Source organism: Paenarthrobacter sp. NPDC092416, assembly GCF_044755025.1.
Lineage (GTDB): Bacteria > Actinomycetota > Actinomycetes > Actinomycetales > Micrococcaceae > Arthrobacter.
In genome coordinates this window covers 458577-573919 of record NZ_JBIVQG010000001.1, presented here as the reverse complement: position 1 = coordinate 573919, position 115343 = coordinate 458577, and the positions used below count along the sequence as shown (strand labels likewise).

Genomic DNA, 115343 nt, shown 5'->3' with positions numbered 1-115343 from the left:
ACCGAACCACCGGTTTTCTGCTGGACAGCAATCATCTCGCTCAGCAGGTCCTCACGGGGATCGATGAGGTCATCGCCCAGGAGGACGGCGAACGGCTCGTGGCCAACGTGCTGCCTTGCACGAAGGACCGCGTGGCCGAGGCCGTTGGGATCACCCTGGCGAACGTAGTGGATGTCGCCCAGGTTGGTGGCCGACTGAATGGCCTCGAGCTTGGACGTGTCCCCCTTTTCCGCCAGCGTGGCTTCCAGCGCAGGCACTCGGTCGAAATGATCTTCCAAGGCACGCTTGTTGCGCCCGGTGATCATCAGGATGTCGTGCAGGCCCACCTTCACCGCTTCTTCGACGACATACTGGATGGCTGGCTTGTCAACCACGGGCAGCATTTCCTTCGGCATCGCCTTTGTGGCGGGGAGGAACCGGGTACCAAGACCCGCTGCGGGGATGACGGCCTTACGGACAGCATTGTTATCGAGAGTCACCGGACTAATGTAACGGAAGGAACACACCAACGGGTAAACCCGTACCGTGCCGTGGCTTGGATCAAGGCGCTGCAGGGGGCTGTTTCGCGACTCTGGCGGCTCCCGGTAATCAAGAATGGACTGATATGGCATCCAAAGAAGAAATCCGAACCGATCGTCGCCAGTACCGGCGCACCTTGCTCCCGGAACAACGTGCGGCCGCGGGAGAAGCACTGGCACGTCTTGGAACGGCCTGGGCGGGAAGGATTTCCAACGAAGCTCCAGCCACCTTCGCCGTCTACTTGGGCGTCGCCTACGAGCCACCAACCAAACCGCTCATCGCCGCACTGCACGAGGCCGGACACCAGGTTCTTCTTCCGGTATGTGAGCCGGATCGTCAGCTGAGCTGGGTCTACTGGACGCCGTCGACCACTTTTGTCCGCTCAGCATACGCACCGATCGACGAACCGGAAGGTGAGCGTTTTCCCAGCTCGCTGATTGCCAGTGTGGCGGGCATTTTCCTTCCCGCCACGGCAGTGGACAGGACCGGAAACCGCATAGGACAGGGCGGCGGCTATTACGACCGCCTGCTTCAGGGCCTTGAGGCCACAGGAGTACGGCCGCCGACCATCGCCGTGGTGTACGACGACGACGTGTTGCCTCCGGGCGCTATTCCCGCCGAGGCTTTTGATCGCCCGGTGCCCGAAGCATTGACGCCGTCCGGCGTCGTGGGCCTCGCCGGACACGGATGATAGAATTAGCACTCAGGCCCTGCGACTGCTAAGGCGGAGATTCTCCGATTCGGCTCCACAGGACCTGAACTTTGTCCTGAAGGAGGAACTCAGTGCCCACTTACGCCTACGCCTGCAAAGACTGCGACCATGCCTTTGACATCGTCCAGTCCTTCACTGACAGCTCCCTGACGGAGTGCCCGGAATGCCAAGGCTCGCTGCGTAAGAAGTTCAACAGCGTTGGCGTGGTCTTCAAGGGATCAGGTTTCTACCGCACGGACTCCCGCGACTCCAAGAGCAGCAGCACGGTGTCTGCAGCGCCGTCGACGGCTGCCCCCGCCGCCCCGGCCCCCGTGGCCGCAGCCAGCTAAGCAACTTATCCACATAGGGTCATCGGCCACTGTCGTGCGGCCGAACCCCGTGACTAACGTGGCTGCATGCTGCTGAAGTCACCACATGCCTCACTGTTCCGCCCAAGGCCGTCGCGCCGGAGCCATTCGGGTCCTGTCAGGCGTCGACCACCGGGCCGACCTTCGCAGCGCCCCCTTCCGCTGAGGTTCAGTTCGTGGCTGACCAGAAACCGCAGACTCGCGGTGGCTCTGTTGTTGTGCCTTGCCGCCGGCATGGCCGTCCAGCAATTGACGCCTGCGTCCGAACGACGCGTCAGTCTCCTCGTTGCTGCACACGACCTGCCAGCCGGTGCCAGCCTTGCCGAAGCCGACTTCGTGAGCATAGGCGTGCCACCGGACATGGCCATCTCCGGAGCGTTTGACACTACGTCCGCTCTCGCCGGGAGGCAGCTGGCCTCTCCCCTGGCCAAAGGCCAGATCCCGACCGAATCCAGTCTGCTCGGCCCTGGGCTTCTCACTGGGGCAACAGTTGGCACAGCGGCCGTTCCCCTCCGGATGGCCGATCCCTCGTCCATTCAGCTGCTGTCCCCCGGTCAACTCGTAACAGTGGTGTTGACAGCCTCCGGCTCCTACGACGAGTCCAGGGCCAGTGAGGTCCTGGCCGGCCCCGTCCCGGTGCTGTGGACCTCCGCGCAGGGCGGCAAAGCCGGCGAATGGCTCGGAACGAGCGACACCGATGGACTCGTAGTGGTCTCCGCAAATCCCCAGCAAGCAGAAAAGCTTGCCGGCGCGTCAACGCAGGGCAAGCTTTTCTTCGTGCTGGTCAACCCGTGACGGACTCGGCGGTCCTGGTCAGGGGTCGACGTCGATCAGCCCCAGTGCGGGGGCTTCTGTTCCTTGAGCCATGCATCATGGTCATAGTTGGATTCGTCGCCCCAGCGGCGCGGATCGTCTTCAGCGGCTTTCTTCGGCAGGATGCCTTCTGCAACCGGCTTCGCAGCGGGCGCAGCAGCGTCAGATGCCTTCTCACTCATATCCGGCTGAACCGTTTCTTCCGTTGCCGCGTGTTCCTGGGCCGCGTCCTTGGCTGGCGCGCCGGCATTCGGGCCGGAGCCTTCGTCAATCACTCGGATCTCTCTTCCATCTTCTGCGTCACTGGAGGAGCGCTGTTCTCCCAGGGACTCCCTCGTCGGCGCTTGGATTCCCGCGTTACGTGGAAACCGGGAATGCAGGGCTTCCACGGTCAATTGTTCAACATCCATGTCCAGGAAGCCATGCTGCGGAACCTGGGCAGCTGGTGGAATATGGTTTTCAAGCCCGAGATAGGACCCTATGCGGTCCGCGCAGGAAGACGGATCGGTGAAGACCTCGATGGTCCACAGGGACAAGTAACGCCATCCCATGCGCTCCAGCAGCTGAGGACGAAGACGGCTGCGTTCACGGACACTCATCCGCCGATACCGCTCGGTTCCATCCGATTCGATCGCCACGGGTGTGGGAATTTCCGCGCCTTCGCGTCCGATGGTGTGCACGGGGTCGGCGGCAGCAGCGATATCCAGGACGCCATCGTAAAGGTGCCAAACCCGGGCACCACGTGCCCGCAGCCGGTCGCCGAGGTCTGCGACCAGGGGGTCCTCCCCCAACGCCTGCTCGCTGGCCACCGCACGGGATGCCGGTGTTCCAAGGTTGCTGTTTCCGGACAGCTCCCGGTCCAGCAATTCGTAGAAGTCGATTGCACCGTGGGCAAGGCGGTCGAGGTCAAGGTCCTCAGGCCGGAAGCAGCTCAGGACGTGCATGGACCGCCGGGCGCGGGTCATGGCGAGGGCAAACCTGTTACGGCCGCCCTCACTGGACAGAGGGCCAAACGAGTGCAGAGCCCGGCCATGGGGCGTGCGGCCATAACCCAAAGAGAAGATCACATGATCGCGGACAAGGCCCTGAGCGCGCTCCAAGTCCACTACCCGGAAGGACTCCGGTCCTGCCCCAAAGAATGCAGACAGGAGTGGGTGATTGGGCAGCTGAAGGCGGATGGCTTCGCCGATGCGCGCAGCGTGCCGCAGGCTTGCGGTCACCACGGCCAACGACGTACGGGGACGCAGCCTCGCGTGTTCGAAGACCAGGTCCACCACACGGTTGACCTCAGCGGTGACGGACTCCACGCCTTCATGATCAGCGCCGGGCAATCCGGTCCCATCAGGGATGTACTCCACCAGAATCGAGCGATCCAGCCCCGTGACCGATTGGCCGTCCGGAAGGCGACGGAGACCGCCATCGTAGTAGTTCTTGCTCAACTGCAGGACCAGGTCCTCATCGACGGCCCGGTACACCCAATTCAGCTGCCATGTCGGCAATACGCGGGCGAGTGCCTTGAAGGCGCTGTCAACGGCCTCGTGGCTGGCCACGCCGGCCACCGGAGGCTCCACCGCCACACTGAACGTGCGTGCGTTGGCGATCTTGGCATCACCGAAGGCAATGACCTGTTTGGCACGCGCAATGGCCGGCAAGACCGCTTGGAGGGACGTCGATTCGGCGTCGATGATGACCGCCGCATCAAACTTCTGTTCAGCAGGCAAAACCCCGGTCAGCAAGTAGGGGCTGACGGACCACACAGGAACCAACAAGGGCACGAGCGCAGGAGCCTGCGCACTCAACGCCGGCAGCGTTACCCGCCCGTCCTTGAGCAACGCGCGGAGCAACTCGGCCTGTCGCGGGTGCTCCTGAATGCCTTGGCGCCACGTCTCGGCCAACTGCCACCGAAGCCGGGCAGCTCCGCTGGCGATGTGGGCCTGGTCTGCCAGTCGGAACTCTGCTTCCAACTGGCGGAGAGAGTCGCCGTCGGACATAGCCAGATAGTCATCGCCGCTAATCATGGCTTCGAGCGCCGACTGCCACCAAGCGAGGTCCAACTCGGCGGCCACGGACGAGGCCGGAACTTCCCGCGCGGCAAGGTCGGTCAACAACTCCCCGAGCCCGTGCTCACGCATCTCTTCAATGAGAAGCGTGCGCTCGGGAAGGGTCTCCAACGTGGCGGTATCGGCCACCAGACGTTCGAGCCGTTCCATGAGCTGCAGGTACCGGGTGTCGTGAAGGGAACCCCCAGCGGAGGTGTGCTTCAGGGACTCACCCAGGCGACTCAGGTCCCCATCCAATTCCCGGTACAGGGCTCCGAGATCGGCCAAGCCGGACGGCACGGCCGGATGGCGCTGGGTTGTGGCGTAGTCCGCCCACAAAGCGCGCTGGTCCTGTACCAGAACCAAGGAACTGTGGAGATCTGCGATGTGCACGCCCGGGCGGACATATTCCTTGGCAACGCGGCGCAGCCTGGAGCGCTGCATGGACGGCATCTCGAGATTTCGCTCCCGCCGCCAAGCCGAACTTGCGGTGGCTGAAATGAGGTCGTGTACCGGCCGGTCGAAGATATCGGGGGTGAACTTGTCCAGGCTCTCCCGCACCGCAATGAGAAGCTCGAGCTGGGAACCCCACTCCGTAAACGTTTCGCCCAGGCGGATTTCGGCGTGATCGGAAACCTGCTTCATGCGCTCACGCAGGACAGGCAGTTTCTCCTCAGCGGCACGGGCAAGCTGCTGCGCTTCTTCGGTTTCTTTCCTGGTGACGAGTCGCGCCCCATACCAGGGACTCGACGTCGAAGCGCGGCTGAAGCTACCCAGCTCGGCAGCCCGTCGCAGACGACCGGCAAGTTCTTCGCGGTCCTTGATGTTGTCCAAGACACTGCGCTTCAAACGCACAGTGGTTGCAGGCGCAGGATGGATCGACGTCAGTTCGGCAAGGGACTGCATGGCCTGGTACGGGGAGCAGCCCCAGCGTTCGCGGACGTTATGTAGCGAAGCCACATGGTCCGTCAGCGCATGGCGATGTCCTGTGAGGGTCTGGTGCAGATTGCCCAACTGCGGTTCGAGAGCCTTCTCGTTGCGCATGATGGCCCGAACCAACTGGCCCTTGAGCTGCTGCGGCGTGGTGCCATTGCCCGGGCGGAAAAGCATCGATTCGAGACCCAGAGATTCCAGGTGCGACGAAAGGCCAGCGAGGCTGGACTGCCTGTCGCCCACCACCAGGACGGACTTTCCTTCGCTGACCAGGGCACCAATCGCATTGATGGCCGTCTGTGTCTGGCCGCTGCCAGGCGGTGTGCTGACAACCAGCGAATCCCCGGCTCGGACGGCGTCCACCACGTACTGCTGGTCGGTGTCGGCATCCAGCAAAAGGAGTTCATCCGCAGGATCACGCTCGTCCAAGCTGGCGAACCTGCCGGCTTTGATCGGTTCCGGCTCAATGTCACCGCCATTGGCAGCTGTGGCCAGCGCCGCCACAATTGGATTGTTCTGGTTGATCCAGGGATCATCCAGGTTTCCCGAGAGGTCGGCGAGCGTGGTGACGAGCAAGTTGAATTCAACCTCTGCGCCATGGATCGGCTGCACCAGAGTTGCGATGCGGTCCAGGACAGGCTGGGGATCGAGCCGCGCAGTGTTGTAGGCCATGCGGGCCACTGCGTTCACGTCGAAAACAATTCCGTGAACAGTCTTCAAATGACGGACCAGCGCCGGGTTCATCCGTGCCTGCTCCGTGAGCTGCAGTTCGAAGTCATCTTCCCCCGGGCGTACCGTGAGAACGATCGACGTCAGCATGACAGGAGCCGAAACACGCTGCGGTTTACCGCCAACAGCCGAGGTCCACACCACCGTGCCGGACGACAAATACCCGGCCTCGATGCCGCGGTCATTACTGAGCTCAAAGATCTTGGACCGGATGTTGCGGGCCGCCCGGGCGGCCACCAAGTACTGCTGGCGGTCCCGAATCAGAGTGGAGAGGCGCGTGCGGCGCCCCGCGAGCAACTGCGCAAGCCCCGATGGGTGCGCATTGCTCAGGTCAATGGCGCCTTCGGGCGTCTTGACGAAGCGCAGCATGGTGTCCGCCCCGGTGACGGGCTTAAGCCCCGACAGCCATTTCCGGAGCTCTTCGGAGCCCTCTTCGTGGCCTTGACCTACTGACACAACTGCTGCCTTCTTTTCTGTACTAGCTTTAGACGCCTTGGACCATACCGGCATACTTTCGAGGGTAGCGGGAATACGCGTGCAGCCCGGTTCGCAACACTGTGCCAGCCGAAATTTGCCGTCATTTCACAGCCGGCAGCGGCGTTCTGCCCGGAAAAGCACAATGGCCGGCCTCCTGGAAGGAGACCGGCCACTCACAGTGCTATTCCCACTCGATGGTTCCCGGCGGCTTGCTGGTAACGTCCAGCACTACGCGGTTCACTCCATCAACCTCGTTGGTGATGCGGTTGGAGATCCGGGCCAGGAGATCGTACGGCAACCGCGACCAGTCCGCCGTCATGGCATCTTCGGAGGACACCGGACGAAGCACAATCGGGTGGCCGTAGGTGCGGCCGTCGCCCTGGACGCCGACGCTGCGGACATCAGCCAACAGCACGACTGGCATCTGCCAAACGTCGTTGTCCAAACCGGCAGCGGTGAGTTCTGCACGCGCAATGGCGTCAGCCTTGCGCAGCAGGTCCAACCGCTCCTTGGTAACTTCGCCGACAATGCGGATACCCAGACCGGGACCCGGGAACGGCTGGCGACCGACGATTTCCTGGGGCAGGCCGAGCTGCGCACCAACGGCACGGACTTCGTCCTTGAAGAGTGCCCGCAGCGGCTCAACGAGCTCGAACTGCAGGTCCTCGGGCAGGCCACCAACGTTGTGGTGGCTCTTGATGTTCGCAGCACCTTCGCCGCCGCCGGATTCGACGACGTCCGGGTACAACGTGCCCTGGACCAGGAATTTGATCTTCTCGCCCTCGGCAGCGGCCTGGGCGATGATGGCCCGCTCCGCCTCCTCGAAGGCGCGGATGAATTCGCGGCCGATGATCTTGCGCTTGGTTTCGGGATCGCTGACCCCAGCCAAAGCCGACTGGAAGCGTTCCTGCTCGTTCGCGACATACAGGTTGACTCCGGTGGCGGCCACGAAGTCACGTTCAACCTGCTCGGCTTCGCCTTCACGAAGGAGCCCGTGATCAACGAACACACACGTCAGCTGGTCCCCCACGGCCCGCTGGACAAGTGCAGCTGCAACGGCAGAGTCAACGCCACCGGACAGGCCACAGATGACCTTGGAGTCGCCGATCTGCTGGCGGATGCGATCCACCTGCTCCTCAAGGATGTTGCCGGTGGTCCAGTTGGGGCTCAGCCCTGCTCCCTTGAAGAGGAAGTTCTCCAACACCTGCTGGCCGTGCACGGAGTGCTTGACCTCGGGGTGCCACTGGACACCGTAGAGGTGCTTTTCTTCATTGGCGAAAGCGGCAACCGGCGCACCGGCAGTGGTAGCCAGCACTTCGAAGCCCTCCGGGGCCTCATGTACCGAGTCGCCGTGGCTCATCCAAGTGTTCTGCGAAGCCGGTACGCCATCCAGGATGGAGCGGGCGTCGCCCACCGTGGTGGCTTCCGTGGCGCCGTACTCGCGGAGGCCTGTCTGGGCAACTTTGCCACCCAGCGCATTGGCCATGGCTTGGAAGCCGTAGCAGATGCCGAAGACGGGCACCCCGGCTTCGAAGAGGTCGGCCCCGACGCGGGGGGCGCCCTCAGCGTACACGCTCGAGGGTCCGCCGGACAGGATGATCGCTGCGGGGTTCTTGGCCAGAAGCTGCTCGGTGGTGAAGGTATGCGGAACGATTTCCGAATACACATTCGCTTCACGGACGCGGCGGGCAATCAGCTGCGCGTACTGGGCACCGTAGTCAACAACCAGCACCGGCTTCTGGGAAGTCTGGGGTGCGGTGGGAGTAGTCACCAACCTAGACTACTTTGCCGGGCTGCCCCGGTGCACGTTGGGAGGGGCTGCCAGAGGCCAAACAAGGCCCGGCCGTAAGGCATCTCACACCCGAATGCCTGTCAGTACTGCTATCGCAGCCCCGGCAGTCGGCAAACGCAGCCGCCAAGCCCAGCCGCCAAAGCAGCCCGCCAGCGCAGCCCACTGGACCTAGTAACGCTTGGACGCCTGCGGATTCGCTGCGAGCTCGGCCTCCACCTGCGCGTGGAACTTCTTCTCCACAATGAAGGACATGAGCGGCACGACGCCGCCCAGGGCGAGCAGGACGAGCTTGGAGAACGGCCAGCGGAGGAGCGACCAGAGCCGGAAGTTGGAAATCAGGTAGACCACGTACATCCAGCCGTGCACGATCAGGACGGTGGTGGAGATGTTGAAGCCGCCGATGACGCCCTTGGGTTCAGACTCCCCGAATCCGAAACCGAACGGCTGGCCCGTCACGGCGTCGGTACCGCCGGCGAACAGCGAGACACCAAACCCGTAGCGCGCAGCAAGCTCGGCGCAGAGAAGCAGGAGCATGGCACCGGTGAGGTAGGCCATGACCTTGTAGAACTTCAGCGCCGAACGGATCTGGGCTTCCGTTCCACCGAATCGACGCTTCTTGGGCTTGGATCCGGACTGTTCGGGCTGGATGGCCGGCTTGGGCTCAATCATTGCTGCACCTTTTGTTCTGGCTCTGGGTTAGTTGGTTCATTGTTGTCGAGGTGGTCTTCGTCGTCGTCGAAGTCGTCGCCTTCGAGGTCCCGACGATAATCATCGGCAACCATCCGCCACCAGATGTAGAGGGCGAATCCGGCGAAGACCACCCACTCCACCGAGTAGAAGAGGTTCAGCCAGTTGACCTGCTGGGCCGGGGGCTGTGCCGGGATATTCAGGGGCTTCAACTCGTCGCGCGCGTCAACAGGCGCGCCGCCGGCGGTCTCCGAGGTCGCAGCGACGAATCCCGGGTAGCTGGAGACTTCCCACTTATTGATGAGTTCCGCTACGGAAACTGCCGACGCCCGGCCTGGACCGGCGTCGACGTTTGGCAGTGGAGCTTCAGACGGCAGCAGGCGGCCGGTCACCGAGATCGTGCCCGACGGCGGAGGGCCGGCTTGGGCGGCATCGGCAACCCAGCCGCGGGCCACCGGGATCCATGTCCCAGGCGACGCCGCGACGCCCTTCAGCGCAGGGGCTTTGTCCACGGCAAAGGCGGAGACAATCCAGAAGCCCTTCTGGCCGTCGTGCAAGCGACCCTCAACGAGAACCTGCTTGGCGGGGTCGTAGCTTCCGGTGGCGCTGACCATTTGGTCCGAAACGGACCCCGGGAAGAACTGCCCGGGCTGCAGGACATCCAGCAGTGGTTTCACTTCTTCGATGCTCGTGGGCACGGGGGCATCGTGTTGCGTGGACCGGCTGAGCTGCCACTGGCTGAGCAGCACAAACACCCCGGACAGGAGAAGCGCAAAGACGAGTCCTGCGATCCAGCGGGGTTTGAGCGCGGTTTTCAACACCCCTTAACCGTACTTCGTCCGGCTGTAGAACAACGAACCGACCAGGGGGCTGCAGGGTCCGTTTAGTGGTCGAAGAAGACCAAGCTGGAGTTGATGAGTTCCGAGATGACCTCGGTATCGTGAGCTCGTCGAAGTGAATCGCGGAACGATTCCTTGGACAGGGACCGGGCCAAGGTGGCGAGGACTTCCAAATGGTCCGAGAAGGAGCTCGCCGGGGTGGCTATGAGCAGCACCAACGTGGCTGGGCCGTCGGTGGCCCCGAAATCCAGTGAGTGCCCGAATTTGGTGACCCCCACCGCGATCGAGATCCGGTCCACGAATTCACTGCGTGCGTGCGGCAGCCCGATGCCGCCCGGAAGGCCCGTGGCCAGCTGGTGTTCGCGCGAGTGGACCTGCTCCAGGAAGCCTTCGAGGTTGGAGATCCGACCGGCAGCGTAGAGCCGCTCCGCCAGCTGTGCCGCAGCGTCGATCTTATCCGTGGCAACGAGTTCGAGAATGACGGTCTCGGGCGTGGTCAGTTCCGCGTCATACCGGTCAAGTGGTTCAGCCAAGTCGTCTTCCCTCCAGTGTGGCCTCCCGGCCGCAGTTCCTTGAGCTGGTCAGCGAAGGGGAACGATGTCGTCGACACCCATGCGTGCGGCATCGGCCGATTCGTCATCGGGTTGCTGCTGGCTGAGCCGCTCAGCTTCCACCCGTGCCAAGTAGTGCCTGATTTCGCTTTCCCGCTGCGCCTCGCTCCAGCCAAGGATTTCTCCCATCAGCTTAGCGACTACCGGCACTGCAGACACACCGCGGTCCCACGCTTCGATCGAGATGCGTGTACGGCGAGTCAAAACGTCGTGAACGTGACGGGCACCTTCGTGGGTGGTCGCGTACACCACTTCCGCCGCCAGATAGTCATCCGCACCCGGAAGCGGGTTGCCCAGTTCGGGTTGCTCTGCGATGAGTTCCAGGACCTCGTGAGCCATGGAGCCGTAACGGTTGAGCAGGTGTTCCACGCGTGCCACGTGGACGCCGGCTTCCTCGGCCGAGCGTCCGCGACGGTTCCATGCGGCCTTGAAGCCTTCTGCCCCGAGCAGCGGGATGGTCTCGGTGCAACTGGAAGGGACGCGCTCGTCCATGGCCCGGGTTGCTTCGTCAACGGCGTCCTTGGCCATCACGCGATAGGTGGTGAATTTGCCACCTGCGACGACCACCAGGCCGGGGACAGGGTGCGCCACCACATGCTCGCGCGAGAGCTTTGCGGTGGAATCGTTCTCGCCGGCCAGGAGCGGACGAAGGCCGGCATAGACGCCTTCGACATCCTCGCGGGTCAGGGGCCGCTTGAGGACCTTGTTAACGTGCTCCAGAACGTAGTCGATGTCCTTGCTGGAGGCGGCCGGGTGTGCCTTGTCCAACTTCCAGTCCGTGTCCGTGGTGCCGATAATCCAATGGCGTCCCCACGGGATCACGAAGAGTACCGACTTCTCGGTGCGCAGGATCAGTCCGACGGTCGACTGGAAACGGTCACGCGGCACCACCAGATGGATGCCCTTGGATGCCCGCACTTTGAGCTGGCCACGATCCGTGACCATGGCCTGGGTCTCGTCCGTCCAAACACCGGTGGCGTTCACCACTTGCTTGGCCCGGACCTCAAAGACGCTGCCGTCTTCCTGGTTCTCCAGCTTGGCGCCAACCACACGCTCCCCCTCACGGAGGAAATCAACCACGCGCACACGGTTGACGGCATGGGCGCCGTAGTGGGCAGCCGTGCGGACCAGGTTGACCACCAGCCGGGCGTCATCCACTTGGGCGTCGTAGTAGCGGATGGAGCCTACAAAGGCGTCATCCTTCAGGCTGGGCGCAGCCCTCAGCGTGCCACGCCTGAAGAGGTGCTTGTGCATGGGTACGCCACGACTGTGGCCCGACGTGAGGCCCAGTGTGTCGTAGAGCATGATGCCCGCCCCGACGTATGGCCGCTCCCACACGCGCCGCGTCAAGGGGTAGAGGAAGGGCACAGGCCTGACCAGGTGCGGTGCGATTTGCTGGATCAGCAGGCCGCGTTCCTGCAGTGCCTCCTGGACAAGGCCGAAGTCCAACATTTCCAGGTAGCGCAGACCACCGTGGATGAGCTTGGAGGATCGCGATGACGTTCCGGATGCCCAGTCGCGGGCCTCGACGATTCCTACCGTCAAGCCGCGGGTCACGGCATCGAGCGCCGCACCGGCTCCCACCACGCCGCCGCCGACAATCAGGATGTCGAGCTCCTTGCCGGCTTCGGCGGTGGCTTTCAGGACGTCAATTGATGCGGCCCGGGCTCCCGGGCTCAAAGCTCCCGGGCTCAGTGCTCCCGGGGAACCCGCCTGCGGACCGCCTGCGACATTGCTCATCGGACCCCTCCTCAAATGCAACAGCTGATAGTCCCCTACCCTACTTGTTGCCCGGCCCGATTGGCAGGAGTCCTAGTTGCCCGCGTAGGGCGACACCACGACGTCCACTCGCTGGAATTCCTTGAGGTCCGAGTAGCCGGTGGTGGCCATGGAACGGCGCAGCGCACCGATCAGGTTTGACGTACCGTCCGTGTGGTGGCCCGGCCCGAACAGGACTTCTTCCAGCGGACCGACAGTGCCAACGTTGACGCGGTCACCGCGGGGAGATTCCAGGTGGTGGGCCTCCGGGCCCCAGTGCCAACCACGGCCGGGAGCTTCTTCGGCGCGGGCCAGGGCGCTGCCGAGCATGACGGCGTCTGCACCCATGGCGATCGCCTTGACGATGTCGCCGGAGCTGCCCATGCCGCCGTCGGCAATCACGTGAACGTAGCGGCCGCCGGACTCGTCCATGTAGTCGCGGCGGGCGGCGGCGACATCGGAAATGGCAGATGCCATGGGAGCGTGGATTCCGAGGGCACGACGCGTGGTGCTGGTAGCGCCACCGCCGAAGCCAACCAGGACACCAGCGGCGCCGGTGCGCATGAGGTGCAGAGCAGGCGTGTAGCCGGCCGCGCCGCCAACGATCACAGGGACGTCGAGTTCATAGATGAACTGCTTGAGGTTCAGGGGTTCGTGCGTCTTGGACACGTGCTCAGCCGAGACGGTGGTACCACGGATCACGAAGATATCGACGCCGGCCGCTACCACGGTCTTGTAGTGCTCCTGGGTGCGCTGCGGCGTCAGGGAACCGGCAACAGTGACGCCTGCAGCACGGATTTCAGCGAGGCGGGAGCTGATGAGCTCCGGCTGGATAGGGGCCTGGTAGAGGTCCTGCATGCGACGGGTCACTGCAGGGCTGCTGGTCTCGTCGGCGAGGTCTGCGATCTCGTCGAGGACCTTCTGCGGGTTTTCGTACCGGGTCCACAGACCTTCGAGGTCCAGGACACCGAGCCCGCCGAGGCGGCCCAGCGCGATGGCCGAATCCGGCGACATCACGGAGTCCATGGGTGCACCGATCACGGGCATATCGAACTTGTACGCGTCAATCTGCCACGAGACAGAGACGTCCTTCGGGTCGCGTGTCCGGCGATTCGGAACGATCGCGATGTCATCCAGGGAGTAGGCACGACGCCCACGCTTGCCACGGCCAATCTCAATCTCATAAGTCACTGCTCGAGTTTATCCCACACGGGGCACGGCACCGGCTTCGTTCCGATCGCCGGACTACGGGGTGTTTCGGCTCGTCTCGTCTGCCGTGAGCTGGGATTCGAACATCCGGAAGTACCGTCCGCGCAGGGCGACCAGTTCTTTATGGGTACCCTGCTCAGCGATCCGGCCGTCCTCGAGCATGTAGACCACATCGGCCTTTTCGATGGTGGCCAGCCGGTGGCTGATGGCGATGATGGTGCTGCTGCGGTCAGCAAAGAGACGTGTGAAGATCCGGTGCTCAGCCAACGCATCGATGGCAGACGTGGGTTCGTCCATGACCATGAATGAGGCGTCCCGGTAGAAGTTGCGGGCCATGGCGAGCCGCTGCCATTGACCACCGGACAGCCCACTTCCCTTGCGTCCGCGGGGATCCTCCATCCAGTTGCTCACGTGGTTTTCCAGTCCGTTGGGCAATTTGTTGATGAAGTCCATGGCCTCGGCATCGGAGGCTGCACGCCTAATGCGCTGATCGTCCCGTGGTTGGTCCACATCGCCGAGATATATGTTCTCGGCCGCCGTGGCGAATTCATATTTCAGGAACTCCTGGCTCAGAACCGCCAAGTGCCTGTGCCAGCTGGTGACATCGATCCCGGTGAGGTCAACGCCGTCGAGCAGTACCAGGCCGGAATCGGGCCGATACAGTCCCGCCAGGATACGGATCAAGGTGGACTTGCCCGCACCGTTCTCACCGACGATCGCAATGTGCTGGCCAGCCTTGATGGTGAGTGAGATCCCCTTGATGACCTCAATGTCGCTGCCCGTATAGCTGAAGCGAATGTCCCGCATTTCCACGGTGGACGGCGACTCCACCAACGGCGGCTCGTGGCCGCTGGGAACAGGCAAGGCCATGAAGAGCTCGTAGTCTTTGAGGTTCGCAAGGTCCTCATCGATGGAGCTCAGTGAGGACACCAGGTTATTGGCCGTCGACAAGGCCCGGCTCACAATTTGCTGCACATAAAGGAACTGGCCTACCGGCTGGGCCCTCGCGATGATCTGTCCTACCACCCAGATCAGCGAAACGACCTCTGCACCGTACTGCAAAGCGTCTGCGGCCAACTGCTTGGGGATGTATCGCCTCTGGAAGTCCAGTCGCCTTCGCTCGTCCGCGTCGCGGAGCCGGGACCGCAGGTCCATCAGGTACCCCACAATGCCGTACAGCCGCATCTCGGCGATGTGCTGGGGCCGTAGCAGGTTGGTCTCGATCATGCGGCGCTGCCGGCGAGAGTCCACTTGGGTATTCCAATGCGCTATCTGCTCGCGCGACAGCTTGAACTGCAAATACACGCTGGGCACAATCGCGATCAGCACGATCACGGCAATCCACCAGCTGACCAGCAGCAGCGCACCGATGGCCAGAATCACTGAAACCAACTGCGTGAAGATGGCGGCGATCCGGTCCAGGACGCGGGCGTAGGAGTCCGAGAACCGCTTGGCGCGGTCGTAGAGGTCCACTGTTTCCTTGTCGTCATAGCGCCAGAACTCGAGCGCCAGGAAGCGCTCGTACATCATGTCGCCCACGATCGCGCCCACTTTGAAGCTCATGAGCTGCTGGATGTAGCGGTCAACGCTGCTGAACGCTCCCCAAAACAGGCCCAGCGCCGCGGTGACGATGACGTACAGAACGGCCCGCGGACCGGCGTCAGGATCCCCCGCATAGCCTGCCGCCAGCGCAGTGGTGGTCAGAGCGGCGAAGTATGTGGTGACCAGCGGCAACGTGGCCGAAATCAGCGAACCGGCCACCTTCATCATGACGGCAACAGGGGAGGCTTTGAAGCTGACTTTCAAAACCTGTCCGACGGCGCGCGCGTACGGCCGGAGTGCCAGCTTGCGGGGCGGCGCCTTGCTCAGCCGGACCGACTCCGGATGCCGTGGTTCCGCGGGCTTTTCAGACATGACCTCAGCCTATTCCCAAGGACCGACATTCAGAGGCGGCATTAAACAGCTGTTCCCCGCGGATCACTCCGCGGGGAACAGCTTCAATCGTCTAGCGGGAACCGTAGTTCGGTGCCTCGACGGTCATCTGGATATCGTGCGGGTGCGATTCCTTCAGACCAGCCGGCGTGATGCGGACGAACTTTCCGCGGGCCTTGAGCTCGGCGATGGTAGGAGCACCGGTGTAGAACATGGTCTGCCGGAGGCCACCGACCAACTGGTAGGCCACAGAGGCCAGCGGACCGCGGAACGCGACGCGGCCTTCGATGCCTTCCGGGATGAGCTTGTCATCGCCGGAGACGTCGGCCTGGAAGTAGCGGTCCTTGGAGTAGGACGTGTTCTTGCCGCGGGACTGCATGGCGCCGAGGGAGCCCATGCCGCGGTAGCTTTTGAACTGCTTGCCATTGACGAAGATGAGTTCGCCCGGAGACTCTTCACAGCCGGCCAACAGGGAGCCGAGCATGACGGTGTCCGCACCGGCCACCAGGGCCTTGCCGATGTCGCCCGAGTACTGCAGGCCGCCGTCGGCGATCAGGGGGACGCCGGCCGGAATGGCTGCCTTGGCGGATTCGTAAATGGCGGTGATCTGCGGAACGCCAACACCTGCCACCACGCGGGTGGTGCAAATGGAGCCCGGGCCAACGCCTACCTTGATGCCGTCGGCACCGGCGTCGATCAAGGCTTGGGCGCCTTCGCGGGTTGCTGCCTGGCCACCGATGATATCCACGTGCGCTGCAACCGGGTCAGACTTCAACCGCGTGATCATGTCCAGGACACCCTGGGAGTGGCCGTTGGCGGTGTCAACGAACAATGCGTCCACGCCGGCGTCGATCAGCTTCATGGCGCGCTCCCAGCCATCGCCAAAGAAGCCAATGGCAGCGCCAACGCGCAGGCGGCCTTCGTCGTCCTTGGTGGCCAGCGGGTACTGCTCTGCCTTGGTGAAGTCCTTGGTGGTAATGAGGCCCTTGAGGCGGCCCTGCTCATCGACGAGCGGGAGCTTCTCAATCTTGTTCGTGGCCAGCTTGTGCGAGGCTTCCTCGCGGCTGATGCCCACGTGCCCGGTGATGAGGGGCATCTTGGTCATGGCATCGCTGACGCTGCGCAGCGGGAATTCCGATTCCGGAATGAAGCGGGTGTCGCGGTTGGTGACGATGCCCAGCAGGCGCCCGTCAGTGTCCACTACGGGAAGGCCGGAGACACGGTAGCGGGAACACAGTTCGTCCAGTTCCTGCAGCGTGGCCTGCGGGCCAATGGTCAGCGGGTTGGTGATCATGCCGGACTCGCTGCGCTTGACGCGGTCAACGTGCTCAGCCTGGTCGTCGATGGACAGGTTGCGGTGAACCACGCCCAAACCGCCCTGGCGGGCCATGGCGATGGCCATGCGGGACTCGGTCACCGTGTCCATGGCTGCAGAAAGCAGCGGAGTCTGTACCGCGATGCGCTTGGAAATACGGGATGACGTGTCAGCCTCGGACGGGATGACATCGGTGTGGCCGGGAAGCAACAGGACGTCGTCGTAGGTCAGGCCAACAAAGCCAAAGGGATCGTGTTCGGGCTGGGTCATGAGTGTGCGCCTCTTACCTGGGTTCTGGGGGGCTTAACTGGTAGGGGTTGCAACTGATGACCAGCCCGTCATTACGGGACTGGCCTGTGCATAGGTACTGCAAGGCATCAGGTGGTGCCAGTATTGAATAAATAGTAGAACCTCCGCGGCGATCGCCATATTCCGGGACGCCCGAGTGTGAGCAACAGCACTGGCGGCAGGCCGCCGTCGTACGTTTGCTACGACCACGGCAGCTGAACTGCCGAGTGGTGCTACCGCTCCGCCCAGCCGGTTGCTGCCAGCAAACGTTCCTCGAACATGGGGATCATGCTTTGCACGTAGGTCTTGGTCAGGTGGTTGTCATCCTTATAGACATAGACGTTTCCCACCACCGCCGGGCAGGTGCCCTGCTCGCAGATGAAATCGCTCATATCCATCAGGTAGAGCCGCTCGACCTTGCCGAGGTAGTCGTCCAAAGGCGACGACGCCGCCAACGACTCTTCCAGGGGCGCGTTGCAATCCGGCGAATCCGGCCCCTTCTTCTGGACGCACTCCGGCATGTTGATGCTGAACCGCGGATTGTCACGGACCCCGACGACGTCGATCCCCGCGTCCGTGAATGGCTTGATGCCCTCCAAGTAGCCCGGAACCTCCGTCTCGAATGGGGCGGTGGCATGCGTCAGCGAGGCCACCGTAAACACCGCATCCGGCTTGTGATCCATCACGTACTGCGCACTTGCCTTGTTGAACTCGTTGCACTCGGCGGAGCGTTCCGTAGACTCGGCACCGAACCGGCAACTGCCCTTGAGCAGCGTCACCACTTCCCAGCCGTGCTCTTTGGCGATCGGACCGAGGGCCGCCATGTACTGCTGCGCATGCGAGTCACCAAGGACCACGATCCGCTTGGAAACTACCTCGGGTTCATCGTTCTGCAGGCAGCCTTCAAGCAGCGGATCCGAGGGAACGTTGTTGCCTGTGCACAGACCATCGATGTCCGCCCACTCGTCATCCATGGCTGCAGGGGCAGGGATGATGAGTGCCTCCGGGGTGGGCTGGCCTGCAAACTCGGGAGACAATGCAGCCGCGCCAGGGGTCAACTCCTTGGGCTGGCCGGCGATGGCCGCACCTTCGGCGGCGATCACGCCCTGCCAGGCGGTGACCGGCAGCGCCAGCAGCGCACCGCAGCCAACGATCACGACGGCGGCGCGCCAGGAACGCACGTCGGGCCACTTCCAGTGGCGCATCGGCACCTCGACATAGCGCGTCGTAACAACGGCCAGCAGCATCGACACCGCCATGATGCCGAGTCCCTGGAGAAGGTTCGGAGTGGCGGTCTCGGTGACAAGGAGGAAGAACACCAGGACTGGCCAATGCCACAGGTACAAGGCGTACGAATTGTCGCCCACCAGCACCAACGGCTTGGAGCTCAGCAGGCGGTCGGCACCGAAGCGGCTGTTGCTTTGGCCGGCAACGATGACAGCCGCAGCGGCGAGCGTCGGCCAGAGTGCTACGAAGCCAGGGAACGAACGGTCAACAGTGAGGACCAGTCCACAGGCCAGCATCGCGGCCAGACCGGCCCAACCCAAGAAGACCCTCAGCCACTTGCCGGGCTGGAGGTACGGAAGCGCGAGTGCCACCAGGGAGCCCAGCGCGAACTCCCACAAACGCGTACGCGTATCGAAGTACGCGAATTCCTGGTTGTGTGCCGTCTGCTCGATCGAGAACACCAGCGAGGCAACAAACACGATGCCGAACGCAATGGACAAGAGAGCACGATGACTCACTGACCTGCGACCTGCACTGTTGGGCCCGGCTCCCTCGCCGGGGAAGAGCTTGGCCAGCCACGGCTGCAGCAGCGCCACCGCCGCAAAGATCAGCGGCCACAGGATGAACACCTGCCCCTGGACAGACAAAGACCAGAAATGCTGGAGGGGGCTGGCACCCGAATGGTCCTGGGCGTAGTAATCCACTGCCGACTCCGCGAGCTGCCAATTCTGGCGGTACAGCAACGAAGCCCACGCCTCGGCAAGCACATTGGGCCACCTGCTCTGCGGGATCAACGCCCACGTGGCGGTCAGGACCGCCAGCAGCACGACGACGACGGCCGGCAGCAGCCGCTTGAAGACGTGGAGCCAGTGGCCTACGAGCCGCAACGGCTTGCCGCTTTCCACCTTTCTCGTGAACGAGAGAGTCAGCAGGAACGCCGAGATAAGCAGGAATACGTCCACGCCCCCGGACACCCGGCCCAGCCAGATATGGTAAGCAGCGACCATCAGTACCGCCAAGGCCCGCAGGCCCTGGACCTCCGGCCGGAAGCCGCGGTCCGCCGTCGAGCGTTCCGGTGTTTTTTGTCCGGTCGCTGCAGTATCGCGTTCGGTCATGATCGCACCCACCCCGTAGCGGCAAACCACCGTTCGTCGAACATCTCCCCCATGCTCGTGACGTACGTCTTGGACAGGTGGTTGTCATCCAGGTAAACGAACACGTTGCCCACGACGCTTGGGCATTGCGTGCCGTCGCACAGCAGATCGGTCATGTCCAGGAAGGAAGCGTTGCCGAAAACCCCTGAGACCGCCGCGAAGGGGCTCTCTGCAGGGATAACGTCGGCCTGATCAGACTTGCAGTCGCCGCTGTCCACGCCCTTGGCCAGCGCACACTCGGTCACGTTGTACGAATACCGGGGGTTGTCCCGGATCGCCACAACTTGGATGCCAAGATCGTTGAAGTTGCTGACCGTCTGCTCGAAGCCGTACACAAGCTGCTCATCAGGCGATGACGGCGATGCCATGGTACCGACCATGAAAACGGCGTCCGGTGGGTTGGCCGAGACGTATTTCAGCGCCGCTGCGTTGAAATCGTCGCATTCGTCGCTGGCATCAGGATTTTCGGGCATGAAATGGCACCCGCCCAGGAGGAGAGCGGTGACCTTCCAGTGCTCCTCTTCAGCCAGGGGGCCCACGGCCGCCAGCCACTGCTGGGCATGGGAATCACCGAGCACCACAACGCTCTTGGTGGCGTCAGCACCGACGTCGTTCTGCTGGCAATTCTTCTGGAGCAAATCGTTGTCCGGCCGGCTTCCGCCCTCGCAGGAGTTCGGAAGGTGAGCCCAGTCCTCCGGCAATTGTTCGGCCGTCGGCAGCGTCTTGGCACCGTCACCGACCAGATCCACGTAGCCGGGCAGCAGGGCATGTGCTCCGGGATTATCGTTGAACGCCTGCGCCTCCGCGGCCTTCTGGTCCAGGTATTGCTTGTACTGGAAGCCCACCAAAGGCGCGCACGCCACGGCCACGCAGACAGCGATGGAAATAGCCGCACGGCGGCGCTTCATCTCGGGCCACTTCCATTCCCGAAACGGCTTTTCGACGTATTTGGTGGTGAGGAACGCCAGCCCCAAAGACACCGCCACAATGACCGAACCTGACAACCATCCGGCGTGGTCCTTCCCGCTCCAGGCCAAAGCGATGACCAGAATGGGCCAGTGCCACAAGTAGAGGGCGTAGGAGTTGTCGCCCAGCCTCACCAGGAATTTGGAGCTGAGGATCCGGTCCACACCGAAGCGGCTGCCGGTCTGCCCAGCCGCGATCACGGCGACAGCGGCAAGCGTGGGCCACAAGGCGACGAACCCAGGGAACGCCGTCTGGACCTGCAGCAGGACACCGCAGCTCAGCATGGCGGCAACACCCACCCAACCCATCACAATCCGGACGGGCTTGGAGAAGTCCAACGCCGGCAAGATCAAGGCGACCAGCGTGCCGAGCGCAAATTCCCACAGGCGCGCAAACGTGTCGAAATAGGCCACAGCCTGGTTATTGGCCGTGAAAATGATGGAGTACGTCAGCGAAGCCACGAATATGATCGCAAAAATGTAGGCCAGTGATGCACGGTAACGGAGATCGAATTTGCGGCAGATCACGGCCATCGTTGCGAAGATGACCGGCCACATGATGAAGACCTGACCCTGGATGGACAGGGACCAGAAATGCTGCACCGGGCTCGCGAGGCTGTGGTCCGTGGCGTAGTAGTTCACGGCCAGCGTCTGCAGGAGCCAGTTCTCAAAGTAAAAGAGGGATGCCCAGGCCTGGTGGACTACTTCAACCCAGCGGGTAGGGGGCAGGAAGGCGAAGGTGGCCGCGAGAGTGCCGAGAAGAACCACCACGACGGCGGGAAGCAGGCGCCTGAACAGGTGCAACCAATGCCGCAGCAGATCCATCGGCCGGCGTTGTTTGTAGCGTCCCGTGAACTGCAGCGTCATCAGGAATGCGGAGATCAGCAGGAAGACATCCACCCCACCGGATACCCTGCCGATCCAGATGTGATACGAAACCACCATGAGGACAGCGAGGGACCGAAGGCCCTGGATTTCGGGGCGGAACTTCGACTTTGCAACGGGTCCAGAAGCCCGCCTGTTGGGACGGGCGGGCTGTTGGATCGTTGGCATAGTCACGTAGGCGATTCCTCAAAGCTGTTGCACAAAGCATCAATCATACGCGTTTTGAGGGCCTCAACCCATTTGAGAGTTGGCTTCAAACCGCCTTCCGAGGCTCCATTAGCGCAGTATTGGCTATGAATTTCCACAGCGATTCCTATGCGTGGCCTGTGCCGGCTTCGCACTGATTGGCGCGCCAGGCTACTACGCTGAAGCCTGACAAAGGAGGCAAATCCATGATGGTTCAGCTGCGCGTGTGCGTTCCATCCGAGTTGTCCGACGAGGTGCTGGAATGTTGTTCGCAACAAACCGGAGCCGCCGAAGTAGCCCGTCATAAGGGTGCCTCGGTGGTCCCTCCAGGAGACGTGATTACCGCCCATATTGCCCGTGAATCCGTGGAAGACCTGCTGGTAAGACTTCACGCCCTTAAGGTCCCGGAGCTTGGCTCCGTCTCCGTCTCCACTCCCGAGCTCATGTTGTCTGCACGTGCCGACGCCGCCGAGGCTTCCGCGCCCGGAGAATCTGCCGACTCCGTCATTTGGGACGAGGTGTCCCGGCAAACGGGCGAAGACTCCAAGCTCACTTGGAGCTTCCTGGCTTTCCTCGTCATCGCCACCCAACTCGCCGCGATTGGAATTGTGACAGATTCCACCATCGCAATCGTCGGTGCCATGGTGGTGGGACCCGAATTCGGCCCCCTCGCAGCCTTGGCCGTGGGGCTGGTGGAACGAAAGTGGCGGCTGGTGCGGTCAGCTGTCCTGGCCCTCGGCATTGGATTTCCCTTGGCCATGATTGTGACGGCTGTGGCTGCCTGGTTGTCCGTGCCGTTGGGTCTCTTCCCGCGCGACACCTTGGACCGTGGATCCGCCGTCGAATTCATCTACCATCCCGGCCCCTACTCGCTGATCGTCGCGGCCTTGGCCGGCGCGGCGGGAATGTTGTCCATGATCAGCCACCGGTCCTCTGCCTTGGTAGGCGTCTTCATTTCCGTTACCACTGTGCCGGCCGCCGGATTCGTTGCCGTGGCCTTGGTCCTCGGCGAATACAGCAAGGCCACAGGCTCTGCGCTGCAGCTGCTCCTCAATCTTGTGGGAATTGTGGCGGCGGCTGCGGCGGTCTTGGTGTTTTACCGGATCATCACAAAGAAGCCGAAGCTCGGGCTGAAGTGACGTGCGGTACCGGGATACGGCTGGCCAAATAGCGGGCGTCCCGGCCAACCCCGGGCAGCGTTGCCGAAACAGCGGCAAACAGGAACTCCTGCCCCAGGAAGAAGAATCCCGGAACTGCGTCCACTACGCCCCGCTTCTGCAGTAACCCTCCATCCTGGTCCAGTGCAGGAACATGAATCCACGAATAGTCGTCGCGGTACCCGGTGCACCATATGACGTTGGCGCACTCGACCACTTGTCCTCCGTCCAGCACAGGCAAGCCGTCGCGGACACCCGAGACCCTCGGCAACACTTCGATTCCTGCGGCCCGGAGTTCCTTGGTCCTGGTCCGGATCAATGGTGCCGCTTTCGACGTGAACTCCGGTGCGACCTTTCGACCAATCGGCGTGTTGAGTGTCAGGACATGCAGTCCCAGAAAACGCACCACCGGCAGGACGAAACGCGCTGCTGCCCGACCATGACGAACAGGCAGCTCGCCGCCCGGTTTCCCGGCCACAGTGGTCTGATGGCTACGGCTCACCTCCACAGCAATCTCTGCGCCGGAATTACCGAGCCCAACAACAAGCACAGGTCCTGGCCGCAGCTGTGCGGGATTCCGGTAGTCCTGGGAGTGCAGCTGGACGATGCCCGCCTCCAGCTCTGTGGCGAACGCAGGTCTCTTGGGAACGCGGTATCCTCCGGTGGCGATCACCACATTCTTCGAGCGCCATGACTTCTCCCCAGCACTGACAAGGAAGCCGTCACCGTCCGAGGCAAGGCCATCGACGCGCACTCCCGGTGTCCAAGGCAAGTCAAAGCGGCGCACATAGTCCTCGAGGTAGTCTGCCAATTCGTCCTTGGTTGGAAAATTCAGCGGATCCCCAGGGAATGGCGCGCCGGGCAGTCCGTCGTACTTGGCCGGGGTAAACAGTCGCAAGGAATCCCAACGCTGCCGCCAAGACTCCCCGGCCCTTTCATTCTCGTCCAGGATGAGGAATTCCCGGTGCTGCCGTGCCAGCCAATATCCCAGTGCCAAGCCGGATTGCCCACCTCCAATGATGACCGTGTCCAGTACGGCATCCTGATTCGTTGTCATGGCTTTGTCCCTTCAATGATTGCTTCTTCCGGAACCTTCCGATACCGCAGGCACCACACGAGCATGAGTGCCGATGCCACGACGTAAAACGAGTGCAGCAGCCACACCGGACCTGCGGGAAGGTCGAACACATAGAACGAATGCACTGCGTTGGCCACATTAGTGATGACGATGTTGCCGACGCTGTAAGATCCCAGGTCCTTGGTGCGGACGGCCTTCATTAGCATGGGAAACATGCTGGCGGCGAAGAGCACGGTGGATACGGTGCCGGCAAGCAGTGGAATGTTCATAAAGCCCACGCTATGAGCCCACCCCTGCCTGCCGCGTCGGCACAATGGCCCATTTCCGGGCGCGGGGGCATGGGTATTTCTGCGCATGCCCCGTTGGCTCATCCCTCTCCCACATCCCACACCGTTTGGGCCAACGGTCTCCCACATCCCACCCCCTTCCAGCCTGGAGGTTTTCGTGCCGGGCGTGGAGCGGGGCCAGGCGGCCTGGGATGAGCACCAAAAGGCGTTGGCTGAATACCGAGGTCGAGGTTCCTGGAAGATCAGCGCCTTCTTTTGCCGCGAAGCAAATAGCTGAACTCTGGAGATTCATCGAACGGACTCCTCCGGCGCTAAAGGCTCCCAGCGGCTGGCCCGACTCGCGCGACGGCAAATGCCGCCCGCCCGGTCCACATACCACCGGAGTGACGACGGGACGTGAGAGAAGGAACCCCAAAACCCGACGGGACGTGAGAGAGGGACACCCAAAACCCGACGGGACGTGAGGGAGGGAACCCCAAAACCCGACGGGACGTGAAAGAGCACCGGGGGTTAGTTGAACAGGTGATGCTCGAAGGCGTACCGGGTGGCGGCAACCCTCGACGGCAGGGTCAGTTTGGTCAGGATGTTGCTGACATGCCTGGCCACCGTTTTTTCGCTGAGATAGAGCGATCGGGCAATGGCTTTGTTCGCATTGCCTTCGGCCACGAGCCGCAATACTTCCAGCTCGCGGGCGGTCAGCGGCGAATCCTGCCCGGTGGGGCGTTCCCCCGTGAGTCCGAGGACTTCCGCGGCGGCGGGTAGGGCGCCCAGTTCAGCAAACTCGCCCTTTGCTGCCTCGAACTCCATGATGGCGGAGTCAGGATCACCCAGCACTGCGCAAGCCCTTCCAGCGAGTACGCGGCAACGGGCGGCGTCGTACGGAGCTTCGAGGCTGTACCAAATACGCCACGCCTTCCGGGCCGAGATCAATGCGGCCTCGGGGCTCCCCTCGGCCAAGAGCACGCTCGCTTCTGCTTGGGCTGCCAGTGCCCGTTCCAAAGGGCGGCTGGCTTCGTGGACCGGGGCGGCGAGTTCGTCAGCCGCTGCCCTGGCTGCGACGAGGTCGCCCTCTGCAAGCTCCACCTGGACAACGGCTGGAAGCAGCCTGCACCGGTTTGCCGGATCAGCTCCGGACATCGCTCGGCGCAACAGTACTTGCGCTTGGGACGTTTTGTGTTGGGCCATGCGTAGAAGCGCAAGGCCGGGCAAAGGCTCAAAACCAGTCTCCCCTGCCTTGGCATAGGCGGCCTCCGCCTCCTCCAAACTTCCCCGTAAGCGGAGCACTTCACCCTGTTGGTACCAAGCGCCCCACGCTGCTTCCGGATCACCGCGGCGGGATCGGTCCTGGGCGATGCGGGCAGCAGCCAAGGCATCGTCCCAGGCACCATGCAGGATGAACAGCTCGGCGCGGTGCGATTGGCATTGCCCGCTGAACATCACCATGTCCGGCCGGTCCCCGCACCACCGTTCCAGGGCCGCCGTCCATTCCTGGGCACGGTGGACATCCAAGGCCAGCCTGCAGCTTCCAATCACTGCGCAGTAGATAATCCCGGAGGGTATGGGCGAGACCTCTCCGGCGGTGACGGACAGCATCACTTCATCGAGGAGTTGCAGTCCCTCATCCGGGAAGCCGAGCGTGATCCTGGCCGTGCCCAATCCGAGCTGGCCAAGTGCCGTGAGATCCCTGTCATGGAATCGCTGGCCCACCTCAAAGGCCCGGCCAAACAGCTCGTCGCTGGCGGTGGGGTCCCCTCCGTACAGCGCACCGAGCGCGGCCGGGATGAGGAGATAGCCCTCCGCTTCGGTGGGCTCTTCCATCCCGGCAATGAGATGCTGGGCGCGTGACATCCAGCCGGAACTTCGTGCAGGTTCCCCGATATCCATGAGGTACAGAACCAGCCACGCCGCACACCGTGCAGCGCCGGCCATGTCGCCCAAGGTCAGGAATTCCTGGTGGGCCCTTGTCAGGTATTCAACCCCGTCAGCGTCATGGCCCAGGAGCATGGCCACGGAAGCCACGAGTTCCATGTCCGGGGCAGTCAGACCGCCTTCGGAATCAGCCCGGGCAAGGCAGTCCAACGCATCGCTCCAGCGATGCTCGGAGAACGCCGAGCGTCCAAGATCCAAGGCTGTGGCTGGCATCGTCATGACTCACCTTGCGGCCGGGAGCGGCCCGGTTGGCGCACCCAAGCCGCCGTAATAGCGTCAGGGTACCGCCGCCGTCGTACGGTCACAAGGGCACCAGCGTGGCACCAAAGACCAAGCGCAGACCACAAGGCCCGAGACAAAAAAGAGTCCCGGCCATGAACCATGGCCGGGACTCTTGGTGCAGGTAACTAGTGCTTGTGGCCTGCGTGTGCGTCTTCGTCCTCAGCCGGCTTCTCAGCAACCAAGGTCTCGGTGGTGAGAACCAGGGCAGCGATGGAAGCAGCGTTGCGGAGTGCGGAGCGGGTGACCTTGACGGGGTCGATCACGCCAGCGGCGATCAAGTCCTCGTACTCGCCGGACTTGGCGTTGAAGCCGTGATTGGCTTCCAGCTCGGCAACCTTGGCAACAACAACGAAGCCGTCGAATCCGGCGTTCTGGGCGATCCAGCGCAGGGGCTGGACAAGGGCACGGCGGACGATGCCCACGGCAGCCGCCGCGTCACCCTCCAGTGCCTTCACGGCCGGGGACTCGTCCAGTGCCTTGAGAGCGTGGATGAGGGCCGAACCGCCACCGGAAACAATGCCTTCTTCGAGGGCTGCGCGCGTGGAAGAAACGGCGTCCTCGATGCGGTGCTTCTTTTCCTTCAGCTCAACCTCGGTGGCTGCGCCAACCTTGATCACGCCGATGCCGCCGGCCAGCTTGGCCAGGCGTTCCTGCAGCTTTTCCTTGTCCCAGTCGGAGTCCGTCCGGGTGAGCTCAGCACGGAGCTGGGCAACGCGGTCGGACACGTCCTGAGCCGAGCCGGCGCCGTCCACGATGGTGGTGTTGTCCTTGGTCACCGTGATGCGGCGCGCGGTACCGAGTACCTCGAGGCCAACGGTGTCCAGGGTCAGGCCGAGGTCCGGGGAAACAACCTGGGCGCCGGTGAGCGTGGCGATGTCCTGGAGCATGGCCTTGCGACGGTCGCCGAAGCCCGGTGCCTTGACGGCAACAACGTTGAGCGTGCCGCGGATGCGGTTAACGATCAGCGTGGACAGGGCTTCGCCTTCGATGTCTTCAGCAATGATGAAGAGCGGCTTGTTGGCCTGCAGGGCCTTCTCCAGCAGTGGCAGGAAATCCTGCAGCGAGGAGATCTTGCCCTGGTTGATCAGGATGAGGGCGTCCTCAAGGACGGCTTCCTGGCGCTCTGCGTCGGTGACGAAGTACGGGGACAGGTAGCCCTTGTCGAACTGCATGCCCTCGGTGAGGACCAGTTCGGTCTGGGTGGTAGAGGACTCTTCGATGGTGATGACACCATCCTTGCCAACCTTGCCGAACGCTTCAGCCAGCAGTTCGCCAATCTCGTCGCTCTGCGCGGAGATTGCTGCCACGCTGGCAACCTGCGTGCCTTCGACTTCGCGGGCGTTCTCCAGGAGGCGGGCTGCGATGGCTTCAACGGAAACCTCGATACCTCGCTTGATCTCGCCCGGAGCGGCGCCGGCAGCAACGTTGCGCAGGCCTTCCTTGACCAGAGCCTGTGCCAACACGGTAGCCGTGGTGGTGCCGTCGCCTGCGACATCGTTGGTCTTGGTGGCGACTTCCTTGGCCAACTGGGCACCAAGGTTCTCGTAGGGGTCGTCCAGCTCGACTTCACGGGCGATGGTGACGCCGTCGTTGGTGATCGTGGGAGCGCCCCACTTCTTGTCCAGCACGACGTTGCGGCCGCGCGGACCAAGCGTCACCTTGACAGTGTTGGCGAGCTTGTCGATACCGGCCTCAAGAGACCGGCGGGCAGCATCGTTAAAAGCAAGCTGCTTTGCCATGGTTGTGTCCTTTCAAGACGGAAAACCCGCACCGCTGACGGTCAGAAAAATCCAACGGTGTCTGCGGCGCGGGCTCCAGGAAGTTACTTTACGACGATCGCCAGAACGTCGCGGGCGGACAGAACGAGGTACTCGTTGCCGCCGGTCTTGACTTCGGTTCCACCGTACTTGGAGTAGATAACGACGTCGCCAACAGCTACGTCAACCGGAACGCGGTTGCCGTTGTCATCGAAGCGGCCGGGGCCGATTGCAACAACTTCGCCTTCCTGCGGCTTCTCCTGTGCGGAGTCCGGAATGACCAGGCCGGAAGCCGTGGTCTGCTCTGCTTCGAGCGGGCGAACAACAATACGATCCTCAAGAGGCTTAATCGAGACCGACACTCGGACTCTCCTTTTCATGAGCTGATTCATGGACTAAGAACTAGGGTGCCGGGGCGTGCAACCGTCGTCGCGGTGCCGGAAGACGCCTGGCGTGATTAGCACCCTCCGGGGGAGAGTGCTAACTAGACTCTATGTAAGGCGTTAGCACTCGGTCAAGGTGAGTGCCAGCATTTCGTCGTGGGTGAACGCCATCACCGGCCGGTGAGATCGTCCAGGTCGTAATCTTCGCCGTCGTCATCTTCGTCCACCGGAGCCGTTCCACGCTTCAGGTACAGCACCACGGCGGCCGCTATGGCAACGACGCCGGAGACCACCAACGCAATAATTCCTCCGATGCGGGCGCCGGTGTAGAGCTCCCTGATATCGCGGGCTTCGTCGGTGGCGTCATTCACGCTTTTGCCGGTGACGGAGTACGCGGCGGCATTGAAGGAATCCAAGGCAAAGATGATGATGAGCAACGCAATGCACACAACGGCGATCGCTGCGCCTGCAATCAATGCGGGCCGGGCGTATGCAACCGGAGACCGGCGGGAACCACGCTCTGCCGCCCGGACGGGATCGGGATCATTCCCGTTGGAGTTGTTGGATTCGGAGGGCTGCGGAGTTGCGTTGTCTTCCATAAAAACAACCCTATAGGGCTGATTCGCCGGTCACCTCCCTGCGACGCACGCCAGTAGGCTTGATCTCATGGCTCAAGCACCGCAGGAACAGATTGCCCCCTTGCTGACCACTGAAGGATGGGAACTTCTTGCCTCGTTGGGCCCGTATCGAGAGGCCGACGCCTTCAGCACCAACGCGGAGCTCCGCAAGGCCGGCCACTCCCCCGAGCTGGTCGCCGCCGTACTGACGCAGTCCCGCTTGCGGACGCGCGCGGAGGCTAAGTTTGGTGAATTTGCCCGCCAGATGCTGTTCACCCAGGCGGGCCTGGAACAGGCAACGCGCTTGAACGTTGCCGCGCGGCACGCTGAGCGCTTCGTCAAGGCCGGCACGGCGCATGTGGCCGACCTCGGATGCGGTCTTGGCGCAGACTCGATGGCGCTGGCTTCCATGGACATCAACGTCACGGCCGTGGAACTGGACGAAACGACGGCGGCCTGCGCCACCATCAACCTGATGCCGTTCCCGCATGCCACCGTGGTGCACTCCGATGCCACCGCCGTGCCTTTGGACGGGATCGACGGCGTCTGGCTGGATCCGGCGCGTCGCACCACGTCCACCTCGGGAACCAAGCGGATCTGGGATCCGGAAGACTTCTCTCCCCCGCTTTCGTTCGTGGAAAATCTAGCGAGATCGGGCCGTGCCATCGGGGTCAAGATGGGTCCGGGCATGCCCCATGATTCCGTTCCCGCACATTGCGAAGCCCAGTGGGTCTCCGTGGGCGGCGACGTCACCGAAGTGACGCTGTGGTTCAACGCGGTGGCCCGCCCGGGCGTGCGGCGTGCCGCGCTCGTCATCGGCGCGCAGGGCGCAGCCGAGATCACCAGCGGTGACGACTTCGACGGCGGACCGGTTGCCGCCGTCGGGCCCGTTGAAGGCTTCCTCTACGAACCTGACGGTGCGGTGATCCGTGCGGGACTGGTAGCCGACATCGCTGAGCGGCTGGGCGGGCACTTGGTGGATGAACATATCGCCTACATCTGCGCGCCTGAGCTGCATGACAGTCCGTTTGCCCGTGCCTACAAGGTGCTCGAGGTCATGCCGTACAACGTGAAGGCGCTCAAGGCGTGGGTCAAGGCCAACGGTGTGGGCGTGCTGGACATCAAGAAGCGCGGGACGGCGGTCACCCCAGAGGAACTGCGCAAGCAACTCCTCCCGGGCGGGAAGTCGGGCAAGTCAGCCAAGTCAAAGGGGGCAAAAACAGCCACCCTTGTCCTCACCAGGATCGGCGAGGAAAGAGTGGCCATTGTTGTGGAGCCGGTAACGGCGACCTAGCGCCGGGAGAATTCCGAAGCTTCGCGGACCTGCTCAGCGGACGGACGGACGCCTGTGTAGAGCACGAACTGCTCTTCGGCCTGGATGGCAATGACCTCTGCGCCGGTGATAACCGGTTTCCCGGCCGCGCGGGCAGCGGTGATGAGCGGCGTCTCTGAGGGCAGGGCTACGACGTCGAAGACCACCTTGGCTGCGGCGATGGTGGCATCGTCGTATGACTGCGCAGTTTCATCCGCACCAGCCATACCCAGCGGCGTGACGTTGATGATGAGGTCCGCGGTCGAGCCGTTGACGTCGTCCTGCCAGTTGAAGCCATACAGATCGGCGAGGGCGCGGCCCGCTGTTTCATTTCGGGCCACGATGGTGACCGCCGTGAACCCGGCGTCCCGGAGCGCCGCAGCGACCGCCTTCGCCATGCCGCCGGCGCCGCGCAGCAGCACCGAGTGGCTGCTGGGAACCTGGTGATCCTTGAGCAACCGGGCAATCGCGATGTAGTCCGTGTTGTAGGCGGTCAGCACGCCGTCGTCGTTGACGATGGTGTTGACCGAATCGATGGCCTTGGCCGAGGGATCCATGACATCCACCAACGGAATCACCGCTTCCTTATAGGGCATCGACACCGCCGCCCCGCGGATCGGCAGTCCGCGGATGCCCGCGATGGCCAGCGTGATGTCCGCCGGCGCGAAAGCCTTGTAGACAAAGTTCAGCTCGAGCAAATCGTAGAGGTAGTTGTGGAACCGCGTGCCAATGTTGCTTGGGCGGGCCGCGAGCGAAATGCACAGGGACATGTCTTTGTTCAAGATGGGCATGCCCCTATTAAACAACGGACGTGGGCAGGCTCACCTTAACAAGTCATATTTATTTGCACACTCTGCGGATTGGATGGGCGCCGCGCCCGAACGGTCGGGCCCGACGCCCACCTGATCAGCCCTGGCGGGCCTTCATGCGCGGGTTGTTTTTGTTGATGACGAACGTGCGGCCGCGTCGGCGGACAATCTGCGCTCCAGGGATCTTCTTCAGGGCACGCAGCGAGTTCCGGACTTTCATGGTGTTCTCCTTTGTTTTTTGGTGTGGTTGGGGCGGGTCTACAAGGCGTCACTGAGCTGCAGGGGATCGTCCCAGGCGTCAAAGTCCAGCTCCATTTCGGCTTCGCTCAACTGGCATCCGTCCAGGAGTTCCCTGATTTCATCGGCGTCAACATCTTCCGCCCGCCCAGTGACAGCCAGTACCGTTCCGCGGTCACCGAAGGTGGGGTGCCAGTCCAGGGCGGCGTCGACGTCGACCCCTGCCTCGTCTCGGATACCCGAGGCGCCGGCGTCGGCCAGCCACGTTCCGGTACTTTCCAGCCAGACGCGCGGACCGATTCCTTGGACAGCAATGCGGGTCTTCGCTGCCGAAGCGATCCACAGCCGCCCGCGAAGCCAATGCGATCCGGCGGCGAGCCTCGGAAGCGCTTCACGGAATCGGCCCGGATGCAGCGGCCGGCCGGCCTTGTGCAGCACGGTGCGAAACGATCCTGGCGCGTCATCCAGCGGCACCCGGACGACGCCGGGCCGCGTACGGGCCGCCGCTTCGGCGCCGTCGAAACAGCCGGAACGGAATCCGCCCTCGGCCCCAATGGCGGCGGCATGCGGAGCCAACTGCCCCAAGAGCTGGACACCCTGTTGCCACACTTCAGATCCAGCGCGGGGATCCCCGGACAGTTCGGCACCCAGGCCCGGGTGAAGCATCACGGTATCCACGTGCCCAAATTCGCCGATCAGGAACTCGCCGCTGGTGCGGTCATCCTGGGGCATGGACGTGAACCCGGATTCGAACAACGTGTGGCGATCCCAGATGTGGTCATCAAGATCCACGGGGTCCAAGGCCAGCACCGCGTTGTCGATCACCGCGGGCCGGCTGAGCCCGCGACGAAGTTCCGCGACGGCCATACCGGCAGCTACGCCTGGCGGCAGGCCCAGGACGATGTGGTCGAACCCGCATGCGGCGAGTCGTTCCGCCGTCGGTACGACGTCCAGTCGAACCGTACAGCTGAGGCAACCGTGCTCAAGCACGGTAGTTTCCCGCTCGAAGAGCTGGCCGTCCCGGTAGACCCGGCGCAAAACCAGGGAACCATCCAGTAGGTCATGAAGGACCACTACGGAATTGTTATGGGTTCGCCCAAGCCTGGAAGTGGCGGCTTCGCGACATTGACTGTCCAAAGAGCTGATGACGGAAAGGTGCATTCCCAAAGTTTAGTTGCAAATCATTCTCATTAGCAACTGAAGGAACTTGGCGGATCTCAATGGCCGCGCAATCACTGTTGGCTGGGGCTGCATTAGACTTGAGCCGTCCGCTGACGGCCCCGCAGCGGGGCATCCTGTCCGGCCAACAACAAAATGAGGGGACTACGTGCAGATTGAGTTTGCGCCATCCAGGCAATCGACACTGGGTGTGGAATGGGAGTTGGCGCTCGTCAATGCACGGACAGGGGAACTGGTCTCCGTCGCGAACGATGTCCTGAAGGGCGTCGCGGCGAACCACCCCGACCTCAACGAGGACGACGAACACCCGCACATCAAGCGCGAACTCCTCCTCAACACCGTTGAGCTCGTTACCGGAATCTGTGAGACGGTCAACGACGCCAAAGAAGACCTGAGCCGGTCCCTCGCAGCCGTTCGTGAAGTCACCGACGGCATGGGCGTGGAGGTCTTCTGCGCCGGCAGCCACCCGTTCAGCCCTCCCCTGCTGCAGCCGGTCACCGACAAGGAGCGATACGCCAAGCTGATCGAGCGCACCCAATGGTGGGGCCGCCAGATGGTGATCTATGGCGTGCACGTCCACGTGGGCATCGACCGCCGGGACAAGGTCCTGCCCATTCTGGACGGACTCGTCAATTACTTCCCGCACTTCCAGGCGTTGTCAGCCTCCAGCCCGTTCTGGGCAGGCGAGGAAACCGGCTACGCGTCCCAGCGCGCGCTCATGTTCCAGCAACTCCCGACGGCGGGACTCCCCTTTCAGTTCGAAACCTGGGAAGGGTACGAGTCCTACGTCCAGGACATGTTTACCACTGGAGTAATCGACGCCGTCTCGGAAATCCGTTGGGACATCCGGCCGGTTGCCGCCCTGGGCACCATTGAGATGCGCATCTGCGATGGCCTGGCCACGCTTGAGGAAGTTGGCGCCATAGCTGCGCTGACCCAGTGCTTGGTGGATGAGTTCTCCTCCATCCTCGACGCCGGAGGCACCATCCCCACCATGCCGCCATGGCATGTCCAGGAAAACAAGTGGCGGGCGGCTCGCTACGGCATGGAAGCCATCATCATCCTGGATGCAGAAGGCAACGAACAGCTCGTCACCGAACACCTCGCCGGGACGATCACCCGTTTGGAACCCGTGGCAGCCAAGCTGGGCTGCTCGAAAGAGCTCGCCGACGTCCTCAAGATCATTGAGCGCGGAGCCAGCTACCAGCGCCAACGTCGCGTCGCAGCGGAGCACAACGGCGATTTGCAGGCCGTGGTGATGGACCTCGTGCAGCAAATGCGCAAGGGCCCCGAAGCCTAATCTGCCAGGGTCCGTCGCGGCTTAAGCCGGGACCGAAACCGTGGTGACCGGCATGGATGAATCCGGCGCGAAGGACACTCCGCTGGGCCCGATTCCGGCCATGATCAGTTGCGAGCCGAGGGCTGCCACCATGGCACCGTTGTCCGTGCAGAGGTCCAGCGGGGGAACGTGCAAACGAATGCCGGCAGACGTGCAGCGCTGACCGGTCAGTTCGCGGAGCCTCGAGTTGGCAGCAACGCCGCCTCCTAGAAGCACATCCTTGATCCCGTTCTCCTTGCAGGCCAGGACGGCCTTGGAACTGATGACGTCCACCACTGCTTCCTGGAAAGCTGCAGCGATGTCCGCCACGGGCACTTCTTCGCCCCGGGCTTCGAACTGCTCCACGCAGCGCGCTACGGCCGTCTTCAGGCCGCTGAAAGACCAGTCGTAACGGTGCGGGCCTGGCTGTTCCGCCGTTCCCATGTATTTGGGTTGCGTGAGACCGCGCGGGAACCGGATGGACTTCGGGTTGCCCGTGCGGGCCAGCTTGTCGATGGCAGGGCCGCCCGGGTAGCCGAGTCCAAGAATCCTGGCCACTTTGTCGTAGGCCTCGCCCGCGGCGTCGTCGATGGTTGAGCCCAGCAGCTCGACGTCGTCCGTGATGCTCCGGATCCGCAGGATCTCGGTATGTCCCCCTGAGACCAGAAGTGCACCGAGGTTCTCCGGGAGGGCTCCGGCACCCAAGCCGGCGGCAGCACCGGCGTCGGGCGTTCCACCCGAAGCGGGTCTTCCGTCCGAAGCGGGTCTTCCGTCCGATGTGGGCCTTCCGTCCAGCAGTCCGACGCCGACGTGCGCCACCAAGTGATTGATCGCATAGAGCGGCTTCCCCGTGGCGACAGCCAGTGCCTTGGCGGCGCAGACGCCAACCATCAGAGCACCCGCAAGCCCGGGTCCTGAGGTGACAGCGATCGCGTCGATCTCGTCCAGGGTGACCCCGGCTTCGTGCAGAGACTCCTGGAGCGTCGGCACAAAGGCGTCCAAGTGGGCCCGTGATGCGATCTCCGGAATAACGCCGCCGAAACGGACGTGTTCGTCCATGGACGAGGACACCGTGTTGGTCAGCAGCGTGGTCCCGCGGACAATGCCCACACCGGTCTCGTCGCAGGACGACTCGATGCCGAGCACCAATGGCTGCTTCGGCAGTGCTGGTTGGGGGCCGCTCACGCCGTGTCTCCTTGCTGGGATTGAGGATCGTTGAGTGGGAGTCTCATGATCAAGGCGTCCGTGCCGTCGCGGTAGTAGCGGGGACGGATGTGGATCTGTTCGAAGCCGAAGCGCAGGTAGAGCTGCTGCGCGCGGGGGTTGTCAGCCCGCACTTCCAGCAGGACGTCAGCCGCGCGGCGGCGCCGGGCCTCGTCGATCAACTCGGCGAGAATCGCCGAACCGATTCCCTTTCCTTCGAATTCAGGGACGACGGCGATCGTCTGGACGTCCGCGATCGGCTCAATGCACATCAGGCCCGCGTACGCCACGATCTCCCCTGCAACCTCTGCCACAACGTAGCGGCGGGTGTCGGTCTGGGCGATTTCATCAAAGAACATCTGCAGCGGCCAGGCATCCACGGGAAACAGTCGGCGCTCGAGTACTTCAACGGCCGGGACGTCGGTGACGCTCATGTCACGCAGCGAAACGCCGGCGAGTTCGAGTTGTGGGGAAAGCTTCACAGTGCACGCTTCCTCGGGCCGGGTACCTGGGCATCCGATTCCCGCAAATACAGGGGTGTTGAGTCAAGGAGCTCCTGGCCGGCCGTGAGCCTGGCAAGGGCGAACTGGCCAAGCGATGCCGCGTCCGGTTGGGTCTGAGCGAACCCGGCGTCAGCACGAAGGACGTCCGCATAGATCCCGGCGCCAGCCCCGAAGGCCGGAAGGTCAGGAAGGTCAGCAGCAAAACCTACATGCGGGCCGTCAACGAGCTCCGGCAGCTGCCCCTCGGCCAAGGTGTAGCGAGCCCAGTAAACCTCTTTGCGTCGGGCATCCGTGGCAACCAGGAACTCCGGCACGGCGGACGTGGACTCGGCGACTTCGAGTGCGATCGCGTCCAGGCTCATGAGGCCGTGGAGGGGTTTGTTCCAGACGAAAGCCAAGGTCCTCGCCGTGGCAATTCCTGAGCGGAGGCCGGTGAACGGACCGGGTCCCACGCCGGTGACGATCGCGTCAATATCGGATCCGGAGACTCCGGCGTCGGCCAGCAGTTTTTCGATCCCCGGAGCGAGTACCTCGGCGTGGCTGCGGGTGTCTTCGGTGGCAAACGAGTCCACCACGCCTTCCATCGCAACATCGGAAATCAGCGCGGCGCTTGCCACGGCCGAGGTGTCAATGGCCAGGATCAGCATCAGGCCCGTCCTTCAGGGAAAGTAGTCTTCAAAACCTCGGGTGCCTGGATCCAACGCGGGCCGAACCCGCGGAAAACAATGGTGCGGGGTTCGTCGTCGTCATCGGTATCGAAATCCAGAACGGCAGATTCGGCGCTGTCTGCGGGCGCGGCTGGGCCACCTACGGATGCTGGGCCACCCACCGAGGCTGGGCCACCCACCGACCTGTGAAGGTCCACCTCCAGCCGGCTGTCTGAAAGGTGCTCCACACGGTCACGGCCCCACTCCACCACGGTCACGGCGCTGTCCATGGTGTTTTCGAGGTCGATGTCGTCGATCTCGGCCGCCGATTCCAAGCGGTATGCATCCACATGGACCAGATCCGGGCCGCCGGGGCGCGGGCCTTCCGGAAGGTTGGGGTGGATCCGGACCAGGACGAACGTTGGCGAAATGATGCCGGAACGGACGCCCAGGCCCTCCCCCAAACCCTGCGTGAAGGTTGTCTTGCCGGCGCCCAACTCTCCGGTCAGGATCAACAGGTCACCGGCCTCAAGCACCCCGCCCAAAGCAGCTGCGAGCGCATGGGTCTGCTCCGCCGTCGAGACCTTCAGCGAGTATTCCCATACCGGTTCGCTCACTTTGCGGCCGTTCCGGCGGCTGCGTTGGCGTGCGCGGGGATCGGAGCCTCGTTGACGTAGCTCCGGGGCACGCGCCCGCTGATCCGCGTCACGATTTCGTAGTTGTTGGTGCCGGCTACAGCGGCCCAGTCATCTGCAGTGGGGCCGCCGTCGCTTCCGTCGCCGAACATGACCGCCTCGGCTCCCTTGAATTCAGCGGCGGCCTCGGGCGTGAGCTCGCCAAGGTCGATCACCATCTGGTCCATCGCGATCCGCCCGACCACCGGATAATTGACGCCTTTGACTCGAACAGGTCCGCCTGTGCCGATGCGCGGCACGCCGTCCGCGTAGCCGAGCGGAACGAGGCCCAGTGTGCTCTGGCTGCTGGTCCGGTAGTTGAGCCCATAGGAAACGCCCTGCCCTTCCGGGACCTGCTTGCAGTTGGACAGCAGCGTGCGGACAGTCATGGCCGGGTGCAGGCCCAGCTCGGCGGACGTAGCACCTTCAAACGGGGAAAGTCCGTAGATCCCCAGGCCAACGCGGACCAGGTCAAAGTGGGAATCCGGCCGGGACAAAGCCGCGGGGGTGTTGGCGATGTGCCGGACCTCGGTGTCCACGCCGGCGTCCTCTGCCATGGCGATGGCCTCACGGAATACTGCCAGCTGGTCATCAGTTTCCGGCCGGTGCGGCTCGTCGGCGACCGCCAAATGCGAGAAGATCCCGACGACGCGCAGCAGGCCCTCATCCTGGTATTCCATGGCTTGGCCCACCAGTTGGTCCCAGTCGGCGATCGTGCAGCCGTTGCGGCCCAGCCCGGTATCCACCTTCAAGTGCACACGTGCGGGCCGTTCTTGCTCGCGGGCTGCCACCACCACGGCGTCGAGCTCCCAGCCTGAAATGCCGACGTCGACGCCGGCGGCCACTGCCGCTGCGAAGTTGCTTTCGCGGGTGTGCAGCCAGGCAAGAAGCGGCGCGTCGATGCCCGCTGCACGCAAGCCGAGTGCCTCGGAAATGTGCGCGACCCCGAGCCAGGCCGCTCCGGCGTCGAGGGCTGCCCGCGCCACCTGCACGGCCCCGTGGCCGTAGGCGTCAGCCTTAACTACGGCCATAACGGCGGCGGGCGAAGCAATACCGACGAACTGACGGACGTTGTGCCGGACCGCCTCCAAGTCGATCACCGCGGAACGTTCCAACACCGCTGACTTTGCTACGGAGGCCTCGGCCCCGGTCCCGGCGTGTGCAGTTGCTTCGTAAGTCACCCTAGAGATTCTAGTGCTGTCGGTGAAGTGGGGTTAACTGCGGCCGCGCCCAAGCCCTGGCTTGCCCGCCTGCGGGGCGCTTACTGCGCATCCGACAGATGTGCGATCGTCGCCCGGGCCCTTCTCTGGGCTTCCGCAGGAATGTCCTTCACGATTGGTTCCAGGAAAGCGAAGCGCCTCAACCACTGGCTCGATTGGCGTTCTTTCCGCGCATTCGCCCGCTGCCACCAGTCTGCAATGTCGCCCCAGCCAGGCGCCGCCAGCGAACCGCCCACTTGCTGGACCGCCAGCGAGGCGCAGAGGTTCGCGAACCGCAGCCGGTCGCCAAGCCGCCAGCCGGCCAGGCACCCCACAATGAACGCTGCTCCGAAGCAGTCGCCGGCACCTGTCGGATCGTAAGCGGCTACAGGCAGCGACGGCACCCATTCCTCTTCGCCGGTTTCCGCGTCAACAGCCATGGCGCCTTGGGCCCCGAGGGTTACGACGGCCACCGGCACGCGGTCCGCCAAGGAATACAGGGCAGCCCACGGATCGGTTTTGCCGGTGAAGGCCATGGCCTCGGGCGCATTGGGCAGGAACGCGTGGAAATGTTCCAGTTGATCGAGGCGGCGCGCCGACCATTCTCCGCTGGGGTCCCAGCCAACCACGCCGAACAACTTGGTCCCTGCGTCCTTGGCGGACAGCATCCACGGTTCGAGTTCCTCGCCGAGGTCGGCGACGGCGGCGAGCGCCTTGGGTGGCTGGCCGATCAATTCTGAGGCGCTGACCGGAGCCGGGTGTCCATGGGTGACCATTGACCGGTCCTGGTTGACGCACATGGACACCGTCACTGGAGAGTGCCAGCCCGGCACGCGCCGGGACAGCGAGAGGTCGACGTGTTCCTGGCTTTCCAGAATCTGCCAGTTGTAGTCGCCGTAGCCGTCGTCGCCAAAGGTGGCCGCCAGGTTGGTCCGCAGCCCAAGCCGGGCCGCGGCTATGGCTTGGTTGGCAACGCCTCCGGGGCAACTGCCCATGCCTTCGCTCCACACCTCCGTCCCCGGTTCCGGCGAGTGCGGGAGGCCTGTGAAGATGATGTCCTGGAACACTGTTCCGGCCAAGAGAAGGTCGCACTGTTGTTCGCCATCAGTGCGCACGGCAGCCAATGGATCAAAGCGTCGCTGGGGCATCGCATCCATGCTCCGCAGACTACGCTGCACTTGCAACGGCTGCATAGACTCAGAACATGCGGCTCATGATCGCCGGCGGCGGCGGATTCCGGGTTCCCCTTGTCTACCGGGCTTTATGCGCGGGCTCTTTCGCGGGGCTGGTGCACGAACTCGTGTTGTACGACGTCGACGCCACGCGGCTTGCCGCCATTGAGGCTGTACTCCGCGACATGCCGGTCGCGGAAGGTTCCCGGCCCGCCGTCGTGATTTCCACTGACCTGGACCAGGCGCTGACCGGTACCGATGTGGTCTTCGCCGCAATCCGCCCCGGCGGGACGGCCGGGCGCGTCGCCGACGAACGTGTTGCCTTGGAACTCGGCCTGCTGGGCCAGGAGACCACCGGCGCCGGCGGGATCTCCTATGCGCTCCGCTCAATTCCGCGCATGGTGGAACTCGCCGAAGCAATGCGAACCCAATGCCCGGACGCATGGCTCATCAATTTCACCAACCCCGCTGGAATGGTCACTGAAGCTCTGGTGCCCGTACTGGGCAATCGGGTCATCGGCATCTGCGATTCGGCGGGTGGCCTGGTCCAGCGTGCAGCGCGTGCGGCCGGCTCGCCGTTGCCGGAAGGAAAGCTCGACGGCGTGGGCTACTTTGGCCTGAACCATCTCGGATGGCTCTACAGGTTGGCTCCTGCGGGTCGGAATCTCCTCCCCGGTCTGCTGTCCGATGAAGGAGCCTTGAGAACTTTTGAGGAGGGGCGCCTGTTCGGCCGATCCTTGCTGGAACGGTTGGGGTGCCTGCCCAACGAGTACCTGTATTACTACTACCAAACGGCACACGCCACGGAGGCCATCCGTCGGCAAAGCGAAACGCGCGGCACGGCCATTCATCAGCAGCAGAGCTCGCTGTACCCATCCCTTGTTCAGGCCCCTGACGCCTATGCCAGCTGGGACGCTGCCCGGCGTTCGCGCGAGGAAGGGTACTTGGCGGAAGCCCGGGGGCACGGTGATGAGCGCGATGAGGACGATCTCGCGGGAGGCGGTTATGAGCGGGTGGCCCTTGCCGTGATGCGGGCTCTCGCGGGCGGTGGTGAGGCGCAGCTCATTCTCAATGTTCCGAACGCCCAGGTGGTCTCCTCTGACCGGAACGACGCGAACGTGGCAGTGCCCGGATTGCCGGCAGACGCCGTCGTCGAGGTTCCTTGTGTGGTGACGCCCGACGGCGCGTTGCCACTTGCGCAGGATCCGCCAGGCGGGCAGTTCCTCACCCTCATGGCACACGTCAAGGAGGTGGAACGACTCACGATCCGGGCCGTGCGGGACGGCGAGCGCGAAGCCGCAATCCAGGCATTCGCCCGGCACCCGTTAGTGGGTTCACCAACGCTCGGCCGGCAACTCCTGGAAGGGTATGAGGCCGCGTTCCCCGAACTGCGACGGCTGTGGGGATAGGTTCCTAGAGCTTCTGGTACATCACGTGCAGACCCACGTAACCAATCTCGGGGTGATTGAACGCCTCCGGAACCGTAGCCAGGATCCGGAAGCCCATGGACTGCCACAGCCATACGGCCCGGACGTTGCTTTCCACTACCGCGTTGAACTGCATGGAGTGGAAGCCGGCTTCCTTGGCAGCCCGCAACGAGTACGCGCACAAGGCCCGGGCGACGCCCTGGCCTGAGTAGTTCGCGCCCACCATGTAACCCGCGTTGGCCACATGGCTGCCGCCACCTCCTTGGTTGGCATGGAACTCTCCGGTGCCCAGGATCTGGTCGCCCGCCCCCGGGCGAACTGCCACGAAAGTCTGTCCCGGGGCGCCCTTGACCCACTTGGCGCGGGCTTCGTCCTCGGTGGTATCGCGATCCCAGGTGAAGGTCTCCCCCTCTCGGATGACGGGTTCCAGGATGGACCAGATGCCAGGCCAGTCCTCGGCAGTTGCTGGGCGGATGTCGACAGTGTTTTCTTGGCTCACAGCGGCCACGCTAGCAGCGTTATCCACATAGCAAGGTTGGGACAATGCTGTGTTGGCTTGCAGGAGTAGTGTTTTCTGCAGGGCAAAGCTGGTTTTGTCTCGAAACTTCAGGAGGAAATGGGTGACCTTGATCCGTCGTGTGGCATTCCTGTCGCTGCACACCTCCCCCATGGAACAGCCTGGCGCCGGTGATGCCGGCGGCATGAACGTCTACGTGCGCGCGCTGGCCATGGCCCTTGCGGAGTCGGGCGTGGAGGTAGAGATCTTCACGCGTTCCACCCAGGCCAACGAGCCCGCCGTCGAGCATCCCGGTCCCGGCGTTTGCGTGCATAACGTCATGGCGGGTCCCCGGCGGAAGCTCCCCAAGGAAGAACTCCCCGGACTCCTGCACCAAATGGTCGAGGAAATCGACAGGATCCGGCAGAGGCAGCCGCACGGCCGCTACGACGCCATCCATTCCCACTACTGGGTATCAGGTGTCGCTGGTCTGGAACTCTCGGAGTTATGGGGCGTCCCGCTGGTACACACCATGCACACGATGGCAAAGGTCAAGAACCTTGTCCTGGAATCCGGCGAGCTCCCCGAACCACGTCGCCGGGAGGAAGGCGAGCAACGGATCGTGGACGGGGCTGCCCGGTTGGTGGCCAACACCCCTGCCGAAGCCCAAGAACTCATTTCGCATTATGGCGCAGACAGCGACCGCATCGACGTAGCACCGCCGGGTGTGGATCTCAACGTCTTCACTCCCGCGTTCCGCCGCAAGTCACGGTCCCGGCTTGGAGTCCGGCCTGACAGCTTCCACATCCTTTTCGCTGGGCGCATCCAACGGCTCAAAGGTCCGCAGATCTTCGTTGAGGCCGCAGGACTTCTCCGGAAGCGAAGGCCGGACATCGATCTGGAAATGACCATCCTCGGATCGCTGAGTGGGGCCAAGGACTTCAACCTTCAGCACTTCATCGAGGACGCAGGACTTAACGACGTCGTTACGCACCGACCGCCAGTAATCGCCCAGGAGCTGGCCGGCTGGTTCCGTTCTGCCGATGTGGTGGTCATGCCGTCCTTCAGCGAATCCTTCGGACTCGTGGCCCTGGAGGCCCAAGCCTGCGGGACCCCGGTAGTAGCCACCAATGTTGGCGGCCTTTCCCGTGCCATCGCTGACGGTCGGACAGGGATGCTGGTGGACGGCCACGACCCTTCCGACTGGGCGGACGCCCTGGAGGATCTTTACGACGACGTCCAAACACGCGAGGATATGGGCCGGTCAGCGGCAGTGCACGCCGAAGCGTTCGGCTGGCAACGCACCGCCGCGCTCACGTTGGACAGCTATCGGGCCGCTGCGGAGGGCCTGCTGGTACCCCGGGCACCGTCGCTTAGCCGGTGACACTCGCATCCTCAGCCGCCATCGAATCCATGGCTGGTAGATTGGCCCGCACAACGATCCACACGTAAATGCTCCACCCGAGCCAAAGGACAACGATGTCTGGAAACAAGGTCCTGAGCGATCTTGAAATAGCCCACAAGGCCACCATTCTGCCCATCGAAGAGATCGCCGAACGGGCAGGTATCAACACCGAATCCCTGGAGTTGTACGGGCCTTACAAGGCAAAGATCAATCCCGGCAAGCTTCAACTGACTGCGGGCAAACGAGCCGGAAAAGTCGTTCTAGTGTCCGCGATGTCCCCCACGCCTGCAGGTGAAGGCAAGTCCACCACCACCGTGGGTTTAGCTGACTCTCTGGCCCGCGCGGGTCACAAGGTGATGATCGCCCTGCGCGAGCCTTCACTGGGACCCATCCTCGGAATGAAGGGCGGAGCCACTGGCGGCGGCTATTCCCAAGTCCTGCCGATGGACGACATCAACTTGCACTTCACCGGCGATTTCCACGCCGTCACGTCCGCCAACAACGCCCTCATGGCTCTCGTCGACAACCACATCTTCCAAGGAAATGACCTCGGAATAGACCCACGCCGCATGACGTTCAAACGCGTGCTGGACATGAACGATCGGTCCCTCCGGGAGATCGTCATCGGCTTGGGCGGTCCGGCACAGGGCGTGCCGCGACAGGACGGATTCGACATCACGGTGGCCTCCGAGATCATGGCCGTCTTCTGCCTTGCAACGGACTTGGACGACCTCCGCTCGCGGTTGGGCCGCATCACTTTCGGCTACACGTTCGACCGTGCTCCAGTCACTGTTGCCGACCTTGGCGTGGAAGGTGCACTCACCATGCTGCTCAAGGACGCGATCAAACCCAACCTTGTGCAAACCATCGCCGGAACACCCGCACTGGTTCACGGCGGTCCGTTCGCGAACATCGCGCACGGCTGCAATTCGTTGATCGCGACTACCACAGCCCAGCAGCTCGCCGACATCGTCGTCACCGAGGCAGGATTCGGTGCTGACCTCGGTGCCGAAAAGTACATGGACATCAAGGCGCGCATCGCAGACGTGGCGCCGTCCGCCGTCGTTATTGTTGCCACCATCCGGGCACTCAAGATGCAAGGTGGAGTGCCCAAGGATCGGCTTACGGAGCCCGACGTCGATGCCCTCGCCGCCGGGGTCGCCAACCTCAAACGACACGTAGGAAACGTTGGCAAGTTCGGCATCACTCCCGTTGTCGCCATCAACAAGTTCGGCACGGACACTGCCGAGGAACTTGATTGGTTGTTGGCCTGGTGCGCGGCGGAAGGTGTGGAAGCAGCGGTCGCTGATGTCTGGGGCCGCGGAGGCGGCGGAGATGGGGGCGACGAGCTCGCGGCCAAGGTGGCTGCCGCCGTGCAAGCACCATCCACCTTCCGTCACCTGTATCCCTTGGACCTGTCTATTGAGGACAAGATCCGAACCATCGCTCAGGAAATCTACGGTGCTGACGGCGTGGAGTTCTCCGTCCCGGCACGCAGGCGCTTGGCTGACATCGAGAAGAACGGCTGGTCCGATTTTCCCGTCTGCATGGCAAAGACGCAGTATTCATTCACCGACGACGCCAGCAAACTTGGAGCTCCCAAAGGATTCACGGTGCACGTGCGGGAGCTCATCCCAAAGACCGGAGCCGGATTCATCGTTGCCCTGACCGGGGCCGTCATGACCATGCCAGGTTTGCCCAAAGAACCCGCCGCCATGCGCATGGACGTCGACGCCGAAGGCCAGCCAACGGGACTCTTCTGACCCTCCCTCACGTCCCTACCGCTTATGGCTATCCCTCACCCACATCCCAACCGCTTCCGGCCAACCCTCACCCACATCCCAACCGCTTCCGGCCAACCCTCACCCACATGTCAAAAGAAAGCCCGACGTCGGCACCCCGGTTGGGCGTCGACGTCGGGCTTCAATGGTGAGGTGTCAGCGCGCCGCCGCGGCGCCTGGTCTCTTCAAAGCGGCGCGCCAAACCCAACGGGGAATGTGCGAATAACGGTGGATCCGGGGGCTGGCCTGACATGCCGGGCTTTGCCTGGCGGGAGGACTGATCATGAGCGAGACCATCGGTCCCATGGCGACTGAGGTGGCGCAGCTGCTCTGTCCCAGGCCCAGACGATCCGAAGTCCGCAGGACGTGAGAGAGGGACGCCAAAAAAGGCCGCAGGACGTGAGAGACGGCCGCCGAAAAAGCCGCAGGACGTGAAAGAGGGCGGGCACGAAAAAACGGGCGCTCCCCCAACGAATTGGGAGAACGCCCGTCAATCAAGCCCTAACGGGCGAAGGTTTAGCGCTCGATGTCGCCGCGGATGAAAGCCTCAACCTTGTCACGGGCGAGGTCGTCGTTGAACTGCTCCGGCGGGGACTTCATGAAGTAGCTGGAAGCGGAGAGCAGCGGGCCGCCAATGCCGCGGTCCAGGCCGATCTTTGCTGCGCGGATTGCGTCGATGATCACGCCGGCGGAGTTCGGTGAGTCCCAGACCTCGAGCTTGTATTCGAGGGACACCGGGGCGTCGCCGAAGTTGCGGCCTTCAAGGCGGACGAAGGCCCATTTGCGGTCGTCGAGCCAGGCCACGTAGTCGGACGGTCCGATGTGGACGTCGTCCGCGTGCAGCTCGGCCTCAACGTTGGAGGTCACAGCCTGGGTCTTGGAGATCTTCTTGGACTCAAGCCGGTCGCGCTCAAGCATGTTCTTGAAGTCCATGTTGCCGCCAACGTTGAGCTGGTACGTGCGGTCCAGCGTAACGCCGCGGTCTTCGAACAACTTGGCCATGACACGGTGCGTGATGGTGGCACCGATCTGGCTCTTGATGTCGTCGCCCACGATCGGAACACCGGCTTCGGTGAACTTGTCAGCCCACTCTTTGGTGCCTGCGATGAAGACGGGCAGTGCGTTGACGAAGGCAACACCGGCGTCGATAGCGCACTGGGCGTAGAACTTTGCAGCTTGGTCCGAACCGACGGGCAGGTAGCACACCATGACGTCGGCCTTGGCTTCACGCAGCGCCGCGACGATGTCCACAGCTTCCTCGGGAGCTTCGGCGATGGTCTCGCGGTAGTACTTGCCCAGGCCGTCAAGCGTGTGGCCGCGCTGGACCGTTACGCCGGTGGAAGGGACGTCGGCGATCTTAATGGTGTTGTTTTCGCTCGCGCCGATGGCGTCGGCCAGGTCCAGTCCAACCTTCTTGCTATCGACATCGAAAGCAGCAACGAACTGGACGTCGTTGACGTGGTACTGGCCGAACTCGACGTGCATCAGACCCGGGATCGTGGCCTTGGGGTCAGCGTCACGATAGTACTGAACACCTTGGACCAGCGATGCGGCGCAGTTACCTACGCCGACAATGGCAACACGAATCGGATGTGAAGACACGGAACTCCTTTTGAGAACTAAACCTCAGGTGCCAGGCGCGCCGCTGACTGAGTTCAGGGCACGACTGATTGGCACGGCGCCAGTTGGCGCACACTTGCATTGTAGCCAACACAGCAAGGGCCGGCTTTGTTCCCGGCCGGCCCTTGCTGTTTTATGTCAAAACCTGTGTGGCTACTTCTGTGCCCACAGGTTGATGTCTGATTCGACGGCAAATTCGTCGATCGCCGTCAGTTCTTCCGTGGTGAACTTCAGGTTGTTGATGGCGCTGAGGGTGTCCTCGAGCTGGGCCACACTGGATGCCCCGACGAGTGCTGACGTTACCGGGGAGCCCTTCGGCTGGTCCCGCAGGATCCAGGCGATCGCCATCTGGGCCAGCGTCTGGCCACGGCCCTCTGCGATGGCGTTAAGGCCGCGTACGCGATCCAACTTCTCGTCGGTCAGCGCGGATTCGGACAGGAAGCGTTCCTTGGCGGCGCGGGAATCGGACGGTACGCCGTTGAGGTAGCGGCTGGTGAGCATCCCTTGGGCCAGCGGCGAGAAAGCGATGGAGCCGGCACCCACCTGGTCCAGTGCCTCATAAAGGTTTGGCGAACCGTTCTCGGTCCAGCGGTTCAGCATGGAGTAACTGGGCTGGTGAATGAGCAACGGCGTGCCGAGTTCCTTCAGGATTCGGGCTGCTTCAATGGTTTGCTCCGGTGTGTACGAGGAGATGCCTGCATACAGTGCCTTGCCGGAACGAACCGCGTAGTCCAGAGCCCCCATGGTTTCCTCGAGAGGAGTCTCCGGGTCAGGGCGGTGGCTGTAGAAGATGTCCACGTAGTCCAGGCCCATGCGCTCAAGCGACTGGTCCAGGCTGGAGATCATGTACTTGCGGGATCCCCACTCGCCGTACGGGCCGGGCCACATGTAGTAGCCAGCCTTCGTGGAGATCACGAGTTCATCGCGGTAGGGCTTGAAGTCATCCTTCAGGTGTCGGCCGAAGTTCGTCTCGGCTGACCCGTCCGGCGGACCGTAGTTGTTGGCGAGGTCGAAGTGGTTGACGCCCAAATCGAAGGCACGGCGCAGGATGGCGCGCTGTTCATCGAACCGCTTATCGTCGCCAAAGTTGTGCCAGAGGCCCAGCGAGATAGCAGGAAGTTTGAGTCCGCTGCGTCCGACGCGGCGGTAGGGCATGGTTTCGTAGCGGTTTTCCGCAGCCGAATAAGTCATACGTTCTATCCTGCCACCGCACCGGGACATGCGTCGGAGCTGTCCGCAATGTGGGCGCCGTCACCTGACCTCATCGCTCGCCTCGCTGACACGCACGACGGCGGCGCTCCCGCCAGGGAGCGAAAGTGTTCCGTCTTCCAGGGCTGCTTCGCTGTCGGTTGCCAGCAACACAGACCCGGTCAATGGTGTTGCCAGTGCCTCATCGCCGAAGTTGCACACCACTCTGACCTCGCCGCGCGTCATCTGTATCCAGTGCTCATCTTCGTCGTATTCCACTGCGGTGTAGCCAAAACCGCCGTCGACCAGCTCGGGCGTTTGCCGGCGCAGCTGTGCTAAATCCCGGTAGAGCTTGAGTAACTGGGCGTGCTCACCCATGGTCGCTTCGTTCCAGTCCAACTTGGATCGTTGGAAAGTCTCGGGATCCTGAGGATCGGGTACCACTGCGGGGTCCCATCCCATGCGTTCGAATTCCTTGATCCGTCCCTTGGCTGTTGCCTCACCCAGTTCCGGCTCAGGATGCGACGTGAAGAACTGCCATGGTGTGGAGGCCCCGAATTCCTCTCCCATGAACAGCATGGGAGTGAAAGGGGACGTCATGGTCAGAACCGCGCCTATTGCCAATTTCCCGTAGGAAAGCGAGGCTGTTAGCCGGTCGCCCGTGGCACGATTACCGATTTGGTCGTGGTTTTGCAGGCAGACTACCAAGGCGGAGGGATGCGCAAGGTCACGGCGGATTGGCCTGCCGTGGTGGCGTCCGCGGAAGCTTGAGTAGCTTCCGTCGTGGAGGAAGCCGTGTTCGAGGACCTTCGCCAGGACCGCGAGTGATTCGAAGTCCGAGTAGTACCCGGTGGTTTCCCCACTGAGATTTACGTGGAGGGCGTGATGGAAGTCATCGCTCCACTGGCCTGCCAGGCCGTAGCCGTTGTCCTTGCGCGGGTAGATAAGCCGTGGGTTGTTCAGGTCCGATTCCGCGATCAGGGTCTTGGGGACCCCGGTCTCGGCTTCGAGCCGATCGGCCATGGAGCCCAGGTCCTCAAGGATGTGCACGGCGCGATCGTCGCGGAGTGCATGTACGGCATCAAGCCGGAGCCCGTCCACGTGGTAGTCCCGAAGCCACATGGTGGCATTCTCCAGGATGTACCTCCGGACCTCGTCCGAGCCAGGCCCATCCAGATTCACGGAATCGCCCCACGTGTTTCCCTCGCCGGATTTCAGGTACGGGCCAAACTTCGGCAGGTAGTTTCCGCTCGGTCCCAGATGGTTGTACACGACATCCTGGATGACGCCCAAGCCCGCCGCGTGGGCCGCATCGACAAAGCGCTGGTAAGCGGAGGGGCCGCCATAGGGTTCGTGCACCGCGTACCAAAGCACACCGTCATAGCCCCAGTTGTGCACGCCGTTGAAGCCGTTGACCGGGAGAAGTTCGATGAAATCCGCACCGAGATCCACCAGGTAGTCGAGCTTGCCCGCTGCAGCATCCAGAGTTCCTTCAGGGGTGAAGGTTCCCACGTGGAGTTCATAAATAACAGCGCCGCGGAGGACACGGCCACGCCAATCCCCGTCCGTCCACTCATGGGCTCCGGCGTCGAACGTGGCGGACAAGCCGTGGACTCCTTCAGGCTGCCGCCTCGACCGCGGATCCGGGAACGGCCCCTCTCCATCAATCGTGTAGCCATAGGCAACACCGACGTCCGCTGGCTGTGCTGCGACGTCACTGGGCGCCCTCCACCAACCGGTGGCTCCGCCGTCGTGCAGGTGTTCCATGGCGTATTCATGGCCGCCAGCGAGCAGCCGGACCGAACCGGCGTTCGGTGCCCAGACATCAAAACGGACAGTTCCTGCGGCGTGTTCCAGCATCATGCTCCTGTGGTCGGGTTGTGGTGCAGGCAGAGATCAGTCGATGGGGACCAGCAAAGCCACTGGATAGTGGTCCAGCAGTCTCGCAACGGGAACCAAACCGGCGCTGTATGTTGCCCCAGTCAGCTCGTCGCGGCAGCTCGCGGACAGATCAAGGACTGTGTCCCGCCAACCACCGTCACGGGCGAGTCGTTTCGGAAGGCGCGTGGCAACGGTCAGAACACCCGGTCCCTCAGACCCACGATCGAACGCAACTACATGATCTGCTGCCTGTCCGCGAGCGAGCACAGGCCGGTAGCCGCCGAACAACCAGGGACTGTCCCGGCGAAGCCTAAGGGCTCTGGAAACCACCAAGAGCTTCGCGGATTCTTCGGTGAACCCAGGCCTCGCGCCACGGTCCAGCTCTGCGAGCGCGGCAATCCGGGCTTGGAAGTCCACCGGCCTCCGGTTGTCCGGATCAGTCAGCGAGCCATCTCTGAACTCGGTCCCCTGGTAGACGTCCGGGACACCAGGCATGGTGAGCTGGATGAGCTTCGCGGACAGCGAGTTGGAGGTTCCATGAGGCTCCAGCTCCTCCACGAAATTTTCGAGCGCAGCCGTCACCTCGGCTTGATCGAAAACGGCGTCGACGGCGGCAGCCAGGTGTTTCTCGAAGTCACCGTCGGGGTCGGTCCAGTTGGTGGAATTGCCTGCCTCGCGAGCGGCCTTGAGGGCAAAGTACTGGAGCCGCTCCCGGTTGGCGGGCCAGGCACCGGCGATGGCTTGCCAGACCAAGGCGGCCAAAGGACCGTCCGGAATGGGGGCAAGCTGCTGAACTGTCCCCAGGAACAACTCCCATTCCGGCACGGCCTCGGCAATGACGGAGATCCTCGCGCGGGTATCCTCGCTGCGCTTGGTGTCGTGAGTGGTCAGCGTTGTCATGGAAAACGGCAGGGCCTCTTGCCGGCGGGCCATACGCCGATGGAATTCGGCTGGAGACAGTGCGACTTCCGTGGGATCGGCACCTACCTCCGTGAGTGTCCCGAGCCGGGTGTAGCGGAAGAACGCGGTGTCCTCCACACCCTTTGCCATGACCATGCCGGACGTCTGCTGAAAGCGCCGGGCAAGTTCGGCGTCGGCGTTCAGGAGAAGCGGGCGAAGGCTGCCAAGGACGGGTTCCAGGTCCGGACGCGACTGCGCGGCACGTTCGATCGCTTCCAGCAATATTTCTTCGCCGTGCGGAAGGTACGTCCGATAGACGGGGAACCAGCAGATGACCTCGGCAAGAGCGTCGGCTACTTCCGCGCGGGGCAGTTCTGGTGATTCCGGGACCAATCTGGACAGTCGCAGGATTTCCGAACGCAGGATTCCATCCGCTATCCGGCGTTTGGTGCCGTGGATCATCGCGGCGTAATCGGCGGGGCTTTCGGAGTCGCGCAACCGTGCATCCAGAGAATCCAGATACTCCTCGGCGGCCGGGTCAACGAAAAGACGGTCGACGTCGGCGAGGGCGTCGTATCCGGTGGTTCCCTCGCAGTCGAAAGTGTCTGGCAGCTTCTCGCCAGGTTCCAGGATCTTTTCGACCAGGAGATACGCACCACCGGTGGCTTCGCGAAGCCTCGCCAAGTAGCCCGCAGGGTCTGCTAATCCGTCGGGATGGTCAATCCGGAGACCGTCCACCAAGCCCTCGCTGAACCAACGCTTGATCTCCACATGGGCCTCGCCAAAGACCCACGGAACTTCGACGCGCACCCCGGCAAGAGTGTTGACAGCGAAGAACCGGCGGTAATTCAGTTCAGCGTCGGCACGCCGCCACCCCACCAGCTCGTAGTGCTGACGGGAATGGACGTCCTGCGGGCTGTCTCCATCAGTGTGGCTGCCCTCAGCCAGCGGGAACCGGTGGTCATAGTAGTGCAATTCATCGTCGACGATCGTGAGTTCGCTGACGTCGTCCTCACTGCCCAGGACAGGGATGCGGATCTTGCCGCCGGCGAAGTCCCAATCGACGTCGAAGGCTTCGGCGTACTTTGACGAACGGCCCTCCTTAAGGAGCTGCCACCACCACCGGTTCTGCGGCGGAGAGGCAACACCCACATGGTTGGGGACAATGTCCGCGAGGATTCCGAGGCCTTGCTCCCGCGCTGCCTTGGACAAGGCGGCCAGTCCTTCGGAACCCCCACGCGAGCGGTCCACCGACGATGGATCAGTGACGTCATATCCATGGGCGGACCCTTCCTCCGCCGTCAGAATCGGGGACAAATAGATCCAGTCAACGCCTAGTGAGTGCAGGTATCCCGTCAGCTCAGCTGCGTCCTGGAGGGTGAAGTCAGGCCGGATCTGGAAACGGTAGGTGGAGACCGGCGTCCTCATGAGCCTGCCTTCTTGGACGCCCGCCGCTTCCTCACGGGCTTCGCCTCTTCAGCCGGGGCGGCCTGCGGTGCTTCCACTGGCTGATCCTGCTGCTGCTCCTGCTGAACCTCTTGGGCCTTGCGGGGCTCCTGGACCTCATGCGAAGGCGAAGAGGTCACGGCGGGCGACGTGAGGGACGCCGTCTCGGGAGTGGACGTCTGAGTCAACGCCGCAAGGGAAGCGGCAACCGAGTGGTCCGGCTCGGTCTCCGGGCTGGAATGCGCCCGCAGAACCACAAGGGACTTAGCGGCCACCATGAGGACCTGGTCCGCCTTGACGAGTGCGGCATCCGCGCCCTCGCCTGCGGTGTCGATCATGACATCCCATGCAGGCGCGTATTCGTCGGACGGCACCCTGAAACCAACCTCGTCCTCGTCCGCATTGAAGTACAGCAGGAAGTTGACGTCGGTAATCCGCCGGCCTTGGTTATCGCGGCCCCGGATACCATCGCCGTTCAGGAAAACGCCCACGGAGCGGCCAAACGCGCTGTCCCAGTCCGACGGCGTCATGGTGCTGGCGTCGACGTCCAGCCAGACGATGTCCGGCAGGCGCTCACCCTCACCACGCAGGACGGGACGCCCGTCAAAGAAGCGGCTGCGGCGCAAACTGGGATGCTTCGCCCGTAGCGCGCTCACCGCGGCGGTGAACTCCACCAAGGGTTGATCCAGCTTGTCCCAATTGATCCAGGTAAGTTCCGAATCCTGGCAATATCCGTTGTTGTTGCCGTTCTGGGTCCTGCCAAGCTCGTCACCGTGCAGGAGCATGGGGACACCTTGGGACAGGAAGAGCGAGGCGATGAAGTTGCGCTGTTGACGTGCCCTCAGGCCCAGGACCTTGGGATCGTCAGTGGGCCCTTCGGCCCCGCAGTTCCAGGACCTGTTGTGCGATTCGCCGTCATTGTTGTCTTCACCGTTGGCGTCGTTGTGTTTCTCGTTGTACGAGACAAGGTCAGCAAGCGTGAAGCCATCATGCGCGGTGACGAAGTTAATGGAGGCAACCGGGCGTCGGCCAGAGTGCTCGTACAGGTCCGCCGAACCCGTAAGGCGGTACGCGAACTCGCCCAGAGTGGAGGGTTCGCCGCGCCAGAAGTCCCGGACCGTGTCGCGGTATTGGCCGTTCCATTCCGTCCATTGAGGTGGGAAGTTGCCCACTTGGTAGCCGCCGGGACCGACGTCCCACGGTTCGGCGATCAGCTTGACCTGGGACACCACGGGATCCTGCTGAATGAGTTCGAAGAACGAGGAGAGTTTATCGACGTCGTAGAACTCGCGGGCCAAGGTGGACGCGAGGTCGAAGCGGAACCCGTCAACGTGCATTTCGGTCACCCAGTACCGCAAGGAGTCCATGAGCAACTGCAGCGAATGAGGGCTCCGGACATTCAACGAATTACCCGTGCCCGTGTAATCCATGTAGTACTTGAGATCGTTGTCCACCAGCCGGTAGTAAGCGGAATTGTCGATGCCCTTGAAAGACAGCGTGGGCCCCAGATGGTTGCCTTCGGCGGTGTGGTTGTACACGACGTCCAGGATGACCTCGATCCCGGCGTTGTGCAGCGAACGCACCATGGCCTTGAAGTCCTGGACCTGCTGCCCGGTATCACCCTTGGAGCTGTAGCTGTTGTGCGGTGCGAAGAAGCCGATGGTGTTGTAGCCCCAGTAATTATTAAGTCCGCGGTCCTGCAGGATGCCATCATTGGTGAACTGATGCACAGGCATGAGCTCGATGGCCGTGACGCCGAGCTTTTGCAAGTGCGAAATCACCGCGGGGTGGGCAACGCCGGCGTACGTACCCCGTTGCTCTTCGGGAACCTCGGGGTGCATCTGCGTGAGGCCTTTGACGTGTGCCTCATAGATCACCGACTTGTGGTACGGAATACGGAGGAGTTTGTCGCCGTCCCAATCGAAGAACGGATTAATGACGACACCCAGCATCATGTGCGGTGCGGAATCGGCGTCATTCCGGGAATCCGGATCGCCCATGTTGTAGGAAAAGAGCGCCGGGTCCCAGTCGATTTGCCGGTGGATGGCCTTGGCGTAGGGGTCCAGCAGCAGCTTGTTGGCGTTGAAGCGTTGGCCGGCATCCGGCTCGTACGGGCCGTGCACGCGGTAGCCGTACTTTTGTCCCGGTTGAACTTGGGGAAGATAGCAGTGCCACACGTAGCCGTCTACCTCGTGGACGTCCACGCGGACTTCGCCGCCGTCGTCGTCGAAGAGGCATAGTTCCACTTTGTCGGCCTTTTCGCTGAACAACGCGAAGTTGGTTCCGGTGCCATCAAAAGTGGCTCCCAGCGGATAGGCCGATCCAGGCCAGACTTCCATGCGTTCTCCTCTTGTGATGCGGATAACTTGCTGCAAGCCTACTCATGACCTCCGACATCAACGCGAAATGTTGCCGCCTATCGGGGTCTCATTCCGCGCTGAGCGAACCAATGACGCGCGGTACCGCCGCCATGATCGCGGACGCTGTAATGGGTCCGCCGCTGACCTCCGCGGACGCTGAGGTTCCCGCGCGTCCGTGCACACTGGCTGCGGCCGCCGCCACAGCAGCCCACCGATCGGCGGGGTCAAGGCCCAACGTTGCGAAAGCGCCGTCGTCGTCCCTGATTGACTCGGAACACTGCGCCAGAAGCGCGCCGAGGATCCCGGCCAGAACGTCGCCGCTGCCTGCAGTCGCCATCCAAGGCGTGCCTTCGGACTGGCTGAAAACAGCGCCCGACGGCGACGCCACCAGTGTTGTGGCGCCCTTCAGCAACACTGTGGCGCCGGTCTGTTCCGCGGCCTGCCGTACGAAGTGCAGTGGCCGGGACTCGACATCATCCCGCGTCACGGCGACCTCGCCCGTGGATGGAAGTGAATCGAGAAGTGTGGCGAGTTCTCCTGCATGCGGCGTCAGGATCCAGTGCGGTGGACACCGTTCAGGCAGGAGGCTCAGTGCCCCGGCGTCGAGAACCACAGGCAGGTCCGCTGACAGTGCAGACTCAAAGGCTGTCCGGACCCGAGTGAGTTGCTCGTCGCCATCCACACCCGGCCCAAGCAGCCAGGCCTGGACCCGGCCGGGGCTCTCCGCCTCCCATAGTGCCTCCGGGGTCCGCGCCAGGACCTGCCGCGCGGCGGTCTCGGGGCCCACGTATCGGACCATGCCGGCACCGGCAACGGCCGCGGCGTGCACGCTCAGCACAGCCGCCCCGGCGAAGCGGGAGGACCCAGCCACCACTCCCAGCACACCACGGGAGTACTTGTGGGCACGGCGTACCGGCGATGGAAGGATGGCGCGCAGATCCGAAGCGATGAGACGGCGTAGTTCAGGATGCTGCAGGAAGTCTTCAATACCGATTGGAACTACGTGGATCCGCCCCGAACAGCCCTCACCGGGATCGGTCATTAATCCGGCTTTGATGCCACCGAACGTCACGGTGACGTGCGCGTCCAGCACCGGCCAATGGACCTCGCCGGTACTCGCGTCCACGCCGCTGGGCAAGTCGCACGCAATGACACAGCGCGGACGCAGTTCCTGGAGGCACGCCACAAACTCGGCAGCGGCACCCTTCAGGCCGCCTCGCGCCCCCGTGCCAAGAAGGGCGTCGATGATGACGTCGTCGCCCGCACTCAGGACCGCCAACTCTTCAACGTTTCCGGCAGAAAGGTGGGCCACACGCCCGCCTGCGGCAACGAACGCAGCCAGCGCTTCCGGGTGCGTTTCCGCGGCGGCGAGTACCGCCGTCGTGCGCATTCCCCGGCGTGCGAGCATGGCAGCAGCGAACAGTCCGTCGCCGCCGTTGTTGCCTTTACCCGCCAGGACCGTGACGCTGGATCCTGCCAGTCTGCGCCGGGCCTTGACCTCGCCGGCTACTGCTTGGGCCAAGCCATATGCGGCCCGTTGCATAAGAACAGCGCCCCCACCGGAGTCAAGGAGCGGTTGTTCCGCGTCCCTGATCTGTTGTCCGGTGAAGGCGCTGATCATTGTCTAAGGTGGTTCAGGCCTCGGCGATGACAGTCGCCGTGGCGATGCCGCCGTCGTGGCTCATGGAAAGGTGCCACCGCTTGACGCCCTTGGACTCGGCCACGGCAAGGACCGTTCCCTTGACCTGAACGGTGGGGCCATTCGCGTCAAGGCCGATCCAGCAGTCCTGCCAGTTCATCCCGGCAGGAGCGCCCAGGACCTTGGCCACGGCCTCCTTGGCGGCAAAGCGCGCAGCCAGCGAACGCGTGTTGAGTTCCCGCTCGGCAGGAACGAACAAGCGGTCCCGCAAACCCGGCGTGCGTTCCAGCTGCCGCCCGAATCGCTCGATGTCTACAACGTCTACGCCAATGCCAACAATCATGCGGCTATTCTACGGTCACGCTCTTGGCGAGGTTACGCGGCTGATCGACGTCGTAACCCTTCGCGCCGGCCAGTTCAGCAGCAAAGATCTGCAGCGGAACCGTGGTGAGCAGCGGCATCAGCAACGTGGGCGTCTCCGGCACGTAGAAGACGTGCTCGGCGTAATCGCGGACCGACTCGTCGCCTTCCTCGGCAATGACCAGCGTCCGGGCGCCGCGTGCGCGGACTTCCTGGATGTTGCTGACTACCTTGGAGTGCAGCGAGTCGCGGCCACGCGGGGACGGCACGACGACGAAGACCGGCTGGCCGTCGTCGATCAGGGCGATCGGGCCGTGCTTGAGCTCGCCGGCGGCGAAGCCTTCAGCGTGGATGTAGGCGATTTCCTTGAGCTTCAAGGCACCTTCGAGGGCAACCGGGTAACCAACGTGGCGGCCCAGGAACAGCACGGACTTCTCGTCCTTCATGCTGCGGGCGAGCTCGCGCAACGGGCCGGCGTTGTCCAGGATGCTCTGGATCTTGGCCGGGATCTTGTTCAAGTCCGCGAGGACATCCTTGATCTGGCCGGAGAAGATGTTGCCACGCAACTGGGCCAGGTAGAGGCCGAGCAGGTATGCGGCTGTGATCTGGGCAAGGAACGCCTTGGTGGAGGCGACGGCGATTTCCGGACCGGCGTGCGTGTAGAGCACAGCGTCGGATTCACGCGGAATGGTGGAGCCATTGGTGTTGCAGATGGAGATCGTCTTGGCGCCCTGTTCGCGGGCGTAACGGACGGCCATGAGCGTATCCATCGTCTCGCCGGACTGGCTGATGGAGACCACCAGCGTGTTGGCGTCAACGATCGGATCGCGGTAGCGGAACTCGTGTGCGAGCTCCACTTCCGTGGGGATACGGCACCAGTTCTCGATTGCGTACTTGGCCACGAGGCCTGCATAGGCAGCAGTGCCGCAGGCGAGCACGATGATCTTATCGACCTGCTTGAGGAGCTCCGGATCGATGCGGATTTCGTCCAGGGTGAGCTTGCCGTTCAGGTCCGAACGGCCCAGCAGGGTCTGTGCAACAGCATCGGGCTGGTCATGGATTTCCTTCTCCATGAAGGAGCTGAAACCACCCTTTTCGGCAGAAGCCGGGTCCCAGTCAACGTGGTATTCCTTGCCCTCGGCGGGGGCACCGAAGAAGTCGGTGATCTCCACGGAGTCGGCAGTGATGGTGACGATCTGGTCCTGGCCCAGTTCGACAGCGCGGCGCGTGTAGTCGATGAAGCCGGAGACGTCGGAGCCCAGGAAGTTCTCTCCGTCGCCCAGGCCCACCACGAGCGGTGAGTTGCGGCGTGCGGCAACAACGACATCCGGCTGGTCAGCGTGGACGGCGAGGAGCGTGAAGGCGCCTTCGAGGCGCTGGCAGGCAAGGCGCATCGCCTTGGTGAGGTCGCCGCCGTCGCCGTTGAGCTGTGTGCGGAAGATGTCGCCAACCAGGGCGGCCGCAACCTCGGTGTCGGTTTCGGATTCGAACGTCACGCCCTTGGCGAGCAGTTCCTGCTTCAGCTCGGCGAAGTTCTCGATGATGCCGTTGTGGATCAGCGCGAGGCGCCCGCCATCAGAGAGGTGCGGGTGCGCGTTGCGGTCGGTCGGACCGCCGTGCGTGGCCCAACGTGTGTGGCCAATGCCGGTCATGGATTCAGGGACCGGGTTTGCTTCCAGTTCGCTGATCAGGTTGCTCAGTTTGCCGGACTTCTTGCGGGACGAAATGGTCCCGTCCGACACAACTGCGACGCCTGCAGAGTCATAACCGCGGTACTCAAGCCGCCGCAGTCCCTCCACAACGACGTCAAGGGCGCTGTGACCAGCTGCCTTACGAGACGAATTGCCAACATAGCCTACGATTCCACACATGGGTACAAGCCTAACGGCTAGCGCAAACAACTGATGTGGGATATCCCCCCTCCTTGGACATAAAGGGTTGCAGTTGTGGGCAGCATCACTCACAATTCACCCTCCAGTCGTCGCGCATTTCCTGATCAGCCGCGTGAAGGGCAGAATCATGAGCGTGACTTTGCAACGCACCGAAGCGAATGGCGACGGCGCTTCTCCGTTTGTTGAGCTGGACCGCCAAACCTGGTCCCGGCTGGCTGCCCAGATGGAGCAGCCACTGAACGAAGAAGACATCTTCCGTCTCCGCGGCCTCGGCGATCCCCTCGATATGAAGGAAGTCCGGGAGGTCTATCTCCCGCTTTCGCGGCTCCTGCACCTCTACGTTGAGGCATCGCACCAGCTCCATGCGGCCACCACCACCTTCTTGGGTGAGCAAACCCAGCGGACGCCTTTTGTCATCGGCGTGGCAGGATCCGTGGCCGTGGGAAAGTCCACGATCGCCCGCGTCCTTCGCGAAATGTTGCGCCGCTGGCCCGGAACACCCAACGTCGAACTGATCACAACGGACGGCTTCCTCTACCCCCTGGCGGAACTCAAGCGTCGGCACCTGCTGGAACGCAAGGGCTTTCCGGAGTCCTACGACCGGCGTTCGCTGCTGCGGTTCGTCTCTGAAGTCAAAGGCGGCGCCGAGGAAGTCAGGGCCCCTTGGTATTCGCATGTCACCTATGACATCGTCCCCGGCAAGGAAGTGGTGGTCCGCCGCCCCGACGTCCTGATCGTCGAAGGCCTGAACGTCCTGGCGCCGGCCCGGCCGCGCCACGACGGGAAGCAAGGCCTCGCGGTGAGCGACTTCTTCGACTTCTCCATCTATGTGGATGCGAAGACCTCCTACATCGAGGAATGGTACGTGGACCGTTTCCGGAAGCTGCGGAGCACCGCCTTCGCCCAGCCGGAATCTTACTTCCACCGGTACGCCACCCTCTCGGACGACGATGCCGAAACGACAGCCCGCGGGATCTGGAAACGGATCAACGAGCCCAACCTCGAGGAAAACGTGCTCCCGACGCGTGGACGCGCTCAATTGGTGCTCACCAAGGACGCAGACCACTCGATCCGCCGCATGCTCCTGCGGAAGGTGTAGCACAAGTGAGCTACGAATCCCGGCCCAGCAGGCGGGCCTTCTCCACACTCCTGGGTGCGGGCGCAAGTATGGCTGCCCTGGCCGCCTGCACCCCGGACAGCGCGCTGCCCTCCCCTGTTGCCGCAAATGCTCCAACCGGCGCGTCCGAGGCCTCTCCCTCGTCCCCCGCTGTTCTGGCTGAGCCCAGCACCGCGGCCCCAGCCGTGGCGGCACCAACCAGTGCTTCACCTTCCAGCGCCATCTCGACGCAGTACTCCCTGACCGACCCCACCAGCCAATGGGTCATCGTCAACAAGCACCGCCCCCTGGCTCCGCAGAATTTCGTGCCGCCGGACCTGGTCCAGCCAGACGTCCGCCTCGCGGTCAGTGGCGAAGCAGCTCTTTTGAACAGCACGACGGCGGCTGCCACAGAAAAGATGTTCAGCGCGGCGGCCGCAGAGGGCGTCATCTTGGCCTTGGCTTCCGGCTACCGTTCCTATTCGACGCAGATTGTCACGTACAACGGGTACGTCAACAGCAGCGGACAGGCAGCTGCTGATCGTGCATCCGCACGCCCGGGCTACTCCGAGCATCAAACCGGCTGGTCCTTCGACATCTCAGACGGCGGTGGTGCCTGCAGCTTCCAACCGTGCTTTGCCGAACAACCGGCAGCAGTGTGGGCCAAGGCCAACGCGTACAAGTTTGGATTCGTCGTCCGCTACCCATGGATGTTCCACGAGACCACGGGCTACTTCTACGAATCGTGGCACCTCCGCTTCATCGGCCTAGAGGCGGCCACGGACATGGCAACGCGGGGTATTGAAACCCTGGAAGAGTATTTCGGGCTGGACGCCGCACCGGACTATCTGTAGCCCGCTGCTTAAATGGCTCCGGCCCGTTCCACCGGCATATTTGTCGGGGATCGGGCCGGAGCCACATGCATTAAGAAGGTCTTAGACGGCCAATTCGCTGGAGACGCTCAACCGTTCCTTGACTACGCCGGCCAAGCTGGTGCAGATCCGCTCGGCTGTTTCCATGTCAGCGGCTTCCACCATGACACGAACCAGGGCCTCGGTGCCGGAAGGGCGCAGCAGCACGCGGCCGGTTTCGCCCAGCTCGACTTCAGCGGCAGCAACGGCGGCAGCAACGCCCTCATCGGTGGCTGCGCGGGCCTTGTCGACGCCCTTGACGTTGATCATGAGCTGCGGGAGCTTGGTCATGGCCGTAGCGAGGTCCTTGAGGCTGCGGCCGGTCAACGCCACGTGGGCTGCAAGCTGAAGGCCCGTCAGGACGCCATCGCCGGTGGTTGCGTGATCGGAGAAGATCACGTGACCGGACTGCTCGCCACCCAGGTTGAACCCGCCGTCGCGCATTTCTTCGAGAACGTAGCGGTCGCCGACTGCCGTTTCGCGGATGGTGATGCCGGCTTCGCGCAGGGCGATCTTGAGACCAAGGTTGCTCATCACCGTGGCCACGAGCACACTGTCTTTGAGCTTGCCGGCCTCGTTCAGTGCCAGCGCCAGGATCGCCATGATCTGGTCACCGTCTACTTCGTTGCCTTCGTGGTCTACGGCGAGGCAGCGGTCGGCGTCGCCGTCGTGGGCAATACCCAAATCCGCACCGTGCTTAACAACGGCTTCCTTCAGCGGTCCAAGGTGCGTGGACCCCACGCCATCGTTGATGTTCAGGCCATCAGGCTCAGCACCAATGACCACGACATCTGCGCCAGCGTCCTTGAAGACCTGGGGAGAGCAGCCACTGGCCGCGCCGTGGGCGCAGTCCAGAACAACTTTGATCCCGTCGAGGCGCTTCGGAAGCGTGCCGAGCAGATGGACGATGTAGCGGTCTTCGGCGTCAGAGAAGCGCTGGATGCGGCCGACGTCGCCACCCACTGGACGCTGCGGTTCCAGGCCCAGGCGGGCTTCAATGGCGTCCTCGACGTCGTCGGGAAGCTTCTGTCCGCCGCGGGCAAAGAACTTGATCCCGTTATCCGGGGCAGGGTTGTGGGAGGCCGAGAGCATCACGCCGAAATCGGCGTCGAGGTCTGCGACGAGGTAAGCCGCTGCGGGGGTAGGCAGGACACCGGCGTCGAAGACGTCAATACCGGAGCTCGAAAGCCCCGCCTCCACTGCTGCTGCGAGAAACTCGCCGCTTGCCCTTGGGTCCCTGGCGACGACGGCGCGTGGCCGCTTGCCGTCGGGAGTGCGGTCATGGCCGAGTACGACGGCGGCGGCCTGAGCGAGCTGCATAGCCAGCTCGGCGGTGAGCAATCCGTTCGCGAGACCGCGCACGCCATCTGTTCCAAATAATCTAGACATCGGCACAAGTTTAGTCGACGACGGGACGCCGCCCGTCCAGCGCGCGTTGTCGGTGCGTCACAGGGGGCAGCCAGGGCTGGCTGCGGCAGCGGTTAAAGACACGCAGCGGAAGCCGTTAAACGGCGAAGGCCCGCCCCACCGAATCGGCGGAACGGGCCTTCGAGCAAGCGAAAATTAACGCTTGGAGTACTGCTGAGCCTTACGTGCCTTCTTGAGACCGGCCTTCTTACGCTCAATGACGCGTGCGTCACGAGTCAGGAAGCCAGCCTTCTTCAGGGTTGCGCGGTTGTTCTCGAGGTCGATCTCGTTCAGCGAACGAGCGACGCCGAGGCGCAGTGCACCGGCCTGGCCGGAGGGGCCACCACCGTGGATACGGGCGATGACGTCGTAAGCACCCTCGAGGTCAAGAACGCGGAACGGCTCGTTGACATCCTGCTGGTGCAGCTTGTTCGGGAAGTAGTTGGCCAGCTCGCGGCCGTTGATGATCCACTTGCCGGAACCCGGGATGACGCGAACGCGTGCAACGGCTTCCTTGCGGCGGCCAACAGCTGCGCCGGCGACGGTCAGTGCCGGGCGCTCCTTCTTGGGTGCATCTTCAGCAGCTGCACTTTCAGAGGTGTAGCTGGTGAGGGTTTCCTCAGCCTCGACGGCTTCGGCGGTCAGTTCTTCGTTCTGAGCCACGGTTCTCCTTGTAATGAAAAGTTGTTTGGTGGCCAGGACTACTGGGCGACCTGGGTGATTTCGAAAGTCTTCGGCTGCTGTGCAGCGTGGGGGTGCTCCGGGCCTGCGTAGACCTTGAGCTTGCCCAGCTGCTGAGCTGCGAGGGAGTTCTTCGGGAGCATGCCCTTGATGGCCTTCTCAACAGCGCGAACCGGGTTGGATTCCAACAGTTCGGCGTAGTTGACGGAGGTCAGGCCGCCCGGGTAACCGGAGTGGCGGTATGCGCGCTTCTGCTCCAGCTTGGCGCCGGTGAGGGCAACCTTCTCAGCGTTGATGATGATGACGAAGTCGCCCATGTCCATGTGGGACGCAAAGGTCGGCTTGTGCTTTCCGCGCAGCAGTGTTGCGGTCTGGCTGGCAAGACGACCAAGGACAACGTCGGTGGCGTCAATGACGTGCCACTGGCGGTTGATATCGCCGGGCTTCGGGGTGTACGTACGCACGGTTTTGCCTCGTTCTTGTTCTGGCGTTCATGTTTTAGGAGGCACGCAATAAGACGTGCACCTACTATGTATGCGCTACCGGAGCAGAGGTGAGGGCTCTAAAGACCAGTCATCCCAGAATCTCGAAATGCCCCTTGAGTTACTGACCCTGCAACTGGATCCCCTAGAAGGCATGTGTCATCGAGATAGGACACGCACAACGACTATAAACAATACCTTCAACGGGCTGTCCGGGTCAAAATGGGGTATCCGCCCTCCGGGGCCGCGTGCGCTGTGAGGGAGACAAGATGACCGACGGACCCGCATTCCCGCTGCTGGTTGCCTTGGCGGGACTGCTCCTGGGCCCGACCATCGAGTGGGTCATCTGCCGGCGGCTGCCGCGCCTGGGCGGACTCCCCTCCCCTGCCGTACGGATTACGACGGCGGCAGTCACCGCACTGCTGTTCGGCTTGCTTGCGTGGCGCTTTGGTTCTTCCGCGGAACTGCCGGCATATCTCCTGCTGGCTCTTCTTGGGGTGCAACTTTCCAGAATTGATTTCACACTTCATTTGCTGCCCAACTCCCTTATTTTGCTTCTCTTAGGGGGCGGGTTCCTGCTCCTTTTGGCGTCGGCGGCCCTCGCCCCAGGGTGGCCCGAGCTGCTCCGCGCCCTCGCCGGAGGGGCAATTCTGTTCGTCGGCTACCTGATACTCGGACTTATTTCACCGAGAAGCCTCGGAATGGGCGATGTGAAGCTCGCAGCACCCCTCGGAATGTACTTGGGGTACTTGGGTTGGGGGCAAGTACTCTACGGCGGACTACTGGGATTCGTGGTGGGCGGTGTGCTCACAGTACTGATGTTGCGCCTGAATCGCGCGGAAAAGCCCGCAGAAACAGCACATGGGCCGGCCATGGTTATTGCTGCCCTGGGCGTCACGCTCCTCATGAACTAGCACTCACTTTTAGGTCACCCTAACTGACTGGTTCCGACCTAAATAAGGTAAGGCTACTGATGAATCCAAGTAGTTTGGGCCGCCTCACGAGCGAAAACTGAGTACTCCCCCACCGCCTCGCGGGTGACGCGGTAATTTCCGGCTTCATAAATCGAGTACGACTACGCATTGTCGCAACTGCCGGCCAGGGTGAATTCTTATCTCATCGAATTCCGAACCGCCAAAGGCTACATGGGGGCAGCTCGGAAGGCGGGGCAAATCCCCAACATTTGCCAAACTCAATTCAAACAATTTGCCAAATCATTATCTGGGAAGGATTTTCCAATGTCTGCACTTATGCTTTCTGTCACCTCGTTCATCGCCGGCGTCAAGACCCGCTTCACCAAGGAGGAGAAGGGCGCGACGATGGTGGAATACGGCATCATGGTGGCCCTGATCGCGGTCGTCGTGATGGGTGCCGTCCTGCTTCTGGGTCCTGCAATCGCAGCTCTCTTCAACCAGGTAACTGCCGCCATCTAGTTGGCACACAGATGGTTGGCTGCGATGACGACTCCGTCGCTACCGCAGCCAACCATTTTCTTTTAGGGCACGTATGCCGTAATTCTGGGTCTGGGAGACGGTCGTGAAAGCGAAAAAGAACGAGCGCGGCGCAGTAGCCGTGGAAATGGCAATTCTCTTGCCGCTCCTACTGCTGATCTTGATCGGAATTATTGAGTTTGGACGTGTTCTCAACGTTCAAGTCTCACTGACGCAGGCAGCCCGGGAGGGTGCCCGCCACGCAGCGGTGCACTACCAGGACGGCGCTTTGGACGTCGCCGGCACGGCGCTCGGGTCCGCCCCCTCGCTTGATGGCTTGGGAGTTTCCGTCAGCGACAACGCCTCGAGCTGCTCGCCAGGCTCCAATGTCACGGTAACAACCAGTGTTTCGTTGCCATCGATGTCCGGCTTCCTCGACGCCGGATTCTTTGGCGCGCCAGGTATTTTTCCGCTCAACATGACGGGTGTGGGGGTAATGAGATGCGGTGGCTAAGTCGAGTCATTGACCGGCGCAACACACACAATTCGGTCGAGGACAGCGAACGCGGTGCCGCCACTATCATGGTCGCCGCACTGATGGTGGTCCTTTTGGGATTTGCAGCCCTTGCCGTCGACGTTGGCGCGCTCTACGCCGAGAAGGCGCAGTTGCAAAATGGCGCTGATGCGGCCGCTCTGGCCGTTGCCACGGATTGCGCCGGCGGTAGCTGCGGTGACAGCACGGCCACAGCGAATCAGTTCGCCAACAGCAACGCAAACGACAGTTCCAGTGGAGCTGTCGTAACTTTCCCCGATGCCACGACGGTACGTGTGGTTACGAATGCCCGGGACACCGGCGGCCAGGACAGCTTCTCGTTGTTCTTCGCCCGGGCTATGGGAATTGAAACAGCCACTGTAGATGCGGCGGCCGAAGCGTCTTGGGGTGCGCCCTCCTCCGCGACCACGTTGCCGTGGACGGTCAGTGAGTGCGTCTTCAAGAAATACCTCTCGCCGACCCAACTCGCTTCGCTCAATTCCACCGGAAACTTCACGGGCGACCCGATCCCGACGCATATTCTTCTCCGCTACGACGAAAATACACCGACATATCCAGGCTGTGCCGCCCAAAATGGCTATGAGCCGGGTGGCTTTGGCTGGCTCCTCACCGATTCCGGCTGTTCCACAGACATCGATCTGGACTCGACTGTCGAGGGGCAAACCGGTAACCACTTCCCGAACGCAGCCGCCTGCGATTCAGTGCTTGCACACATCATGGAACAGCCGGCCCTTATTCCGCTTTTCAATACAGCAACAGGTAACGGTGCCAATGCCGAATACACGCTCATTGGGTTCGCTGCCTTCCAGGTGACCGGATACAGGTTCAGCGGCACTGGGGGCGTCGTGGATCCACTCGCTCCGAAGTGCACCGGAAATTGCCGCGGACTTCAGGGCTATTTCTCCCGCTTCGTTTCCCTCGAAGAGGGCACGCAGGTAACCGAAGGTATTCCCAACTACGGAGCCTCAGTTGTCTCGCTGACCGAGTAGCCGCACTCAATCCGGGCCGCTCACCACGTAATGAAAATCCGATAGGAGTTATAAAGTGAAAACACGCCTACTGGGAGGCATTGCAGCACTGCTTTTGGCAGTCATCGGCACCGTTTTGTTGGTTACCTATGTTCAAGGGGCCGACAAGCGGGCGCAGCAAGGGCTTGATCCCGTAAACGTCCTTGTAGTCAAGGAGCGAATTCCGGCCGGCACCAAGGCGGAAGAAATCCAGTCCAAGGTCAAGGTGGAAACTTTGCCGCAATCGGCTGTGGCACCTGGGACCATCAATGCCCTTAACGATCAAAAGGGGAAAGTTACCTCGGTAGACTTGCAGCCCGGCGAACAGTTGCTCGGCGTCAAGCTGGTTGACCCCAAGGACCTGGCCCCCGGCACGGTCCCTGTACCTGACGGTTTGCAGGAGGCTACGTTCGTCCTTGCACCTGAGCGCATTCTGGGTGGCAGGATCGAGGCCGGCGATACAGTTACTGTCTTTGCCTCATTCAAGTTGGACGATGCTGTTCCAGCGGGAGCAAATCTCCCGGCCGGACTAACCGGTTGGAAAGACTTCACCGAGCTTTTGTATCACGATGTTTTGGTGACAGCGGTCCAGCAAGCCGCACCTGACGCAGAGAAGTCAGCTGGCGCGGACAAGGGAGTAGCCCTGCCTAACGGTTCGGCATATGTCACCGTGGCCCTCAGCGATGCCAATGCGGCAAAGATGGTCTACGGCGCCGAGTTCGGCACGCTGTGGCTCTCCAAGCAGACGGACAAGACCGTCAAGAGCGATCCGCCAACAACGACGTTCGGAGGGCTGGTCCAATGAGCCGCTTTGTAGCCATCACTGCAGTTCGTGACTTCGAAGGCCGTGTCCGCCAGGCCATCACTGGAGCACTGCACGGAGACCTGCAAACACTGTCTCCCGATGTGCTGCAGGGTGGGACGGATGACGTCTTCAAGCAACTGACCGGCGCCCCGCCGGAGGTCATGATTCTGGGACCAGGAGTGAATCCCAACGACGCTCTGAAACTTGCCACGGTCTTCGACCTCCAGTATCCGGAGATCAGCCTGCTGCTGGTCTCCGAACCTGAACCTGACATTGTGCTTCGGGCCATGCATTCAGGAATACGGGATGTGGTAAGCCCCGAGATCGAAGTCAACGAGCTGCGGGTCCTCTTGGAGCGCGCCTGCTTGGCTTCGGCCAGCCGTCGGCGCGGAATGCAGCCGGCCGCCGAGTCGGGAACGGACCGCGGCAGGGTCATCGCCGTGATGTCACCGAAAGGCGGCGTGGGCAAGACGACCGTTGCCACCAACCTGGCTGTCGGGCTGGGCGCCGTGGCGCCCATGGGCGTAGTCATCGTCGATCTGGACCTGCAATTCGGCGACGTCGCTTCAGGCCTGTTGCTGGAGCCCGAGCACTCCATTACCGAAGCCGTCCACGGCCCGGCGGCCCAGGACTCCATGGTGCTCAAGGCGTTCCTCACGGTCCACCCGGCCGGGATCTACGCACTCTGCGCTCCTCAGAAACCGTCGGATTCGGACTACATCACGGCTGACCACGTCACCCGGCTCATCAACCAGTTGGCGACTGAGTTCAAGTACGTAGTGGTGGATACCGCCCCAGGCCTGGGCGAGCATTGCCTGGCTACCTTGGAGCTCGCTACCGACGGAGTGTGGGTCTGCGGTATGGACGTGCCAAGCATTCGAGGTCTGCGGAAATGTTTCAGCGTTCTCAGGGAGCTGCAACTCCTGCCGCAGAACAGGCACACAGTGCTCAACTTCGCCGACAGGAAGAGTGGCATTTCCGTGCAGGACGTAGAGGCCACGATCGGGGTCCCCATTGACACGGTGATCCCGCGTTCCCGGAACCTTCCATTTTCCACTAATCGTGGGGTTCCCGTTCTCCAGGGAACCACTCGCGATTCGGCCACGAAGGGCCTCAGGAAGCTCGTGGAACGGTTCGATCCCCGGTTGGAACTCCCCCAGAACAAACTGCACCGGAGGGTGGTGGTGTCATGAAACTGTCAGAACGGCTCACAAAGAACAGCCCGCTTGCCACAGTCGAGGTTACCGCGAACGACGACGCCCAATCCACGGGGTCCGGCAGCTTTCCCGCCCCCGCTCAGGCGACTCCGCCTCCGGCCGGTCCGATTCTGGGTGGGGCTCCTTCAGCTCCGGCTGTTGACGCTCTTTCAGGTCTGAAGCAGCGGGCGGCGTCAGCACTCTTTGACCGGATGGGGACCAGGATCGGGGATACGTCCTCCTCCGAGGAAGAACTTCGGTCCTTTGCAGTAGAAGAACTCTCTGCGGTCATCGATGATGAGCAAGTGCCCCTCTCGCCTGAAGAGCGACGGCGCCTGATCCGGGAGATTTCGGATGAAGTGATGGGCTACGGACCTTTGCAGCGCCTGTTGGAGGACCCATCGGTTACGGAAGTCATGGTCAACCGTTTCGACCAGATCTACGTTGAACGGCACGGTCATCTGGCGTTGACGGACCTTCAATTCAGCTCGGACGTGCACTTGAGGAAGGTCATTGAGCGCATCGTCTCAAAGGTGGGGCGTCGCATCGACGAGTCTTCTCCGCTGGTGGACGCACGCTTGGAGGATGGCTCCCGTGTCAACGCGATTATCCCGCCGCTGGCCGTCAACGGACCTTCGTTGACCATCAGGAAGTTCAGCCACGTTCCGCTGACAGTCCGCAACCTCATTGAGTGGGGCTCCATGAGCCACGAGATGGCCGAGTTGCTCAGCGCATGCGTGCTGGCACGGCTCAACATCATCGTCTCGGGCGGCACCGGCACTGGAAAGACCACGCTGTTGAATGTGCTGTCGTCCTTCATTCCGGAGTCAGACCGCATCGTGACCATTGAAGACGCCGTGGAACTCCAACTACAGCAACGCCATGTTGTCCGGTTGGAAAGCCGCCCACCCAACATCGAGGGCAAGGGCGCTGTCACCATCCGCGATCTGGTCCGAAACTCCCTCCGTATGCGTCCAGACCGGATCATCGTGGGTGAAGTGCGTGGTGGCGAGTCCTTGGACATGCTGCAAGCCATGAATACAGGACACGACGGGTCGTTGTCTACGGTGCACTCAAACTCCCCGCGCGATGCGATCGCCCGTTTGGAGACGCTCGTCCTCATGGCGGGTATGGACTTGCCCCTACGGGCCATCCGCGAGCAAGTGTCCTCAGCCGTGGACCTGATCGTCCAGGTCACCCGCCTGCGTGATGGCACCCGACGAGTCACCCATGTGACGGAGGTGCAAGGCATGGAGGGAGACGTCGTCACGCTCCAGGACGCATTCCTCTTCGACTATTCAGCCGGCATCGATGCCCAGGGCAGGTTCTTGGGGCGCGCCCTTCCAACGGGTATCCGTCCTCGGTTCCTGGACCGCTTTGCTGAGCTGGGCATCCACGTTTCGCCGTCTGTCTTCGGTGTTGCGCCTACACCAGTGGGAAGGCGATAGCCATGGACTCGCCATTCCTTTTCGCATCGGCAATCGGCCTATGCATAGCCGCACTTGTTGTCGTGGTTATGGTGGTCCTGAAGCCACGTAACGGGTCTATCCCCATGGAACGACGGCGCCTTGGCACCGTTCCTGACGGTTCGGCCGTGGGCCGTGTTTCCCAATCCACCGTCCAGTTCGTGGACACTGCCTTGGGACGATCAGGCGGTCCATTCAACCGTGACGTGCTCTACAACGCGGGTGTGAAGCAGGCCCCAGCGGACTTCACCGTCATGGTGGCCATTGGAACAGTCATCGCGGGAGTTGTGGGGGCCTTCCTGATCAACATCTTCATTGGCATCTTGCTGGCTCTCGCAACCCCGTTTATTGCCAAAGTCGTGCTCGTGTTCAAGACCGAAAAGCGCCGTGCCAAATTTGAAGCGCAGCTCACGGACACCATCCAGATGCTCATTGGCGGCCTTCGGGTCGGACACAGCATTATGCGCTCCCTTGAGGCGGCGGCCCAGGAGTCCCAAGCACCAACGTCGGAAGAGTTGTCTCGGATCGTCAACGAAACCAGGATTGGCAAAGACCCTCGCCAAGCTATTGAAGACTGCGCTGACCGCATGGACAGTGAGGACTTCCGTTGGATCGGCCAGGCGATCCAGATCAACCGCGAGGTCGGCGGAGATTTGGCCGAAGTGCTCGAACAAGTGGCCGGCACTATCCGCGAACGCAGCGAGATCAAGGGTCATGTTCGTTCGCTCAGTGCTGAAGGCAAGATGTCGGCCTACATTCTGATGGCCCTCCCGGTTGGTGTTGGACTCATCCTGACACTCATGAATCCCGGCTACATGAAGGTATTTGCCCAACATCCGGTGGGTATTGCCTTGATGGTGGTAGCTGCCCTGTTATTCGCCGTAGGTGGCTTCTGGATGAGCCGCACTGTGAAGATCAAGTTCTAGGAGGGACCAATCATGACTCCCATAGCGTGGCTGATTATCGCCGCCATCATCCTTCCGCTTGCATACTTCGCTTGGTCCTTGGCCACCATTGACCGTAAGGGCATAGTGGCTATCCAAAACAACTTGGGCTCCGGGTTCGCCCAAGGAGCGGGCGTGAACATTCAACGCCCACCCATCTTGCTGGGTGTCGCCAGGAAGCTAACGCCTGGCAGCTACGAGGCCAAGCTGGACCAATGGCTTGCCCTCGCGGGACGACCGAAGTCGATGCCGCTCACCAAGCTCATCGCGATCAAGCCAGTGCTGGCCGTCTCCGGCGCTGTGGTCGGAGGTCTGCTGTTTGCCTCCGGACCCGGCCCGCTGAGCATTGGATTTGGATTGTTCCTGATCGTGTTTTTGTACTTTATCCCTGACCTCTTGGTTTATAACACCGGGATGAAACGGCAGGAGGCCATCCAGCTGGAGTTCCCCAACACCTTGGACCAAATGCTGATCTCCGTGGAGGCCGGACTTGGCTTCGAATCCGCTATGGAAAGGGCCTCGCTCTATGGAGGCGGACCACTCGCACAAGAACTGATGCGGACGCTTCAAGACATTCAGGTGGGACGGCCAAGGCAAGAGGCGTACGAGGCCTTGGCAGAAAGGTGCACGGCCGCGGACGTCCGTAGTTTCGTCCTCGCCGTGATCCAGGCCGATAAGTACGGCATCGGCATCGCCAATGTATTGCGTGCCCAGGCCAAGCAAGCCCGCGTCAAGCGCCGCCAGAACGCCGAAGAGCGGGCTATGAAACTCCCCGTCAAGGTGCTGTTTCCCCTGCTCTTCTGCATCTTCCCGGTGCTGTTCATAGTCCTTCTGGGTCCCGCCGCCATCAAGATCGTCCAGGCGTTCAGCTGATCCTGAGCCACGGGAAATAGACCGGCCGTTCGCGGATCCCAGACCACGGACGGCCACAACGGCCCCCTTCCGGTACCCAGAGCCGGGAGGGGGTCCTCCAATGCCCCGGCCAGGCCAAGAAGAGCTACTCCCGCCGGGCCCGCGTCAGCTCGGCCCGCGCCAACAACTCGCTGTCCGAGGGGTACGCGACTTCCTCCAGCACCAGAGGGTGGGGCGCGGCCAAGACGGACTTGGCGTCACGCTTCCGTTCCAGAAGACGCTCATGCAACCAGCCAGGCGTTTCCAGTCCCTCACCAACACGCAAGGCAGAACCCACCAGGGACCGCACCATGTTGTGGCAGAAAGCATCCGCTTGAACGGTGGCCACAATGACGCCGTCACTCCCCCGTTCAAAGGAAAACTTCTGCAGCTCACGGATGGTCGTAGCACCCTCACGTGGCTTGCAGTATGAGCGGAAATCCTGCAGCCCCAATAGCTGGGAAGCACCTTCGTTCAGCAACGCAACGTCCAACGGTGCTTTGTGCCAGAGTGTGATCCCCCGAAGCACGGGGTCCCAGCGCTCCGCACCGTCGGCAATCCGGTAACTGTAACGGCGCCACAAGGCAGAAAACCGGGCGTCGAAACCAACAGGCGCCAGACCGGCGTCGTGCACTTCAATGGCACCCGTGAGATCGCCAAGGATCCGACTCAGGGCGCCACGAATACGACGCAAGAGTGCGACGGCGGGATCGAGTTCGTGCCCGCGCGGCAGTGAGATCCACTCGGCTTCGGTCAGATCCATATGGACCACTTGGCCGCGCGCGTGCACCCCGGCGTCGGTGCGTCCGGCAACCGTTACGCGAATCGGACGGCGCACGAGGAGCGCCAATGCTTCCTCAAGAGCCCCTTGCACGGTGACCAGCCCGGGCTGCAGTGCCCACCCGTTGAACGGGCCGCCGTCGTAGGAAAGATCCAGTCGGACACGCAAAAACCCGCCGCCCCCCAAAGCGGGGGCAGCGGGTTTTCGTTCGTTCATAGACTTAAGTCTACTGTGAAGAATTCAGTGAATTACTTCTTGTCCTCAGCGGCCGGAGCCTCTTCGGTCTCAGCAACTTCAGCTTCAGCCTCGGGGGCTTCAGCAGCTTCGGTCTCAGCAGCTTCAGCTTCTACGGCCTCGGTCTCAACGACCTCTTCCTCGGCAGCCGGAGCAGCCTTGGCAGCAGCAGCGGTTGCTTCAGCAACAACGGCCTGCTTCGCGGAAACCGGCTCGAGAACGAGCTCGATGACAGCCATGGGAGCGTTGTCGCCCTTGCGGTTGCCGATCTTGGTGATACGGGTGTAGCCACCATCGCGGTTGGCAACGGCGCCGGCGATGTCGGTGAACAGCTCGTGGACAACGCCCTTGTCGCTGATCAGGCCGAGAACGCGGCGGCGGGAAGCGAGGTCGCCACGCTTGGCGAAGGTGACCAGACGCTCTGCATACGGCTTCAGGCGCTTGGCCTTGGTAACCGTGGTGGTGATGCGCTTGTGCTCAAACAGAGCAGCTGCCAGGTTCGCGAGCATCAGGCGCTCGTGAGCCGGGCCGCCTCCGAGGCGCGGACCCTTAGTGGGGGTAGGCATAGTTATTTCTCCTGTTGTGTAAGCCGGTCAGGTCCATCGCTGGACCTGGCGGCCAAGATCTGCTTTTTAGAGCTCGTCGTCGCTGAACGCGGCGTCGTCCTCTTCGATGGCTGCGGCGCGGGCTGCAAGATCGAAACCGGGAGGGGAGTCCTTGAGGGACAGACCCAGTTCGACGAGCTTTGCCTTGACCTCGTCGATGGACTTCGCACCGAAGTTACGGATGTCCATCAGGTCAGCCTCGGAGCGGGCAACGAGTTCACCCACGGTGTGGATGCCCTCACGCTTGAGGCAGTTGTAGGAACGGACGGTGAGGTCCAGATCCTCGATCGGCAGAGCCATGTCAGCTGCCAGGGCAGCGTCCGTCGGCGACGGGCCAATCTCGATACCTTCAGCTGCGGTGTTCAGCTCACGAGCCAGACCGAACAGTTCCACCAGGGTGGTGCCTGCAGAAGCAACAGCATCGCGGGGAGCGATAGCCTGCTTGGTCTCGACGTCGACAATGAGCTTGTCGAAGTCGGTGCGCTGCTCAACACGGGTAGCTTCCACGCGGAAGGTTACCTTCATGACCGGCGAGTAGATCGAGTCAACCGGAATACGGCCGATCTCGGAGTCGCCGGACTTGTTCTGAGCTGCCGAAACGTAGCCGCGACCGCGCTCGATGGTGAGTTCGAGTTCGAACTTGCCCTTCGAGTTCAGCGTGGCAATGTGCAGATCCGGGTTGTGGAATTCGACGCCGGCCGGCGGAGCAATGTCCGCGGCGGTGACGACTCCGGGGCCCTGCTTGCGCAGGTAAGCAACAACCGGCTCATCGTGCTCGGAGGAAACCGAAAGGTTCTTGATGTTCAGGATGATCTCGGTGACATCTTCCTTGACACCCGGAACCGTGGTGAACTCGTGCAGCACGCCATCGATCCGGATGCTGGTTACAGCAGCACCGGGGATGGAGGAGAGCAGGGTACGGCGGAGGGAGTTTCCGAGGGTGTAACCGAAGCCCGGCTCCAGCGGTTCAATGATGAAACGGGAGCGGTTCTCGGATACAACTTCTTCAGACAGGGTGGGGCGCTGTGCAATGAGCACTTAGGTTTCCTTTCGGCGAGCATCCGCTATATGACGCAACACAGGTGGTGGAAATCGGCTTCGGTTTCCAGCCTGACCAGCCGGGCCATGCTTGTGGAGGGTCGAAACCATCCACAGCAGGCCCGGCCGGTCAGACAGGGAAGACCTAATTAGACGCGGCGGCGCTTCGGCGGGCGGCAACCGTTGTGGGCGCTGGGGGTGACGTCCTGGATGGAGCCAACCTCGAGGCCAGCGGCCTGCAGTGAACGGATTGCGGTTTCGCGTCCGGATCCCGGGCCCTTGACGAATACGTCAACCTTGCGCAGACCGTGCTCCTGAGCGCGCTTTGCAGCAGCTTCGGCAGCCATCTGGGCAGCGAACGGGGTGGACTTACGGGAGCCCTTGAAGCCAACCTCACCGGCGGAAGCCCAGGAGATTACAGCACCGGTCGGGTCCGTGATGGACACGATGGTGTTGTTAAAGGTGCTCTTGATGTGCGCCTGGCCAAGCGCAATATTCTTCTTATCCTTGCGACGCGGCTTACGAACCGCTCCACGAGTCTTCGGGGGCATTGTTTCTCCTACAGAAAGTTATCGGGGGAAAACCAGGTCAATCCCGAGGGATTAACGTCCGGCCTTCTTCTTGCCGGCGACGGTACGCTTCGGACCCTTGCGGGTACGTGCGTTGGTCTTCGTACGCTGACCGCGTACGGGCAGGCCCTTGCGGTGGCGCAGGCCTTCGTAGCTGCCGATTTCCACCTTGCGGCGGATGTCAGCGGCTACCTCGCGGCGAAGGTCACCCTCAACCTTGTAGTTGCCTTCAATGTAGTCACGCAGCTGGACCAGCTCGGCGTCAGTCAGGTCCTTGACGCGAACGTCAGCGCTGATGCCGGTGGCAGCCAGGGTTTCGTGTGCACGGGTCTTGCCCACGCCGTAGATGTAAGTAAGCGCAATTTCCAACCGCTTTTCGCGGGGAATGTCTACGCCAGCGAGACGAGCCATAGTGGCAGTACTCCTTGAATAAACCGGAGGTCGTAGGCAGTACACCCACACGTTCCGTGTGGCCCCAGCCTCCGACCGGGGGTACGCTGTCCGGGCTCTGTAATGCAGTCCCAGCGCAGCTTGTGCTGCCTTTATTTACTTGCGTGGGTTAGCAACCCAGGTTTGCCCTTGCGGGCGCTGATTCCCGAAGGGGAATTAGCCCTGGCGCTGCTTGTGGCGCGGGTTCTCGCAGATCACCATGACCCGGCCATTACGGCGGATCACTTTGCACTTGTCGCAGATCTGCTTGACGCTCGGCTTGACCTTCATGGCGTTCCTTTGCGTGTTTTGCAGTTGATCTGCTGGAGCGGCTTAGGCCATACCCAGCCGCCCAGCAATTTACTTGTAGCGGTAGACGATACGACCACGTGTGAGGTCGTATGGGCTCAGCTCCACCACTACCCGGTCCTCAGGGAGGATTCGAATGTAGTGCTGACGCATCTTCCCAGAGATGTGTGCGAGAACGACGTGCTTGTTGGTGAGCTCAACACGAAACATCGCGTTGGGCAGCGCCTCAGTCACAACGCCCTCGATCTCAATGACCCCGTCCTTCTTGGCCATATCCTCCGCTAACTGTTGTTTGCCGCCGTCCTCCGGTAGGCACCGAAGATCCAGCGGACGTTTTTTGTTTGCTTGGCCCTCTTGGAACCACGACACCAAAAAGGGCGTGGCTGCACAGACAACCAACAAATAACTCTACGCCAATCAGGCCGGAAAGTTAAATCCGTCCATGGTAACGCACACGCCCGCCGCCGTCACTCCCCCGCAGCCTTGAACGCAGGGAATTCACCTGCCGGTGTCGTGACGCTTTCGGCCGCTTCCACGCCGTCGAGAATCGCCAATCGAACGGCTTCCGCCGCTGCGCTTTGCAAGGTGATGAGCGAAACCTGCCGCGCCTGTTCCGTACTGCGGTCGAGTCCGACGGCGCCAGTCGCCAAGGCGAACACGGTATCTCCGTCCGCCAAAGTATGGGACGGGTCCAAGGCCCGCGCCAACCCGGCATGCCCGGACGACGCCGTCCGCTTGCACTCGGCAACATCCAGCACAGCATTCGTGGCAATCACGACGAGCGTCGTATTCAGGCCCTGCGGCGGGACAAACGGCACCACCGGCTTGCCCTCCGGGGCTGGGGCCCGGCCGCGCGCACCCAAGGGAGGAACGGCCCAGCGCGCAGAGGGCTGCATGCCCGCAGGGCCAAAGACAGGAACACCGAGGGCATTTACCACGGCAATGGCTCCAACAACCACCCCGCCGTCGAGGCTGATTGACGACGTCCCAACTCCGCCTTTGTATTGTCCCCGCGCCACAAGTGCACCGGTCCCCGCGCCGACGTTTCCGCGTTCGACGGCGCCATGGTCGCCTGATGCGAAGGCGGCAGCGGCCGCCTGGTAGCCCATGTCGGCGCCGGGTCGCGCTTTCACATCACCACCCCGCCCGAGGTCGAAGATGGCTGCAGCGGGAACGATCGGCACCACGGTTCCGGGTACGGCAAACCCACGCCCTTCCTCCTCGCACCACAATTGGGCGCCAGTGGCGGAGGCCAGCCCAAAGGCACTCCCGCCCGTCAGGACAACAGCATCCACTGTAGATACGAGCGTCGTGGGATCAAGCGCATCGGTCTCGTGTGTGCCGGGACCTCCCCCGCGCACGTCCACCGAGCCCACGGTTCCCGGCGGCGGCAGGACCACGGTCACGCCGCTGAGCCACCCGTCGTCGTTCTTCTGTGCGTGCCCAACCCGTATGCCCGCAACATCGGTGATCGAATTCATGGCTCCATTCTCCACCTGGACACAACCGCACTCAGCAAAGCGGCCGGGAACAAAGTGGTAGCAGGGCCTCAAATACGAACACTCGGGTAACGCCTCGTAAACGGGTTCGAAAAGGTTAGCCAACTATCGCTTCGGAGGCGCCGTTTGGTGCAACCGCGTCATTTCGCTGTGGTGAGCTAAGCCTGTCTCCGCCGCCCCGATCCGGGCCCGGCACGCAAAGTTCGCCTCACAACGTTAGTGATCAATGACTACCCGAATCTTCCACAGCAGCACCGCGCCTGCCGCCCCGGAGCACGCGTCACCGCCCCAGCCGCGCGGCCCGGGATCCGTACGCAGAAACCGCTGGTCCGGCCGAAGCCGCAAAGACTTCCTGGTGTTCCTAGCCATGGCCCTGCCGAATCTGGCGTTGATCGCGACCTTCACGTATTGGCCGCTGATCAACAACATCTACTACTCCACGTTGGATTGGACGCTGGGTTCAGCGTCGGCCACCGTGGTAGGCCTGCAGAATTACGTGACGTTCTTCTCGAGTGAGGACGCGGCAAAGGTCCTTGGAACCACAGCTGTTTTCACGGTGGTCACGGTCGGCGGATCCATGGTGCTCGGTTTGTTGGTGGCGCTGGCGTTGAACTCCAAGGTGCGCGGCACTACGTTTGCCCGTTCAGCCGTGTTCGCTCCCTATGTGCTGTCCGGCGTCGGAGTGGGGTTGGTCTGGCTCTTCATCTTCGACCCCGGCTACGGCGTTCTCGCCTGGATCCTGCGGGGCGTGGGCCAACAGAGCCCGCAATGGATCAACGATCCCCAGCTCTCGCTGGCGATGGTCATCATCGTGTACGTCTGGAAGAACCTGGGCTACTGTGCCGTGGTCTTCCTGGCCGGCCTGCAGTCACTCCCCAAGGACGTGATGGAAGCTGCAGCGTTGGATGGGGCCAACAGTGTGTTGAGGTTCTTCAACATCTCCATCCCGTTGCTGTCACCCACCACTTTTTTCCTGCTGATCACCACCATGCTCAGTTCCTTGCAGGCGTTCGACCTGATCCGCATTATGACCCCGCTCGGAAATGGCACCAGCACGCTGATCTACGAGGCATATCTCCAGGCATTCGGCGCCTTCAACCGTGCCGGCTACTCAGCAGCCATCTCGGTGATCCTTTTCGTCATCCTGCTGATCATCACTGTTGTGCAACTGAGGTTCGTTGAGCGAAAGGTGCACTACTCATGAGCGCACCGTCACCCGCCGTCGTCGTTGATTCTGCCGGGACGCCGCAGCAGCGCCCTCAGTCCGGCAAGGCACTCTCACGCGCCAATCTGCTGCGGACCCTGGCAACGGGCTACGTCCCACTGGTCCTGGCGACGCTGGTGGTTTTCCTGCCGCTCCTGTGGATGCTTCTGAGTTCTTTCAAGCAGCCCGGCGAGATCGTCACCATGGACCTCAAGATCCTGCCTGAGTCCTTGAACCTTGAAAACTACGTCACGGCGATGACCACGGTGCCGTTCGCTCAGTTCTTTGCCAACAGCCTGATCGTCACTGTGGTGGGTTCGTCCATCAAAGTGGTCCTGGCGATCCTGACGGCCTATGCGCTGGTGTTTGTTCGGTTCCCGTTCAAGAACGTGATCTTCGTGCTGATCCTCGTGGCTCTGATGGTCCCGGCGCAGGTCTCCATCCTGCCCAACTACATCCTGATCGCAGGCATGGGGGGCAAGAACACCCTGTGGGGCATCATCCTGCCCGGGCTGGGAACCGCATTCGGCACTTTCCTGCTGCGCCAGCATTTCCTGACGCTGCCGCCGTCCATCCTGGAAGCAGCGGAAATCGACGGCGCAGGCCACTGGCGGCGGTTGTGGCAAATCATTGTGCCGGTGTCCGTCCCGTCGATTGCCACCGTGGCTTTGGTGACCGTGGTCAGCGAATGGAACGACTACATCTGGCCGCTCATCATCACCGACCGCCCCGAAACCATGACCCTGCCGGTGGGCCTGACGTTGCTGCAGAACTCTGAAGGCAACGGGGCCGGATGGGGAATCCTCATGGCCGGCGCCGTGTTGGTGATCGTCCCCATCCTGCTGGTGTTCGCAGCCCTGCAGCGCTACATCGTAGCCGGGCTGACGCAAGGCAGCGTCACTGGCTGATTTTTTCCACCGCACCATTCGCATCGAAGAAAGCTCTTGAGAGGAACCACCATGCGCACGAATCTTGACCGCCGACATTTCCTTGGCCTTGCGGGCCTGGGCGCCGGAGCTGCGGCCCTCGCCGCGTGCGGCGGACCGTCGACGGCGGGCACGGCAGGCGCCGTCGACACCGCAACGATCGACTTCACCGGGGTAAAGCCCGCTGCCTCCATCGATTTCTGGACCAACCACCCTGGCAAGTCCCAAGACGTGGAAAAAGCCATTATCGAAAAGTTCCACGCCAAGTTCCCGGACATCAAGGTCAACCTGGTCACCGCCGGGGCAAACTACGAGGAAATTGCGCAGAAGTTCCAGACGTCGCAGGCTGCCAAGACGGGCCTGCCCGCACTTGTAGTTCTTTCGGACGTGTGGTGGTTCCGCTACTTCTCCAACGGCAGCATCATCCCCATCGACGGACTGGTGAAGCAGTTGGACATCAAGATCGATGACTTCCAGAAGTCGCTCGTGGACGATTACAAGTACGACGGCAAGCAGTGGGCCCTTCCTTACGGCCGCTCAACCCCGCTGTTCTACTACAACAAGGACCACTTCAAGGCCGCAGGCCTGCCAGACCGCGCTCCGGCAACCTGGCAGGAATTCGCCGAATGGGCCCCGAAACTCAAGGCGACATCCGGCGCCCAGTACGCCTACATCTACCCTGCCTTGGCCGGATATGCAGGGTGGACCCTGCAGAACAACCTGTGGGGTTGGGGCGGAAGCTGGTCCAAGGACTGGGAGATCACGTGCGACTCCACGCAGTCCGTGGCTGCGCTGCAGTGGGCGCAGGATTCCATTTACAAGGACGGCTGGGCAGGTGTGTCCTCCAAGGAAGCCGCAGACGACTTTGCCGCCGGCATCACCTCGTCCACCATCTCCTCCACGGGCTCCCTGTTAGGCGTCCTCAAGGCGGCAAAATTCAATGTCGGCGTCGGATTCCTGCCCGGCGGCCCCGAGGCGCCCAGCGGAGTCTGCCCCACCGGCGGTGCGGGACTAGGCATCCCGAGTGGCATCAGCAAGGAAGAGCAGCTGGCGGCCGCGACGTTCCTGAAGTTCATGACTGAGCCCGAAAACACTGCGGCGTTCTCCGCAGCGACGGGATACATGCCCACGCGCTTGTCCGCGGATATGTCGGCCGTCCTGGCGGCGACCCCGCAGATCAAGACTGCCATGGACCAGCTGGCCGTCACCAAGGTCCAGGACAACGCCCGCGTTTTCCTGCCTGGCGCCGATCAGGAGATGGCCAAGGCTGCAGCAAAGATCCTCACCCAGCAGGGCGACGTGCAGGCCACCATGATTGAGCTCAAGAAGACGCTGGAGGGCATTTACACCAAGGACGTGAAGCCGAAGTTGAAGGCCTAGCTCCTCATCGACTGACATGAAGAGCGGGGCTGCCTGGCAGCCCCGCTCTTCATGTGCAGGTGTTACATGGTCTTGCAGGGTCTACGGGATCGGGACAGGCACGACGCCGAGCGGCGCCAACTGCTCGGCGCCTCCGTCCGGGGCCGAAAGGACCCAGATACCCTTTTCGTGGACTGCGACAGAGTGCTCCCACTGGCAGGAACGCTTACCGTCGGTGGTGACAACCGTCCAGTCGTCGTCGAGCGTAGCGGTCTCGATGCCGCCTCGAACCAGCATGGGCTCAATGGCCAGGCAAAGACCCGGGCGGATCTTGGGGCCGCGGTGGCTGGTGCGGTAGTTCAGGACGTCGGGTGCCATGTGCATTTCGGAGCCGATGCCGTGGCCAACGTAGTCTTCCAGGATGCCCAAGGGCTTGCCCGGAACCGAGGAAACGTAGTCGTCTACGGCGCAGCCGATGTCGCCCACAAACTTGCCAGTAGCGAGGGCCGCGATGCCACGCCACATGGCGGCCTCTGTAACATCGGAGAGCCGTTGGTCTTCAGGATCGGCCTTTCCCACAATCACCGTGCGAGCCGAGTCCGAGTGCCAGCCATCAACAATGCAGCCGCCATCGATCGAGATGATATCGCCGTCGTTGAGGACTCGTCCGCCGGGGATGCCATGGACGACTTCCTCGTTGACCGAGGTGCAGATGGTGGCGGGGAAGCCGTGGTAGCCCAGGAAGTTCGACTTGGCTCCGGCATCATTCAGGACGGCAGCGAAGACCTCGTCGAGGTCCTTGGTGGTGACACCCGCCTTGGCCGCGGCAACAGCAGCGTCAAGCGCGCGGCTGAGGACCAATCCGGCCTCGTGCATTTTGCGCATCTGCTGGTTGCTCTTGTATTCAATGCGGGGCTGACCGAACGCCATGTTCTCCTCTGGATGTTGTAGGAGCCGATCAGGCCCCATGCTCCAACCATTTTCCCGCATCCGGGAGCGTGGTCGAAATTGGCTCGATTCCAAGGCCTTCCCGAAGCCGGTCAATCCGGTAGGTCCGCTGCCGGCCGAGTTGGCTGACGCCGTACCGGGTGAGCCTGGGCGCCCTTCGTGTCGCTGCTGACAACGCTTCCACAGCACCGGCGAGCGCCATCGCGGCCGGCAGCGGCAGGTATCGGATGTGCACGTCCGCATGTCCCGTTGCATCCAGGACCTGACGCAGCACCTCACCAAGCTCAACCGGACCCGCGTCGGCGACGTTGACTGCGCCGCGGAGCTCCGACTGGCAAGCCGACAACACCGCCTTTGTCAGGTTCTGGACGTGCGTCAGCTGATGCGTCACCCGCCCATGACCGACGCTGAGCAACTGTCCGCGGCGGATGTTGTTTACCAGCCTTGGTAGCAAGGTCCGGTCCCCGGGTCCATAGACACCGTGCGGGCGAAGAGCTACGGCGTTGCCATGACGCCGGGCCTCGATGTCGGCGAGCGCCTTCGTGCGTCCGTAAGCATTCAGGTGTCTCGACGCTACTTCCTCTTCGCCACGGTTGATGCAAGGCTCCCACCACGGGTACACACTCGAACTCGAAATATGGACAAGTCGTGTTCCGGCGTAGGCCTCGGCGACGGACTGCGTTCCAAGAACGTTGACACGGTGGAAGAGTCGAGGATCGCCCCAGTCAGAAACGTTCGCAGCAGCATGGACGACGGCGTCAACCACCGGCAGGCGTGCTGGTGGAAGTCCCGTGAGGTCCCAGTACGTCAGGCCCGCGCCCCGCTGCCGGGCAAAACGGACGACTTCCCAGCCCGCGGCTTCCGCTGCGGCAGCCACCGCTCCCCCGATGAATCCTGTGGCCCCGGTGACCGCAATTCTCATGGATACCGTCCCTGTGAACGTTCCGCGAACTCGCGTCGGAGCCCCTCTCGATCCGGTTTTCTGTGTCGGCCGCTGGTGGGGATCGCCTCCATGATTTCGATGTGGTCCGGAAGAGCGGATTCGTCGATCAACGCCGGAAGCTTGTGTGCCAGCCGCGCCTTCAACGCGGCAGCAGACTCGTTGGATGCCCCCACCACGGCCAGCCAGACGGCTTCATCGCCGATGTCATCTGCCACGCCCACCATCACCGCCTGCTGAACCCCCGGCACGGCAGCGATCACAGGTTCGTAGAGGGCAGGGTAGATGTTGGTCTTGCCGCGGATGATCATGTCCTTCTTTCGTCCGATCATCACGAGTCTCGGCGCCCCTGCGATACCGCCATCCAGCCGCACCAAATCGCCGGTGCCGTGCTCGATCATCGGCTCCTCCCCCAGGTACCCGTGGCACATGTTGGGGCCGCGGGCGAAAAGTTCGTGGTCGCTTGCCACCCGGATCTCGACGGCGGGCAGTGGCTCCCCGAGGAAGTCACCCTCCCCGCTACCATCAGGCGAGGTGAACTGGGCTTCGGCTCCGGAGGCAAACGCCAGCTTCTCCTTGCCGTCCGCGATGGCAATCGGCAGCAGTTCCGTCATGCCGTAAATGAGTTTGAAGTCGACGTCCGGCAACAGCTTCATGGCCCGCTGCAGGAACGGTGCCAGGACCGGCGCGGCACCGAGCATGATGGTCCTCAGCGTCCCGGGCAGCGTCGTCCTTCCGTCCTCCACCGCGTCCAGGATTGGCGCCAATTGCGAGGGGACAAGGAAAAGGTGCGTGGCGCCGTCGTAAGTTGTCCCCTTGCCAGCCACCGGACCGAGTTCCCTTGCCAGGCGTAGTGGGTCGATGTGCGCCGAAAAACCGTAAGCGGGCATGGTCCAGTGCGCGCCGGCAATCAGCGCAGGCAAGCCCATCATGAGCTGCTCGGAGTGGATCCTGTCGCCTTGGCCGAAAGTGCACCGCTGCGTCAGTTGCTCGAAGCCGGCGGCCAGCGAACCCCGTGTGTGAACAACGCCTTTTGGTTTCCCCGTGGTACCTGACGTGAAGATGATGACCGCTTCCTGGTGTGCCGAAGCCGCCGTCGGCAACCGGTCAGCAGACGGCCCCCGGTCGTCCGAAACCAAAGGGCGGGCAAGTTGTTTCACGGGTGTTGCGCCCCTGGGCACACCAGGCAGCCACGGTCCCGAGTAGTAATGCCGCACATCCATGGCGCCATAGTCCGGAAGGAGCAGGCCTCGCCGGCGCGCCAATGGCCTCAGCGGGCTCTTGGTGCTCACCGCATACAGCAGTGACTCAGCCGCAGCCCAGCGGGGAGCTGCGAGTTCGGCACGGTCCCGGAACAGTGCCGGCCCGATGCCCGGATCGATAAACACCACCGACCCGCCGGCCCGTACAGCGCCCAGCGCAAGGATGAACGCGGCGGGACTGGGTCGGACGGAAAACAGCATGCGTTCGCCGGGACCGAAGCCGTCGGCAACCAACCGTGCGGCAGTCGCCTCGATGCCGTCCACGAGCTGCCGATAGGTGATGGTCCGGCCGGGCCTGACACGCCGGTCCCCCCACGGCGCCTTGCCCGGCGCTGTGATCGCCGGATTGTCCGGGGCTCGTTCGGCTGCCGCGAGGACAGCTGCGATGAGGTCCGCGCCTGGTTTGTCAGGTGACATTGGTCAGCTCCAACTTCCTGTAGCCCGGAATGAGGACTCCCTTGCTGACCTGCCTGGCAGCAACCCGCCACGGACTGTGGGAGTACCTGTCCAGAAGCAGGCCCAGCGTCGCGTTGATCTCGGCCATTGCCAATGGCATCCCGATGCAGAAATGTGGCCCAGCGCCGAACCACAACTGGCGTGCCTGAGGCGGCACGGGATGCCCAGGGTCGAACCCACGCAGGCCTTTCGCGGCATGAATCGTGGACAACAGAATGCGGTCACCCTGCCTGACAACCACGTCACCGATCGTGGCCGGTGCTACGGCGTCCCGCAGCATCATGGGCGAGGGAACCGTGAACCGCAATGCCTCGTTGACGGCGGCCGGTACACCGGCGCGGTCAGCCGCAAGGCCTTCGATCCGGCCGCTATCGGCAATCAGGGCCACGAGCCGCGGAACGAACGACACCAACGTCTCGGTGCCCACCATCACGAAAGCACTGATAATGCCCATCGCCTCGTTCTCTCCCATGCCAAGTTCACGCAGCCGGCCGGGAAAAGTCTCCGGGTCACTCTCCCGGTACGCCGTCCGTGCCGGTCCTGCAAGAACCTCGACGGCGGACCGGCCCTTGGCGATTTGCCGCGCCGTCAGCGTGGGGCGGCCGAGCCTGACGAGGGAGGAGATGGAAGAACCCAGGTTGAAGAGTTCCCGGTTGGGCAGGCGGCCTGGCGCATCTTCTGGCACGCCGAGCAACCGGGAGATCACTCCCCCGGCGAGTTCCTTGACGCAGTCCACCAGGTCAACAGCGCCGAGGGTGTCCAGGTCGTGATGGACGCGGGAATGCAGAGATGCCGATGCAGGCTCAACAATCGCAGCAACAGCGCCCGGCGTGAAGAGGTCCCCCAACTTCCGCCGAAGTTCCCTGTGCTCGTGGCCGTCCATGTTCACCAACGCGCGCGGACCCACCACGGGGGTCCACAGCGCTCCGGAGCCCGAGGGACCGTTTTTGACGAAGCGTTCCTGGTCCATGAGGACATCCCGCACCAAGCGTGCCTCGCTGACCAGGACTCCCAATCCGGGCAGCCGCATCGCCGGGCGGAGACTACCCAGTCCGCGGATCACGGGGTACAGAACGGGGTGTGCCCCCAGATGCACGCGTCGCTCCCAGCGATCCGCCGTGGTCACCTGATGTCCACATGCTCGGGTCGGTACCGGTGGTCCGCGTACCACGCCAGCGTGTTCTTCAAGCCCCATGCTTTGACTCGGCGAGAGGATCCGTAGACCACAACATCCCGCCGAAGCGCGTAATTTCGGGTCAGCTTCCGCACTTGGTTGGACAGTGCCCGGTCCTCGTGAAGGTCTTCGATCCTGGTCCGGGGAAACCCGCCTGAGCGGTGGTACATCTCTGCTGTGATGGCCATGTTGCAACCAGGAAGCATCTGATACGGACCCAGATAGCCTTCCCCCTTGTTGCCCGGGCGGATACGGCCAAAGAACGATGCAACCTCGACGGCGAGCAGCATCATCCGCCGCTCCCCTGCGGTAATCCCTTCATCGTCCCGAGGAACAAGTTGCCCGGCGATGAGCTCCAGCCCCTCGGTAAACGCCGCCACGATCCGTTCAGTCCAGTCCGGCGCGGCAAGGCAATCCGAGTCCGTGCGCGCCAGCCAACGGGCACCGTGGTCTACGCCGAAACGCATCCCTGTGTCCGCGGCTGCGCCGGTACCCTTCTCGGTTTCGTGGAGCAGCCTGATGTCCATGCGGGGATGCGCTGCCGCAAACTCCGCTACGATCCCGCAGCTGCGATCCGTGGACCCGTTGTCCACCACAACAACAGTGAAGTCCGCATAGACCTGGGCAGCAAGGGACTCCAAGGTTTCCCGGACGAGTTTCTCCTCGTTCAACATGGGCACCGCGATGCATAAGGCGCTGGTGGGTTCCACGCTCGCAAAGTCACCCTGAGGTGCCTGCCCGTTCACAGCCGCACCACGGCCATGCCCAGGCTCACCCCGCCCGCGAGGCCTACCAAGGCCACAAGGTCTCCGGGACCACACCGGCCACTGTCCAGGGCAAGCCGCAATTGCAAAGGCAGGCTCACCGACGCCAGATTGCCGAAATCTTCAACGGCAGGCACCAAGCGGTCCCTGGGAACACCTGCCCGCTCGGCAAAGATTTCCCGATACGGTGCGCTCACCTGGTGAACGCACACCACTGCGAAGTCAGTCCACTGAAGATCCGCCTCTGCCAGCGTCTGGTCCAGGATCCCGCAGCCCAGGTCAAGGAAGGCTTCCTTGAGCTTCTCTCCGTCCATGCTGAAATACGTAGCTTCCGGGTCACGCGGGAAAGCGGAACCTCCCGCCGCCAGCGTCCCCACCGACCAGTGGCTGCTCCGTGCCGTGAAGCCCATGGCAAGAATGCCCGCGGTGTCCTTGCCATCGGAATCTGCTGCGGGGCGATCTGCGGCCTCGAGCAACACCGCAGCACCGCCGTCGCTCATGGTGTAACCGGGGAAGCTGGACGCAAACGTCTCAAAGTCCGGAACCGTCCAGCGGACTGCCCTCGACGGCGATTCACCCGTCGCTACCAGCACACGGTGGTAGCGCCCGGATCCAATGAGCGCGTCAGCGACCTCAAGGCCGTTGAGGAAGCTGTTGCACGCGTTCTTGACGTCCATCACCGGCGAACCGAGTCCCAACTTGGCGGCTACCATGTGGCCGGTGGCGGGCTCAACCATGTCCTGGCTGGCTGACGCGAAGATGAGAAGGTCGATGTCGGGCGTTTGGAGGCCGCATTCGGCGAGAACTTTGGCAGCTGCGTTTGCGGCCAAATCCGATGCTTGCTCGGAATCCGCCATCACGCTCCTGGAGCGGATACCGGTCACACGGCCTATCAAACCCTTCGGCACACGGAACCCAGGACTCCGCTCACCAATGCGGCGTTCGACGGCGGCAGTGTCCAATCGGGCCGGCGGCACGTAGACCTCCAAGCCGGCAATGCGGCTCCGTCCGGATAGAGCTGTCAGCATGCGCGGTTCCCCCACTCCAGTCACCTTTCCAGCCCCGGCTCCAAGGAGGAGTCGGCAACGAAAAAGGGTGTGTCCCGCACCTATGGTACGGGACACACCCTTTTGTTCATGGCCGGTTCAGCGGCTATGTGGAAAACCCCTTAGACAGCCTTGGCCGACTCGATGGCAGTGAGTACGCGGTTGGTAACCTCGTCTATGCCACCAATGCCGTCAACCTGCGTGAGAATGCCACGCTCTGCATATTTGGCCACAACTGCCTCGGTCTGCTCGTGGTAGAGGTCCAGGCGGTGGCGGATAACGGCTTCGTTGTCATCCGAGCGGCCGGTTTCCTTGGCACGTCCCAAGAGGCGGGAAACCAGTTCTTCGTCGTCGGCGGTCAGCTGGAGCACGACGTCGAGCTCCTGCTCACCCTCGGCGAGGATCTGGTCCAGATAGTCAACCTGCGCGGTGGTGCGCGGGTAGCCGTCCAAGAGGAAGCCGTTCTCGACGTCGCTCTGGCTCAGGCGGTCCCGAACCATGTTGTTCGTGACGCTGTCCGGAACAAAGTCCCCGGCATCCATGTACTTCTTGGCTTCAATGCCCAACGGGGTCTCGCCCTTAACGTTGGCACGGAAGATATCGCCGGTGGAGATGGCGACTACGCCGAGGCGCTCGGAAATCCGCTCAGCCTGCGTACCCTTGCCCGAACCGGGAGGTCCAATGATCAGCATTCTCGTCATCGCAAAAGCCCTTCGTAGTGACGTTGTTGTAGCTGCGCATCAATCTGCTTGACGGTTTCCAGGCCAACACCCACCATGATCAGGATTGACGTGCCACCGAACGGGAAGTTCTGGTTGGCGTTGATCAGGACGAGTGCAACCAACGGGATCAGCGCCACGAAGCCCAGGTAAAGGGCTCCAGGCAGAGTGATCCTGGAAAGCACGTACTGCAGGTAGTCCGCGGTCGGTTTACCCGCCCGGATGCCCGGAATGAACCCGCCGTACTTCTTCATGTTGTCCGACACTTCTTCAGGGTTGAAGGTGATGGCCACGTAGAAGTAGGTGAAGAACACGATCATGGCGAAGTAAAGCGCCATATAGATGGGGTGGTCGCCACGGGTGAGGTTGTTGTTGATCCACTCAACCCAGGGCGCTATCTGCTCCCCTGCCTTCGGCTGATTGAACTGGGAAATCAGGCCCGGCAGGTACAGCATGGAGGAAGCGAAGATGACGGGCACGACGCCGGCCATGTTCACCTTGATGGGAATGTAAGTGCTGGTTCCACCCACAGTGCGGCGGCCGATCATGCGCTTGGCATACTGAACCGGAACGCGGCGCTGGGACTGCTCCACGAAGACCACCAAGGCAACCGTGAGGAGGCCGACTGCCAGAACAGTAAAGAACGTGCCCGGGCCCTTCGAGGTCCAGATGGAGCCGAGGGAGGTGGGGAAGCCTGCAGCGATCGAGGTGAAGATGAGCAGCGACATGCCGTTGCCCACACCCTTCTCGGTGACCAGTTCACCCATCCACATGATGAGGCCGGTACCGGCCGTCAGCGTGATGATCAGCAGGAGCGTGGTGACAATGCTCTCGTCAGGAATGATCGGCAGGTTACAGCCGGGCAGCAGCTGGCCGGAACGGGCCAGCGACACCAGCGTTGTGGCGTTCAGGAGGCCGAGCGCGATGGTGAGGTACCGCGTGTATTGCGTCAACTTTGACTGACCCGAAGCACCCTCTTCGTACAGCTGCTGGAACCGGGGAATGACCACCCGGAGCAGTTGGACGATAATGCTCGCCGTAATGTACGGCATGATGCCCAAGGCGAAGATCGACACCTGCAGCAGCGCACCGCCGCTGAACAGGTTAACGAGCTGGTAGATGCCCTGCGAGGTATCGCCGGTGTTCAAGCATTGCTGGACATTCTGGTAGTTCACACCAGGCGAGGGGATAAAAGCTCCCAAGCGGAAGATTGTGATGATTCCCAGCGTGAACAACAACTTGCGTCGCAAATCAGGCGTTCGAAACGCCCGGCCGAATGCGCTAAGCAAGCGTCCTCCTGAGTAGAAAGTACAAGGATGTAGGTGGGCTCAATCAAACCCAACACCCGAGTCTAGCGGCTTGAGACGCCGTCGTTATAATCGAGAGTCTACTTTCACGAAAAAATCCCGGTATACAGGGGCCGAAGCCCCCGCATACCGGGATTGTTTACAACGGGCGTTTGCCCCACAGGCTCTTAGAGAGAAGTGGTGCTTCCGCCGGCTGCGGCAATCTTTTCAGCAGCGCTGGAAGAGAATGCGTGAGCCGTGACGTCGACCTTGACGGTGATGTCGCCGGTGCCCAGGACCTTGACGGGCTGGTTCTTGCGAACCGCACCCTTCTCGACCAAGGACTCAACGGTGACAGCGCCACCTTCCGGGAACAACTCGTTGAGCTTGTCCAGGTTGACAACCTGGAACTCAACCCGGAACGGGTTCTTGAAGCCGCGCAGCTTCGGCAGGCGCATGTGCAGCGGCAGCTGGCCGCCGGCAAAGCCAGCCTTTACCTGGTAGCGGGCCTTCGTACCCTTGGTACCGCGACCAGCGGTCTTACCCTTGGAGCCTTCACCACGACCAACACGGGTCTTGGCGGTCTTGGCACCCGGGGCGGGACGCAGGTGGTGGACCTTCAGAGCGTTCTGCTTCTCAGCAGCCTCTGCGGCGGTCTTGTTCTCTGCCATTACTTCGCCTCCTCTACATTCACGAGGTGCGGAACCGTGTTGAGCATTCCAACGGTCACGGCGTCAGCGGTACGGACAACGGTGTGTCCGATGCGCTTCAGGCCGAGGGACCGAAGAGTTGCCTTCTGGTTCTGCTTGGCGCCAATGACGCCCTTGATCTGGGTGATCTCCAACTTGGCGTCGGAGGGAGTCAGGTTCTTAGCCATGACTAAACACCTGCCTTCTGGTTCTGGAGCGCGCGCACCAGAGCAGCAGGAGCAACCTCGTCCAGCGGCAGGCCACGGCGGGCAGCCACGGAAGCGGGCTCTTCGAGCTGCTTCAGAGCGTCAACGGTCGCGTGAACGATGTTGATCGCGTTGGAGGAACCGAGCGACTTGGAGAGGATGTCGTGGATACCGACGCACTCCAGTACTGCACGGACCGGACCACCGGCGATAACACCGGTACCGGCGGAAGCCGGACGCAGCAGGACTACGCCTGCAGCAGCCTCACCCTGCACACGGTGCGGGATGGTGTTGCCAACGCGGGGAACGCGGAAGAAGGACTTCTTGGCCTCTTCAACGCCCTTTGCGATTGCAGCGGGAACTTCCTTGGCCTTGCCGTAGCCAACGCCAACCAGGCCGTTGCCGTCGCCGACGACCACAAGAGCGGTGAAGCTGAAGCGACGACCACCCTTGACGACCTTGGCAACGCGGTTGATGGTTACAACGCGCTCTACGAACTGGCTCTTCTCGGCTTCACGACCGCCATCGCGGCCACCACGGCCACCACGGTCGCCGCGGCCCTGGCCACGCTCGCCGCGCTCGCCACGACGTCCGCCGCGGCGGTCATCGGTAGCGGCAGCGGTCTCAGTTGCTTCAGCAGCTACAGCTTCAGTCACCTGAATGTCCTTTTCGTTATTTTCAACGGTCACAGTGCCAGCCCACCTTCGCGAGCACCGTCAGCGACGGCGGCGATGCGGCCGTGGTACTTGTTACCGCCACGGTCGAAGACAACAGCCTCAACGCCGGCAGCCTTGGCACGCTCTGCAACGAGCTCGCCAACGCGCTTTGCCTTGGCAGTCTTGTCGCCGTCGAATGCGCGCAGGTCAGCTTCCAGAGTGGAAGCGTAAGCCACGGTTACACCCTTGCTGTCATCGACAACCTGGACGAATACGTGACGCGCCGAACGGTTGACGACCAGACGAGGACGTACAGCCGTGCCGGTGATGCGCTTGCGGATACGAAGCTGGCGACGGCTGCGTGCAGCCGACTTACTCTTGTTCGTACGCTTCTTGTTAATTGCGATGGCCATGGTTTACTTACCAGCCTTTCCGACCTTGCGGCGGATGACTTCGCCGGCGTAACGGACACCCTTGCCCTTGTAGGGGTCAGGCTTGCGCAGCTTGCGAATGTTGGCAGCAACCTCGCCGACCTGCTGCTTATTGATACCCGCAACAGAGAGCTTGGTCGGACCCTCTACTACGAAGGTGATGCCTTCGGGTGCAGAGACGTTGACCGGGTGGCTGTAGCCCAGAGCGAACTCCAGGTCAGAACCCTTGGCCTGAACGCGGTAACCGGTACCGACGATTTCAAGCTTCTTCTCGTAGCCCTCGGTAACGCCCTGGATCATGTTGGCGATCAGGGTGCGGGTCAGGCCGTGCAGCGAACGCGAGTTGCGCTCGTCGTTCGGGCGGGTGACCGTGAGAGTGTTCTCTTCCAGGGAGACCTCGATCGGGCTGGCAACAGTGTGGCTCAGCTCGCCCTTGGAACCCTTGACGTTGATGACGGAGCCATCAACCTTGACCTCAACTCCGGCAGGAACGGTGATGGGGAGACGTCCAATACGTGACATTATTCTCTTCCTTTCCCGTTACCAGACGTACGCGAGGACTTCGCCGCCCACGCCCTTCTTACCGGCCTGCTTGTCAGTCAGGAGGCCGGAAGAGGTGGACAGGATTGCGATACCCAGGCCACCCAGCACGTGAGGCAGGTTGGTGGACTTCGCGTAAACGCGGAGACCAGGCTTGGAAATGCGGCGGACGCCAGCGATGGAACGCTCGCGGTTCGGACCGAACTTCAGGTCGAGGGTCAGCTTCTTGCCAACCTCGGCGTCTTCTTCCTTCCAGCCGGCAATGTAGCCTTCTGCCTTCAGGATGTCAGCAACGCGTGCCTTCAGCTTGCTGTACGGCATGGTCACGGTGTCGTGGTATGCCGAGTTTGCATTGCGCAGACGCGTAAGCATGTCTGCGACAGGATCTGTCATAGTCATTTGGGCTATAGCCCTTCCTCATAACGGTTTCCGCTGTGCTTGTCTCTTCCGAGTCAGCGCAGCCGGACCTGTTACGTAGTTAGTTTTCGGTCTTGAACGGGAAACCAAGCGCCTTGAGCAGCGCACGGCCTTCGTCGTCGGTCTTGGCAGTGGTGACGACCGTGATGTCCATACCGCGAACGCGGTCGATGGAGTCCTGGTCGATTTCGTGGAACATAACCTGCTCGGTCAGACCGAAGGTGTAGTTGCCGTTGCCATCGAACTGCTTGCCGTTGAGGCCGCGGAAGTCACGGATACGCGGCAGTGCCAGCGAAACCAGACGGTCCACGAATTCCCACATACGGTCGCCACGCAGAGTTGCGTGCGCACCGATCGGCATGCCTTCGCGCAGCTTGAACTGTGCGATCGACTTGCGGGCCTTGGTTACCTGCGGCTTCTGGCCGGTGATCAGGGTGAGGTCGCGGACAGCGCCGTCGATCAGCTTGGAGTCCTTTGCGGCATCTCCAACACCCATGTTCACAACAACCTTCACCAAGCGGGGAACCTGGTTCACGTTCACGTAGCTGAACTCGTCCTGCAGGGACTTCTTGATGGTCTCTGCGTACTTCGTCTTCAGACGCGGAACGATCTTCGTTTCGACGGTGGTCTCAGACAGTGTCTCACTCATCAGATGTCCTTCCCGGTGGCCTTGGACACGCGGATACGGACGGTCTTGGTAGCGCCGTCCTTCTCAACGGTGTCGAGACGGAAACCAACACGGGTCGGCTTCTTGGTCGACGGGTCAACCAAAGCAACGTTGGAAACGTGGATCGGAGCCTCAACGACCTCGATGCCACCGGTCTTGGTGCCGCGCTGCGACTGACCGACCTTGGTGTGCTTGGTGACGCGGTTGATTCCCTCTACCAACACGCGGTTGGTGTCCGGGAATACGCGCAGGACCTTGCCCTGCTTGCCGCGGTCGCCGCCGCGTTCCTGCTTGGCGCCGGTGATGACCTGAACGAGGTCACCCTTCTTGATCTTAGCCATGGACTAAAGCACCTCCGGGGCCAGCGAAACGATCTTCATGAACTTCTTGTCGCGAAGCTCACGACCAACCGGGCCGAAGATACGGGTACCGCGGGGGTCACCGTCGTTCTTCAGGATCACAGCTGCGTTTTCGTCAAACTTGATGTAGGAACCATCCGCACGGCGGCGTTCCTTCTTGGTACGGACGATGACCGCCTTAACGACGTCGCCCTTCTTTACGTTTCCGCCGGGGATAGCGTCCTTGACGGTAGCGACGATCACGTCGCCAATGCCTGCGTAGCGACGACCGGATCCACCGAGAACGCGAATGGTAAGGATTTCCTTAGCACCCGTGTTGTCGGCGACCTTGAGTCGCGACTCCTGCTGAATCAATTTTTACTCCTTGCGTCGCGCCGGTTCTCAGACCGAAATCATGCATACGGAATGAGCCTTGCGGAACGGTTGATCGGGGTGTCTCTTGACCTGCCTGGATTTTGCCAGAGCAGGCCTAAACGCCCGTGCCAAAAGCATCAGCTTCCCTTGCAGAAAACTCTGCGCGGGGCAGTATGCCGCGGCACGATTGTTTACGAGGTGGTGAATGACGCACACTTGGCGCCATACAAACTCAATATCCTAGCACGTAGCGGGCCCTTATCATAAACGGCCGGCAACGCGGAAGGGCCCGCATTCCGTAAGGAACGCGGACCCTTCCAATGAATCCCAACCGGGCGTGCCCGGCGTCGGATTTACTTGGCCTTTTCGAGGATCTCCACCAGGCGCCACCGCTTGGTAGCGGAGAGCGGGCGGGTCTCGGCGATGAGGACGAGGTCGCCGATGCCGGCGGTGTTCTCTTCGTCGTGAGCCTTGATCTTCGAGGTGCGGCGAATAACCTTGCCGTACAGAGCGTGCTTCACGCGGTCTTCAACCTGAACAACGATGGTCTTTTCCATCTTGTCAGAGACAACGTAGCCGCGACGCGTCTTACGGTAACCGCGCTGTTCAGCGCTGGCTGCTGCTTCCGTCACAGTTTCCTTCTCGCTCACTTGGAGTCCTCTCCAGCTTCAGCCTTGGCTTCGGCCTTCTTGGACTTCTTTTCTTCCTTGGCTTCCACAACCGGGGCGGCAACCTCGGCACGAATGCCCAGCTCGCGCTCACGGAGAACGGTGTAGATGCGTGCGATGTCCTTCTTTACCGCACGCAGGCGACCGTGGTTCTCCAGCTGACCGGTGGCGGACTGGAAACGCAGGTTGAACAGCTCTTCCTTGGACTTGCGGAGTTCTTCAACGAGACGCTCGTTGTCGAAACCGTCCAGCTGTGCGGGTGCGAGATCCTTCGACCCTACTGCCATTTCTATTCACCACCTTCGCGACGCACAATGCGTGCCTTCAACGGGAGCTTGTGGATTGCCAGGCGCAGTGCCTCGCGAGCTACCTCTTCATTGACACCGGAGAGTTCGAAGAGAACCCGGCCCGGCTTGACGTTTGCGACCCACCATTCCGGAGAACCCTTACCGGAACCCATGCGGGTTTCAGCAGGCTTCTTCGTCAGCGGACGGTCCGGGTAAATATTGATCCAGACCTTACCGCCACGCTTGATGTGGCGGGTCATCGCGATACGGGCGGACTCGATCTGACGGTTCGTCACGTATGCCGGGCTGAGGGCCTGGATACCGTACTCACCGAAGCTGACCTTGGTGCCACCCGTAGCAGCGCCGGAACGACCCGGGTGGTGCTGCTTACGGTGCTTGACTCGACGTGGGATAAGCATTTAAGCCTCTCCTCCTTCTGCTGCCGGAGCAGCAGCTTCAGCGGCCGGAGCCTCTGCAGCAACCGGTGCTGCTTCAGCGGCCGGGCGGTCGTTACGACGACGGCGGTCGCCACCCGGGCGGCCCGGGCGGTCTCCAGCGCGGCCACGGGACGGAGCAGCAGCTGCCTGCTGGGCCAGTTCCTTGGCGGTTACGTCACCCTTGTAGATCCAAACCTTCACACCGATACGGCCGAAGGTGGTCTTGGCTTCGTAGAAGCCGTAGTCGATGTTCGCGCGGAGGGTGTGCAGGGGCACACGGCCTTCGCGGTAGAACTCCGAGCGGGACATTTCTGCGCCACCCAGACGACCGGAGCAAGCAACACGGATACCCTTGGCACCCGCACGCTGTGCGGACTGCATGGCCTTCTTCATCGCACGGCGGAATGCCACGCGGGAAGTCAGCTGCTCAGCGATGCCCTGGGCAACAAGCTGTGCTTCCATCTCGGGGTTCTTGACCTCGAGGATGTTCAGCTGAACCTGCTTGCCAGTGAGCTTTTCGAGCTCGCCGCGGATGCGGTCTGCTTCGGCGCCGCGGCGGCCGATGACGATGCCCGGGCGTGCCGTGTGGATGTCCACGCGGACACGGTCACGGGTGCGCTCGATCTCGACCTTGGCGATGCCGGCGCGCTCCATGCCAGTGGACATGAGCTGACGGATCTTGATGTCCTCGCGGACGAAGTCCTTGTAGCGCTGTCCCGGCTTGTTGCTGTCAGCAAACCAGTGCGAAACGTGGTCGGTGGTGATGCCGAGTCGGAACCCGTGCGGGTTTACTTTCTGTCCCACTTAGCGAGCCTCCTCTTTCTCCGGGGTTGCGACGACCACGGTGATGTGGCTGGTCCGCTTCCTAATGCGGTAGGCGCGGCCTTGGGCACGCGGCTGGAACCGCTTCATGGTCGGGCCTTCATCAACGAATGCTTCGCTGATGAACAGGTCGCTTTCGTCGAATGCAACGCCGTCACGGTCCGCGAGGACACGTGCGTTGGCCATTGCCGACTGAAGTACCTTGAATACCGGCTCCGAAGCTGCCTGGGGGGCAAACTTCAGAATTGCCAGAGCCTCATTCGCTTGCTTACCACGAACAAGGTTGACGACGCGCCGGGCCTTCATAGGCGTTACGCGGATGTGACGCGCAATAGCCTTGGCTTCCATTGCTTTCCTTCTCTCGTCTAAGACGTAAGGTCAGGCGCCTTAGCGGCGCTTGCCCTTACGGTCGTCCTTAACATGGCCGCGGAATGTCCGCGTGGGAGCGAATTCGCCGAGCTTGTGCCCGACCATCGACTCAGTGACAAACACCGGGATGTGCTTGCGTCCGTCGTGTACGGCGATCGTGTGCCCAAGCATGTCGGGGATGATCATCGAACGGCGGGACCAGGTCTTGATGACGTTCTTGGTGCCCTTATCGTTTTCCCGTGCGACCTTCACAAAGAGGTGCTGGTCAACGAAAGGACCTTTTTTCAGGCTGCGTGGCATGTGTCCAGGCTCCTATCGCTTGTTCTTGCCAGTACGGCGGCGACGAACAATAAGCTTGTCGCTCTCTTTGTTCGGACGGCGGGTACGGCCCTCGGGCTTGCCCTTCGGGTTAACCGGGTGACGTCCACCGGAAGTCTTACCTTCACCACCACCGTGCGGGTGGTCAACCGGGTTCATGGCTACACCACGGACAGTCGGGCGAACGCCCTTCCAGCGCATACGGCCGGCCTTGCCCCAGTTGATGTTCGACTGCTCGGCGTTGCCGACCTCGCCGACGGTTGCGCGGCAGCGCACGTCAACGTTGCGGATTTCACCGGAGGGCAGACGCAGCTGGGCGAAACGGCCTTCCTTGGCGACAAGCTGAACCGAAGCACCTGCGGAACGGGCCATCTTGGCGCCGCCACCCGGACGCAGTTCAACTGCGTGGATAACGGTACCAACCGGGATGTTGCGCAGCGGCAGGTTGTTGCCCGGCTTGATGTCAGCGTCGGGGCCAGCCTCGACGAAGTCACCCTGGGACAGCTTGTTCGGAGCGATGATGTAACGCTTGGTGCCATCAACGTAGTGCAGGAGTGCGATGCGAGCCGTACGGTTCGGGTCGTACTCGATTTCGGCAACGCGGGCGTTGATGCCGTCCTTGTCGTGACGACGGAAGTCGATCAGACGGTACTGGCGCTTGTGCCCACCACCCTTGTGACGGGTGGTGATCTTACCGGAGTTGTTACGGCCGCCAGTCTTGTGCAGCGGACGCAGCAACGACTTTTCCGGAGTCGATCGCGTGATTTCAGCGAAGTCGGCTACGCTCGAGCCACGACGGCCCGGGGTAGTCGGCTTGTATTTACGGATTCCCATAATTTATTTCCTCGTTAAAGTGGTCTCCGCTACGCGAGCGGACCGCCGAAGATGTCGATTGTGCCTTCTTTGAGGGTGACAATTGCACGCTTGGTGCTCTTGCGCTGTCCCCAGCCGAATTTGGTGCGCTTGCGCTTACCGGCACGGTTGATGGTGTTGATCGAGTCGACCTTGACGGAGAAAATCTTCTCCACGGCCAGCTTGATCTCGGTCTTGTTCGAGCGAGGGTCCACCAGGAAGGTGTACTTGCCTTCGTCGATCAGACCGTAGCTCTTTTCCGACACGACGGGTGCAAGCACGACGTCGCGCGGGTCCTTGATGGTGGTTACGCTCACTTGGAGGCCTCCTCGTTCTTTGCCTTGTCAGCGACGAAAGCCTCGAAAGCAGCCTTGGTGAAGACCACGTCGTCAGAGACCAGCACGTCGTAGGTGTTCAGCTGGTCTGCGTACAGAACGTGAACATCTTCGAGGTTGCGCACGGACAGTGCAGCAACATCGTTGGCGCGCTCGATCACAACGAGCAGGTTCTTGCGCTCGGAAACTGCGCGCAGCGAAGCCAGTGCTTCCTTGGCGGACGGCTTGGAGCCGGCTACCAGTTCAGCAATGACGTGGATGCGGCCGTTACGGGCGCGGTCAGACAGGGCGCCGCGGAGTGCAGCAGCCTTCATCTTCTTGGGGGTGCGCTGGCTGTAGTCACGCGGAGTCGGTCCGTGGACAACGCCACCGCCGGTCATGTGAGGAGCACGGATTGAACCCTGACGGGCGCGGCCGGTGCCCTTCTGCTTGAACGGCTTGCGACCAGCACCGGAAACCTCGGCGCGGGTCTTGGTCTTGTGGGTACCCTGGCGGGCAGCAGCGAGCTGTGCGACGACGACCTGGTGCAGCAGCGGCACGTTGGTCTGGACGTCGAAGATCTCTGCAGGCAGGTCTACCTTGACAGTGCTAGTCATTTAACTAGGCTCCCTTCACGGCGGTGCGTACGAGTACGACCTGTCCGCGGGCGCCGGGAACGGCACCCTTGATGAGGAGCAGCGACTTCTCAACGTCAACAGCGTGGACCGTGAGGTTCAGCGTGGTGTGACGCTCGGCGCCCATGCGGCCGGCCATTTTCAGACCCTTGAAGACGCGGCTCGGGGTGGATGCGCCACCGATGGAGCCAGGCTTACGGTGGTTCTTGTGGGCACCGTGGGAAGCGCCAACGCCGTGGAAGCCGTGACGCTTCATAACACCGGCAAAGCCCTTACCCTTGGAGGTGCCGACGACGTCGATCTTCTGGCCGGCTTCGAAGATCTCAACAGAGAGCTCCTGGCCCAGCTCGTAGGAAGCGGCGTCTGCGGTACGCAGTTCGACAACGTGGCGGCGAGGCGTCACGCCTGCCTTTTCAAAGTGACCAGCCAGCGGCTTGGTGACCTTGCGGGGGTCGATCTGGCCGTAGCCGATCTGGACGGCGACGTAGCCATCGACATCTGCGTTGCGCAGCTGCGTGATGACGTTGGAGTCAGCCTGGACGACAGTTACCGGAATGAGCTTGTTGTTCTCGTCCCAGACCTGGGTCATGCCGAGCTTCGTGCCCAGCAGGCCCTTTACGTTACGGGTTGCGGTCATAGTCTCTCAGCACCTCCCTAGAGCTTGATTTCGATGTTCACGTCGGCCGGCAGGTCGAGACGCATAAGCGAGTCAACAGCCTTCGGCGTGGGGTCGATGATGTCGATCAGACGCTTGTGAGTACGCATTTCGAAGTGCTCACGGCTGTCCTTGTACTTGTGCGGAGAGCGAATAACGCAGTACACGTTCTTCTCCGTCGGAAGCGGCACGGGGCCGACTACCGTTGCGCCTGCGCGCGTGACCGTCTCAACGATCTTCCGCGCTGAAACATCAATGACCTCGTGGTCATATGACTTCAGCCGGATGCGGATTTTTTGTCCCGCCATGTCGCCTGACTCTCTTTCAGCTAGTGCTGCTCTAGTTAGGGCTGCTCTGTTTACTTACCTGTTTTTGTGGCCGCCGAAGCGTTTGAGGTTGTACCACCACTCGCCGCACAAGCTGAATCCGGATCAATCCGGGTTCCTCAACCTGCCGGCGCACCGACCCCCGCGGTCGGGCGTGTCGCGATTTTCACGCAAACTCGACCGCATTCCATGGGGTTCAGGGTTATGTTTGGGCTTCAGCCTGGACCCTGACACCCGGCATTATCCGGATCGGGACACGAAGAAGCGCTTGAACAACTCATCCAGTATGCCGGAAATAAAGGGCAATGGCCAATCGGCTCCCACAGGGCCATTGCCACGACTGCCAACTGCTGTGGATGATAGGGGCATGACCGCCCAGGATAAGGGTTCCGTGGAAGATCTGGCAGCACGACTGCGCCCGGGATTCACGCTGGGTGTCGCGGCGGCCGCATTCCAGATAGAGGGTTCACTTACCGCTGACGGGCGCGGTCCGTCAGGATGGGACGCGTTCGCCGAAAAGCCTGGAACAATCGTCGACGGCGGCTCCCCCACCATTGCGTGCGACCATTACAACCGCGCCGACGAGGATATCGGCCTGATGCAGGAGTTGGGCGTCGACTCCTACCGCTTCTCGATTTCCTGGCCGCGGATCCAACCCGGCGGCAAGGGTTCCATCAACCAACGCGGACTGGACTTCTATGACCGCCTGATCGACAAACTGCTCGCCGCAGGCATCTCCCCCATGGCCACGCTGTTCCATTGGGACACGCCTCTGGAATTGGAGCACACGGGCGGTTGGATGAATCGGGACACAGCTGAGCGCTTTGCCGTCTACAGTGCCGCAGCAGCGGACCGCTTCGGCGATCGTGTGGCACATTGGGTGACCCTGAACGAACCCGTTTCCGTCACGCTGCAAGGCTACGCCCTGGGCGTCCATGCTCCCGGCCGGCATTTGTTGTTCGACGCCCTTCCGGCTGCACACCATCAACTGCTGGGCCATGGCCTGGCGGTACAGGCCCTGCGCTCCGCCGGGGTCAAGGGACAGGTGGGAGTGTCCAATATGCACTCCCCTGTACAGCCAGCCAGCAACAAGCTGTCGGACCGCATGATGGCCCAAGCCTTCGACCTGATCCTCAACCGGGTCTATGCGGACGCCATACTCCTGGGCCAATACCCCAAACCACCCCTGCCTTTGAAACCTTGGTTCCGTTCCTTGGGGGCGGTCAAGAGCGGTGATCTGGAAACGATCAGCCAGCCCTTGGACTTCTACGGGCTTAACTACTACTACCCGGTGAAGGTTGCCTCAGGACGCGGGCCTGCGGAGATTCCCACAGGATCGGCATCGGACATGGCCAATGTCCCGTTCCATCTGGCGCCATACCAAGAGTACGAGACCACCGGATTTGGGTGGCCCGTGGCGCCGGAGCATTTGGCCATCCTGCTCAGGGAGATGAAGGACCGCTACGGTGACGCGCTGCCACCGTTGTACATCACCGAGGGCGGCGCCAGCTTCCCCGAACCACCCCGGGTTGATGGGCCGCTGCAGGACACCAACCGGATCACGTACATCGCGGATCACCTCGGCCACGCCCTGACGGCCACCGGGCCGGGCGGCTTGGCAGAGGACGTCAAGCTGCTGGGTTACTACGTGTGGACACTCTTGGACAACTTCGAATGGGCAGCCGGATACTCACAGCGTTTTGGGCTGGTCCACGTTGATTTCGGCACCTTGGAGCGGACTCCGAAGGACTCGTTCTACTGGTACCGCGCGTTGGGGCGCGCCCGCCGGCACGAACCTTAGATACTCACGTGGCTTAGGGGATCACGCGCGGACGCCACCATCGAAATAGCGCGTCAGGGTTAAAACCCTATTTGCCCTTGTTGGCGCGGTTGATTCGCTTGGCGCGGCTGATCTCGTTCCGGAAGTACTTCCGGCCCCACAGGACCCCGCCGCCGATCGCTGCCACGACTGCCAGGAATATCACGAATTCCATGCTGCCCTCCTCTCGCTAGACTGCAACAATATCGGATTCAGACACAGGCTAGGCCGCTGGCCTGTTATCGTCATCCGGGCCCTGGGCCGGCTGCACCATTGGTTTGCTCCGGTTCAGTCGCCAGACCGCCAACCCAATAAGAGCGAGCGCGACGAGCGCCAGCATCGCGAAGGCATACGAAAGCATGGCCCACATGACGCTCAGTGCCACTCCAGCTGCGCCCCACCAGACAAACATCCGTTCTGCAAGGACCAATCCGGCCACCAGCAGCAGTGCATGCGCTACGAGGACGTATAGCTGCTGCGCAGGAGTCCCGGCAATGATCGTTCCCAGGGAGCTCAGCGAAAGGACGCCGGCGGCGAACCCAAGGCGCAGCGTTGCCCCGGGTCGCTGCCCACGGAAATAGCACACTGCTGGGAAAACAACGCCCAGCGCTACATAGCACTGTGCCATCCAGAACCAGTCCGGCCTGGTACCTCCCACAAACCACAGAGCCCGCTGAAAGCATGCCACCACCATGACTGCACCAAGTTCGCTGAGCAGGACCTTTCCCCGTGGCGCCTCGCGGACCATCAAAGCCACGGCGCCGATCGTCAAGGCCGCTCCGGCGAGCGAGGTCTCGTCACGCCCCAGGCCCACAGCCGCCGTAGCTGCCATGCCAAGCCCGGCAGTGGCGGCGAGTGAATAGCTCCGCCATGGCTGGCTGTGGACAGTCGGCCCGCCAAGCAGCCGGATGCCGTACATGACCGCTGCGCTACCGGCGGCGCCAAGAAGCCAGGGAAGGAATGCCTGCCAGATGCCACCTTCCGGAGTGCTCGTCAGGCCGTCGACGGCGGTTACCGCGCCAACCAGCGCGGTGGGCGCTGCTCCGGCGTAGAGCGCTGGCCACTGTTCGATGTGCGACGCGGCAAACAACACCACCGCCAGGACGAGCACCGCCAACCCCGTCAGAAGGCGTGACGTATCGATGGCCAAGACTCCACCGGCTCCGGTGAACACTACGGCCGACGTCAGCCAGAACCACCGATTTGCCAGCCCTCCGACGTTCGGCATCCGGCCCGCAGCCATCCGTCCCCCGTCTGCGGCCATCCGTCCCTGGTCCGCGGCCATCCGTCCCCCGTCTGCAGCCATCCTTCGCCGTGCGGTGGCCATCGGCATCAGTGAGGCCACGGCGAAGCCGAGAAGTACCAGTGGCACTTGGGAACTATCCAACAACGGCGAGTGGAGCCAACTGCCCGGCGGAAATACCAACGCCGGCCCTGCGGAAACCACCAGCGCAACAGTCCCGGCAAGGCCGATGAACTGCGCGCCCCGGGCAGCAAAGTACCGCGACGCAATGGCGGCTGAAACCAGCACGAGGACCAACTCCAGCATGACCACCCAACGGCCACCGTCGTCGTAATTTCCCGCCACCACATGCGTCAGCGGCAGCAGCAGCTGGGCACCAAGCGTGATCCAGACAATGACCTGCTGAAACGGGATCTCCATCAATCGTCTGCGAAGGAACCACCGCACGGCATGCTGCAGGACGAGGACCAGCGCCAACGCAACCGAGACTGCGGCCGGCGAATTGGTAACGTCGGCCACCAACAGCACTGCGAGGGCCGCCGAGAGGAGACGAGTGGCAGCAAAGTAGATGCCCCGGGGGATCCGCTCGCGCACGTTGAAGGTCATGAATCCGCCGTAGGCCACAAAGATGCCACAGAGAATCTCGGCGTCGCGGACATGGCCACCGCGAAGAACAAGCAGCAACACCAGGGCGGCCGGAGCGAAAATCCATGCCGCCTTGTGCCGGCGGAGCACAACGCTGGTTCCGGCAGCGGCCAGTGCTGTCATGGCTGCCGCCACGCCGGGCTGCCAGGACTCACGTGGAATCATCCCAGTCAGCCCTGAGCCCACAACGAGGACAGTTGCGGCGGCGGTCATCGTCAGCAGCAAGATGCCGGCATCCACCACGCATGCCAGCGGGAACCGCCGTCGACGGGCAGACAGCAGCGGAAAAATCAGTTGAAGGCCCACCACAGCAAGGACGACGAATGCGGTGCTGGTTCGTTCGCCTCCCCAAAGGAAGTCAGCTCCGTGCCCCGCGGCGTCACCATACGCCGAGGCCGCAAGCAGGGTAGCGGCAGCACGGGCCAGCCACCAATAGGATGCCCGGTGGAGGGTGGACCGAATGCGAAAAGCGCTGGCACAGAAGTACAGGACGATCGACAAGAGCACCAAATTGCCCATCATCCGGGACACCCCGGCGGCGGCAACCAGCCCGGCAAAGACGGTGGCAAGCGGCGCGAGGAACTCCCCTGCCGTCGCCCGCCAAGGGCCACCGGCAGTACTACGGGGGAACATCAGCCAGCCCGAGGCCAGGCCTGCAATGACCACAACCACGACGCCGGTCACCAGTGTCGGGTGACCGGGCGCTGTGGTGACTCCGAACCTCTCAACGGCAGCAAGCACAACAAGGCCCAAGGCTGCGCCACCGGCAAATCCCGCAGCTGAAAAATGCGGGGCAAGTGTGCAGACGCCGGCACGCGTCAATGCGGCACTGAGCAACTCCTGCGCCGCCGCTGCCACAACGAGGGCCAAGACCACCAGGGAGAGCCTGTCGGGTCCAGCCGCGACGACGGCAGCCACGACCGCCGGCGCAGCCAACGTCACGGCCAGCCGACCCGCCAGGACAAACACGTGGCGCAGCGAACCCGGACGGACCAACGCCCGCAGGAACCAGTAACCGGCCACTGCACACAGCAGCGCTGCATCGGTCCACGCCTCCAGAACCACAGCAAAAGGCACGGCTGCACCGAGGACGGCAACCGGCGCCCATTCGGCACCATCGCCCAGTTTCCACGCCAGCGCCAACGCCGTAGCCAGGCCGATGAACAACGGCAACTGGAGCGGAACCTCCGAGGAGCCCAATGCCAGGATCACCGTGAGCGCAATGACGGCCACCAATTGCAAGCCAAAGCAACAAACGGCATCGGCCCACCACAGTAGGCCCTCGCCCGTGCGGCTCCCCTGACTCTTGGAGCCTGCGTTTCCCCTCAGACCTTCAGGTATCAGGCGCCGTAGGAACGGGGCACTCACCGCAACACCGAGCGACTGCACTCCCAGGCAGACCACGGCCGCAAGCAACATCTGGCTGGCGTCGCCGGAAGCATCCCAGGCAAACCCAAGAGTCGCCAGCGTGAACGCCGCCCGCGCACCGTAGAAGTACTCCAGCCGGTATCCAGCCTTCGGAACTCCAGCCATCACGGCAAGGTAGAGCCCGCACATCACCATCACCAGGGGGTACTCACCCTTGGAAAGGAACTGCGGCGTCAAGGTCACTGCCAGCCCCACGAACGGAACAACGAACGGGTGCAGTGTCACCAGTGGGCGCACATAAACCGGTGGCAACCATCTGGGACGGAGCAGCGCGGCCAGCGTGAGCACGATCGCAACGCCAATCAGGGACGTGAAGTACCAGACCAGCGCTCCCCCAAGCATCGACACCCCGGACCACGCTGTGGACACCACGAAACTAAGGGAGAGAAATGCCAGCACTTTGCTGTCCAGCCGAACGGCAGCAGCAACATAAGCAGCGGTTCCCACCAAGGACGTCACGAGCCACGCAGCAGGTCCTTGGTGGAGTACGAAGTTGTACATGGCCAGCCCCGTCACCGGAATCAGGGCAAGGCCTGTTCCAGCGAACGCCACGGCGGCAGGGCGCAGGCGCGGGACGCGCGCATGCAGGACAAGGCCGCAACCGTAGAACAGCGTGGTGACGAACCAGATTGCCACGAATCTCAGCAACTCAGGAAGGCTGGTCCCGACGAACAGTGCACCAGCTGCAACGAGCAGAAGACTCGCTACGTACAGGGTGATGTTGATGTTCTGCCTGTCCCGCTTATCCTTGCGGGCAGCCGCCTGTTCTGGCGTCTCCGGCGGCATGTGTGTTTGCCCGGGCATGCTCGTTGGCATCGGACGGCTCACCGGGGCAGGGAAACCTACCGGCTGTGCCTGGCTTCGTGGCTGAACATGCGGCGACCGCCGTGGTGCTGCCACTGGTGCATTCGCCGGTGCTGGCTTTCTGGCCGGAGCCGGCAGACTCGGCGGCACCGCGACAGCCACACCCAGCGCCTGCGCATGCGCATCCCGCCAGCCAGCCAGATGGCCGGCGAGATACCCCGCATGGTATGTGCCGGGGTCGTAGGTATTGATTTTGGCACCCGCAACGCCAAGGCCACTCGCGTTGGTGCCCAGGTGTTGGCCCGTCACTTCCCTGCGGCCCCGCGCCACACCAATCGCGTAGCCGCCGACGCCTGTGGCGGCAAGAAACGCCAGAACAAGCAACGTGGTGATGAATCCCTGCATGGCAACTCCTGTCACGATGCCGGGCGCGCAAACCCACGGCATTAATCCATTCGATAGATTAATCATAGCAAAGAAGAACCCCAGCGCCGAAGCGATGGGGTTCTTCTTTGGCTGCCTACCGGTCGGGCCGGATGGCTGCCGATCTACAAGTAGAAACTACTTGATGATCTTGGTAACACGTCCCGAACCAACGGTGCGGCCGCCTTCGCGGATAGCGAAGCCGAGGCCCTCTTCCATGGCGATGGGCTGGATGAGCTCAACGGTCATCTCAGTGTTGTCGCCGGGCATAACCATTTCCGTGCCTTCCGGCAGGGTGATAACGCCGGTTACGTCCGTGGTACGGAAGTAGAACTGCGGGCGGTAGTTCGAGTAGAACGGGTTGTGACGTCCGCCTTCGTCCTTGGAAAGGATGTAGACGTTAGCCTCGAAGTCGGTGTGCGGGGTGATGGAACCCGGCTTGACGACAACCTGGCCACGCTCGACGTCGTCGCGCTTCAGACCGCGGAGCAGGAGGCCACAGTTCTCGCCGGCCCATGCTTCGTCGAGCTGCTTGTGGAACATCTCGATACCGGTAACCGTGGTCTTCTGGACCGGGCGGATACCGACGATCTCAACCTCAGAGTTGATGGCGAGCGTGCCACGCTCGGCGCGGCCCGTAACAACGGTGCCACGACCGGTGATCGTGAAGACGTCTTCGATCGGCATCAGGAACGGCTTGTCGCGGTCACGTACGGGGTCCGGAACGGACTCGTCGACAGCTGCCATCAGGTCCTGGACGGACTTGACCCAAACCGGGTCGCCTTCCAGAGCCTTGAGACCGGAAACGCGAACAACCGGAGCTTCATCGCCATCGAAGCCCTGCGAGCTCAGGAGCTCACGAACTTCCATTTCGACGAGGTCGAGGAGTTCTTCGTCATCAACCATGTCCGACTTGTTCAGTGCGACCAGCAGGTAGGGAACACCAACCTGGCGGGCGAGCAGAACGTGCTCACGGGTCTGGGCCATCGGACCATCGGTTGCAGCAACCACGAGGATTGCGCCGTCCATCTGGGCAGCACCGGTGATCATGTTCTTGATGTAGTCAGCGTGACCCGGGGCGTCTACGTGTGCGTAGTGACGCTTTTCGGTCTGGTACTCCACGTGGGAGATGTTGATGGTAATACCGCGCTGGCGCTCTTCCGGAGCAGAGTCAATGGACGCGAAGTCGCGCTGCTCGTTGATGTCCGGGTACTGGTCGTACAGCACCTTGGAAATGGCGGCAGTCAGCGTCGTCTTACCGTGGTCAACGTGACCGATGGTGCCGATGTTGACGTGCGGCTTAGTCCGCTCGAACTTTGCCTTTGCCACAGGTTCCTCCTAGAACGATTTCAAGTAACGTGCTCCTCGGCCGCGCTTTTCGCGGCAGAAACTCTTGCAAGTGTACTTGGGGGCTTTGGTTTTGGTGAAATTGCAGATTCAGGAACCGATCTTAGTCCCTAGAGCCTGTTTGCGCAGGGGCCGGGTCGCGGCTAATGCCGCAACCCAACCTCATGCGCTAAGATGCCTTCCCGGAATCGGAATTGCATCCGTTACCGGGAGATTACTCGCCGCGGGTCTTCTGGATGATCTCGTCGGCTACTGCCTTCGGGACCTCCGCGTAGCTGTTGAACGTCATGGAGTACACAGCGCGGCCCTGGGTCTTTGAACGCAGGTCGCCAATGTAACCGAACATGCCGGACAGCGGAACGTGTGCACGGATAACCTTCACACCTGCTGCGTCCTCCATGGACTGCATCTGGCCACGGCGGGCGTTCAGGTCACCAATAACATCACCCATGTATTCCTCGGGTGTGCGGACCTCAACATCCATCAGCGGTTCAAGCAGAACAGGGTTCGCCTTGCGTGCAGCTTCCTTGAAAGCCATACGGCCGGCGATCTTGAACGCCATTTCCGAGGAGTCAACATCGTGGGACGCGCCGTCAATCAGCGTGGCCTTGATGCCAACAACCGGGTAACCGGCCAGGACGCCGTCGTTCAGCGCATCCTGGATACCAGCGTCAACGGACGGGATGTATTCACGCGGAACGCGGCCACCAGTGACCTTGTTCACGAACTCGTACATCTCGCCATCGGTGGTGTCCATCGGCTCGATCGCGATCTGGATCTTTGCGAACTGGCCCGAACCACCGGTCTGCTTCTTGTGCGTGTAGTCAAGACGCTCAACGGTGCGCTTGATGGTTTCGCGGTATGCAACCTGCGGCTTGCCGACGTTTGCCTCGACCTTGAATTCGCGGCGCATGCGGTCCACCAGGATGTCCAGGTGAAGCTCGCCCATGCCGGCGATGATGGTCTGGCCCGTGTCTTCGTTGAGGGAGACCTGGAAGGTCGGGTCCTCAGCGGAGAGCTTCTGGATAGCCGTGGAGAGCTTTTCCTGGTCACCCTTGGTGTTGGGCTCGATGGCAACGGAGATAACCGGTGCCGGGAAGCTCATCGACTCAAGAACGATCTGGTTGTTGGCATCGCACAGGGTGTCGCCCGTGGTGGTGTCCTTCAGACCGATGGCTGCGTAGATGTGGCCGGCGGTAGCGCCCTCAACGGGCATTTCCTTGTTGGCGTGCATCTGGAACAGCTTGCCGATGCGCTCCTTCTTGCCCTTGGTGGAGTTGACCACCTGGGCGCCTGCTTCCACGTGACCGGAGTACACGCGGATGAAGGTCAGCTGACCGAAGAACGGGTGCGCTGCAATCTTGAAGGCAAGAGCGGAGAACGGCTCGTCTGCGGAAGGCTGACGAGTGAGTTCCTTCTCTTCGTCGCGAGGATCGTGACCGATCATCGGGGGGACGTCGAGCGGGTTCGGCAGGAAGTCAACAACAGCGTCCAACATCGGCTGCACACCGCGGTTCTTGAAGGCAGAGCCACACAGAACCGGGTAGAGCTCGGAGTTGATCGTCATCTTGCGGATGCCGGCCTTGAGTTCCTCAAGGGTGAGTTCTTCACCTTCGAGGTACTTCTCCATGAGTTCCTCGGAAGCCTCGGCAACAGTCTCAACGAGCTGTGCGCGGTATTCCTCAGCCTTGGCCTGAAGATCCGCGGGGATCTCCTGAACCTCGTACTTGGCACCCATGGTGACGTCACCCTTGGCATCGCCCGGCCACACCAGTGCGCGCATCTCAAGGAGATCCACGACGCCGACGAAGTCGTTCTCAGCACCGATAGGCAGCTGGAGAACCAGCGGCTTGGCACCGAGACGGCTGATGATGGTGTCTACCGTGAAGTAGAAGTCTGCACCGAGCTTGTCCATCTTGTTGACGAAGCAGATGCGGGGAACGTTGTACTTGTCAGCCTGGCGCCAAACAGTCTCGGACTGCGGCTCCACGCCTTCCTTGCCGTCGAAGACAGCAACTGCACCGTCGAGGACGCGCAAGGAGCGCTCTACCTCAACGGTGAAGTCAACGTGACCCGGGGTGTCGATGATGTTGATCTGGTTCTTGTCCCAGAAGCAAGTCACGGCGGCAGACGTGATGGTGATGCCGCGTTCCTTTTCCTGTTCCATCCAGTCAGTCGTCGAAGCGCCGTCGTGCGTTTCGCCGATTTTGTGGTTCACACCCGTGTAGAACAGGATGCGCTCGGTAGTGGTGGTCTTGCCGGCATCGATGTGCGCCATGATGCCGATATTGCGGACCTTGTTAAGGTCGGTAAGCACGTCCTGTGCCACGGGGTCTCCCTTTCGGATGGACTACGCGTTCGCCGCCGGCTCGTTGAGCCGGCGGCGTCCGGAAGTTTTACCAGCGGTAGTGTGCGAAGGCCTTGTTGGACTCGGCCATCTTGTGGGTGTCTTCGCGACGCTTGACAGCGGCACCGAGACCGTTGGATGCATCCAGGATTTCGTTCTGGAGGCGCTCGGTCATCGTCTTCTCGCGGCGGGCCTTGGAGTAGCCCACGAGCCAACGCAGAGCGAGGGCGGTGGAGCGACCCGGCTTGACCTCAACCGGAACCTGGTAGGTGGCGCCACCGACACGGCGGGAGCGGACCTCAAGGGAAGGCTTGACGTTGTCCATGGCCTTCTTGAGGGCGGCAACGGGGTCGCCGCCGGACTTGGCACGTGCACCTTCGAGTGCACCGTAAACGATGCGCTCTGCGGTGGACTTCTTGCCGTCAATGAGAACCTTGTTGATCAGCTGCGTGACCAACGGGGAACCGTAAACGGGATCGGAAACTAGCGGCCGCTTCGGGGCCGGACCCTTGCGAGGCATATTACTTCTTCTCCATCTTTGCGCCGTAACGGCTGCGAGCCTGCTTGCGGTTCTTAACACCCTGGGTATCAAGTGCGCCGCGGACGATCTTGTAGCGGACACCCGGAAGGTCCTTCACACGACCACCACGGACAAGCACGATGGAGTGCTCCTGGAGGTTGTGGCCAACACCGGGGATGTAGGCGGTAACTTCTACGCCACCATTGAGGCGCACACGTGCGACCTTACGCAGAGCCGAGTTCGGCTTCTTCGGGGTGGTGGTGTAAACGCGGGTGCAAACACCGCGGCGCATCGGGCTGCCCTTCAGCGCGGGAGCCTTGGTCTTGGAGACCTTCGGCGTGCGGCCCTTGCGGACCAGCTGGTTAATCGTAGGCACTTTCGTGTTCTCCGTTGTTTGATCTCTGCCCCCACACACAGGCGCCAGCCTATGTAAACGTGGGAACTTTGGCGTTGCTCATGCGGCCGGCCGAAACATCCGGTAGGCGTGCAAAAGTGCGGCATTCGTTGCGCATGTTGCCCGCAACCCGGAAACAGGCTCCCACCCAGCATCATGAGAACAAAACCAAAATGATGCTGCGGCGGCCTTCATCCACTGCCACACAGAACAATTACCAAAATTCTAGCACGGCTTGATCTGCAGCCTTAATCGGGTGTATGGAGGACGACGGCGGCAGGCGGGTCCCGCCGTCGTCCTCCACTCCCCCGCTCGCCGGGCGGAAGACGCGGTTAACGGGTCAGGCCCCGCACTCAAGAGTGCGGGGCCTGACCGTCAAAGAGCCAACTGCCGCTTTAGCGGAAGTCGTTGCCGAGATCGTAGTCATCCAGCGGGATGGCGTGGAACTCAGGAGCTCCGTCGCCGCCCAAGGCGTCGTACGAGAAGTCGGTGAAAGCGCTGGGGCCCGTGAACAGGCTGGCCTTTGCTTCCTCAGTCGGCTCAACCGTGACCTCGGTGTAACGGGGCAGACCCGTACCGGCCGGGATGAGCTTACCGATGATGACGTTCTCCTTGAGGCCAAGCAGAGGATCGCTCTTGCCTTCCATGGCCGCCTGCGTCAGGACGCGGGTGGTCTCCTGGAAGGAAGCTGCCGACAGCCAGGACTCGGTGGCCAAGGACGCCTTGGTGATACCCATGAGTTCCGGACGGCCCGATGCCGGGGACTTGCCCTCGGACACGACGCGGCGGTTCTCTTCCTCGAAGCGCGAACGCTCGGCCAGCTCACCGGGGAGCAGGTCGGAGTCGCCGGATTCGATGACGGTCACGCGACGCAGCATCTGGCGGACGATAACCTCGACGTGCTTGTCGTGGATACCAATACCCTGGCTGCGGTAAACGCCCTGGACCTCGTCCACAAGGAACTTCTGTGCGGCACGCGGACCCATGATGCGCAGAACCTGCTTCGGGTCCACCGGACCGTTGATCAGCTTCTGGCCGACGCTGACGTGCTCGCCGTCCTCGATGAGGAGGCGGGAACGGCGCAGAACCGGGTAGGCAATCTCTTCGGAACCATCGTCCGGAGTGATGACCAGGCGCATCTGGCGCTCGGACTCTTCGATGGTGATGCGGCCGGCTGCTTCAGCAATCGGTGCAACACCCTTCGGAGTACGGGCTTCGAACAGTTCCTGGATACGGGGCAGACCCTGGGTGATGTCGTCGCCACCACTGGCCGAGACAGCACCACCGGTGTGGAACGTACGCATGGTCAGCTGGGTACCGGGTTCACCGATGGACTGCGCGGCGATGATGCCGACAGCCTCGCCGATGTCCACGGTCTTGCCGGTGGCCAGCGAACGGCCGTAGCAGAGTGCACAGGTACCGACCTTGGACTCACAGGTGAGTACGGAGCGGACCTTGACCTCGGTGATGCCTGCAGCCAGCAGCTGGTCGATAACGACGTCGCCGCAGTCGGTGCCGCCGGCAGCCAGGACGTTGCCCTGGGCATCGACGACGTCGACAGCCAGCGTACGTGCGTAGGCGCTGTTCTCGACGTTCTCGTCCAGGACGAGCTCACCGTTGGAATCCGGCACAGCGATCGGCGTGAGCAGACCGCGCTCGGTACCGCAGTCCTCTTCGCGGACAATGACGTCCTGCGAAACGTCCACCAGACGACGGGTCAGGTAACCCGAGTTGGCGGTACGGAGAGCGGTATCGGCCAGACCCTTACGGGCACCGTGCGTGGCGATGAAGTATTCCAGCACCGACAGGCCCTCGCGGTACGAGGACTTGATCGGACGCGGGATGATCTCACCCTTCGGGTTGGCCACAAGACCACGGATACCCGCGATCTGGCGGACCTGCATCCAGTTACCACGTGCACCGGAGGACACCATGCGGTTGATGGTGTTCATCGGGGACAGGCTGTCACGCATCGCCTGGGCGATTTCGTTGGTGGCCTTGTTCCAGATCTCGATCAGTTCCTGGCGACGCTCGTCGTCGTCGATCAGGCCCTTGTCGTACTGGCCCTGGATCTTGGCAGCCATGGTCTCGTAACCGGCCAGGATGGCCGGCTTGGAGGTAGGCACCTCGATGTCGGAGATAGCCACGGTGACGCCCGAGCGGGTTGCCCAGTAGAAACCGGCATCCTTCAGGTTGTCCAGCGTTGCCGCAGTGACGACCTTCGGGTAGCGCTCTGCGAGGTCGTTGACGATCCGGGACAGTTCGCCCTTGTCGGCAACAGCCTCAACCCACGGGTAATCCTCGGGCAGCGTCTGGTTGAAGATGACCTGGCCCAGGGAGGTCTGGACGAGAGCCGGCTGACCGGCCTCCCAACCTTCCGGAGCTTCCCAACCTGCGTACGGCACGAAGTCGTCCAGGCGGATCTTGACCTGGGAGTTCAGGTGCAGATCACGGGCATCGTACGCCATGATGGCTTCCGCCACCGAGGAGAAGATACGGCCCTCGCCGGCAGAGCCGACGCGCTTGGTGGTCAGGTGGTAGAGACCGATGATCATATCCTGCGAAGGCAGGGTGACCGGACGGCCATCGGACGGCTTCAGGATGTTGTTCGAGGACAGCATCAGGATGCGGGCTTCGGCCTGGGCTTCCGGGCTCAGCGGCAGGTGGACTGCCATCTGGTCGCCATCGAAGTCAGCGTTGAAGGCGCCACAAACCAGCGGGTGAAGCTGGATTGCCTTGCCTTCCACAAGCTGCGGTTCGAAGGCCTGGATGCCGAGGCGGTGCAGGGTAGGTGCACGGTTGAGCAGCACCGGGTGTTCGGTGATGATCTCTTCCAGCACGTCCCAAACCTGCGGACGGTAACGCTCGACCATACGCTTTGCCGACTTGATGTTCTGGGCGTGGTTGAGGTCAACCAGGCGCTTCATCACGAACGGCTTGAAGAGCTCCAGGGCCATCTGCTTGGGCAGACCACACTGGTGCAGCTTCAGCTGCGGGCCGACAACGATGACCGAACGGCCGGAGTAGTCAACGCGCTTGCCGAGGAGGTTCTGACGGAAACGACCCTGCTTGCCCTTGAGCATGTCGCTCAGGGACTTCAGCGGACGGTTGCCAGGACCGGTGACCGGACGGCCGCGACGGCCGTTGTCGAAGAGGCTGTCAACAGCTTCCTGAAGCATGCGCTTCTCGTTGTTGACGATGATCTCCGGAGCACCGAGGTCAAGCAGTCGCTTGAGACGGTTGTTGCGGTTGATCACACGGCGGTAGAGGTCGTTGAGGTCGGAGGTCGCAAAGCGGCCACCGTCCAGCTGGACCATCGGGCGCAGTTCCGGCGGGATCACCGGGACGGCGTCGAGAACCATGCCAAGCGGGCTGTTGTTGGTGGTCAGGAACGCGTTGACAACCTTGAGGCGCTTCAGGGCACGCGTCTTACGCTGGCCCTTGCCGTTCTGGATGGTGTCGCGCAGAGACTCAGCTTCAGCCTGCATGTCGAAGGTTTCGAGGCGCTTCTTGATCGCCTCGGCACCCATGGAGCCTTCGAAGTACATGCCGTAGCGGTCACGCAGTTCGCGGTAGAGGCCTTCGTCGCCTTCAAGGTCAGCGACCTTGAGGTTCTTGAAGCGGTCCCAGACCTGCTCAAGGCGCTCGATGTCGGCGTCGGCACGCTTGCGGACGTTCGCCATCTGGCGGTCAGCAGAGTCGCGGGCCTTCTTCTTGTCGGCAGCCTTGGCGCCTTCACCTTCAAGACGGGCAAGCTCGTCTTCAAGGTCGCGGGCGATCGTGGCGATGTCGCTGTCGCGGTTGTCCACCATCTGCTTCTTCTCGAGGTCATGCTCAACCTGGAGGTTCGGCAGTTCGGCGTGACGGTTTTCCGTGTCAACGCTCGTGATCATGTAGGCAGCGAAGTAGATGACCTTCTCAAGGTCCTTCGGAGCCAGGTCAAGGAGGTAGCCCAAGCGCGAGGGAACGCCCTTGAAGTACCAGATGTGGGTTACAGGCGCAGCCAGTTCGATGTGGCCCATGCGCTCACGGCGTACCTTGGCGCGGGTGACCTCAACGCCACAACGCTCGCAAATGATGCCCTTGAAGCGCACGCGCTTGTACTTACCGCAGTAGCATTCCCAGTCACGGGAAGGTCCGAAGATCTTTTCGCAGAAAAGACCGTCCTTCTCGGGCTTGAGTGTGCGGTAGTTGATGGTTTCCGGCTTCTTGACCTCACCGTACGACCAGCCGCGGATGTCTTCCGCGGTGGCGAGGCCGATCTGCATGAGGCCGAAGGAGGATTCGCTGGACATAGGGTCCCTGTTCTCTCTTGTTCTCTAAATTCTGAAGTCTTGGTTACGGGAAGAGGGAGCTGTCCCGGCGGACACTACTGACGTAATGCCCGCCGGAACGGCTGCTAGACCTCTTCTACGGAACTGGGCTCTGCACGAGACAGATCGATGCCCAGTTCTTCCGCAGCCGTGAAGACTGCGTCATCAGAGTCACGCATTTCGATCGTGGTTCCGTCCGTGGAAAGTACTTCCACGTTCAGGCACAACGACTGCATTTCCTTGATCAAGACCTTGAAGGACTCGGGAACGCCAGGCTCAGGGATGTTCTCGCCCTTGACGATGGCTTCGTAGACCTTCACACGACCGTGGATATCATCCGACTTGATCGTCAACAGTTCCTGAAGGGTGTAGGCGGCGCCATAAGCTTCAAGCGCCCACACTTCCATTTCACCGAAGCGCTGGCCACCGAACTGAGCCTTACCACCCAGCGGCTGCTGCGTGATCATGGAGTACGGGCCGGTGGAACGCGCGTGGATCTTGTCATCCACCAGGTGGTGGAGCTTCAGGATGTACATGTAGCCGACGGAGATCGGGTCCGGGAACGGCTCGCCGGAGCGGCCGTCGAACAGACGGGTCTTGCCGGACGAGTCGATCAGGCGGTCCCCATCGCGGGTCACGTTCGTGGAATCGAGCAGGCCCGTGATTTCTTCTTCGCGGGCACCGTCGAACACCGGGGTCGCAACCGTGGTCTGGCCGGTTTCACGGGGCAGGTTCGGGAGGTTCTTGACCCACTCCGGCTCGCCTTCGATCTTCCAACCGGTCTTGGCAACCCAACCAAGGTGGGTTTCCAGGACCTGACCAACGTTCATTCGACCCGGAACACCCAGCGGGTTCAGGACGATGTCAACCGGTGTACCGTCTGCAAGGAAGGGCATGTCCTCGATCGGGAGGATCTTGGAGATAACACCCTTGTTGCCGTGACGGCCGGCGAGCTTGTCACCATCGGTGATCTTGCGCTTGGCTGCCACGTAGACGCGGACCAGCTGGTTCACGCCCGGGGGCAGCTCGTCGTCGTTGTCGCGGTCGAAGACGCGCACGCCGATGACCGTACCGGACTCACCGTGGGGCACCTTCAGGGAGGTGTCGCGGACTTCGCGGGACTTCTCACCGAAGATGGCACGGAGCAGACGCTCTTCCGGAGTCAGTTCGGTTTCACCCTTAGGGGTGACCTTTCCGACCAGGATGTCGCCGGCTTCAACCTCGGCACCGATGTGGATGATGCCACGCTCGTCCAGGCCTGCCAGGACTTCCTCGGACACGTTGGGGATGTCACGGGTGATTTCCTCGGCACCAAGCTTGGTGTCGCGGGCATCAATTTCGTGCTCCTCGATGTGGATGGAGGAAAGGACGTCCTCGGCAACAATGCGCTGCGAGAGGATGATGGCGTCCTCGAAGTTGTGGCCTTCCCAGGACATGAATGCCACGAGGAGGTTCTTACCGAGGGCAAGTTCACCCTGGTCCGTTGCGGGACCGTCAGCGATGATGCCGCCAACTTCCAGGCGCTGGCCTTCGTTGACCAGGACACGGTGGTTGTAGCAGTTGCCCTGGTTGGAACGGGCGAACTTGTTGATGCGGTAGTTGGTCTCGGTGCCGTCGTCGTTGATCATGACAACCAGCTCCGCGGAAACCTCGGTGACCACACCGGCCTTCTTCGCGATGACAACGTCACCGGCGTCGACGGCTGCTGCGCGCTCCATGCCGGTGCCCACGAAAGGAGCCTCGGAACGGACCAGCGGCACGGCCTGGCGCTGCATGTTGGCACCCATGAGTGCACGGTTGGCATCGTCATGCTCAAGGAACGGGATCAGCGCGGTGGCCACGGACACCATCTGGCGCGGGGAAACGTCCATGAACTGAACTTCGCCGGCGGGGACCAGGACGGGCTCGCCTCCACCACCACGGGCACGGACAAGGACGGTCTCTTCGGAGAACTTCTTGTCAGCATCCAGCGGAGCGTTGGCCTGTGCGATCAGTACTTCGGCTTCGTCATCGGCCGTCAGGTACTGGACTTCGTCGGAGACGACGCCTTCGGAAACCAGGCGGTACGGCGTCTCGATGAAGCCGA

Annotated in this window: 107 protein-coding genes (2 of these 107 cut by a window edge); 24 read left to right on the top strand and 83 right to left on the bottom strand. The window is 62.3% G+C overall.

All coding sequences use genetic code 11. The features are described from left to right. A protein-coding gene (galU, locus tag ACIQC5_RS02525) for a UTP--glucose-1-phosphate uridylyltransferase GalU (RefSeq protein ID WP_400278166.1) crosses the window boundary here: on the bottom strand, window positions 1-479 show its 5' portion. 427 nt of this gene lie to the left of the window's left edge; only the first 479 of its 906 coding nucleotides appear in the window; its start codon is at window positions 477-479; its stop codon lies off the left edge, out of view. Between the two features lie 125 nt (window positions 480-604). On the opposite strand from galU, the gene ACIQC5_RS02520 reads away from it, so the two are divergent. From ACIQC5_RS02520 to ACIQC5_RS02510, 3 genes are all read left to right on the top strand, one after another. Then, the gene (locus ACIQC5_RS02520; RefSeq protein WP_400278165.1) at window positions 605-1210 is read left to right on the top strand and encodes a 5-formyltetrahydrofolate cyclo-ligase; all 606 of its coding nucleotides are present in this window, start codon (window positions 605-607) and stop codon (window positions 1208-1210) included. 92 nt (window positions 1211-1302) lie between these two features. Further along, window positions 1303-1560: an FmdB family zinc ribbon protein gene (locus tag ACIQC5_RS02515; protein WP_400278163.1), complete on the top strand. Its 258-nt coding sequence runs from the start codon at window positions 1303-1305 to the stop codon at window positions 1558-1560. 222 nt (window positions 1561-1782) lie between these two features. Then, complete coding sequence (locus ACIQC5_RS02510; RefSeq protein ID WP_400278162.1) at window positions 1783-2373, top strand: RcpC/CpaB family pilus assembly protein; 591 nt, start codon at window positions 1783-1785, stop codon at window positions 2371-2373. 35 nt (window positions 2374-2408) lie between these two features. On the opposite strand, the gene ACIQC5_RS02505 is transcribed toward ACIQC5_RS02510, so the two are convergent. From ACIQC5_RS02505 to ACIQC5_RS02455, 11 genes are all read right to left on the bottom strand, one after another. Then, window positions 2409-6602: an AAA family ATPase gene (locus ACIQC5_RS02505; RefSeq protein ID WP_400278161.1), complete on the bottom strand. Its 4194-nt coding sequence runs from the start codon at window positions 6600-6602 to the stop codon at window positions 2409-2411. A 148-nt stretch (window positions 6603-6750) separates the two neighbouring features. Continuing rightward, window positions 6751-8340, bottom strand: coding sequence for a glutamine-hydrolyzing GMP synthase (gene guaA / locus ACIQC5_RS02500; protein WP_400278159.1), 1590 nt, complete (start codon window positions 8338-8340; stop codon window positions 6751-6753). 189 nt (window positions 8341-8529) lie between these two features. Continuing rightward, window positions 8530-9030 carry a DUF3817 domain-containing protein gene (locus ACIQC5_RS02495; RefSeq protein ID WP_400278157.1) on the bottom strand — a complete coding sequence of 167 codons (501 nt, stop codon included), beginning with the start codon at window positions 9028-9030 and terminating at the stop codon, window positions 8530-8532. Further along, entirely contained in the window at window positions 9027-9869 is an 843-nt protein-coding gene (locus ACIQC5_RS02490; RefSeq protein WP_400278156.1) for an SURF1 family protein, read from the bottom strand. The genes ACIQC5_RS02495 and ACIQC5_RS02490 overlap by 4 nt, the downstream gene beginning before the upstream one ends. Before the next feature lie 62 nt (window positions 9870-9931). Next, window positions 9932-10420, bottom strand: coding sequence for a PTS sugar transporter subunit IIA (locus ACIQC5_RS02485; protein ID WP_400278154.1), 489 nt, complete (start codon window positions 10418-10420; stop codon window positions 9932-9934). A 48-nt stretch (window positions 10421-10468) separates the two neighbouring features. Continuing rightward, window positions 10469-12238 (bottom strand): glycerol-3-phosphate dehydrogenase/oxidase, encoded by a 1770-nt coding sequence (locus ACIQC5_RS02480; protein WP_400278153.1) that lies wholly within the window; start codon window positions 12236-12238, stop codon window positions 10469-10471. Window positions 12239-12310: 72 nt separating this feature from the next. After that, window positions 12311-13447, bottom strand: coding sequence for a GuaB3 family IMP dehydrogenase-related protein (locus ACIQC5_RS02475; protein ID WP_400278152.1), 1137 nt, complete (start codon window positions 13445-13447; stop codon window positions 12311-12313). 54 nt (window positions 13448-13501) lie between these two features. Beyond that, complete coding sequence (locus ACIQC5_RS02470; protein WP_400278150.1) at window positions 13502-15379, bottom strand: ABC transporter ATP-binding protein; 1878 nt, start codon at window positions 15377-15379, stop codon at window positions 13502-13504. Window positions 15380-15470: 91 nt separating this feature from the next. After that, window positions 15471-16982: an IMP dehydrogenase gene (gene guaB / locus ACIQC5_RS02465; protein WP_400278148.1), complete on the bottom strand. Its 1512-nt coding sequence runs from the start codon at window positions 16980-16982 to the stop codon at window positions 15471-15473. A gap of 251 nt (window positions 16983-17233) precedes the next feature. Continuing rightward, on the bottom strand, window positions 17234-19342 hold the full coding sequence (locus tag ACIQC5_RS02460) for an acyltransferase family protein (RefSeq protein ID WP_400278146.1): 2109 nt from the start codon (window positions 19340-19342) through the stop codon (window positions 17234-17236). Further along, window positions 19339-21399: an acyltransferase family protein gene (locus ACIQC5_RS02455; protein WP_400278684.1), complete on the bottom strand. Its 2061-nt coding sequence runs from the start codon at window positions 21397-21399 to the stop codon at window positions 19339-19341. Before ACIQC5_RS02455 ends, ACIQC5_RS02460 begins: the two co-directional genes overlap by 4 nt. Before the next feature lie 224 nt (window positions 21400-21623). On the opposite strand from ACIQC5_RS02455, the gene ACIQC5_RS02450 reads away from it, so the two are divergent. After that, window positions 21624-22556, top strand: a complete 933-nt coding sequence (locus tag ACIQC5_RS02450) for a DUF389 domain-containing protein (RefSeq protein ID WP_400278145.1) — start codon at window positions 21624-21626, stop codon at window positions 22554-22556. Here the strand turns inward: ACIQC5_RS02450 and ACIQC5_RS02445 are convergent. From ACIQC5_RS02445 to ACIQC5_RS02420, 6 genes are all read right to left on the bottom strand, one after another. Next, window positions 22525-23631, bottom strand: a complete 1107-nt coding sequence (locus ACIQC5_RS02445; protein ID WP_400278144.1) for a flavin-containing monooxygenase — start codon at window positions 23629-23631, stop codon at window positions 22525-22527. The genes ACIQC5_RS02450 and ACIQC5_RS02445 overlap by 32 nt on opposite strands. Further along, window positions 23628-23921, bottom strand: coding sequence for a hypothetical protein (locus tag ACIQC5_RS02440; protein WP_400278143.1), 294 nt, complete (start codon window positions 23919-23921; stop codon window positions 23628-23630). The genes ACIQC5_RS02445 and ACIQC5_RS02440 overlap by 4 nt, the downstream gene beginning before the upstream one ends. Before the next feature lie 528 nt (window positions 23922-24449). Then, entirely contained in the window at window positions 24450-26087 is a 1638-nt protein-coding gene (locus tag ACIQC5_RS02435; protein ID WP_400278142.1) for a LuxR C-terminal-related transcriptional regulator, read from the bottom strand. A 188-nt stretch (window positions 26088-26275) separates the two neighbouring features. Continuing rightward, window positions 26276-27889: a chaperonin GroEL gene (gene groL, locus ACIQC5_RS02430; RefSeq protein WP_400278141.1), complete on the bottom strand. Its 1614-nt coding sequence runs from the start codon at window positions 27887-27889 to the stop codon at window positions 26276-26278. Window positions 27890-27972: 83 nt separating this feature from the next. Beyond that, a complete protein-coding gene (gene groES, locus ACIQC5_RS02425; RefSeq protein WP_011775524.1) occupies window positions 27973-28269 on the bottom strand; it encodes a co-chaperone GroES in 297 nt (98 codons plus the stop codon). Window positions 28270-28460: 191 nt separating this feature from the next. Then, window positions 28461-28889: a hypothetical protein gene (locus ACIQC5_RS02420; RefSeq protein ID WP_400278139.1), complete on the bottom strand. Its 429-nt coding sequence runs from the start codon at window positions 28887-28889 to the stop codon at window positions 28461-28463. 67 nt (window positions 28890-28956) lie between these two features. On the opposite strand from ACIQC5_RS02420, the gene ACIQC5_RS02415 reads away from it, so the two are divergent. After that, window positions 28957-30201 carry an SAM-dependent methyltransferase gene (locus tag ACIQC5_RS02415; RefSeq protein WP_400278138.1) on the top strand — a complete coding sequence of 415 codons (1245 nt, stop codon included), beginning with the start codon at window positions 28957-28959 and terminating at the stop codon, window positions 30199-30201. Here ACIQC5_RS02415 and ACIQC5_RS02410 read toward each other — a convergent pair. From ACIQC5_RS02410 to ACIQC5_RS02400, 3 genes are all read right to left on the bottom strand, one after another. After that, on the bottom strand, window positions 30198-31010 hold the full coding sequence (locus ACIQC5_RS02410; RefSeq protein WP_400278137.1) for a shikimate 5-dehydrogenase: 813 nt from the start codon (window positions 31008-31010) through the stop codon (window positions 30198-30200). The two genes, ACIQC5_RS02415 and ACIQC5_RS02410, sit on opposite strands and share 4 nt — an antisense overlap. Window positions 31011-31125: 115 nt before the next feature. After that, window positions 31126-31248, bottom strand: coding sequence for a type B 50S ribosomal protein L36 (ykgO, locus tag ACIQC5_RS02405; protein ID WP_011775528.1), 123 nt, complete (start codon window positions 31246-31248; stop codon window positions 31126-31128). Window positions 31249-31286: 38 nt separating this feature from the next. After that, window positions 31287-32339 carry a GTP-binding protein gene (locus tag ACIQC5_RS02400; protein ID WP_400278135.1) on the bottom strand — a complete coding sequence of 351 codons (1053 nt, stop codon included), beginning with the start codon at window positions 32337-32339 and terminating at the stop codon, window positions 31287-31289. Between the two features lie 253 nt (window positions 32340-32592). On the opposite strand from ACIQC5_RS02400, the gene ACIQC5_RS02395 reads away from it, so the two are divergent. Beyond that, entirely contained in the window at window positions 32593-33744 is a 1152-nt protein-coding gene (locus ACIQC5_RS02395) for a glutamate--cysteine ligase (RefSeq protein WP_400278134.1), read from the top strand. A gap of 21 nt (window positions 33745-33765) precedes the next feature. Here ACIQC5_RS02395 and ACIQC5_RS02390 read toward each other — a convergent pair whose 3' ends face one another. From ACIQC5_RS02390 to ACIQC5_RS02365, 6 genes are all read right to left on the bottom strand, one after another. Next, window positions 33766-34947: a tRNA (adenosine(37)-N6)-threonylcarbamoyltransferase complex transferase subunit TsaD gene (locus ACIQC5_RS02390; RefSeq protein WP_400278133.1), complete on the bottom strand. Its 1182-nt coding sequence runs from the start codon at window positions 34945-34947 to the stop codon at window positions 33766-33768. Beyond that, window positions 34944-35447, bottom strand: a complete 504-nt coding sequence (rimI, locus tag ACIQC5_RS02385) for a ribosomal protein S18-alanine N-acetyltransferase (protein WP_400278132.1) — start codon at window positions 35445-35447, stop codon at window positions 34944-34946. The genes ACIQC5_RS02390 and rimI overlap by 4 nt, the downstream gene beginning before the upstream one ends. Further along, window positions 35444-36115 carry a tRNA (adenosine(37)-N6)-threonylcarbamoyltransferase complex dimerization subunit type 1 TsaB gene (gene tsaB / locus ACIQC5_RS02380; protein WP_400278130.1) on the bottom strand — a complete coding sequence of 224 codons (672 nt, stop codon included), beginning with the start codon at window positions 36113-36115 and terminating at the stop codon, window positions 35444-35446. The genes rimI and tsaB overlap by 4 nt, the downstream gene beginning before the upstream one ends. Further along, entirely contained in the window at window positions 36115-36732 is a 618-nt protein-coding gene (gene tsaE / locus ACIQC5_RS02375) for a tRNA (adenosine(37)-N6)-threonylcarbamoyltransferase complex ATPase subunit type 1 TsaE (RefSeq protein WP_400278129.1), read from the bottom strand. The genes tsaB and tsaE overlap by 1 nt, the downstream gene beginning before the upstream one ends. Further along, a complete protein-coding gene (alr, locus tag ACIQC5_RS02370) occupies window positions 36729-37970 on the bottom strand; it encodes an alanine racemase (protein WP_400278128.1) in 1242 nt (413 codons plus the stop codon). The genes tsaE and alr overlap by 4 nt, the downstream gene beginning before the upstream one ends. An 80-nt stretch (window positions 37971-38050) precedes the next feature. After that, complete coding sequence (locus ACIQC5_RS02365; protein WP_400278127.1) at window positions 38051-39145, bottom strand: carbohydrate kinase family protein; 1095 nt, start codon at window positions 39143-39145, stop codon at window positions 38051-38053. Between the two features lie 47 nt (window positions 39146-39192). Here ACIQC5_RS02365 and ACIQC5_RS02360 point away from each other — a divergent pair, with 47 nt between their 5' ends. After that, a complete protein-coding gene (locus ACIQC5_RS02360; RefSeq protein ID WP_400278126.1) occupies window positions 39193-40569 on the top strand; it encodes a 6-phospho-beta-glucosidase in 1377 nt (458 codons plus the stop codon). Between the two features lie 4 nt (window positions 40570-40573). Here the strand turns inward: ACIQC5_RS02360 and ACIQC5_RS02355 are convergent, their stop codons facing one another. Beyond that, window positions 40574-41095, bottom strand: a complete 522-nt coding sequence (locus ACIQC5_RS02355) for a GNAT family N-acetyltransferase (RefSeq protein ID WP_400278683.1) — start codon at window positions 41093-41095, stop codon at window positions 40574-40576. Window positions 41096-41207: 112 nt separating this feature from the next. On the opposite strand from ACIQC5_RS02355, the gene mshA reads away from it, so the two are divergent. Both mshA and ACIQC5_RS02345 read left to right on the top strand, forming a co-directional pair. Then, on the top strand, window positions 41208-42467 hold the full coding sequence (gene mshA, locus ACIQC5_RS02350; protein WP_400278124.1) for a D-inositol-3-phosphate glycosyltransferase: 1260 nt from the start codon (window positions 41208-41210) through the stop codon (window positions 42465-42467). A 95-nt stretch (window positions 42468-42562) separates the two neighbouring features. After that, a complete protein-coding gene (locus ACIQC5_RS02345; RefSeq protein WP_400278122.1) occupies window positions 42563-44251 on the top strand; it encodes a formate--tetrahydrofolate ligase in 1689 nt (562 codons plus the stop codon). 534 nt (window positions 44252-44785) lie between these two features. Here ACIQC5_RS02345 and ACIQC5_RS02340 read toward each other — a convergent pair. The 8 genes from ACIQC5_RS02340 to glmS all read right to left on the bottom strand — a co-directional run bounded on the left by ACIQC5_RS02340 (window position 44786) and on the right by glmS (window position 57534). Further along, window positions 44786-45871 (bottom strand): inositol-3-phosphate synthase, encoded by a 1086-nt coding sequence (locus tag ACIQC5_RS02340; protein WP_400278121.1) that lies wholly within the window; start codon window positions 45869-45871, stop codon window positions 44786-44788. A 171-nt stretch (window positions 45872-46042) separates the two neighbouring features. Further along, on the bottom strand, window positions 46043-47080 hold the full coding sequence (mgrA, locus tag ACIQC5_RS02335) for an L-glyceraldehyde 3-phosphate reductase (protein WP_400278120.1): 1038 nt from the start codon (window positions 47078-47080) through the stop codon (window positions 46043-46045). Window positions 47081-47140: 60 nt separating this feature from the next. Further along, window positions 47141-48937 (bottom strand): malto-oligosyltrehalose trehalohydrolase, encoded by a 1797-nt coding sequence (gene treZ / locus ACIQC5_RS02330; protein WP_400278682.1) that lies wholly within the window; start codon window positions 48935-48937, stop codon window positions 47141-47143. Between the two features lie 36 nt (window positions 48938-48973). Continuing rightward, window positions 48974-51286 (bottom strand): malto-oligosyltrehalose synthase, encoded by a 2313-nt coding sequence (gene treY, locus ACIQC5_RS02325; protein ID WP_400278118.1) that lies wholly within the window; start codon window positions 51284-51286, stop codon window positions 48974-48976. Continuing rightward, the gene (gene glgX / locus ACIQC5_RS02320) at window positions 51283-53643 is read right to left on the bottom strand and encodes a glycogen debranching protein GlgX (protein ID WP_400278117.1); all 2361 of its coding nucleotides are present in this window, start codon (window positions 53641-53643) and stop codon (window positions 51283-51285) included. Before glgX ends, treY begins: the two co-directional genes overlap by 4 nt. Window positions 53644-53731: 88 nt before the next feature. Beyond that, window positions 53732-55285 (bottom strand): NAD(P)H-hydrate dehydratase, encoded by a 1554-nt coding sequence (locus ACIQC5_RS02315; protein ID WP_400278116.1) that lies wholly within the window; start codon window positions 55283-55285, stop codon window positions 53732-53734. Window positions 55286-55298: 13 nt separating this feature from the next. Beyond that, entirely contained in the window at window positions 55299-55646 is a 348-nt protein-coding gene (locus tag ACIQC5_RS02310) for a holo-ACP synthase (protein WP_400278115.1), read from the bottom strand. A 4-nt stretch (window positions 55647-55650) separates the two neighbouring features. After that, window positions 55651-57534, bottom strand: a complete 1884-nt coding sequence (glmS, locus tag ACIQC5_RS02305) for a glutamine--fructose-6-phosphate transaminase (isomerizing) (RefSeq protein WP_400278113.1) — start codon at window positions 57532-57534, stop codon at window positions 55651-55653. 148 nt (window positions 57535-57682) lie between these two features. Between glmS and coaA the strand changes: the two genes are divergently transcribed. Together coaA and ACIQC5_RS02295 are read left to right on the top strand one after the other, a co-directional pair. After that, window positions 57683-58654 carry a type I pantothenate kinase gene (coaA, locus tag ACIQC5_RS02300; RefSeq protein ID WP_400278112.1) on the top strand — a complete coding sequence of 324 codons (972 nt, stop codon included), beginning with the start codon at window positions 57683-57685 and terminating at the stop codon, window positions 58652-58654. 68 nt (window positions 58655-58722) lie between these two features. Beyond that, window positions 58723-59505 carry a D-alanyl-D-alanine carboxypeptidase family protein gene (locus tag ACIQC5_RS02295; protein WP_400278680.1) on the top strand — a complete coding sequence of 261 codons (783 nt, stop codon included), beginning with the start codon at window positions 58723-58725 and terminating at the stop codon, window positions 59503-59505. Between the two features lie 81 nt (window positions 59506-59586). On the opposite strand, the gene glmM is transcribed toward ACIQC5_RS02295, so the two are convergent. From glmM to rplM, 3 genes are all read right to left on the bottom strand, one after another. Next, window positions 59587-60951, bottom strand: coding sequence for a phosphoglucosamine mutase (gene glmM / locus ACIQC5_RS02290; RefSeq protein WP_400278111.1), 1365 nt, complete (start codon window positions 60949-60951; stop codon window positions 59587-59589). A gap of 174 nt (window positions 60952-61125) precedes the next feature. Continuing rightward, window positions 61126-61632 (bottom strand): 30S ribosomal protein S9, encoded by a 507-nt coding sequence (gene rpsI / locus ACIQC5_RS02285; RefSeq protein ID WP_400278109.1) that lies wholly within the window; start codon window positions 61630-61632, stop codon window positions 61126-61128. Between the two features lie 38 nt (window positions 61633-61670). Next, window positions 61671-62114 (bottom strand): 50S ribosomal protein L13, encoded by a 444-nt coding sequence (rplM, locus tag ACIQC5_RS02280; RefSeq protein ID WP_011775554.1) that lies wholly within the window; start codon window positions 62112-62114, stop codon window positions 61671-61673. Window positions 62115-62401: 287 nt separating this feature from the next. Here rplM and ACIQC5_RS02275 point away from each other — a divergent pair, with 287 nt between their 5' ends. From ACIQC5_RS02275 to ACIQC5_RS02235, 9 genes are all read left to right on the top strand, one after another. Then, on the top strand, window positions 62402-63046 hold the full coding sequence (locus ACIQC5_RS02275) for a prepilin peptidase (RefSeq protein ID WP_400278107.1): 645 nt from the start codon (window positions 62402-62404) through the stop codon (window positions 63044-63046). Window positions 63047-63370: 324 nt separating this feature from the next. Then, window positions 63371-63565, top strand: a complete 195-nt coding sequence (locus ACIQC5_RS02270; protein WP_400278105.1) for a Flp family type IVb pilin — start codon at window positions 63371-63373, stop codon at window positions 63563-63565. Window positions 63566-63668: 103 nt separating this feature from the next. Then, window positions 63669-64076 carry a TadE/TadG family type IV pilus assembly protein gene (locus ACIQC5_RS02265; protein ID WP_400278103.1) on the top strand — a complete coding sequence of 136 codons (408 nt, stop codon included), beginning with the start codon at window positions 63669-63671 and terminating at the stop codon, window positions 64074-64076. After that, window positions 64064-65104, top strand: a complete 1041-nt coding sequence (locus ACIQC5_RS02260; protein WP_400278102.1) for a pilus assembly protein TadG-related protein — start codon at window positions 64064-64066, stop codon at window positions 65102-65104. The genes ACIQC5_RS02265 and ACIQC5_RS02260 overlap by 13 nt, the downstream gene beginning before the upstream one ends. A 55-nt stretch (window positions 65105-65159) precedes the next feature. Beyond that, window positions 65160-65927: a Flp pilus assembly protein CpaB gene (locus tag ACIQC5_RS02255; RefSeq protein WP_400278100.1), complete on the top strand. Its 768-nt coding sequence runs from the start codon at window positions 65160-65162 to the stop codon at window positions 65925-65927. Beyond that, window positions 65924-67120: a CpaE family protein gene (locus ACIQC5_RS02250; protein WP_400278099.1), complete on the top strand. Its 1197-nt coding sequence runs from the start codon at window positions 65924-65926 to the stop codon at window positions 67118-67120. Before ACIQC5_RS02255 ends, ACIQC5_RS02250 begins: the two co-directional genes overlap by 4 nt. After that, window positions 67117-68571, top strand: coding sequence for a CpaF family protein (locus ACIQC5_RS02245; protein WP_400278097.1), 1455 nt, complete (start codon window positions 67117-67119; stop codon window positions 68569-68571). Before ACIQC5_RS02250 ends, ACIQC5_RS02245 begins: the two co-directional genes overlap by 4 nt. A gap of 2 nt (window positions 68572-68573) precedes the next feature. Continuing rightward, window positions 68574-69515, top strand: coding sequence for a type II secretion system F family protein (locus ACIQC5_RS02240; protein ID WP_400278096.1), 942 nt, complete (start codon window positions 68574-68576; stop codon window positions 69513-69515). Between the two features lie 12 nt (window positions 69516-69527). Continuing rightward, window positions 69528-70406 carry a type II secretion system F family protein gene (locus ACIQC5_RS02235; protein WP_400278094.1) on the top strand — a complete coding sequence of 293 codons (879 nt, stop codon included), beginning with the start codon at window positions 69528-69530 and terminating at the stop codon, window positions 70404-70406. Between the two features lie 124 nt (window positions 70407-70530). Here ACIQC5_RS02235 and ACIQC5_RS02230 read toward each other — a convergent pair whose 3' ends face one another. The 8 genes from ACIQC5_RS02230 to ACIQC5_RS02195 all read right to left on the bottom strand — a co-directional run bounded on the left by ACIQC5_RS02230 (window position 70531) and on the right by ACIQC5_RS02195 (window position 75870). Further along, window positions 70531-71421: a tRNA pseudouridine synthase A gene (locus tag ACIQC5_RS02230; protein ID WP_400278092.1), complete on the bottom strand. Its 891-nt coding sequence runs from the start codon at window positions 71419-71421 to the stop codon at window positions 70531-70533. Window positions 71422-71453: 32 nt separating this feature from the next. Then, entirely contained in the window at window positions 71454-72005 is a 552-nt protein-coding gene (rplQ, locus tag ACIQC5_RS02225) for a 50S ribosomal protein L17 (RefSeq protein WP_400278091.1), read from the bottom strand. Between the two features lie 66 nt (window positions 72006-72071). Continuing rightward, a complete protein-coding gene (locus tag ACIQC5_RS02220) occupies window positions 72072-73082 on the bottom strand; it encodes a DNA-directed RNA polymerase subunit alpha (protein ID WP_011775567.1) in 1011 nt (336 codons plus the stop codon). Window positions 73083-73231: 149 nt separating this feature from the next. After that, window positions 73232-73633, bottom strand: a complete 402-nt coding sequence (gene rpsK, locus ACIQC5_RS02215; RefSeq protein ID WP_021472435.1) for a 30S ribosomal protein S11 — start codon at window positions 73631-73633, stop codon at window positions 73232-73234. A 51-nt stretch (window positions 73634-73684) separates the two neighbouring features. Next, window positions 73685-74062, bottom strand: coding sequence for a 30S ribosomal protein S13 (rpsM, locus tag ACIQC5_RS02210; RefSeq protein ID WP_011775569.1), 378 nt, complete (start codon window positions 74060-74062; stop codon window positions 73685-73687). A 195-nt stretch (window positions 74063-74257) separates the two neighbouring features. Further along, the gene (gene rpmJ, locus ACIQC5_RS02205; RefSeq protein ID WP_011775570.1) at window positions 74258-74371 is read right to left on the bottom strand and encodes a 50S ribosomal protein L36; all 114 of its coding nucleotides are present in this window, start codon (window positions 74369-74371) and stop codon (window positions 74258-74260) included. 69 nt (window positions 74372-74440) lie between these two features. Continuing rightward, on the bottom strand, window positions 74441-74662 hold the full coding sequence (gene infA, locus ACIQC5_RS02200) for a translation initiation factor IF-1 (protein WP_011775571.1): 222 nt from the start codon (window positions 74660-74662) through the stop codon (window positions 74441-74443). Window positions 74663-74856: 194 nt separating this feature from the next. Further along, window positions 74857-75870 carry a P1 family peptidase gene (locus tag ACIQC5_RS02195; protein ID WP_400278088.1) on the bottom strand — a complete coding sequence of 338 codons (1014 nt, stop codon included), beginning with the start codon at window positions 75868-75870 and terminating at the stop codon, window positions 74857-74859. Between the two features lie 244 nt (window positions 75871-76114). Between ACIQC5_RS02195 and ACIQC5_RS02190 the strand changes: the two genes are divergently transcribed. Genes ACIQC5_RS02190 through ACIQC5_RS02180 form a run of 3 tightly spaced genes read left to right on the top strand, consistent with a single transcriptional unit; the run spans window position 76115 to window position 79398 of the window. Beyond that, complete coding sequence (locus ACIQC5_RS02190; RefSeq protein WP_400278087.1) at window positions 76115-77092, top strand: carbohydrate ABC transporter permease; 978 nt, start codon at window positions 76115-76117, stop codon at window positions 77090-77092. Continuing rightward, window positions 77089-78000 carry a carbohydrate ABC transporter permease gene (locus ACIQC5_RS02185; RefSeq protein ID WP_400278085.1) on the top strand — a complete coding sequence of 304 codons (912 nt, stop codon included), beginning with the start codon at window positions 77089-77091 and terminating at the stop codon, window positions 77998-78000. Before ACIQC5_RS02190 ends, ACIQC5_RS02185 begins: the two co-directional genes overlap by 4 nt. Window positions 78001-78051: 51 nt before the next feature. After that, entirely contained in the window at window positions 78052-79398 is a 1347-nt protein-coding gene (locus ACIQC5_RS02180; RefSeq protein ID WP_400278083.1) for an ABC transporter substrate-binding protein, read from the top strand. Between the two features lie 81 nt (window positions 79399-79479). On the opposite strand, the gene map is transcribed toward ACIQC5_RS02180, so the two are convergent. From map to rpsJ, 28 genes are all read right to left on the bottom strand, one after another. Further along, complete coding sequence (gene map / locus ACIQC5_RS02175; protein WP_400278081.1) at window positions 79480-80307, bottom strand: type I methionyl aminopeptidase; 828 nt, start codon at window positions 80305-80307, stop codon at window positions 79480-79482. Window positions 80308-80335: 28 nt separating this feature from the next. Then, window positions 80336-81247 (bottom strand): NAD-dependent epimerase/dehydratase family protein, encoded by a 912-nt coding sequence (locus ACIQC5_RS02170; protein WP_400278079.1) that lies wholly within the window; start codon window positions 81245-81247, stop codon window positions 80336-80338. Continuing rightward, window positions 81244-82944, bottom strand: coding sequence for a class I adenylate-forming enzyme family protein (locus tag ACIQC5_RS02165; protein ID WP_400278077.1), 1701 nt, complete (start codon window positions 82942-82944; stop codon window positions 81244-81246). The genes ACIQC5_RS02170 and ACIQC5_RS02165 overlap by 4 nt, the downstream gene beginning before the upstream one ends. Next, the gene (locus ACIQC5_RS02160; RefSeq protein ID WP_400278076.1) at window positions 82934-84109 is read right to left on the bottom strand and encodes a cytochrome P450; all 1176 of its coding nucleotides are present in this window, start codon (window positions 84107-84109) and stop codon (window positions 82934-82936) included. The genes ACIQC5_RS02165 and ACIQC5_RS02160 overlap by 11 nt, the downstream gene beginning before the upstream one ends. Continuing rightward, window positions 84106-84867: a glycosyltransferase family 2 protein gene (locus ACIQC5_RS02155; RefSeq protein ID WP_400278075.1), complete on the bottom strand. Its 762-nt coding sequence runs from the start codon at window positions 84865-84867 to the stop codon at window positions 84106-84108. Before ACIQC5_RS02155 ends, ACIQC5_RS02160 begins: the two co-directional genes overlap by 4 nt. A gap of 32 nt (window positions 84868-84899) precedes the next feature. Then, on the bottom strand, window positions 84900-85949 hold the full coding sequence (locus ACIQC5_RS02150; protein WP_400278074.1) for a 3-oxoacyl-ACP synthase III family protein: 1050 nt from the start codon (window positions 85947-85949) through the stop codon (window positions 84900-84902). 140 nt (window positions 85950-86089) lie between these two features. Then, window positions 86090-86659: an adenylate kinase gene (locus ACIQC5_RS02145; RefSeq protein WP_223937624.1), complete on the bottom strand. Its 570-nt coding sequence runs from the start codon at window positions 86657-86659 to the stop codon at window positions 86090-86092. 5 nt (window positions 86660-86664) lie between these two features. Continuing rightward, window positions 86665-87975, bottom strand: coding sequence for a preprotein translocase subunit SecY (gene secY / locus ACIQC5_RS02140; protein WP_400278073.1), 1311 nt, complete (start codon window positions 87973-87975; stop codon window positions 86665-86667). A 185-nt stretch (window positions 87976-88160) separates the two neighbouring features. Further along, window positions 88161-88643 carry a 50S ribosomal protein L15 gene (rplO, locus tag ACIQC5_RS02135; RefSeq protein ID WP_400278071.1) on the bottom strand — a complete coding sequence of 161 codons (483 nt, stop codon included), beginning with the start codon at window positions 88641-88643 and terminating at the stop codon, window positions 88161-88163. Continuing rightward, window positions 88643-88849 (bottom strand): 50S ribosomal protein L30, encoded by a 207-nt coding sequence (gene rpmD / locus ACIQC5_RS02130; protein ID WP_400278070.1) that lies wholly within the window; start codon window positions 88847-88849, stop codon window positions 88643-88645. The genes rplO and rpmD overlap by 1 nt, the downstream gene beginning before the upstream one ends. Window positions 88850-88851: 2 nt before the next feature. Further along, complete coding sequence (rpsE, locus tag ACIQC5_RS02125) at window positions 88852-89523, bottom strand: 30S ribosomal protein S5 (RefSeq protein ID WP_400278069.1); 672 nt, start codon at window positions 89521-89523, stop codon at window positions 88852-88854. Between the two features lie 29 nt (window positions 89524-89552). Next, on the bottom strand, window positions 89553-89936 hold the full coding sequence (gene rplR, locus ACIQC5_RS02120; protein WP_089595796.1) for a 50S ribosomal protein L18: 384 nt from the start codon (window positions 89934-89936) through the stop codon (window positions 89553-89555). A 3-nt stretch (window positions 89937-89939) separates the two neighbouring features. Beyond that, window positions 89940-90476 (bottom strand): 50S ribosomal protein L6, encoded by a 537-nt coding sequence (gene rplF, locus ACIQC5_RS02115; RefSeq protein WP_377670128.1) that lies wholly within the window; start codon window positions 90474-90476, stop codon window positions 89940-89942. An 18-nt stretch (window positions 90477-90494) separates the two neighbouring features. Then, window positions 90495-90893 (bottom strand): 30S ribosomal protein S8, encoded by a 399-nt coding sequence (rpsH, locus tag ACIQC5_RS02110; RefSeq protein WP_377670130.1) that lies wholly within the window; start codon window positions 90891-90893, stop codon window positions 90495-90497. A gap of 79 nt (window positions 90894-90972) precedes the next feature. Continuing rightward, a complete protein-coding gene (gene rplE, locus ACIQC5_RS02105) occupies window positions 90973-91560 on the bottom strand; it encodes a 50S ribosomal protein L5 (RefSeq protein WP_400278068.1) in 588 nt (195 codons plus the stop codon). Continuing rightward, the gene (gene rplX, locus ACIQC5_RS02100; RefSeq protein WP_062073171.1) at window positions 91560-91919 is read right to left on the bottom strand and encodes a 50S ribosomal protein L24; all 360 of its coding nucleotides are present in this window, start codon (window positions 91917-91919) and stop codon (window positions 91560-91562) included. Before rplX ends, rplE begins: the two co-directional genes overlap by 1 nt. 3 nt (window positions 91920-91922) lie before the next feature. After that, the gene (gene rplN / locus ACIQC5_RS02095; protein WP_003803789.1) at window positions 91923-92291 is read right to left on the bottom strand and encodes a 50S ribosomal protein L14; all 369 of its coding nucleotides are present in this window, start codon (window positions 92289-92291) and stop codon (window positions 91923-91925) included. Between the two features lie 353 nt (window positions 92292-92644). Then, a complete protein-coding gene (gene rpsQ / locus ACIQC5_RS02090) occupies window positions 92645-92941 on the bottom strand; it encodes a 30S ribosomal protein S17 (RefSeq protein WP_070350367.1) in 297 nt (98 codons plus the stop codon). After that, complete coding sequence (rpmC, locus tag ACIQC5_RS02085; protein ID WP_207615003.1) at window positions 92938-93246, bottom strand: 50S ribosomal protein L29; 309 nt, start codon at window positions 93244-93246, stop codon at window positions 92938-92940. Before rpmC ends, rpsQ begins: the two co-directional genes overlap by 4 nt. 2 nt (window positions 93247-93248) lie before the next feature. Beyond that, entirely contained in the window at window positions 93249-93665 is a 417-nt protein-coding gene (gene rplP, locus ACIQC5_RS02080; protein ID WP_003803795.1) for a 50S ribosomal protein L16, read from the bottom strand. Further along, window positions 93666-94487, bottom strand: a complete 822-nt coding sequence (rpsC, locus tag ACIQC5_RS02075; protein WP_400278067.1) for a 30S ribosomal protein S3 — start codon at window positions 94485-94487, stop codon at window positions 93666-93668. Beyond that, window positions 94488-94853 carry a 50S ribosomal protein L22 gene (gene rplV, locus ACIQC5_RS02070; RefSeq protein ID WP_400278066.1) on the bottom strand — a complete coding sequence of 122 codons (366 nt, stop codon included), beginning with the start codon at window positions 94851-94853 and terminating at the stop codon, window positions 94488-94490. A gap of 39 nt (window positions 94854-94892) precedes the next feature. Then, window positions 94893-95174, bottom strand: a complete 282-nt coding sequence (gene rpsS, locus ACIQC5_RS02065) for a 30S ribosomal protein S19 (RefSeq protein ID WP_011775591.1) — start codon at window positions 95172-95174, stop codon at window positions 94893-94895. A 12-nt stretch (window positions 95175-95186) separates the two neighbouring features. Then, a complete protein-coding gene (gene rplB / locus ACIQC5_RS02060; protein WP_400278064.1) occupies window positions 95187-96026 on the bottom strand; it encodes a 50S ribosomal protein L2 in 840 nt (279 codons plus the stop codon). Between the two features lie 29 nt (window positions 96027-96055). After that, complete coding sequence (gene rplW / locus ACIQC5_RS02055; RefSeq protein WP_011775593.1) at window positions 96056-96361, bottom strand: 50S ribosomal protein L23; 306 nt, start codon at window positions 96359-96361, stop codon at window positions 96056-96058. After that, entirely contained in the window at window positions 96358-96975 is a 618-nt protein-coding gene (gene rplD, locus ACIQC5_RS02050; protein ID WP_400278063.1) for a 50S ribosomal protein L4, read from the bottom strand. Before rplD ends, rplW begins: the two co-directional genes overlap by 4 nt. Before the next feature lie 4 nt (window positions 96976-96979). After that, window positions 96980-97630 carry a 50S ribosomal protein L3 gene (gene rplC, locus ACIQC5_RS02045; RefSeq protein ID WP_018776685.1) on the bottom strand — a complete coding sequence of 217 codons (651 nt, stop codon included), beginning with the start codon at window positions 97628-97630 and terminating at the stop codon, window positions 96980-96982. Between the two features lie 17 nt (window positions 97631-97647). After that, window positions 97648-97956 (bottom strand): 30S ribosomal protein S10, encoded by a 309-nt coding sequence (gene rpsJ, locus ACIQC5_RS02040; protein WP_003803825.1) that lies wholly within the window; start codon window positions 97954-97956, stop codon window positions 97648-97650. Window positions 97957-98341: 385 nt separating this feature from the next. Here rpsJ and ACIQC5_RS02035 point away from each other — a divergent pair, with 385 nt between their 5' ends. Continuing rightward, window positions 98342-99775, top strand: coding sequence for a GH1 family beta-glucosidase (locus ACIQC5_RS02035; protein WP_400278060.1), 1434 nt, complete (start codon window positions 98342-98344; stop codon window positions 99773-99775). A 67-nt stretch (window positions 99776-99842) separates the two neighbouring features. On the opposite strand, the gene ACIQC5_RS02030 is transcribed toward ACIQC5_RS02035, so the two are convergent. From ACIQC5_RS02030 to rpoB, 8 genes are all read right to left on the bottom strand, one after another. Beyond that, window positions 99843-99968 carry a hypothetical protein gene (locus ACIQC5_RS02030; protein WP_400278059.1) on the bottom strand — a complete coding sequence of 42 codons (126 nt, stop codon included), beginning with the start codon at window positions 99966-99968 and terminating at the stop codon, window positions 99843-99845. A 48-nt stretch (window positions 99969-100016) separates the two neighbouring features. Beyond that, entirely contained in the window at window positions 100017-104318 is a 4302-nt protein-coding gene (locus ACIQC5_RS02025) for a hypothetical protein (RefSeq protein WP_400278057.1), read from the bottom strand. Between the two features lie 156 nt (window positions 104319-104474). After that, window positions 104475-105665 carry an elongation factor Tu gene (gene tuf / locus ACIQC5_RS02020; protein ID WP_224088318.1) on the bottom strand — a complete coding sequence of 397 codons (1191 nt, stop codon included), beginning with the start codon at window positions 105663-105665 and terminating at the stop codon, window positions 104475-104477. Window positions 105666-105897: 232 nt separating this feature from the next. Next, complete coding sequence (fusA, locus tag ACIQC5_RS02015) at window positions 105898-108012, bottom strand: elongation factor G (protein ID WP_400278055.1); 2115 nt, start codon at window positions 108010-108012, stop codon at window positions 105898-105900. 67 nt (window positions 108013-108079) lie between these two features. Continuing rightward, window positions 108080-108550, bottom strand: coding sequence for a 30S ribosomal protein S7 (rpsG, locus tag ACIQC5_RS02010; protein WP_059387355.1), 471 nt, complete (start codon window positions 108548-108550; stop codon window positions 108080-108082). A gap of 1 nt (window position 108551) precedes the next feature. Further along, complete coding sequence (gene rpsL, locus ACIQC5_RS02005; RefSeq protein WP_009358312.1) at window positions 108552-108926, bottom strand: 30S ribosomal protein S12; 375 nt, start codon at window positions 108924-108926, stop codon at window positions 108552-108554. 413 nt (window positions 108927-109339) lie between these two features. Further along, window positions 109340-113239, bottom strand: coding sequence for a DNA-directed RNA polymerase subunit beta' (locus ACIQC5_RS02000; RefSeq protein WP_400278054.1), 3900 nt, complete (start codon window positions 113237-113239; stop codon window positions 109340-109342). 104 nt (window positions 113240-113343) lie between these two features. Beyond that, window positions 113344-115343 carry the 3' portion of a DNA-directed RNA polymerase subunit beta gene (gene rpoB / locus ACIQC5_RS01995; RefSeq protein WP_400278053.1) on the bottom strand. 1507 nt of this gene lie beyond the right edge of the window, so only the last 2000 of its 3507 coding nucleotides appear in the window; the start codon falls outside the window, past its right edge — the gene reads right to left on this strand; its stop codon occupies window positions 113344-113346.

What these genes read in the sequence shown, in the direction of transcription:
- glmS (WP_400278113.1), bottom strand. Translation starts at nt 57,534, where the DNA reads ATGTGTGGAATCGTAGGCTATGTTGGCAATTCGTCTCGTAAGGCAGCT.
- ACIQC5_RS02420 (WP_400278139.1), bottom strand. Translation starts at nt 28,889, where the DNA reads ATGGAAGACAACGCAACTCCGCAGCCCTCCGAATCCAACAACTCCAAC.
- rplP (WP_003803795.1), bottom strand. Translation starts at nt 93,665, where the DNA reads ATGCTTATCCCACGTCGAGTCAAGCACCGTAAGCAGCACCACCCGGGT.
- rpmD (WP_400278070.1), bottom strand. Translation starts at nt 88,849, where the DNA reads ATGGCTAAGAACCTGACTCCCTCCGACGCCAAGTTGGAGATCACCCAG.
- ACIQC5_RS02185 (WP_400278085.1), top strand. Translation starts at nt 77,089, where the DNA reads ATGAGCGCACCGTCACCCGCCGTCGTCGTTGATTCTGCCGGGACGCCG.
- ACIQC5_RS02235 (WP_400278094.1), top strand. Translation starts at nt 69,528, where the DNA reads ATGACTCCCATAGCGTGGCTGATTATCGCCGCCATCATCCTTCCGCTT.
- rplX (WP_062073171.1), bottom strand. Translation starts at nt 91,919, where the DNA reads ATGGCTAAGATCAAGAAGGGTGACCTCGTTCAGGTCATCACCGGCGCC.
- ACIQC5_RS02030 (WP_400278059.1), bottom strand. Translation starts at nt 99,968, where the DNA reads ATGGAATTCGTGATATTCCTGGCAGTCGTGGCAGCGATCGGCGGCGGG.
- mgrA (WP_400278120.1), bottom strand. Translation starts at nt 47,080, where the DNA reads ATGACTTATTCGGCTGCGGAAAACCGCTACGAAACCATGCCCTACCGC.
- rpmC (WP_207615003.1), bottom strand. Translation starts at nt 93,246, where the DNA reads ATGGCAGTAGGGTCGAAGGATCTCGCACCCGCACAGCTGGACGGTTTC.
- ACIQC5_RS02170 (WP_400278079.1), bottom strand. Translation starts at nt 81,247, where the DNA reads ATGAGAATTGCGGTCACCGGGGCCACAGGATTCATCGGGGGAGCGGTG.
- coaA (WP_400278112.1), top strand. Translation starts at nt 57,683, where the DNA reads ATGAGCGTGACTTTGCAACGCACCGAAGCGAATGGCGACGGCGCTTCT.
- rplE (WP_400278068.1), bottom strand. Translation starts at nt 91,560, where the DNA reads ATGAGTGAGACACTGTCTGAGACCACCGTCGAAACGAAGATCGTTCCG.
- rpsJ (WP_003803825.1), bottom strand. Translation starts at nt 97,956, where the DNA reads ATGGCGGGACAAAAAATCCGCATCCGGCTGAAGTCATATGACCACGAG.
- ACIQC5_RS02495 (WP_400278157.1), bottom strand. Translation starts at nt 9,030, where the DNA reads ATGATTGAGCCCAAGCCGGCCATCCAGCCCGAACAGTCCGGATCCAAG.
- ACIQC5_RS02270 (WP_400278105.1), top strand. Translation starts at nt 63,371, where the DNA reads ATGTCTGCACTTATGCTTTCTGTCACCTCGTTCATCGCCGGCGTCAAG.
- ACIQC5_RS02415 (WP_400278138.1), top strand. Translation starts at nt 28,957, where the DNA reads ATGGCTCAAGCACCGCAGGAACAGATTGCCCCCTTGCTGACCACTGAA.
- ACIQC5_RS02240 (WP_400278096.1), top strand. Translation starts at nt 68,574, where the DNA reads ATGGACTCGCCATTCCTTTTCGCATCGGCAATCGGCCTATGCATAGCC.
- rplQ (WP_400278091.1), bottom strand. Translation starts at nt 72,005, where the DNA reads ATGCCTACCCCCACTAAGGGTCCGCGCCTCGGAGGCGGCCCGGCTCAC.
- ACIQC5_RS02260 (WP_400278102.1), top strand. Translation starts at nt 64,064, where the DNA reads ATGCGGTGGCTAAGTCGAGTCATTGACCGGCGCAACACACACAATTCG.
- ACIQC5_RS02190 (WP_400278087.1), top strand. Translation starts at nt 76,115, where the DNA reads ATGACTACCCGAATCTTCCACAGCAGCACCGCGCCTGCCGCCCCGGAG.
- ACIQC5_RS02445 (WP_400278144.1), bottom strand. Translation starts at nt 23,631, where the DNA reads ATGACAACGAATCAGGATGCCGTACTGGACACGGTCATCATTGGAGGT.
- glmM (WP_400278111.1), bottom strand. Translation starts at nt 60,951, where the DNA reads ATGTCTAGATTATTTGGAACAGATGGCGTGCGCGGTCTCGCGAACGGA.
- glgX (WP_400278117.1), bottom strand. Translation starts at nt 53,643, where the DNA reads ATGGAAGTCTGGCCTGGATCGGCCTATCCGCTGGGAGCCACTTTTGAT.
- ACIQC5_RS02230 (WP_400278092.1), bottom strand. Translation starts at nt 71,421, where the DNA reads ATGAACGAACGAAAACCCGCTGCCCCCGCTTTGGGGGGCGGCGGGTTT.
- rpsG (WP_059387355.1), bottom strand. Translation starts at nt 108,550, where the DNA reads ATGCCTCGCAAGGGTCCGGCCCCGAAGCGGCCGCTAGTTTCCGATCCC.
- ACIQC5_RS02025 (WP_400278057.1), bottom strand. Translation starts at nt 104,318, where the DNA reads ATGCAGGGATTCATCACCACGTTGCTTGTTCTGGCGTTTCTTGCCGCC.
- ACIQC5_RS02035 (WP_400278060.1), top strand. Translation starts at nt 98,342, where the DNA reads ATGACCGCCCAGGATAAGGGTTCCGTGGAAGATCTGGCAGCACGACTG.
- ACIQC5_RS02295 (WP_400278680.1), top strand. Translation starts at nt 58,723, where the DNA reads ATGGCTGCCCTGGCCGCCTGCACCCCGGACAGCGCGCTGCCCTCCCCT.
- rplC (WP_018776685.1), bottom strand. Translation starts at nt 97,630, where the DNA reads ATGACCGCAACCCGTAACGTAAAGGGCCTGCTGGGCACGAAGCTCGGC.
- treZ (WP_400278682.1), bottom strand. Translation starts at nt 48,937, where the DNA reads ATGCTGGAACACGCCGCAGGAACTGTCCGTTTTGATGTCTGGGCACCG.
- ACIQC5_RS02250 (WP_400278099.1), top strand. Translation starts at nt 65,924, where the DNA reads ATGAGCCGCTTTGTAGCCATCACTGCAGTTCGTGACTTCGAAGGCCGT.
- rplD (WP_400278063.1), bottom strand. Translation starts at nt 96,975, where the DNA reads ATGACTAGCACTGTCAAGGTAGACCTGCCTGCAGAGATCTTCGACGTC.
- ACIQC5_RS02410 (WP_400278137.1), bottom strand. Translation starts at nt 31,010, where the DNA reads ATGCCCATCTTGAACAAAGACATGTCCCTGTGCATTTCGCTCGCGGCC.
- ACIQC5_RS02360 (WP_400278126.1), top strand. Translation starts at nt 39,193, where the DNA reads ATGCGGCTCATGATCGCCGGCGGCGGCGGATTCCGGGTTCCCCTTGTC.
- ACIQC5_RS02505 (WP_400278161.1), bottom strand. Translation starts at nt 6,602, where the DNA reads ATGCCGGTATGGTCCAAGGCGTCTAAAGCTAGTACAGAAAAGAAGGCA.
- ACIQC5_RS02455 (WP_400278684.1), bottom strand. Translation starts at nt 21,399, where the DNA reads ATGCCAACGATCCAACAGCCCGCCCGTCCCAACAGGCGGGCTTCTGGA.
- ACIQC5_RS02315 (WP_400278116.1), bottom strand. Translation starts at nt 55,285, where the DNA reads ATGATCAGCGCCTTCACCGGACAACAGATCAGGGACGCGGAACAACCG.
- rplB (WP_400278064.1), bottom strand. Translation starts at nt 96,026, where the DNA reads ATGGGAATCCGTAAATACAAGCCGACTACCCCGGGCCGTCGTGGCTCG.
- rplO (WP_400278071.1), bottom strand. Translation starts at nt 88,643, where the DNA reads ATGGCAGAGAACAAGACCGCCGCAGAGGCTGCTGAGAAGCAGAACGCT.
- ACIQC5_RS02145 (WP_223937624.1), bottom strand. Translation starts at nt 86,659, where the DNA reads ATGCTGATCATTGGACCTCCCGGTTCGGGCAAGGGTACGCAGGCTGAG.
- groL (WP_400278141.1), bottom strand. Translation starts at nt 27,889, where the DNA reads ATGGCAAAGCAGCTTGCTTTTAACGATGCTGCCCGCCGGTCTCTTGAG.
- ACIQC5_RS02460 (WP_400278146.1), bottom strand. Translation starts at nt 19,342, where the DNA reads ATGACCGAACGCGATACTGCAGCGACCGGACAAAAAACACCGGAACGC.
- ACIQC5_RS02195 (WP_400278088.1), bottom strand. Translation starts at nt 75,870, where the DNA reads ATGAATTCGATCACCGATGTTGCGGGCATACGGGTTGGGCACGCACAG.
- infA (WP_011775571.1), bottom strand. Translation starts at nt 74,662, where the DNA reads ATGGCCAAGAAGGACGGGGTCATTGAGATCGAGGGCGTTGTGACTGAG.
- rpsM (WP_011775569.1), bottom strand. Translation starts at nt 74,062, where the DNA reads ATGGCTCGTCTCGCTGGCGTAGACATTCCCCGCGAAAAGCGGTTGGAA.
- ACIQC5_RS02275 (WP_400278107.1), top strand. Translation starts at nt 62,402, where the DNA reads ATGACCGACGGACCCGCATTCCCGCTGCTGGTTGCCTTGGCGGGACTG.
- ykgO (WP_011775528.1), bottom strand. Translation starts at nt 31,248, where the DNA reads ATGAAAGTCCGGAACTCGCTGCGTGCCCTGAAGAAGATCCCTGGAGCG.
- rpsS (WP_011775591.1), bottom strand. Translation starts at nt 95,174, where the DNA reads ATGCCACGCAGCCTGAAAAAAGGTCCTTTCGTTGACCAGCACCTCTTT.
- rplR (WP_089595796.1), bottom strand. Translation starts at nt 89,936, where the DNA reads ATGGCCATCGCAATTAACAAGAAGCGTACGAACAAGAGTAAGTCGGCT.
- rpsK (WP_021472435.1), bottom strand. Translation starts at nt 73,633, where the DNA reads ATGCCCCCGAAGACTCGTGGAGCGGTTCGTAAGCCGCGTCGCAAGGAT.
- ACIQC5_RS02345 (WP_400278122.1), top strand. Translation starts at nt 42,563, where the DNA reads ATGTCTGGAAACAAGGTCCTGAGCGATCTTGAAATAGCCCACAAGGCC.
- ACIQC5_RS02310 (WP_400278115.1), bottom strand. Translation starts at nt 55,646, where the DNA reads ATGATTGTTGGCATTGGCGTAGACGTTGTAGACATCGAGCGATTCGGG.
- ACIQC5_RS02450 (WP_400278145.1), top strand. Translation starts at nt 21,624, where the DNA reads ATGATGGTTCAGCTGCGCGTGTGCGTTCCATCCGAGTTGTCCGACGAG.
- ACIQC5_RS02180 (WP_400278083.1), top strand. Translation starts at nt 78,052, where the DNA reads ATGCGCACGAATCTTGACCGCCGACATTTCCTTGGCCTTGCGGGCCTG.
- ACIQC5_RS02470 (WP_400278150.1), bottom strand. Translation starts at nt 15,379, where the DNA reads ATGTCTGAAAAGCCCGCGGAACCACGGCATCCGGAGTCGGTCCGGCTG.
- map (WP_400278081.1), bottom strand. Translation starts at nt 80,307, where the DNA reads ATGGCGTTCGGTCAGCCCCGCATTGAATACAAGAGCAACCAGCAGATG.
- rplF (WP_377670128.1), bottom strand. Translation starts at nt 90,476, where the DNA reads ATGTCACGTATTGGACGTCTCCCCATCACCGTTCCTGCCGGAGTTGAG.
- ACIQC5_RS02150 (WP_400278074.1), bottom strand. Translation starts at nt 85,949, where the DNA reads ATGCTGACAGCTCTATCCGGACGGAGCCGCATTGCCGGCTTGGAGGTC.
- rpsH (WP_377670130.1), bottom strand. Translation starts at nt 90,893, where the DNA reads ATGACTATGACAGATCCTGTCGCAGACATGCTTACGCGTCTGCGCAAT.
- ACIQC5_RS02435 (WP_400278142.1), bottom strand. Translation starts at nt 26,087, where the DNA reads ATGACGATGCCAGCCACAGCCTTGGATCTTGGACGCTCGGCGTTCTCC.
- ACIQC5_RS02520 (WP_400278165.1), top strand. Translation starts at nt 605, where the DNA reads ATGGCATCCAAAGAAGAAATCCGAACCGATCGTCGCCAGTACCGGCGC.
- ACIQC5_RS02245 (WP_400278097.1), top strand. Translation starts at nt 67,117, where the DNA reads ATGAAACTGTCAGAACGGCTCACAAAGAACAGCCCGCTTGCCACAGTC.
- rpmJ (WP_011775570.1), bottom strand. Translation starts at nt 74,371, where the DNA reads ATGAAGGTCAAGCCGAGCGTCAAGCAGATCTGCGACAAGTGCAAAGTG.
- tsaB (WP_400278130.1), bottom strand. Translation starts at nt 36,115, where the DNA reads ATGCTGATCCTGGCCATTGACACCTCGGCCGTGGCAAGCGCCGCGCTG.
- ACIQC5_RS02365 (WP_400278127.1), bottom strand. Translation starts at nt 39,145, where the DNA reads ATGGATGCGATGCCCCAGCGACGCTTTGATCCATTGGCTGCCGTGCGC.
- guaB (WP_400278148.1), bottom strand. Translation starts at nt 16,982, where the DNA reads ATGACCCAGCCCGAACACGATCCCTTTGGCTTTGTTGGCCTGACCTAC.
- ACIQC5_RS02165 (WP_400278077.1), bottom strand. Translation starts at nt 82,944, where the DNA reads ATGTCACCTGACAAACCAGGCGCGGACCTCATCGCAGCTGTCCTCGCG.
- ACIQC5_RS02000 (WP_400278054.1), bottom strand. Translation starts at nt 113,239, where the DNA reads ATGTCCAGCGAATCCTCCTTCGGCCTCATGCAGATCGGCCTCGCCACC.
- treY (WP_400278118.1), bottom strand. Translation starts at nt 51,286, where the DNA reads ATGAGGACGCCGGTCTCCACCTACCGTTTCCAGATCCGGCCTGACTTC.
- ACIQC5_RS02480 (WP_400278153.1), bottom strand. Translation starts at nt 12,238, where the DNA reads ATGAGCAATGTCGCAGGCGGTCCGCAGGCGGGTTCCCCGGGAGCACTG.
- rplV (WP_400278066.1), bottom strand. Translation starts at nt 94,853, where the DNA reads ATGGAAGCCAAGGCTATTGCGCGTCACATCCGCGTAACGCCTATGAAG.
- ACIQC5_RS02440 (WP_400278143.1), bottom strand. Translation starts at nt 23,921, where the DNA reads ATGAACATTCCACTGCTTGCCGGCACCGTATCCACCGTGCTCTTCGCC.